This window comes from Metabacillus malikii, from assembly GCF_030813355.1.
GTDB lineage: Bacteria > Bacillota > Bacilli > Bacillales > Bacillaceae > Metabacillus > Metabacillus malikii.
In genome coordinates this window covers 1-99,163 of sequence record NZ_JAUSUD010000019.1, presented here as the reverse complement: position 1 = coordinate 99,163, position 99,163 = coordinate 1, and the positions used below count along the sequence as shown (strand labels likewise).

Sequence of the window (99,163 nt, the reverse complement as noted above, 5' to 3'; positions counted from 1 at the left end):
ATTATTTTTGGTCTTCATACCTGCCATGAAGAACATTTCTTTCCTCTTCAACATTATTTTTGGTCTTCATACCTGCCATGAAGAACATTTCTTTCCTCTTCAACATTATTTTTGGTCTTCATACCTGCCATGAAGAACATTTCTTTCCTCTTCAACATTATTTTTGGTCTTCATACCTATCCCAACCAATATATCGAACATCCAAAAATACGAAAGACATGAATACTAAGTATCCATGTCTCAACTGCATTACTTATATTTTTTAAAGATGATTGTTGCGTTGTGGCCACCGAATCCTAGTGAGTTACTTAATACGGCATTTACTTCTTGTGTTCTTGCTTGATTCGGCACATAGTCTAAATCACAATCTTCATCAGGTGTTTGGTAATTGATTGTTGGTGGGATTATACCTTCTTTAATAGCTAATATACTGAATATTGCTTCAACCCCACCTGCGGCACCTAATAGATGGCCTGTCATTGATTTTGTTGAACTGATTGCTAATTTATAAGCATGCTCCCCGAATACCTCTTTAATTGCTGCAGTTTCAAATTTATCGTTGTAAGGAGTGCTCGTACCATGTGCATTAATGTAATCGATATCTGTTGCTTGTAGCCCGCTGCCCTCAATCGCCATTCTCATCGCTCGAGCACCACCCTCACCATTTGGAGATGGTGCAGTTATATGGTATGCATCACCTGTAGCACCGTAACCGACGATTTCAGCATAAATTGTTGCGCCTCGTGCCAATGCATGCTCTAATTCTTCAAGGACGATAATTCCTGCCCCTTCTCCCATAACAAAACCATCACGGTCTTTATCAAATGGTCGACTAGCTGTAGTAGGATCTGGATTTGTTGATAGTGCTTTATTTGCTGTAAATCCAGCAAATGACATCTCAGTAAGTGGTGCCTCTGCTCCACCTGTAACCATTACATCTGCTTCACCACGTTCAATGACACGGAAAGCATCACCAATTGAATTTGTACCAGTTGCACAAGCTGTTACTGTACAAGAGTTAAAGCCTTTTGCTCCAAGGGCGATTGAAACTTGCCCTGTTGCCATATCAGGAATAAGCATCGGAACGAAAAATGGACTTACACGACGTGGTCCTTTATCTAGTAGCGTTTTGTATTGTTGTTCGAAGGTTTCCATTCCACCGATACCTGATCCAATCCATACGCCTACACGCGGTGCAATATCGTCAGTAATCTCAAGGTCCGAATCTTTAACAGCCATAAGAGCTGCGGCAACCGCATATTGTGTAAAACGGTCCATTTTTCTTGCATCTTTCTTATCCATGAACTGTTCAACATCAAAATCTTTTAATTCAGCTGCGACCTTTGCTTGGTAGTTTTCTGCGTTTATTCTTGTAATTGGGCCAACTCCAGAAACTCCATTTACTGCATTTGTCCAAGTTGTCTTAACATCGTTACCGATAGGTGTAACTGCCCCTAATCCTGTTACAACGACTCTCTTTTTTCCCATCTTTTGCACCTCACCTTTATTTAGATAAAGTATGAAAGAATTAATCATACTTTTTATCGTGCTAAGTACACTCTTACAGTCTATTTTCTTTTTTTCAACTATTCTAAATTAACGACCCCATCTTAGCGCAATCGCACCCCATGTCAAGCCGCCGCCAAAGCCGACCATAACGATTACATCACCGTCTTTGATTTTACCGGCTTCGAGCTCCTCTACTAGCGAAATTGGTATTGAAGCTGCTGATGTATTACCGTACTTATGAACTGTCTTAGACATTTTTTCAACTGGAAGCTTCAGCCGTTCTCTTGAAGATTCCATAATGCGAATATTTGCTTGGTGTGGGATTAGCATATCAACATCATCTGTGCTTAATCCTGCCTTTTTCAACACATTTTCACTTGATTCACCCATTTGTCTAACAGCAAACTTAAATACTTCACGGCCGTTCATGATGATGTATTCATCTTGATACAAGTGCTTCCCACCTGTACCATCAGCACCAAGTTCAAAGGATAATATACCTTTTCCTTCACTAACAGGTCCCATTACCGCCGCACCTGCACCATCTCCAAATAATACAGCTGTGTTACGGTCGTTCCAATCTGTAATTTTAGATAGCTTTTCGACACCTACTACTAAGACATATTTATATGTTTCAGATTCAATAAATTGTTTTGCTGTAATCATGCCATACATAAACCCTGCACATGCTGCACTGATGTCCATTGCTGCAGCCTTTGTTGCACCGAGTTTTTCTTGTAGGACACAGGCCATTGAAGGAAATGGGCTATCAGGTGTGACAGTTGCAACTAAGATTAAATCAATCTCATCAGGTGTAATCCCTGCATCTTTAATTGCTTTTTCTGCAGCCAATATTCCCATGTCTGACGTATCCATCGTATCGTCAGCAATTCTTCTTTCCTCAATTCCTGTTCTCGTACGAATCCATTCGTCAGAAGTGTCCATTCTTTTTTCTAAATCTGCATTTGTTACTATATTTTCTGGTGTATAACGACCTATTCCAATTATACCAGCACTCATATCTATACAACCCCTTCAATAATTAGGAAATGTTCCGTTAAAGGTTAATCCTTTATTTGGATTACTTTATACCAATCTTTATGACTTGGTACTAATTTTATCTTATTCAGTTTTTATTTTCAATGATAATCTTTGACCGTTTTCGTAACTTTATTTCATTACCGGTATAAAACAGTCACACCTTATACAATCTAGAACAAATTTACTCATCATACAGCATTAATAAGCTAACCAACTCCAATGTTTAATATGGTGATTGTCTAGAACAAGTTATTCAAACTTTCATAAGATGGTAGTAATTGAAAGATATTTCTTTGGAGGGAAGCATAATGGAGCATAACGAAGAACATGTTGAACAACAACAAGATGACTCGAAAGAAAATACTGGAGATTATTTTACTAATTTAATGTTTGGTAGTAAGCATACGACTAAAAATACAGAACCTGCTAGCAACACAATTGAACATCAAAGCGATATTGATTACTTTACAATCATGGAACAATTGAACGATATAATGAATTCAATTGATAATCTCAAACCTGTATTAAAAGAGTTTGAACCAATTGTGAATTTTTTCAAGAAAAAAATATAAGCTTTTCAAAAAGACTGTTCTCATAGACATTGTTGATTTTTACTTAGTTGGCGTTATTAGTTAGTCTCCTCTTGCAGCACTCGCTTTCCGCGGGATATCGAGCCTCATATCTCACACCAACCCTTGATAAGGTTTGTGCTATGACCTTCAAAAAAAGTGTCAGACCCCATAACACTATTAGTTAGAAGATATAATTATCTACTCTTGTTTGTTAATGAGGTCAGACACTTTTTAGTTATCTTTATTTTGCATCACTTTTCCCTAGCTCGTATGCTTCACCCATTACTTTAGTGAACAGTTCAAGCATCGGTTGAATCGTCTCCATTGATAATTCAATACCTGAACCTTCTAGCTTTTCCTTCGCTTCAGGTAAGTATTTCATTGCAATTTGCATGAATTCCATTGTTTTTGGATGTTGTTCCATTGTTACACCTCCAAATATTACTAGTCTTTCACTTGTATACTACATGGTCGGCAGGAAAGTAGTCAAATGACATATTATTGATTTGGCAATTTACCGGTTGTTTTATACTGCTCAATATGCTTATTAAGCGTTTTAATATAATCTTCATCTACAAGTGGGCTATACTCACCCATTGTTATTGCATCATCTTTAAAATCAAAATATAGCTCGCCGCTTTCCAGCTCTCCATTATTAAACCGTTCCGCAACTAGCTCGTACAAAACATCAATATGCTGTACCGTACTTGTTAAAACAGTTGCTTTACCTAAATCAGATTGGTCAGATACAAAACCAATTGCAAAGAGACCTGCTTCTTTAAGTCGTTCAATCACCGAAACATTATAGCCATCACCTGCAACATATACAACATCTACACCTTCTGCAAGCATCTCTTCAAGCATAGGTAGTGCGGCATCTGCATTATTCCAATCTTGTACATATTTTATGTCGACATGCACCGCTTCGTTTTCATAATAGGCACCTTCAAAAAATCCATCTACTTCAGGTTGCCATTCAAAAGCAGCTAATATGCCTACCTTCTCTGATTTCGTCATCTCACCTGCTACCATACCGCCAAAAAAGCCCATTGCATGTGATTCGAAATTTAAGCTTGTTACATTATCACCTTCGACATCGCCATTAAATACAACAAAATGAATATCTGGATAATCCGTTGCAATATGATTAAAAAATGATGTATATTCATTCCCATGTCCGAAAATGAGATTAACATCCTGCTGTTGAAACTCTTCTATAGCATCGCGAATCGTTACTTCATTTGAAATACCTTCTTTATAGAATACGTCAACATTAAACTGTGTTTGTATTTTTAGAAGGCCCTTATAACCATTCGTACCCCACACTTGATCATCGATCGTTTCCGGGACTAACAATCCTACCTTTTTAAGATTGCCTGATGCTGTAGGTTGTCCACAACCAAAAAGCAGAAGAAATATAATGAGAACAAAACAAAGCTTTTTGTACATGGCCAACCCCCCTCCCTAGTATTTTGTACTGATTTTATTTTAGCCCTACCTTCCTATATGTACAATAGTTATCTATTTTTTCAATGAAAGGATTTGTCGATAACTCTCGAAGTATTCCTCAACCTTCTTCTTTCCTTCAGTCAAATCGGTCAGATTTTCGACGTATATTGTTTCAATTACATCGTATAGAGGAAATTGTTTCATCTCTTCCAATTTATCATCAATAAGTTGTTCTGACTGCTTACTTGATAGAAAGATAACTTTTCCTGGAAACTGATTACCTTTTAAAAGTTGATAACATTCACGAACAGCATCCTCAATATATAGCATCGATTCGTCGTTACTATCGAGATATTGTTTAATATCGGGACTTGGTTGAAACGGGCCATATAACATTGGAAGTTTAATAATTGACCAGTTTCTATTACTAAGCAATAAATGCTTCTCAATTGCAAATGAATGCTTCATATGTATATCATTATTGCTAAAATTTGAAAAATAATATGCTGCTACATTCTTTGAATCAACTAGCTGCGCAGCCCTTTTACATAAATCCTTGTCAGTTTCAAGCACTGATAAATCATCACCATTTTCAGAGCAATAAATCAAATAATCAAACGAGTCATCTTCCGTTATTTCTTCGATGCAGGTAACTTTAAACAGTGCATTTCTGCCGACCATCATCAATCTTTCCTCTAAAAGCTTTCGTCGCCAATCGTCATTTGATTTTAATAGCACTGCATTGACATGAATTCCCTCTTCTGTTAAACGTTCACATAATGAAAACCCGATAAATGTTTGTGCCCCAAAAACCACCACTTCTTTAATCAAGTTGACCCTCCTCGTCACAAAAGACAGATATTGTATCGTATGCAATTTGGTATGTTAATATTAGTCTAATTCTAACAGTGGTGATAAAACCAACGTGACATTAAGGCTTTGCAGTGGGGTATTCTGGGGCATACTTTAAAAAGGGAAGACACTGTTTATCATTAATATTTAATGCTACAAAATTTTCTCATTTTCTTTAAAAAATTTAATGATGGATTGATTCAACCGATAAGGATTGTCGCCGATATGATAGATTAATTGGATTGGACTTCCTAGATTCTCTCTTAAACTCTCATATTTTTTACAATGGTCGTTAGCTGAATACACTGTGCTATTCATTCTTTGCCAAATACGAACAGGTAGTGTTGCAGTATGTTCGCTCATTGATGGTAATTTCATTGTTTGGACCTTCTTCGAATCTATATGATAAGCTTTGGCAATTTCTTGTACTAATTGTTTATAGAAAAATTTGTGTTCCTTTTCCTTTTCGAGATGGGCTTGGAGGTCAAGGCAAGGATTCATCATTGCCACAGAACGTATCTTTTCAGGCATAACTTCCATTAATTGCAATGCAGTTAATGCACCCATTCCTTCGGCCAACAAATGAATTCTATGATTTAAAATTTCTTTTTTCATCATTAAATGATAAAGTTGCTTCGCCATCGAAACAGCATCAGGACTTCCCCAATTACAGCCATATAAATTTGATTGGAAAAGTGTATACCCATGATATTTTAAATCTTTCATCAATTGGTTTCTACCGTAGTGTTGTTGCCAAAAACTAGTTTGTTCCTCAACAAAACAAGACCTGTCACCGATAATAAAAATTCCAAACCCATTCGGCCTATATGGTAAATGGACGACATTCCATTCTGTTTCAAGTTGAAAAAAGCGTTCCGTAATCACTTGCCCACCACCTTTCTCTTCTTGACATATTTTTATGAGGAAAAAGGGTTGTGAAAACATTTTATTCTTTTTCCTATTATATAATGTATGATTTGGGTGTTAAAAAGAATAGGAGGCTATCACTACAATCGGAAAATTAGACTACTAACTAAAATAATTGGATGAACTTTATTTCGTTTATCTATTAGTTATCGCTTATGTACATTGTACATCAATAAATTGACAAGATTCGATAAGTTGTTTCTGAAGATTTTAAAAGTTTTCTTTTAAAAATTAAAAATTATGTGATAATATATACAAAGAACTCGTCTGAAAAATGGGGTGAATGAAATGCGTTTTATTATGACCTTCGTTTGGTGCTTTCTCTTAATACATATGGCTTCATATGTAGTCAATTCGATGACAGGTGGTCATTATGACTTTATGACTGCTTCAACTTTATCTGTCATTGCAATCGTTATCATATTCATTATTGCAGAAGTGATTCCTAGAAATCCAGCAGCAAGTGATAATCACCATTAATTTAAAACTATTTGCAATCAAAAAACCCTACTTAATGTAGGGTTTTTTGATGCCTTTACTTATTAAAAAAGCGTTGGCAAACCTTCAAGTGTTGCTCAATACTGTTTTCCACTTATCACGATTTATTATCAGCTACAATTAATCGTAGCTTCTGCCAATTGTTTTGTTTTTGTAAGTCCATTGACGATTTTGATTTGCTGTTTCTGGAAAACGATCTCCTGCTCTTAATTTGACTTGACCAGGGTTCGTTACGTTAGACCCAGTTTCGCCGATTTCAACATATACCCCGTTGTTTGGAGCCTTTTGACCTGCTCTAAATCGATGTTGCTGACCCATTTTTCATTCCCCCTTTCATCGTCATCAATAGTATGTGTCTATCGAATTTATTTCATGAGTGGACTTACAAATCTTTATAGATCTGCTGTAGTAATGTGGTAAATTCCAAATCAATTTTTTCTGATATCACTTATTCATTTTACTGAAACTAAAATAAGGCAGAATCGTTTATTGATTCTGCCAACTCATTTCATATAATTATGCCAATAATTCTTTTAATAAAACCTTCTGAACATGAAGACGATTTTCCGCCTGTTCAAATACAGCTGAATGTTCACCGTCAATAATTGATGCTGTTACTTCCTCTTCCCGATGAGCTGGTAAGCAATGTAGGAACATATAATCATCCTTTGCATGACCCACTAGTTCGTCGTTTACTTGGTAGCCTTTAAAAGCAAGCAGACGCTCATTCTGTTCACTTTCTTGGCCCATACTAGCCCATACATCAGTGTAAATAACATCTGCATCTTTTACAGCAGCTACTGGATTATCTGTAATTGTCATCGTAGCGCCGGTTTGTTTTGAAATTTCTAATGCTTTATCAACAACTGCTTGATCAGGCTCATAGCCTTGTGGACAGCCAATTGAGAAATCCATGCCTACTTTCGCAGCGGCAATCATTAACGAGTGTGCAACATTATTTCCATCACCTAAATAAGCCATTTTAATTCCTTCAAACTTTCCTTTAATTCGGTATACCGTTTTTAAATCTGCTAACGCTTGGCAAGGGTGGAATAAATCTGTCAACCCATTTATTACAGGGATACTAGCGTGCTTTGCAAGTTCTTCGAGTTTATCATGACCAAAGGTACGAATCATAATGCCATCTACATAACCTGATAAGACTTTCGCTGTATCAGATACAGGCTCTCCTCTGCCAAGCTGAATATCTTGACTACTTAAAAACAACGCATGTCCACCGAGATGGAGCATACCTGTTTCAAACGATACACGCGTTCTTGTTGATGATTTTTCAAATATCATCGCCAATGTTTTTCCTTTTAGGATTGGCTGAATCGGGTTTTCCTCAAGCTTAAAAGCCTCATCAATAATATATAAAATTTCTTCTTTACTATAGTCTAACAACGTTAAAAAATCTCGTTTATGATTAGGATTTACATCCTTTTTTAAAAGACTCATCATTTCACTTCCTATTAATTGTATTTCTTTTCCTACCATGTTAAAACGTTTCAATTATTTGCTATCGTTCCGCTTAAATATGTAAAAACATACCAACCTAATTATTATAATACCTTTTAGCTTAACAATCATCTTTTTTATGCCGAGATGGACCTTCGACAACCTCTCGTTCATTTACTTCTATATACAAAGCTGAGGGATTCTGGTCGTTTTGTCAACGCCAGTACTCCCTCTTGTTTCTTACATTATACCTTCACTTTGTTAGTTAACTGTTGCATTGATAATATTTCTTTATCTTCTGCTGAGAAAGATTGGAGGCTAGCATAATAAGTTGAAAGGTTTGTGAATAAAACCATTCCTTTTTCTAATGCTAAGGTACGGTTTTGCTTTGCTTCATCTGTATCTAGTAATGATACAAAGATACCTTTTTTCCCTTCAACCCATTCTTCAAAACCGTTTACGACTGTTTGTAATCCAACTTTCTCCGTTTCTTTTTTTGCTTCCTCATCACCGATATCGAAGAATACAGTTTCAATTCCATTTAAATCGTTCGCAAAGATCTTTTTATAAACCGCATCAAGCGATTGTCCGACACACATACCTTCACCTGTTGCCTTCATTTCCGGTCCAAGTGTAATGTCAACATCGTGAAGAGCATGGCTTGAGAATACAGGATATTTGACTGCTACCCAATCATTCAAGTCAGGCGCATGAAGCGACAATTCACTTAATTTCTTTCCACATAATAAGTATGTTGCATGTTTGATAACAGGAATGCCAGTCACTTTACTAATAATTGGTGCAGTACGGCTTGCACGTGGATTTACTTCAAGAATATAAATATGATTATCGTTAATTAAGAATTGAATGTTCATAATTCCACGATAATTTAACTTTTTCACTAATAAGTTTGCATAGTTAGCAATAACCTGTTTGTTCTCGTCTGTAATGCTCTGAGCTGGCAAAATAGCTAAACTATCTCCTGAATGTACACCAGCAGGTTCTACATGTTCGATATAAGTTGGTATAAATGCATCCTTACCATCTGCTATTAAATCGATTTCACCTTCAAGCCCTTGCACAAACTGATCGATTAATACCGGGTAAATCATGTTCGTTGCATCCTCAAGTAATCCTTGTAATGCTTCTTCGTTTTGAACGACTACCATCCCTTTTCCACCAATTACATAAGATGGTCTAAGTAATATAGGGTAACCTATTTCATTTGCACCATTTATAGCTTCTTGCGCATTATTGGCCGTTAAGCCAACTGCATGCGGAATCGATAGCTCATCTAAAATTTGATAAAACTTGTCACGGTCCTCTAACCAATCCAATGTTTCAGTATCAGTGCCAAGTAGCTTTACACCTGCATGTTCTAACTGCTCCGCTAAGTTAATCGCTGTTTGACCACCATATTGGACAATAACAGCCTCAATCTTCTCAGACTCGACAATATTTAATACATGTTCAAGTGTAATTGGTTCAAAATATAATCGATCCGCTGTTTCGAAATCTGTACTTACTGTCTCCGGATTGTTATTAATCATAATTGCTTCATACCCTAAACTCTTTAACGCTTTTATGCCATGTACTGCACTATAATCAAATTCAATTCCTTGCCCGATTCGAATTGGTCCGGAACCGATAATTAATATTTTCTTTTTATCCGACAAAGCTGGCTGTTCATTTTCACCAAAATAGGTTGAATAGAAATAATTCGTCCGCGCTTCAAACTCTGCAGCACATGTATCAACATATTTATATGCTGCATGAATCGCAAAAGCTTTCCGTTTACTTCTCACATCTGCTTCAGGAATAGCTAACAATGAAGCAATTGTTCGATCTGAGAACCCTTTTTCCTTCACTTTTGACAGGAGCTCTCCATCTAGAGTTGTTAAATCATTTTTCTTCAGTTCATTTTCTAAATCGACGATTTTCTTAAAGCAAGACAAGAAGTAATAGTCCATCTTTGTAAGATTATGAATTTCTGTTAATGAATACTCACGTCGAATGAGTTCCATTACAGCGAAAAAGCGACGGTCGTCTGTTTTAACCATTAAAGAAATAAGTTCATCTGTTGAAATCTTTTCAAGCTCTGGTAATGATGTCCCGATATTATCTAACTCAAGTGAGTCACACGCCTTTTGAATCGCTGCTTCTAAATTACGTTCAATCGCCATTACTTCTCCAGTAGCCTTCATTTTCGTACCTAGCTTACGATCAGCCTTATTAAACTTATCGAAAGGCCATCTTGGGAACTTTACGACAACGTAATCTAAAGCAGGTTCAAAACTTGCATACGTACTCATTGTTAAAGGATTTTTCAGTTCATCTAATGTATAGCCGACTGCTAATTTTGCGGCGATTTTAGCAATTGGGTAACCCGTTGCCTTTGAAGCAAGTGCTGATGAGCGACTAACCCGTGGATTTACTTCTATGACATAATATTGCTTGCTTAACGGGTCAAGCGCAAGCTGAATATTACAGCCCCCGACAACACCTAGTGCAGAGACAATTTTAACTGCAGCTGTACGCAGCATATGGTAGTCCTGGTCTGTTAATGTTTGAGAAGGCGCTACAACAATCGAATCACCAGTATGAACACCAACAGGGTCAATGTTCTCCATATTACAAACCGCGATACACGTACCTTTATGGTCACGAATCATTTCATATTCGACCTCTTTAAAACCTGCAATGCTTTTTTCAATGAGACATTGTGTAATTGGACTTGCTTGTAGTCCGCTTTTCACCAGTTTAATAAATTCCTCTTTATTGCTTGCGATTCCCCCACCTTTACCTCCTAACGTATAGGCTGGACGAATAATGATTGGAAAACCTATTTTATTTGAAAATTCAATCGCTTCTTCTAACGTTGTTACAATAGCACTTTCAGGAATTGGTTCATTTAAGTCATACATTAATTGTCTGAATTCATTTCGGTCTTCACCTTTACGAATTGATTCGATAGAAGTACCGAGTAGGTTAACGTTATATTTTTCTAATATTCCTGCCTCATGTAACTCCATTGCAAGATTCAGACCTGTTTGGCCTCCTAATGATGCAAGTAAGCCGTCAGGTCGTTCTTTTTCAATAATTTTTGTTAAGCTTTCAATCGTTAATGGTTCAAAGTATAAAACATCAGAAAATTCTTCATCTGTCATAATCGTTGCTGGATTATTATTTACCAACACCACTTGGTACCCTTCTTCTTTTAAGGCCAAGCATCCTTGTGTTCCTGCATAGTCAAATTCCGCAGCCTGCCCGATAATAATTGGGCCAGAACCGATTACAACGATTTTTTTAATTGATTTGTTTTTAGACATAAAGTATATCTCCTTTTGCAGCTGTGACTAAATCTAAAAATTCATCAAATATCCATTCACTATCTGTTGGTCCTGGATGTGCCTCTGGATGAAATTGTGCTGTTACAACTGGTAATGTTTGATGATGAAGGCCTTCTATTGACTCGTCATTTATGTTATAAAAACGAACAGAAAGCTCTGTATTTTTTAAGCTATCACCCATTACGACATAGCTATGATTCTGTGATGTCATAAACACTTGGTTCGTCTTTTTATCAAAAACCGGCTGGTTGGCACCACGATGACCAAAGAGGAGCTTCTTCGTTTCCGCACCAAATGATAATGCTGTCACTTGATGCCCTAAACAAATACCTAATGTCGGATAAGCAGATATGAGCTGTTTCAACTTCGGAAAATAGCTTGCTAGCTTTTTAGGGTCTCCTGGTCCATTAGATAGAAGAAGTCCATCTGGTTTTATTTCATTTACATGGTCCATCATTCGGAATGGAATTGTCGTCACTTTACAACCCCTATTAAGCAATGCTGTCAAAATTGATTTTTTAAATCCGAAGTCAATTAACGCAATATGAGTATTTCCTTCTTCTCCAAATGATTCAATCGTAGAAGAGGCAACTTCAAACACACCATTCTCATTTATTGCGCAAGGTTTTTCTTCAAGATTATCCTTAACAGAAATCGAAGCAGCCATTGAGCCGTGGTGTCGGATTTTTTTTACGATCGAACGTGTATCGACATGATAGATGAAAGGAATATTCCATTTTTCTAAATAATCTTTAAAACTATGCTGTGCTTCATAATGTGAATAATTCGATGTTGATTCATACATAATGACAGCTTTCACTTGTGGTTTTTTACTTTCATCATCACTTAAATTTATGCCATAGTTCCCAATTAGTGGGTAAGTGAAAACAACGATTTGATTTTTATATGAAGGGTCTGTTAATACTTCCTGGTACCCTGTCATTCCAGTGAAAAATACCACTTCACCATTTATATCTTCTTGCAAACTATTATCTAGTTCTCCTGCATATATTGAACCATCTTCTAAATGAAGATATCCTTTCATCTGCTTACACCTCGTTTGTCTAATGTCACTTGTCTATTTAGGTACGATACTAAATCGCCCTATTTTTATTGTATTGGATAAATATTAGATGTTGAGTATTTTTATTCAAAGTTTCGGAAAAAAAATGCTCATTTTATTGAGCAATTGTTGAATTAATTGAAGCAAACGTATTCGCAATAATACTAACTGCCTCATCAATCTCTTCGTTGGAAACTGTTAATGGCGGGATTAAACGAATCACATTTGGACCTGCTGAAATTGTAAGCAGCTTATTGTCTCGTAATTGATTAATAATTGTGCTCGTCTCCTCTTTACACTCAATACCAATTAACAGACCTTTGCCACGAATGGCTGTCACAAGTGAATGATTTCCGATCACTTCAGTTAATTTACTTACTAAATATTCACTTTTCTCTACTACCTCTGATAAAAACTGTTCTGCAAATATTTTTGATAGTACTGCTTTCGCAGAAGCCATCGCAATTGGGTTACCTCCAAATGTTGAACCATGAGTACCTGCTTGGAACGTTTCGATTAATGGTGCTTTCCCAATCATTGCACCGATTGGCAGCCCATTCCCTAGCCCTTTAGCAGAGGTAATAATGTCCGGTGAGATTCCATAATGCTGATATGCAAATGGTTTTCCTGTTCTGCCGATTCCAGTTTGGACTTCATCGATAATTAACAATGCCCCAATTCGCTCACATGTTTCTGCTACCTTTTTAATAAATGCAGCTTCAGCAGGGATGACTCCGCCCTCGCCTTGGACAACCTCTAGCATGATTGCTGCAACATCATCGTCAAGTTCATCAAGACCATCCACTTCATTGTAAGGAAGATACATGAACGTTTCTAAAAGTGGTCCAAATCCTTGATGAATTTTTTCTTGACCTGTAGCAGACATCGTCGCAAACGTTCTACCGTGAAATGATTTTTGAAACGTCACAATTTTCGTTTTGCCTGTATGCTTTCTCGCTAGCTTTATTGCAGCTTCATTTGCTTCTGCACCACTGTTACAAAAGAATACAGCTTCACCATCACTATTTTCTACTAATAGCTGTGCAACTTCCTCCTGTATCGGCTGTTGAAACATATTTGAAACATGCCAATATTTATCTAATTGTTCTTTAACCGCATTCAACACATCTTCATTTGCATGACCTAAATTACAAACAGCAATTCCGGATACAAAATCTAAATAGTTTGTGTCATTTACATCTGTAATCCAAGAGCCCTTTGCTTCTTTGACTGTAACATTCCATCTAGCATAAGTAGGAAATAAATAACTCATGATGTTGAAACCTCCATTCCTTTGACAATTTTTGTTCCTGTAAAATGTCCATCTTCAATGATTGCTTTCTGCCCACTTGCAATAATAACTTCCTGGCAATTATCGGACAATGTTGCAAGTGCTGATTGCACTTTCGGAATCATTCCACCTGTTATGACTTCTGATTCAATTAGTGTATTAATTTCGGATGGTGTGATTTCCTCGATTAACTGTTTATTTCCATCAAGGATTCCAGGAACATCGGTTACGAAAATGAATTTTTCAGCGCTAACAGCGTTAGCAATCGCAGCTGCTGCTAAATCAGCATTTACATTTAACGTTTCATTCTCAACAGTTCGTGCAAGCGGAGCAACTACTGGTATATACCCATTATCCATTAACAATGAAACAACAGAAGTTTGCACAGATGTTACTTCACCAACTAACCCTAAATGCTCTTTATCTAAATAATTCGCTTTTAGAAGGCCACCGTCACTACCAGATAAACCAATAGCATCAAGACCCTTATCTTGAAGAACATTTGTTAACAGTTTATTAATTTTTCCTGCCAATACCATTTCGGCAACTTCTAATACATCTTCTGTCGTTTTACGTTGTCCTTTAAAAAACTCAGTTTCAATTTTTAAGGCCTTCAACATATTGGTTATATCAGGTCCACCACCATGGACGATCATAACATTCCAATTGTTGTTAATTAACGCTTTTAAGCTTTGAAAAAATGATTCAGACAATTGGTGTACGGTACTACCTCCGCATTTTAATACAACTGTTTTTGACATTTAAATCCCCTCATGTTCGATAGCTTGCATTTATTTTCACGTAGTCATAGGTTAAATCACAGCCCCATGCTTTACCTGCTTCTTCGCCAACACCTAAGTTCACTAAAATCTTCACTTGGTCTCTTTTTAAATATTCACTTGCAGTTTCCTCTGAAAAGGCTTGAGGACTGTTGTTTGTAAACAAGCATATGTCTTCTAAGTAGATATCAATTTTCTCAGGCTCGACTGCTGCTTCACTATAGCCGACAGCACAGATAATTCTTCCCCAGTTTGCATCAGCACCGTATACGGCTGTCTTCACTAAGCTTGAGCCGACAATCTTCTTCGCAACTACGTTCGCCTCTTGCTTCGTTTTAGCACCAGTAACCTCTACTTCAATAAGCTTAGTCGCTCCTTCACCATCTTTAGCAATTTGCTTCGCAAGCTCTTCACTAACCGCATTAAAGGCTGCTTTAAATTCTGGCCAGTTTGGATGACTTTCATTTAATGGCTCATTGCCTGCTTGCCCATTCGCCATAACGAGAACCATATCATTTGTTGATGTATCACCATCAACAGTAATTTGATTATATGTTTTATCAGTTGTTGCGCTGAGTAATGACTGTAACGATGCCGAATCAATCTTTGCATCTGTTGTAACAAACGCAAGCATTGTCGCCATATTTGGATGAATCATTCCCGACCCTTTAGCAGCGCCACCAATTGTTACCTTTTTATCATTAATGACTACTTCATAGCATGATGTTTTCATCACTAAATCAGTTGTTAAAATTGCTTGTTGGAAGTCTATCGCTGCCTCTTCATTTGTTTCAGGCTTTAATTGGTCTATTCCGTTGCGGATTTTATCCATTTTAAGAAACTCGCCGATGACACCAGTAGATGCCACAGCAACATGATGTTTTTCAATGTTAAATAAGTTTGCCGTTCTTTCTCTCATTTCAAATGCATCTTTTAATCCTTGTTCACCAGTACATGCATTTGCATTTGCACTATTTACAACGATAGCTTGCAATAGACCGGACTTAGCAATACTCTCTTGTGTTACCTTTAATGGCGCTGCTTGAAAGTGGCTTTGCGTATATACTGCAGCACAATTTGCCGGAACCTCACTATAAATGACACCTAAATCATTTTTTGAATATCTCAAGCCTGCGTGAACACCATCTGCTAAGAAGCCCTTTGGTGTTACGATCGATCCATTTTCAATTTTTGTTATCGCAGAGGTTTCTTTTATCTGTAACACTGCTTTTTCCTCCCCAGTTGTCATTATGGATAAATTGGTGCTGCTTGCAATCCAGTCGTCTCGTTAAATCCACACATAATGTTGAAATTTTGAACCGCTTGCCCTGCTGCACCTTTCATTAAATTATCAATTACCGAAACGATCGTTACTCTTCCTGTTCTTTCATCAACTTTCAAGCCGATATCACAAAAGTTAGAACCGTAAACTTCCTTCGTTGCTGGAAACTCATTTTCACGTCGAATTCGTACGAACGGTGAATCTTTGTAAAACTCTTTATATACTGTTAGTAATTGTTCTGTTGTATATGAATCTTCTAAACTACCATATATTGTTGCCATAATTCCTCGTGTCATTGGAATTAAATGAGATTGAAAAGAGATATATGATACCTTTTCATTCAACACTCGTAGCATTTGTTCTATTTCTGGTATATGTTGATGTTCATTCACTTTATAAATCCTCATATTGTCATTAACCTCAGGAAAGTGGAACGCTTGTGATGCATTACGACCTGCTCCAGATACTCCTGTCTTCGCGTCAACAATAATCGAGTTTTCATTCATAATCCCTTTTTGAACAACCGGAGCTAAACCTAAAAGCGTTGCTGTCGGGAAACACCCTGGGTTTGCAAGTAATCTCGCATCCTTGATTTGCTCTTTGTTCAATTCTGATAGGCCGTAAATTGCTTTTTCTAATACATCCTCTTCCACACAAGGACGTTTATACCATTTTTCGTATTCTTCACTGTTTTTCAGCCTTAAATCCCCTGACAAATCAATGATTTTTACATCCGATTCAATGAATTGTGGTGATAAGTTTTTAGACACACCAGGCGGAGTCGCTAAAAATAATACAGATACATTGTTTTTAATGTCTTCAACGTTAATGTCTTTTAAAATATGGTCACTTAAATGTGCTAGATGTGGAAACGAGCTAATATATGGGACATCCATTTCAGAAGATGAATACAATATACACTCATCGACATTTGGATGACTAGATAATATACGATACAGTTCAACTCCGCCGTAACCAGTTGCCCCGATAATTCCGACTTTCACCAAATCACCTTCTTATAATATGTTCGTTTTCTAAATTATTTCTCAATTATAAATATGTATAAAAATAAAATCAAGTGTATAAATAATATTTTTATTGATTTTTCTAAAAAATCTATGTTTGACAAGTGTTTGTTTATCTTTTTTTAGTTTACATTTTATTTATTAATATACATCCATTTGTATAAAGTGCTAGGTTACAACGGGTTTCCTCGAAAATTTTGGGTTAAGTGGAGATTAATGTAGAACTATGTGTTTGGTTTAGATATGTACATAAAGTTAAATCCAGGCTGGTTGCTACTGTTGCTTTTGACTTGATGAAGCGGGTTTCCATACGAAGTCACTACGGTTTACAGTTTCATACGCTTGATGAAGCGGGTTTCCTCATGATATCGCTACTGTTTCAGTCCTTCACCAGCTCACGAATAGCTATTTCCCATTCATTCGAAATAAAAAAGGTTTGACCAATACAGCGAATGTGTATTAATCAAACCTTTTCATTATCTTATCCCGAGAGCGATTTTAGCGTAACGAGACATTTTATCTTTCGTCCATGGTGGATTCCAAACAATATTCACTTCAACTTCTTTCACTTCAGGAATATCGTCTAATGCAAGCTTAACTTGTTCAACGATTGTTCCTGCAAGCGGGCATCCCATCGATGTTAATGTCATCGTTACTTCAGTAAGACCATTATCATCCATTGTTACATCATAAACTAGTCCGAGGTTCACGATATCAACGCCTAGCTCTGGGTCAACAACTGTTTCCAATGCTCCGTATATATTTTCCTTTAGTAATTCATCCATTGTATGAATCACTCCTTTCGTAGGTCACTCTAATTTAAGTATAGTAAAGACATGGATTAGATGAAAGTAATATGTTCTTATCATATGATACAATTCAAGTATCATACAATAGAATAAAATCATCTTAAGTAACGGTCAAACCAATTGACTAGTGCTTGTACACCCTCTTGAGAAACTTTATGATCAGCTTTAGCGTCTGCAATAAACTTTAATCGTTCAGGATGATCCGCATACATCGGGATAATTTCTTTATAAAATTGATATGTTGGACCGAATGGAACTACTTGGTCACGCTCACCATGCCAAAACAATAGTGGACGTTTTGCAAGCTTATCTTTATGTAAACTTAAGTCAAACTTTGCAAGCTTAGACTTTTGCGTTTCGATATCTTGCTCTGTCAGAGGTAACTTAACTCCATTTTGTTTTAATGCCTGTAGTTGACGTGTTAAGAAGGCTGTATAGCAAGGACTTCCCATAAGGCTAACGGCTGCTTTAATCCATTCATATTGCGTTAATGCACCTAAAGTCGTAATTCCTCCCATTGATGTACCGGCAACACCAATTTGCTCACTATTTATTAGATTATTCTCTTCAAAATAGTTTTTTATTATCTCTAACTCGTTAATTTCATTTATGACAATTTGCCAAAACTTTAAGCTTAAATCAGTAACTTCGTCAGTGTCACTTCTTTCACCATGAAAAAGTGCTTCTGGTAAAACGACCCGAAATCCTTTTTCAGCAAGAAAATAAGCATAATGTAAATTATTTTCCTTAGCACTTGTAAAACCATGTACAAATATAACAAAAGGGGTTTTTTTCTCTTTATATTCTTGATTGACAACATGTAATAATGGAATATTATCAATATGCAGCTTCTCAACTATAACCAACCTTAACGCGCCTCCAATCTATTATGAAACATATTCATTGTAACATGTAGACACATTGACTTGGAAATAAGATACACTATAAGGTAGGAAAGTAATTAGGTTATTTTTATGCGTTAACCCTATGCTAAATTGTGGAACGTCATAACAAAATTCGCGAGTGGATTACCATCTCGGCACACTTTTGCTTATAATCCCCGAATCCACAGAAAACTGTTACGTTTAATAGTATCAGACGCAAATAGACTTAATGAAAAATGACCAGGCTTCCTAAATAAGAATAAAAGGAGACATTATGAGTACAAACCCATTCTTAATCGCATTGGATTTAGACGGAACGTTATTAAAAGACGATAAAACAATCTCTTCTTATTCAAAAGAAATCATTGAAAAAGCAAAAGCTGCAGGACATATCGTATGTATTGCAACCGGCAGACCATTCCGTTCAAGTTCCCTTTACTATGATGAACTACAATTAACTAGTCCGATTATTAATTTTAACGGAGCCTATGTTCACCATCCTAAAGATGATTCGTGGGGGACGTACCACACTACACTCGAGTTAGACGTTGTGAAAGATATTATTGATGTGGCTGAGAAACATCAACTACACAATGTGTTAGCAGAAATTATTGATGATGTATATTTTCATTATCATGATGAGAAGTTATTGGACATTTTCAGTATGGGGAACCCAACCGTAAAAATTGGAGATTTAAGGGAAAATCTTCGCGATGATGTGACAAGCATCCTTATTCATGCTGCTGAGGAAGAAGTCGAGAAAATAAGAGAATACTTATCAGATGTACATGCAAACGTCGTCGACCATAGAAGATGGGCTGCTCCATGGCATGTGATTGAAATAATAAAAGCTGGAATGAATAAAGCTGTAGGCTTAAAAAAGGTCGCCGATTATTACAAAATACCTGCAGAACGCATAATTGCATTTGGAGATGAAGATAACGATCTTGAAATGCTTCAATTTGCCGGACACGGGATTGCGATGGGCAATGCAATCGATAAACTTAAAGCTGTTGCAAATAAAGAAACGTTAACAAATGAAGAGGATGGTATTGCATACTACTTGAAAAAAACTTTAGACCTTTAAACATTACATATTCTTAATGAAAATCAACATATTGCCAAACATATTCAGCCCCCTTCCGTACAAACTAGTTATGACGTATCTAAAACGTCACTTCACATTCGTTAAGGGGGGCTTTTTCAATGGGTAAACGAAACAAGTCGAAACGCTTTTTCCAACAAAGTAAAGATGTAGTTTCTAAGCACGATGAAAGGTTCCCTTACCATACGACATTGGCTGAAGCAGAAGAACGTCGTGCTAATCAATCAATAAGCTCTCAGGCAGGTGAAATCTAATATGGGTAATCCATTATTTCAACAGGCTAGAGAAATGGTTGCTTATGCACAATCAGTATCAAATGGAGAAATACAAGGTAATAAGCAAGAAGCCATATCAAAGGCAAAAAACGCACTATCATCTGCATATGCAAATAGCACAAATGCTGAACGTTCTCAGTTAAATGAATTTCAGCAAACAATTGAATCACTTTCTTAGATTTGATAGATAGTGCCTCAACAGGTCTGACCAGTTGAGGCACTATTTTTCTTCCACATTGATTATTAACGCTTTTTAATAACGAAGGATTTAGTATCAGAAAGTTCAATGTCCTTTGCTAGTATTGTTAAATCAACTGAATATTTTCCTTCACTTAAATGATGATTTGTCCACATTTCTTCCCATATAATTTCTTCTTCCGGTTGTATACTGACAGTATCAAGTACTTGAGCGAACATTTTACCGTCTGAATATTTGTAAACAACCTCGTTATTACTATTTTTAACTACAATTTCATACTTCTGACTTGAAGTGAACTCTAACTTTTGTTCTGCAGTTGATTGATTGGCAATTGTCATGATGAAGCGGATATTAGCATCGACTTGTTCTAAATTAATATTTGTGGATAACGTCATACCATCACGACTAGATTGAGCAGGAGTTTTAACCGCTCCACTAGAACAGCTAGTTAAAAGACATACCAATACGCAAATAATAATAATTTTACCTCTCATAAAACACTTCCTTTAATCCCTTCTAAAAAAGCCAAATATTCCTGTCGTTTGAATAATATTAGTAAATGCTTGTGGGTCTACTTCTTTAATTACTTTTTCTAAATCATACAATTCATAACGTGTAATCACAATCATTAACAAATCTTTTGATTCATTTGTAAAACCACCCTTTGCAGGCACGGTTGTAATCCCTCTAACAAGCCTTGAGTGAATTGCCTTCTTCAATTCATCTCCTTTTTTAGTTACGACCATAGCTGTTAGCTTTACATGACTCGTATGGATTGTATCGATTACTTTTGTTGTTGCATACAGTGTTACGAGTGTATATAATGCTTTTTCCCAGCCATATAATATGCCTGCTGTTAAAATAATGAAGGCATTTAAGATAAAAAAGTATGTTCCAACCGGCTTATCATTCATACGCGATAAAATCATCGCAACAATGTCTAATCCGCCTGTAGAGGCTCCAAATTTCAACGTCATCCCTACTCCTACAGCTGAAAGGACACCACCGAAGACCGCATTAAGCAATATATCTTCTGACAACGACATTAGTGGAATTATACCTAAAAATACCGTTGTCACCGCTACACTAAAAAAGCTATACACTGTAAAAGACTTGCCTACTTTTAACCACCCTAAAATCGCAACAGGAATGTTTAATAAAAACAGCAATATACCTGTAGACAGATAAAATGGCGTATATTGTTCAATCACACTAGATAGTAACTGCGACATACCTGTAAATCCACTAGCATATACATTTGCGGGTATTAGAAATAAGTTTAAGCCAATTGCATTTAGTAAGGCACCAATAATAACGACAATCACTTTTTTCACTTCTGTCTTTACCAATTAACACACTCCTTCCTACTATTATCTATTTACTCTATGTTGTTCCCTTTTTTTGCGGAATTGAATACAAAGATTGTAATTTAATCGGATCGTGATAAACTAAAACTAATAAATTCAAACTACTACATATCTTTATTAACAAAAATTGTGGAACAACCCTTTTATACACACAACGAACATGTGGATTCGTTAAACAAGCCTTGATTCCTTAACATGATAGTTATTTACAATATTAAATAAAAAACGAGGTGTCACGATTGAACGTAAAAATTATTGCTGATAGTGCTTGTGATTTGCCTTTATCATTTTTCGAAGAGCATTCAGTCTCATTCCTTCCTTTAAGTGTTGATATACACGGAAAGCAATTACAGGATCAAAAAGAAATTGAACCGAAGGAAATTTATGATGAAATGCGAAATGGCGTTATCGTCAAAACTTCACAAGTATCCCCACTTATGCTTAAAGATGTCTTTACAGAACATGCTAAAGAGGGAGTTCCTTGCCTATATGTAGCTTTTTCCTCAGAGCTGTCTGGAACTTATCAAACAGCTGAAATGGTTCGAAATGAAGTACTCGAAGAATTCCCACAATTTGAACTTGCCATTATTGATACGAAATGTGCCTCTCTCGGTCATGGACTTGCAGTAAAATATGCAGTCAAGCTCGCAAATGAAGACAAGTCACTTATAGAACTTGAGAAGGCAGTTAGAGAATATTGCCCAAAAATCGAACACATTTTCACTGTAGATAATTTAGAATATTTAGCACGAGGTGGAAGAATAAGCAAGGCATCTGCGTTCGTTGGCGGTCTTTTAAACATAAAACCGTTATTACATGTTGAGGATGGCAAATTAATCCCTCTTGAGAAATTGCGTGGCCGAAAGAAAGTATTTAAACGGATTATCGAATTAATGAAAGAACGTGGCAAAAATCTTCAAAATCAAACGATAGCGATTAGTCATGGTGATGATATAGATGCAGCTAATGAGATGAAAGCAATGATTGAAGAAGCATTTTCGCCAAAAGAAGTTTATATCAACTATGTAGGTGCTGTTGTTGGGGCACATGCTGGTCCTGGGACACTTGCTATTTTCTTCCTTAACGAAGACCAATAAATCATCACATACCTTTTTTACACAACGGGCATGATAAAACTATCACTGTTGAAAGGAGTTTTATCATGCCGCATACTAGTGATAATGATAAAAAAGCAAAAGATAATAATGCTAAACGCCATGAAAAAAATATGATACGTGAAAAAAATAGAAAAATGGGTAAACACCAGTACTCAAAGAAAACTGACCATTTATAAAAAAATGGAAGCACTTTGAACAGCACCACTAGTATAAGCGTCAAAAAAAGAGGACATTCTTGTCTTTAATTTTTTGTCACTTATGACCTCGAGGAGCTAGGCGCTGGACACTAAAACAGGGTACAAAAAAAGGGACAGTCCCTCATCTAAGGGGACTGTCCTTTTCGTATTTTATTGTTCCTTAAAATATGTCCACCCATTCTCTTGATATATTCTTCCTTGTTTCATAAGATGACCAAGTGCACGTTTAAAGGCTGCCTTACTTAAGTTAAAACGTTCTCTAATATCGTCAGGGTCACTTTTATCTGTAAATGGCATTGCACCGCCTCTTTCCTGCATATAGGCATACAATTTTTCTGCATCAGTACTTAATGCATCCTGTTTACGTGGTAGCAACGATACATTAACAGTACCATCCTCTTTTACGTCAATCACTCTTCCTGTTACCTTCTCACCTAGTCTAGGCTCGATAGTTCTTTGTGAGGAATGAATAAATCCTTTATATCCATCTTCAGTAATCATAAAAGAACCCGCGACAATCATTCGATAAATTGTTCCAGTTATTTCTTTGTTAAATAACGACCTGTCTGCCTCTTTCAGCATAGGTAGAATAATCTCTTCTGTAGCAAGCCTCGCAAAAAATTTACCATTACGCGAAACCTTTAACGTACAATAGAGCTTGTCCCCTCGCTCCGGCCAAACTTCTTTTAAAAACGGTAAGTGGTCTTTCGCAACAAGTGCATCCTTACTTAACCCGATATCAATGAATGCCCCCATGTCTTCAACAACATCAACAACCTCTACCCATCCATATGTATCTTCTGTAATGTAGGGCTTTTTCATTGTAGCGTATAATCGGTCTTGAGAATCCACACCGAAGAATACCTCGATTTCGTCTCCTACTGAAATCTCTCCAATTACTTCACTCTTATGGAGAAGCACTCTTTCATGCCCATCCGTTAAAAAGTAACCATAGTCAACCTGTTCATCTACTGTGACGTTTGCTTGTGTTCCTGGTACCATCATGTAAATCTATCCCTTCAACAGTAATGTCACACTTTTGTAACATCACATATCTTTTATAATCAATCAATTTTATTTGTATGCCCATGTTATTGACTAGCAAAAAAGCTTTAATTCCATCATGACATGCTTCAAATACGTTATTAGTTGTGATTATTGTTTTATTTTACTATAATCTAACCATATTATATACGGAATGGAGGATATTTATGGCGAAAGATAGCTCATTTGATATCGTATCAAAAATTGAATTGCCAGAAGTAACGAATGCGATAAACATTGCAATGAAAGAAATTTCTACCCGCTATGATTTTAAAGGAAGTAAAAGCAATATTTCATTAGAAAAGGAAGAGCTTGTATTAGTTTCTGATGATGAATATAAACTCGAACAGCTGAAAGATGTACTCATTTCAAAGTTAATTAAACGAAATGTTCCTATCAAAAACATTTCTTATAAAAAAATCGAAAATGCATCAGGTGGAACTGTACGTCAGCGTGCTGAATTAGTTTCTGGAATTGATAAAGAAAATGCTAAAACGATAAATACTCTCATTAAAAATAGTGGCTTAAAAGTAAAATCGCAAATACAAGATGATCAAATTCGTGTAACAGGTAAAAACAGAGATGATCTCCAACAAATTATCGCCGCGATAAAGGCAGCAGATTTACCAATTGATGTTCAATTTATAAATTATCGTTAAGTACAATAAAGGGTCAGTCCCCCCGGGGTCAGACCCTTTTTAATGTTTGTCTACTTTTTCTACCACCTTTTCCATCTAAACCAATAGGAATTTATTTATTTTTAATTTACTATTGATATTTTTCGCAATATTAGATAAATTAGTTGTAACACTTTTTAAACAATTAAAATAAATACCTAATTTCATATCTTATCAAGAGAAGCCGAGGGACTGGCCCAATGAAGCTTCAGCAACCGGTCAATAACGGAATTCCACACTTTCCATTTGCCAAGGTGCTAATTCCAGCTAAGCATGAAAATTGATGCTTGAAAGATAAGGAGAAGCTTTGTAAAATCTAGCCTTCTGCTTAAGAAGGCTTTTTTGTTTAAGGTAAGTCAGATAGATAATCAGACTGACTATAGAATAAGAAACATTGTCTGGACATTACATCCAAGTTAACAATGCTTTTATATAAAGGCTCTTTTCTAAAAGATTGTGGCTTTTTGCACTAACCTTTTTTAAGGGTTTGTTGGAGCGTAAGTGCGAGACTCCTGCGGGATGCGTGGGAGAGGTGAGACCCCGCAAGCGTTTACGCTGAGGAGGCTCACCACCCACCCCGCGGAAAGCGAGTACTGTAGCGGAGACAAACCCTAAACGTCAACTCAGTAAAAGCAACAATGTTTACGAAAACAGCCTATATAAAAAAACATAATGAACTGATATAGAACGGGGGCTATATAGATGAGCTTTTTAGAAGACTTAAAGAGTAAAATTTTAATAGGTGACGGTGCGATGGGAACAATGCTTTATGCCCACGGCGTTGATCGATGCTTTGAGGAATTAAATCTTTCAAAACCTGACGATGTTGCACGTGTCCATGAAGCATACATTCAAGCTGGCGCAAATGTTATTCAAACGAATACATATGGTGCGAACGACATTAAGTTATCTCGCTACGGCCTAGAGGATGAAATTAGAAATATTAATAAAAACGCCGTGAATATTGCACGGAAGGCTGCGAAAACTGTTTCAAATACTCCATATATATTTGGAACTATCGGAGGTGTCCGCTCCTTTAAAAAGAGTGCCCATTCCCTAGATGAGCTTAAACGGAATTTCCGCGAACAGCTATTTGTCCTTTTAAATGAGGACGTCGATGGTATATTACTAGAAACGTACTATGACCTTGAAGAAATGACAACTGTTTTAAAAATTGCTCGCAAAGAAACTGACAAACCAATCATCGCTAACGTTTCATTACATGAAGCAGGTGTATTACAGGATGGAACACCTCTACAGGAAGCTTTCATGATATTGGAGGAACTTGGTGCTAATGTCCTCGGACTTAATTGCCGATTAGGACCGTACCATATGCTTCAATCACTTGAAGAGGTATCGATTCCAAAGCATGCTGCACTTTCAGTATTTCCAAATAGCAGTTTGCCAGCATTAAATGACGGCAAGCTGGTTTATGAATCTGATGAAGGCTACTTCAAAGAAAGTGCCCAAAAGTTTAGAGAACAAGGTGCCCGATTAATCGGGGGATGCTGTGGGACGACACCAAGGCATATTCGTGCTATTGCTGAAGCAGTCGGACATCAATCACCCATTACAACAAAGACTGTGAGAACTCCGAAAGTAGAAGTGGAACACAAAACAGTTCAACACGAACAAACGCTTCCACCGCTACAAGAAATTGTTCAGCAAAGGCGATCTGTTATCGTTGAACTAGATCCACCTAAAAAGCTTGGAATGAGCAAATTTTTAGAAGGTGCACAAGCATTACATGATGCAGGTATTGATGCATTAACACTTGCTGATAACTCACTAGCATCGCCACGTGTCAGCAATCTAGCTGCAGGTATGCTGGCCAGAGAAAAAACAGGTTCGAGAGCATTAATTCATATTACTTGTCGTGACCGTAATTTAATCGGACTTCAATCACATCTTATGGGATTACATTCGTTAGGCTTATCTGATGTTCTAGCGATTACAGGTGACCCATCAAAAATTGGTGACTTCCCAGGTGCGACATCTGTTTATGATGTATCATCATTTGATTTAATCAGTTTGATTAAGCAATTTAACGAGGGCGTCTCTTATTCTGGTAAACCATTAGGAGAGAAAACAAACTTCTCTGTAGCTGCAGCCTTTAACCCGAATGTAAGGCATCTAGACAGAGCAGTAGTACGGCTAGAGAAAAAGATAGCCTGTGGAGCAGATTACTTCATTTCACAGCCACTATACTCAACTCAACAAATTGTCGATGTATATGAAGCAACACGTGATTTGAAAGCCCCTATATATATTGGAATTATGCCGTTAACGTCGAGTCGAAATGCTGAATTTATCCATAATGAAATTCCTGGAATTAAGCTGTCCGACTCAATTCGAGAAAAGATGCAAGCAGCTGGTTCTGACAAAGAACAAGCACGTCTAGAAGGTCTTGCAATCGCAAAAGAACTTATTGACACAGCATTTGACTTATTTAATGGTATTTATTTAATTACACCATTCTTACAATATGACCTTACAGTGGAACTAACAAACTACATCCATGAAAAGGAAAAACAACGAGCTGAAAGGAAGATTACGCATGTCTAGCATTAAAAATGAACTAACGAAACGAATACTTGTCCTTGATGGGGCAATGGGAACAATGATTCAAGATGCGAATCTTTCTGCAAATGATTTTGGTGGTGAAGAATATGAAGGTTGTAATGAATATTTAACGATTACTTCACCAAAAACAATACAAGACATTCACGAGGCCTATTTAGAGGCTGGTTCTGATATTATTTCAACGAATACCTTTGGGGCAACAAGCCTTGTCTTGGATGAATATGATTTAGGTTCATTAGCACTTGAGCTAAACATTGAATCAGCAAAAATCGCGAAGGAAGCGACAAAAAAATATTCAACAGCTGATAAACCACGATATGTTGCTGGTGCAATGGGACCTACAACGAAAACATTGTCCGTTACAGGCGGGACAACATTTGATACTTTAGTCGATAACTACGAAGAGCAAGCAAGAGGGCTAATTCTTGGTGGAGCTGATTTACTTTTACTTGAAACAAGTCAAGATATGTTAAATGTAAAGGCAGGCTTTATCGGAATCCAAAAGGCTTTTGAAAATACCGGCATCGAACTTCCTCTTATGGTATCGGGAACAATTGAACCGATGGGAACGACTTTAGCAGGTCAAGATATTGAAGCATTTTATATTTCTTTAGAACATATGAAGCCACTATCTGTCGGATTAAACTGTGCGACAGGTCCCGAATTTATGACAGACCATATCCGGACACTTTCTGGATTAGCTGATACTGCTGTCAGCTGTTATCCGAATGCAGGATTACCTGATGAAGAAGGAAATTATCATGAATCTCCTGAATCACTTGCAAAGAAACTCGTCGCTTTCGCTGAACAAGGCTGGCTTAATTTAATTGGTGGCTGCTGTGGAACAACACCTGAACATATTCGAGCTATTTCCGAAGCAATTAAGGATCTCAAGCCGCGTACGATACAAGAATCTTCAACAAACCACAGAGTTTCAGGAATTGAACCATTATTATATGATGATGGCATGCGCCCTCTTTTCGTTGGCGAACGTTCAAATGTTATCGGTTCAAGAAAGTTCAAGCGTCTGATAGCTGAAGGAAAAATTGAAGAGGCTTCAGAAATTGCAAGAGCTCAAGTAAAAAATGGCGCTCACGTCATTGACATATGTCTAGCCGACCCTGACCGAGATGAACTCGAAGATATGGAGGCATTTATCAAAGAAGTTGTTAAAAAGGTGAAAGCTCCACTTGTTATTGATTCTACTGATGAGAAGGTCATTGAACGTGCTTTAAAATATTCGCAAGGGAAAGCAATCATTAATTCTGTTAACCTTGAAGATGGTGAAGAGCGCTTTGACGCCATCGTTCCACTTGTTAAAAAGTATGGCGGTGCACTAGTTGTTGGAACAATTGATGAGGTCGGGATGGCGCTAACTGCCGAGAAGAAGCTTGAAGTGGCTAAGCGTTCCCACGATATCCTTGTCAAAAAACATGGACTAAAAGCAAGCGACCTTATTTTCGACCCACTTGTTTTCCCTGTAGGAACTGGTGATGAACAGTATATCGGTTCTGCTAATGAAACCGTGCGCGGAATTCAATTGATTAAAGAACATCTTCCTGAATGTTTAACAATATTAGGAGTAAGTAACGTTTCCTTCGGTCTTCCACCTGTTGGACGTGAAGTACTAAATGCCGTTTATTTATACCATTGTACACAGGCTGGACTAGACTATGCGATCGTTAATACGGAAAAGCTCGAACGTTTCGCTTCGATACCGAAAGAAGAAATCGAGCTTTCCGAAGAGCTATTATTTAAAACAACGGATGAATCGTTAGCAGCATTTACCGCATTTTATCGAGGCAGGAAAAAAGAAGACAAAAAGCCTGTAGAAAACCTGTCTTTGGAGGAACGACTAGCAAGGTATATTGTTGAAGGTACTAAAGAAGGTCTACTACCTGACCTTGAAGAAGCATTAAAAAAATATCCTGATCCACTTTCAGTTATTAATGGTCCACTAATGGCTGGGATGGCTGAGGTTGGGGTACTATTTAATGATAATCAGCTGATTGTTGCTGAGGTTTTACAAAGTGCGGAAGTTATGAAAGCTTCTGTCTCCTACTTAGAACAATTTATGGACAAAAAAGAGGACAACGGTAAAGGAAAAATACTTTTAGCAACAGTTAAAGGTGATGTTCACGATATCGGTAAAAATCTCGTCGACATCATTCTAAGTAACAATGGATATAATGTTGTTGATTTAGGTATTAAAGTCACACCACAAACACTTATCCAAGCAGTAAAAGATGAAAATCCTGACTTAATCGGCTTGTCAGGTTTATTAGTAAAATCTGCTCAACAGATGGTAATTACAGCTCAGGATTTACATGATGCCGATTGTAATTTACCAATTCTCGTCGGTGGTGCAGCCTTATCTCGTAAGTTCACACGAATGAAAATCGCACCACAATATAAAGGTCCTGTCGTATATGCAAAAGATGCTATGGATGGGTTATCACTTGCAAACCAATTACGTACAAGTCCAGAATTATTTATGCAAAACGAAGCAGCAGTTGCTGAAGAAACAAAACCAAAACGCAGCCAATCAAGTGCTGTTACAGAGCTACTGGAAAAGCGAAGCACTATTAGTGAAGCACCTATTTTCCAACCTGTTGATACAAAACGACATATGATTAAAAATATTGATTTAAATCAAGTAATTCCTTATGTAAATTTACAAATGTTAATTGGCCACCACTTAGGTCTCAAAGGTAAAATTAAAGAATTAATTAAACAGAAGGATCCAAAGACAATGGAGCTAGTCGAATTAATTCAATCATTACTGAAGGATGGCAAGGAAAAACAATGGTTTAAACCTACAGCTGTTTACCAATTCTATCCTGCCTATAGTGAAGGTAATAAATTAGTTGTGTTAGATCCAAATAATACAGACAACATTTTAGAAACATTCGATTTCCCGAGACAGGACAAAATGCCATATCGTTGTATATCTGATTATGTTCGTCCTAAGAATGGCGGGGAATTTGATTACATTTCAATGTTTGCAGTTACAGCTGGCAGTCAAATCCGGGAACTGGCCCAAGGCTTTAAAGAACAAGGTGACTACTTAAAGAGCCATGCTGTTCAAGCATTAGCTTTAGAGCTTGCAGAAGGCCTTGCAGAACGGATCCATCAATTAATACGTGATAGATGGGGCTTCCCTGATGCACCAGACTTCACAATGGATCAGCGCTTTTCAGCTAAATATCAAGGACAACGCTATTCGTTCGGATACCCGGCATGTCCAGATTTAGAAGACCAAGAAAAACTATTTAACCTATTAAGGCCTGAAGATATTGGCATTCAATTAACAGAAGGCTTTATGATGGAGCCTGAAGCGTCTGTTACAGCACTGGTTGTTTCTCACCCTGAGGCACGATATTTTAATGTGATGTAACCTAACAATACTAAAACTAAAACAATAGCGTAGGTGCCTTGATTAGCCTAAGGCAAGCATCAGACGATTATAGAAGGCGTCCTTCTATTCTGAAATTGGCTTATAGCTTCAAGAAGCTAAGCGCTGGAGCTTATACCGAGCAATTATCTACAATTTCCCTATATGAACGATAAAAATGCGGGTGACTCATGACAAATGAGGCACCCGCATTTTTTCCTACATATTATGTTCCCCTCATACTTTTCTTATTTTATTACATACTAAAAATATTTACTTATGAGGAGGTTTTCATATTGGCAAATAATCAAAAACAAACATTACCACCCCAACAGCAAGATACACAACCCGGTCTAGAATCTTTAATGAACCCTAGCCCTTCATTTTATTCGGAAACATACAAAGGCAGTGGAAAATTAACTGATAAAGTTGCGATTATTACGGGTGGAGATAGCGGCATTGGACGTGCTGTAGCGGTTCATTTTGCAAAAGAAGGTGCAGACGTTGTTATTTCATATTTGAATGAACATGATGATGCAGAAAAAACAAAACAATATGTTGAGGAAGCTGGACGCAAATGTCTCACAATAGCTGGTGATATTGGCGATGAATCAATTTGTAAAGACATCGTTACAAAAACGATTGATACGTTCGGAAAACTAGACATCGTTGTCAATAATGCTGCTGAACAACATCCACAAAAAGGGATAGAAGATATTACGAGTGAACAGTTAGAAAGAACATTCCGCACAAATATTTTTTCTTTTTTTTACTTAACAAAAGCTGCACTACCACATTTAAAAGAAGGTAGTACAATTATTAATACAACTTCTATTACTGCTTATGCAGGAAATGAACAGCTTATCGACTATTCTGCAACAAAAGGTGCAATTACAACGTTCACTCGTTCACTCGCTTTATCATTAGCAGGAAAAGGAATTCGTGTAAACGGCGTCGCACCAGGTCCAATTTGGACACCGTTAATCCCATCTACCTTCACGGCAGACCAAGTTTCTTCATTTGGTTCTGATACTCCTATGAAGCGTCCAGGACAACCAGTCGAACTAGCACCAGCTTACGTTTACTTGGCAAGTAATGATTCATCATACATGACTGGTCAAATCCTCCATTTAAATGGTGGAAAGGTTATTAACGGATAAGTAAAAAGTTGCAACCCCCACAAAGTCAATAAAAAAATGTCAGACCTCCTCAAATAATTGAAAGAGGTCTGACATTTTTTTTGCATAACTTGTTTAATTTTTTGTATCCGTCTTCTTCCCTTTTCGATATGCAATAACTAAAAATGCAATAAACCCTAACGGAACGATAATAAACACTGCAATAAATGGGATGTTTAATCCGCTTTTTTCACTTAGTTCATAAACTTCAGCTGTTTCACGGTCGAGAATGAATTCATATGCACCATTCTCCTCTTGAAAAATATCCCCAATTATTAATCCACGCAATTCCTTATTTTGGGCAATGTCTTTTGCTGGTATTTTAATACTTTGAGTACTAGTTGTATTATTCAACGCAACAATAACCGTTTCATCTTTATACGTACGCTTATAAATAGTCATTCCAGCTTCTTCGTAAAGTATTGTAAACTCTCCATTTCTTAATGAAGGTAAACTTTTTCGAACTTTGGCAAGTTTTCCTATATAATCAATTAACTCTTCATCTGATTGGTAATTCATTAACTGTTTATTATCTGGAGGAGCCCCACCGTTTAAAGCGATTTCAGTGCCATAATAGATAAATGGTGTTCCTGGAGTCGTATACATATAAGATAATGCCATCTTCAGCCTAATACCAGGATGTTGATTATTCTCTGCCGCCTTCGATGTAAAGCGACTTGTATCGGCTCTGTCAACATAAGTACTCGCTTGATCCAATTCATCTACAGTCCCTAATATATTGCTCAATGATTGATTAGCATTTGGAAAAACTTCAGTTGCTGCCATATAAAAGCTCTCATTGAGTATGGAAGTAAATCCTAAGCTGAGGTAACTATTTATTTCTTCCTTAGAATTGTTTAACAAACTACCGATATAATATAGGTGGCTATATTCACGATTAAGCTCTCCAATAAATTGTTTCCAGAAACCTTTATCAACCATGTCTATGTATTCGAAATAAAATCCATCAATATTTCCTTCTTTAGTCCACCACTTTGCTACATCAACTAAATAGTCTCTCGTTTCAGGTATCTCTGTTGCCAAATCAGGTAGTTGATTATGCCAGCCTTTCTGTAGGTTCTCCTCATCTTTCGTGTTTGCCATCACCAACTCTTCATGAAACCAAGTTTGCTTTGAGCTGTCACTGACGAAAGGATGTTGTTCTCCGACATGATTGGCTACAAATTTAAGCAAAACGTTTATTTTCCTTTTATGAGCTTCCTCTACAAGCATCTTCACATCATCGATCGTTCCATAATGCTCGTCAACTTTCTTAAAGTCAGTTATTTGCTCTCCGGCAACATCTGTTGCTTGATAAATAGACGATAGAACAATAGTTGAAAAGCCCATTTCACTTATGTAATCAAGTTTTTTAATAATCCCTTGCAGGTCACCACCGTGATATTTAAGAGGGTCCGATGGGTCAAAATCAGCTCCATCATTGTGGGGATTTCCATTGTTAAAGCGATCAACCTCAATATAATAAACCGTTTCATCTTGCCAAGCCTTTTCTTCTTTTTCAACAGCACTTATTGGGAAGGCGTAAAAAAGAAGAAACGGGATTAGTAAAAACAAGGTTAGCTGTTTATACATCACCGCTCCTCCTATTCGCGAGTCATGTTTTCACCTAAAAAACATGAATTATTTTATTCTACGCCTTTAAGATTATCCTTTTGTGCCACCTGCCGTCAATCCAGAAACGAAATACTTTTGGAAACATAGGAATAAAATTGCAATTGGAATGGCAATTAATACTGAACCAGCAGCAAATTCAGTAAATTTTGCACCAAATTGGTCTGAAATTAATTTATAAAGCCCTACAGCTAATGTGTAATTTTTCTCTGAACGTAATAAGATGTTTGCAATGATGAAATCAGCGAAAGGTGCAATGAATGCGAATAGAGCAACAACTGCAACGATTGGTTTTGCTAACGGCATAACGATTTGGAAAAATACCCGCAAATGTCCTGCTCCATCCATTCGTGCAGACTCATCAAGCTCTTTCGGAATTGTGTCTAAATATCCCTTCATTAAATACGTATTCATTGGAATTTGTCCGCCAACATAGACGAGTATTAATCCGAGATGACTATCAAGCAATCCTGTTAGCAATGCCAAGACAAATATTGCAATAAGTGCCGCAAAGTTAGGAACCATTTGTAATATTAAAAACGTCATTAACCCATTTTTTCTCCCTACAAAGCGGTATCTTGAAAATGAATAGGCTGTTAAACTAACTAATATAACAGTAATTAACATCGTTAACACACTAACTTTTAACGAATTCCAATACCAATAAAGATAATCACTCTTCTCTAGATCAAATAACTCTTTATAATGTGCTAAAGTTGCATTTTCCGGAATAATTGAAGAGCCTGACAAACTATCACCAGGATTAAATGATGAACCTATTATCCAGAGTATCGGATATAGGATAATCATAAACATAAAAGCAACAACAATATATGTTAATGTTAGACGAATGTATTTACTTGTTTTTATATTCATATTACATCATATCCTCTTCTTGGAATGATTTTGTTCTTCTGAATTGCCAAATAGCAACTCCAATGACAAGTACTGAAAGCAACATCGTAATTGCCGCTGCTTTAGAATATTGTGCAGATGTCATTGTTAAACTGTAAATCCATGAAATTAAAATATCTGTTCCTCCGGCATTCTGCTCTGGTATTGCCGGTCCACCACCATTAAATAAGAAAATGACATTAAAGTTATTAAAGTTAAATGTGTATTGTGTAATCATAATTGGAGCTGTTGCAAAAAGAACAAGTGGCAAAGTAATCTTTGAGAATTTTTGAATAGCAGTAGCCCCGTCTACAGTTGCTGCCTCATATAACTCATCTGGGATCGATTGCAACACACCTGTAGTCATTGCAAAAATGAATGGAAAGCCAAGCCAGCCTTGAATTAATATAAGCGCCAATCTCGTATACATTGGTTCGGTCATCCATGGGATATCACCAATGCCAAAAAACGCTAAAATATCATTGTTAATCGTTCCAAACGATTCGTTAAACATCCCTGCAAATACTAAGATTGATACGAATGCAGGAACCGCCCAAGGTAAAATAAATACTGTTCGAATGATTGCCTTTCCTTTTAAATCTTTTTGGTTAACTAAAACAGCAAGAAATATTCCTAATGCAACTTGAAGTGTTGTTGCACCAAATGTCCAAACAATTGTCCAAGCTAATACAGAGAAGAATGTTTTCCGCCAAATATCGATACTTACAATATCTGCGAAGTTTTGGAACCATACCCAATCAACAAGCTTAGCTGGTGGTGAATGGTATAAATCATAATTCGTAAAGGCTAATAAAAAGACAAAGATGATTGGTAAAATAACGACGAATGTTAGTAAGATAAATCCCGGCGTCATCATCAAATACGGGAAACCATTATCAATTAAGTTTTTATATTGCTCTCTTATCGTACTTATCGGTTGTTGTAAATCACGTTTCTTCCCGTTTCGATATGCATCACGTAAATTAAAAATATAGAAACCTATCCCAAAGACTAAAATAATTAATGCAATAATTCCATAAACTAATAGAAAAATAGAATGGTCTCTTGGAGTTTCAGTCCCTAGTGTTAAAAGACCCCAAATTCCAATATCGATTAAATCCCAAAACACGTATAAAAAAGAAGCTGCTAAGATAAGAAATGCAGCACCCTTAACTCTTTGTTTGTTATAAAACTGTCCTAAACCAGGAATAATCGATAATAACATCGCTTTTTTTCGATGGTTAGAGCTAGCCAATGTATCTTCCACCATTTTAATAACTCTCCTTTCATCAACAACAATAGGTAAATGACTGTCTCAGCTAATTTATCTACCTATCTACCTACTTCACTTCATGTAAACTAGATAAAAGGATGAAGAGGAGGATTCTAGTATCACTCCTCTTCAAATATGAATATCCTTTATTTACACTGACCTTAGTTTATTTTTTATGGTTTGTTTCAATATTTTGATTAATCGTCTTAACAGCACTATCAAGAGCAGCTTTTGGTTCAGCTTTACCTGTTACAATCGTTTGCAAGCTATCGGCCATTGGCTCCCAAACCTCTGCCATTTCTGGAGTGTTTGGTGTTGGCACAGCATATTGAGATTGCTCAGCAACTGCTGTTGCTACTTCATTATCTTTAATAATTGGGTCCTCAATAAGTTCTTTTACTGGTGGAACCTCATTTGTTAATTCAAAACGTAGTTTAGCATTTTCCGCATTTGTAATATGTTCTACAAGTTTAGTAGCCCATTCAGTATTTTTTGAAAATGCCGATACATGCCAGCCTTTAACTCCAATAAACGTTTTTACATGTTCACCATTTGATAAAGTAGGTAGTGCAGCTGCACCGACATCAATACCAGCATCCTTCATTCCTTGAACTGCCCATGGTCCATTCATGACTGCAGCTACTTTTCCTTCGTTGAAGAGGCCATCCATTGTTGATCCACCATTTTCACCGATAATACCTTTAGGGAATAAACCTTCTGTATACCATTTTTGAATTTCCTCAGCACCTTGAACAGCACCTTCATTATTTAAGCCAACATCTTTTGGATCTAACGCTCCGTTAGCTTCCTTAAATACATAACCGCCATATCCACCAATTAAACCGTGTGAGAAATAATAGTTGTCTCCTAAGAATAAGAAACCAAAATTACTATCTTTCGTGAAATCCTTTGCAAATGTATAAACTTCTTCCATTGTTTTTGGAGCTTCACTCATATGTGCTTTATTATAAAGAAAAATTGGTGTTTCCATAGCTTTCGGAAGTCCGTATAACTTACCTTCAAATTGTTGTGCTGACACAGATGTTTCTGTATAAGTATCAAGTACCTCTTGTTCTACATTTAGTTCTGCAATTAACCCTTCTGTTACAACTTGGCCAATTTGGTCATGTGGTAATGTGACAACATCAGGTCCTGTTCCAGCTGGTCCATCTAGACGAAGCTGGTCACGAATTTCATCAGACATCCCAAGTTCCTTATATTCAACTTCAATTCCGTATTCCTTTTCAAATGACTCGATAGCCGGCTCTAACGCAACACCTCTATCAGTATCTTCCCAAACAACAAGCTTTTCTGGTTTTTCAGGCATTTCACCTTCTGTTGTTTTGCCTTTATCATCTGATTTAGAACCAGAGCTACTACCTGACTCCTTCGATGAATCTGGCCCACATGCTGCTAGTACACCTAGAAAAAGTACTGCCATCATTAATAATGTTAAAATCTTCTTCATATCCTTGACCCTCCCAATAAGTAATGCAATCGTTTGCATTGATTTTTAAAGAAAGTCACTTCCAGAAAATTGATTTCTAAAGAACTATTATTCTATTTATCTCTAATCAACTTTCGTGAAAGCGATTGCACCTTCTCCTTATTTACCATTCTATAGTATACCTTTACATAATTTCAAGTATTTTTTTTAATTTTTGTACTATTGACACGATAATTTAATTAGCATAGGATCGATATAAGCTTAATATACTAGTATTTATGCGCAACCGATTGCAAATTATTTTTTATTAAGGAGTGCGATTCCATGTTATTTGAGGCAATTTATCACAGACCACAAGATCAGTATGCATACGCTTATAATGAAAAAACACTACATATTCAGCTTCGAACGAAAAAACAAGATATAGAAACTGTTGAGATCCTATATGGGGACCCATATGATTGGAATAAGAATGGATGGCAAACAACGAAAAGTAAAATGAATATTGCCTATTCAGACCAATTATTTGATTATTGGTTTATTGCAATTACTCCACCATATAAACGTTTACGTTACGGGTTTATTCTAACTAATGAAACAACAAGCTCTGTTTTTACCGAGAAAGGCTTCTATGACCAACCTCCTTTAGACGATACATCTTACTATTTTTGCTTTCCTTATCTAAACAACATTGATGTATACCGCTCCCCAAAATGGGTCGAGAAAACCGTATGGTATCAAATTTTCCCTGAAAGATTTGCCAATGGGGACGCTTCATTAAATCCGAAAAACACCGTTTCCTGGGAAGGTTCTGAACCAACTCCTACTAATTTCTTTGGCGGTGATTTTAAAGGGATATTGAAGAACATTGACTACTTAGTCGATTTAGGCATATCCGGTATTTATTTCACACCGATCTTTAAAGCGCATTCAAATCATAAATATGACACAATTGATTATATGGAAATTGACCCTCAATTCGGGACGAAGGAAATGTTCAAGCAATTAGTCGAAGAATGCCATAAACGCGGTATAAAGATTATGCTTGATGCTGTGTTTAATCATTGTGGTTACTATTTCGCACCATTCCAGAATGTTTTAAAAAATGGCGAAGATTCCATTTATAAAAATTGGTTTCACATTCATGACTTTCCGTTGCAAACAGCTGGTACACCTAATTATGATACATTTGCATTTGAACCAAGTATGCCAAAGCTAAATACAGAAAACCGTGAAGTGAAAGAATATTTATTAAACGTTGGACGCTACTGGGTTAACGAATTTGATATTGACGGCTGGAGGCTCGATGTTGCTAACGAAGTCGACCATCAATTTTGGCGTGAGTTCCGAACAGAAATGAAGAAAGTCAAACAAGATTTATATATACTCGGTGAAATTTGGCATGACTCAATGCCATGGCTTAAAGGGGATCAATTTGATTCTGTCATGAATTACCCATATACAGACAACGCACTTCGTTTTTTCGCTAAAAACGAAATCACGGCTGGACAATTTAGTGAAACTTTCCAAAAACATTTACACATGTATCCGCAACATGTAAATCACGTTCTTTTTAATTTACTAGGAAGTCATGACACTCCAAGGGTTATGAACATCGCTAACCATAATAAAGAAAAAGTAAAGCTACTCTATGCCTTTCTCTTAAGCACGCCAGGTTCTCCTTGTATTTATTATGGTGATGAAATTGGAATGACCGGTGAACAGGACCCCGGCTGCAGAAAATGTATGATTTGGGAGGAAGAACGTCAGGACAGAGACCTATTAACGTTTATGAAGAAGCTTATTTACCTTCGTAAAACCTATCCGTTACTTGGAAATGAAGGCGAGCTAACTGTTCTCGAGGCGAATGATGATTCAAACCATTTCTCATTTATGAAGAAAAATGAACAGCAGCAAATTCTCATTATTATCAATAATAATTCAACAAAACAAGATATTCCGATTCCACTTAATCTAAAGGACAAGAAAGTAGTAAATCTCTGGACTGGTAACGACTTTGCCGCACATGCATCAAATGTCTCTGTCCAACTTGGACCTTACGATTTTGCTTTTTTACTTTTCGATGCATAATCTTTTAACAGATTGAGGCTGACTTAATTGAAAAAAGTCAGCCTCTGTACACGGAAACAATAAAAACATATGCTGTTTTCGTTAAATTTGTTCCTTTTTACTAAGTTGCCGTTTGGGGTTGGTCTCCGCTGCAGTACTCGCTTTCCGCGGGGTGGGTGCTGAGCCTGTCTAGCTCCGGCGGCACGAACAAGCAAACTTCAGGTCACCTCCCTACGATAAGTCATCTTCGATTCGCCATCGGCTCATCGTGATTCCTTTATCTCAGTCGATGCCCCTCCAGTTTGTACGTCGATGGGCAAGCCGCCTACGCTTTTCGTATTCCTCAGCGCTAGCGCCTGCGGGGTCTCAGCTCTCCCACTCATCCCGCAGGAGTCTCGTACTTTCGCTCCAACCAACCTTAATAAAGTTAGTGCGAAAAAACCACAATCCTTTAGAAAAGAGCCAAAACATATAGAAAGACGTGTTCCATTGTAAAGATGTTCAATCCAAGGTTATGTAAAAAGGCTCTTAAAAGACCTTATATATTGATAACTAAGTCTTTCCTACGATACACACTTAATACGATTCCAATTAGAAAGGAATTAAAGACCGTTGATATAAGTCCATAGCTAATAAAGGGTAGTGACATCGATATGATAGGAAAAATGCCAAAGGTCATTCCGATATTGTAGACAAATTGGGCAGCAAGTAAGGCACACACTCCAAGAATTAGTTGTTTCCCAAAACGGTCTTTTATTTGTGTTGATATAACTATTAGTCTGTAAAGAAGTAATACTAGTAAAGTGAATAGGAACCCAGATAAAACCCAACCGTAATAATAAGTGATATTAGCAAATGCCATATCATGTGTTAAAGCCCCAATAGTATTCTCATTATTTCCAAACCAGCCGCCCTCTGAGATGATTTTTTTTAATAAAACGTACATATACCCTTCATTTTCCGGGTAATCATCTGGATTTAAGTATCCAAGTAATCTAATCCTTTGATAATCTTCAACAGTAAACCAAAAAATACATACAACGGTAGCAATGAGACCTAAAGAAGCGCCAATTCTTTTATAGGAGACCTTCTTAGTAGTTTGTTGAGAACAAAATAAAGAGAAAACTAAAGCAGAATAAATCAGCGCCTCAGAAAAGTTTGGTAATGCAAAAAATAACAACACCGAAATTAAATAAACACATATTATTACAATTATTTTCGGTTTTTCCTTTGAAAGGTAGGAAGCCCAAAATAATAAAAACAGCGGGAAGAGTGAACTTCCACTAAAATTAAATCCTAATATATTTAAATATGGAACTCCATTAATCTCAATAAATGCTGCTCCCTTTATAGGCATATCTGTAATGAAATGAAGTGCTAGTAAGATACTTATCGCTGCAACAAGATAAAGCCAGCCAAATCTCTTCAATTTTCTATAATCAAGCAGCATAACTGATATTGCAACGACAATCCCGAGTACAATATATATTGTCTGTTTTAAATAAGAATCGTCAAAATATGGTTCCTGTCCATTTAACGTAGGTAGAATCCCCATTAAAATAATGATGAAAAATAACCCAAATAGTTTCCAATCAAATTTTGGACGATACAACCTATTAAAGTGTGTTCCGAGCTCTGTTGGGCTACCCATTTGCTTTATGGATCTTTCCTCTGCTTCGTTCTCAGGTGTGCCTTTAGACACTAGCTCCAATTTTGACATTTTCAAATGATAATTTAACTCTTTATAAACAGCTTCTTTAGCCTCTTTTGATTTTATGTATTGCAGCACTTCCGCTAAAAAATGTTCTTTTTGGTTACTCATAGCAATCACCTATCCAATATCTCTTTCAAAGAGTAAGCTTTACCTTCACGTTTGTTATCAAGGGTATGTAGTAATCTTAATCCTTTAGTACTAGCCTGGTAGTATTTTACATCTTTGTCTTTCCAGTATGAATTTACATAACCCTTCTGTTCAAATTTATGCAATGTCATATATAAGAAACCTTCCTCATTTTCAAACGTCTTGATTCCTCTGGCACGGATTAATTTACTTAGTTCAAAGCCTGTCCTTTCTTGTTTTAGTAATTGAAATACGGCTAAAATGATATCCTCTTCCGAAGTTTCATGTATTTGATTTATTTTATTTTTAATATTATGTTTAAGTCCTTCAGTAAAATTTAAATCTTGCAAAACCGTTCTTCGCATCGAACCTTTTAATTTTTTTAAACGATCATCCATTTTCATACCTCCAGGCACTCTTTTAAAATTTCTTTTGCTCGCTTTAGCCTAGTTTTAATCGTATTCTGGTTTACGCTTGTCAGGGATGATATTTCCTTTATCGATAATTCCTCAAAGTAGTAAAAATAAATGACTTCTCTATATCTATCTGGTAAACTCATCACCGCTTCCACTAATTGCTTATCTTCATATCTCTGTATAACTTCATTTTCCACATCTTTTTCAATACTTGATGTTTTCTTAACTTGGTCTTCAGCGACAAATATATGTTTGTGGTGCCAACTTCTTAGATAGTCTTTACAATGGTTTATAGCAATTCGCCATAGCCATGATTTTAAGGTAGACCTACTTTCATATTGTCCTAGCCTCTGGTAGCATTTCACAAATATCTCCTGAGTTAAGTCTTCTGCAACGGTTCTATCCTTGACATAGGAATAGGTAAGGTGTAATAATGACTCCCCATATTTATCCATTAATTTATCTAGTAATTGTTCTCTGTCTGCTACTATTAATTCCGCAATAATACTTTCTTCCAACAAAATCTGCCCCTTTCCATATATTAGACGATCCAAATATGTCCAAGGTTTTCGCTAATTGGAGAAAACAACGATTTAATTTTCATAGTCTCAAAAATATTGTGCATTGAACTGCAAATATGTAATATATAAAAGCTATCTGTCATTTGACACATCTAAAGAATTTTTTACTCGTTAAAAATATGAAAAGCAGTGCAATTTCATTTTGAAATCCACTGCTTTATACACTCGTATTTATTTAATTTCAAGTGAATCTATACCAAAAGGAGAACAACTTACACGTTTGCATCGACTATTTCTTCCTTAATATAATTCGACGGTATTCTTGGGGACTTAACCCTTCCAATCTCTTAAATAGCTTTGAAAAATACGTCGGATCCATAATTCCAACCTCTTGAGATATATTTGCTACCTTTTCATCGGTCATTGCTAACATTCGTTTTGCTTCATTCAGCCGATATTGATTCAAATAATTATTAGGTGTCATACCTATGATTTTTTGCATACAGCGTGTTATATAATCAGGGTGGAAGTGGATCGCCTGAGATAAGTCCTCCATTTTTATTTCCTCTGTATAATGATCCTGAATAAATTTAACTGCTTCCTCGACTACTTTCTCGGCAGCAGATGGAATTTTACATGCCTCTTTTTGCAAATGCAAAAGAAATTCTTGAAAATATAACTGTTGTCGTAATTGATAATCTGGGGTTTGGTGGCTGATACTCATTAAATTTTCAAAAATATTTTCAACATAATTGTTATTTTCAATTTCTCCAAAACATGGTAAACAAAATCGGTAACTAGATGGTGTTGTTAAATCACCTTCTGCTAACAAGATATCTGACCAATTATCGATACCTTCCTCTACTAGCTCGTATGAATTAGGCATAGAAAAATGCAGCCAATAGTATTCTGTTTTGACACAGCAGCCTTTATGACCAAAATGTTCAAATCCAGGTACTAAAATAATATATTGACCTTCACCTACTGTATAAGGAGTTTCATCCTCGGTTATGAACAATTCACCGTGTTTCACATAAATCAAATCAAATACAGTAAATGTCCTTTTAAAATGTTTTGTTCCTTTTTCAAATACAGCATAGCCCCCTTTTATTAACGTCGGAAACGGGGGCACGAGCATTTCTATATATGTCAAAATTATTCACCCTTTTACCCTATCATTCTAATAAATACATGTATCTTTTATGCCGAGAAAGACTTATTAACTACTAGCCTATATAAATAAGCGCTTACATCTAATGGTATTAATTTCTAAAAATACTTATAGTCGGATTTCTCCAAACTTTATCGGTATCCTCTCTTTCTATTATACACGAACGTCTGTAAACTTAGTAAGACTTAATAACGTATTACAAAAGGTGTTGATGAAAAATGTCATTAGAAAGCAAAAATCGGAAATTGACATTATTTGCACTTACGTGGCCTATCTTTATCGAACAATTTCTTCATATGCTAATGGGTAATGCGGATACATTGATGCTAAGTCAGTATTCGGATAACTCTGTCGCTGCTGTAGGTGTATCAAATCAAATATTATTTTTACTAATCGTCATGTTTGGTTTTATTGCGACAGGAACGACCATTCTCATTACGCAATATTTAGGTGCAAATAATGTAAAAGATGCAAAAGCAGTGTCAACTGTATCTATTTCGGCTAATCTTATTATTAGTCTTATTTTAAGTGTTGCGATTGTAATCGCTAGTGAAGATATCCTTCTCTTAATGAATTTACCTGTAGAATTATTACCTGAAGCATCCGCTTATTTAAAGATTGTAGGTGGCTTTTCATTTATTCAAGCATTAATTATGACCGTTAGTGCAATCTTAAAAAGCTATGGATACACAAAAGATACGATGTTTTTAACAATTGGGATGAATTTATTGAACATCATCGGTAACTATGTATTAATCTTCGGTGCATTTGGTTTACCATCACTCGGTGTTCAAGGTGCAGCGATTTCCACAGTTATATCGCGTGCGATTGCTTTAGTTATCATTTTCTATATCTTAAAGAAACGATTATATTTTACAATTAATCTAAAAGACTTGTTTAAAATGCCGGTTCACCACTTGAAAAACTTACTAGGTATCGGAATACCGACAGCTGGTGAACAATTATCCTACAACACATCGCAAATGGCGATTACCTTTTTTATTACGATGATTGGTACAGAAGCACTTACAACGAGGGTCTATACACAAAATTTAATGATGTTTATGATGTTATTCAGCATCGCCATTAGTCAAGGAACACAAATCTTAATTGGATATTTAATCGGTGCAAAGGAATTCGATTCAGCCTATAAGCGTGCTATGAAAAGTCTCTATTATGGGATAGCGATTTCGATATTAATGGCCGTTCTGTTTAGTATTTTCTCAGAAACATTGTTAGGTATTTTCACTTCAAATGAACGAATATTAGAGGTCGGTGCTGTCCTTGTCCTGTTAACAATTATCCTTGAGCCGGGGAGATCCTTTAATATGGTACTCATCGGTTCGCTAAGAGCTGCTGGAGATATTCGCTTCCCAACATATGTTGGAATTCTTGCTATGTGGGGAATCGCAGTTCCAGTCGCCTATACGTTAGGAATCCATTTCGAGCTTGGTCTGGTAGGTGTTTGGTTAGCCTTTATTGCAGATGAGTGGGTCCGTGGTATCATTATGCTTTACCGATGGAGATCACGTGCTTGGGAATCAAAACGTATTGTCCAAAAAGCAGTAGCTTCTTAGCTGTAAGAAAGGTTATCTCATCAAGAGGTAACCTTTTTCTTTGCCTGTTCATGTAGACATTATTAATTTTCACTAAATATGCATTATTAAAAAAGTTATCGTTTACAAAAACTACTTTTTTCATATTAATTGTCGAAATATTATGTTACTATTAGTTCTAAAGGACTACACAGGAGGTAGAGTTATGATAAAAAAATACCATATAATGCGAAATACATTAACAAAAATGACGATTGGTAGAAAGTTCTCTCTCATTTTCATTATTTCTATGATACTTTTTGGTTGCGTTTTCACTTATTCGATTTCTGATATGAAAAAACTTTTCAATTCGATGCAAACGATTTCACAAAAAGGCGATGATTCGATAGCAGTTACACAACTTGCATCCTCCTTCAGACAGAAATATATTATAATTACCGATTACATAACAAACCCAAATAAAGACTCACTTCGTTCATATGAACAGGAATCAGAAACGTTTCTAAACTCCGTAAATAAAATTGAGAATCATATGACGTCTGAGGATGCGAAAACGTATTTTCAAGCAGCTATTATGATTAATGAAAAATTAGACGAGCTTTTTAAGAACACAATTCAACCAAAAGTGGATGACATCAAAAGTAAAGGGCATGTCATCGAAATATATGATCAAATTAAGTTTTTTAACGATGCAGCCTTGATTAGAGATAATAATTTGAATAACCTTTCGCAATTAAAAGAAGTAATTGACACTGAAAGAGAATCTTTTATAAAAGAAACACACCAAACGATGAATAGTAACATTACAGTCATGATTATCATTATTTTAATTGTCTTCCTCATTTCCTTCATCTTGCTGAATGTCTTCAATCGTAAAATGAGTAAATCACTAAGAGAAGTTGTTTTGCTTTGTAAGCAGCTTTCAAGTGGGAATTTAAACGCAAAGAGAATGAATTATAAAGGCAAGGATGAAATCGGTGAAATTTCTGTGGCAATGAATAATCTTGCCGATGAATTGCAACTATCTATTAAACAGATTATGAATGCATCTAATCAAGTAAATCAACTGTCACAAATATTAAAGGCAAATTCTGAAGACAGCTCCAGTGCAATATCAAACATGACAAATAATGTATTTGAAATTGCCTCAGGAACAGAGAAGCAAGTTAGTCGCTCGATGAATACAAAAACGGCCGTAGAAAATATTGCATATGAATTTAAAGCGATGTCCAGCCGGATCCTTAATAGTGTTGAACTGACGACAGAAACAAATAAAAAGGCTGAGCTAGGTAAAGATACAGTCCAAAGTGTTATTAAACAAATGGGAAGTATCACAGAGAAGGTCGAGCTTCTTTCAAATGTCATCAACACGTTAAATTTAAAAGCAAATGAAATTGAATCAATTTTAACTTTAATTAAGGATGTTTCTGAGCAAACGAATCTATTAGCATTAAATGCTGCAATAGAAGCTGCTCGAGCAGGTGAACATGGAAAAGGGTTTGCTGTCGTCGCAAATGAAGTTAGAAAATTAGCTGAACAAACAAACACTGCTGCAGGTGAAATCAAACAAATTATTGAATTTACTCAAAAAGAAACGACTGAAGCAAATGCCATGATGAATGATAGTAATCATGCTGTTAGAAAAGGAAATGAATTAGTCGAAAATGTTGGAGTCCTTTTTAAAGAAATTTATACATCTATCCTAGAAGTGACGAGTGGAAGTAGTCTGCTTTTAGATTCTGTAAAGGTTGCCGATCAAAAAATAAAAATATTAGAAGAAACTTCAAACGAGATTATTGACACAAATAGTAACACAGCAAAAAGGATAGACCAAATTGCAGCAACGACAGAGCAACAAAATGCAACAATGCAGGAACTCTTTGCATCATCAGTCGAATTGTCATCTATGGCTGCTGACTTAAAAGGTTCATTTAGAAAATTTAAAATTTAACTATTCATACTTAAAATAAAAGGGCCTGCCCTATAAACGATTATTGATAATAGATTACACCACAACCTATTAATCTAGTTGTTAAACGGGCAGACCCACACTTTTTATAAAATCAGCTATTTAATGCTTCATACTACCTTCCATTCCATTTTTGAACTGTGACATCGACAACCTCTTCTCCTCCATTTGTTTTGAAGGTACGGTTTGAGATGTCATTCCCCCACTGGTCCTTTTCAACAGTAGCCCATGAGCCTAAAGTAAATTTGTACTCTATTTGTGTATTTGCTGGAACTTGAAGCGAAATAGAGTAAGAACCATTTGCATTTTTTTTCAATTCGTAATCTGAATCATCCGGCTTCCACCCATTTAACGTACTAGTCATATAAATCTTATCTGTAGTTAACGTTTGCGTTGGCACTGTGACATTGAACGTTACTTTGTCAGGCTTAGGTTCACCTTGTGTTACCTTTCCGTTTGCAAAGGTTGAAACACCTGCTTGGAATTGATAATTTTTACCTCCATTGTTATCCCATACACCTGCACCATTATTAAATACACCCTGTAAACTAGTTGCCGCGCCTAAATCAATCGTGATTTTCGCATAGCCAGGATATTGTGCTGAATCCTCCATTCCTACACCTGGAGCCTTCGTCCAATCAGCACCATTTGGCGCGTAATGGAAGTTCGGTGTTGCAAACCCTTTTTTATAATAAATTGTTGCGGTATTTCCTACACCTTTTTCCTTCGTTTTAGCCTGTACACTTTCTGTCGCTTTCGACTTGTTTCCATTTTTATCAACTGCTACTACAGCAAATTCATAGGATGTATTTGCTGTTAAATTATTTACTTGATAATTCGTTGATGTTGCTGTACCGATTTTTTCTTCACCTTTTAATACTTCATAATGAGCAACACCAGACTGATTATCCGTTGAAGCATTCCATGCTAATGATACCGTTGAATCAGTTGTAGCAGTAACCTTCAACCCTGTTGGTATCGACGGTGCTTCTGTGTCCTCTTTTTCCGGATTTTCATCGTACCACTTTCCATCCATGTACCATCCTTCAGAGCTTCTAAGGAAACCTGCCTCACCTTGTGCTGGGCTTTGTTTACCACTACTATCTTTGAAAATAATTCGAGAGCTATCAGCACCATCTATCGTATAGGAGTACCAGCCATTCCCTTCTGACTCCATCGCTGGAGCAGTTGCCCATGTTGGCTCCTCAACAGCTGGACTCGTATTATAGTAATAGATTTGTGGCGCATTCCATCCATCAGGTTTTTTATAATGAATCGTTAAACCTGAATTCGGATCGACCTTTGTATACGTATAGCTTTTCGTTGCTGTCCCATGTTCATTTTCTGCAAATAGCTTTAATGTTACCGATTCACCAATCGCTAGAGATTCACCGATTGTCACAACATCACCATTTACAAATGTAATCCCATTTACCTTTGGGTCACTACCATCTAACGTATATTTTCCTTCTTCTGCATTAGCTAATTTTAACGTTACATCAACCGTTTCTGTTCTAAAGTTACTACCTTCAGGAGATGCCGAAACAGATGCGACTGGTTTTTCTAGTTCTGCTAGTTCGATGAGAATGACACCATTTTGATGTGCAGTAAACGTTACGCTTCCACCGCTTACAGTTGCAGTTTCTCCAGTATAAAAGTCTCTTACTAGAGTCCCATCAGCAAATACAGATGAAACATTTATTGTAGTCTTGCCATTCGCACCAACTGCTACAACAACCTTATCCTCCACACCATCTTTGTTATACGTTCTACTAAATGCATAAGGAGATGCTTGGAGCTGTTTATGCTGACCTGCACCTATAGAAAGATGATTATTTCTAAATTGACCAACCTTTTGCCAATGGGCTAATACAGTTTGATTGACATTGTTCCAATCCATTGATGAACGAAGTCTCATATCAGACCATGGAGCATCCATCCATGCGCGTGCAACTTCATCACCATAGAAGATTTGTACAGCACCAGGTGCTAACAATAACCCTGTACCACCATTAATCATATTGTTTCGGTCATACAATGTTGTATCATGTGATGATAAATAACTAAGTACATTAAAATTAGGATCACTATTGATTTTGTTTGCATAATCAGAGTAAAGTGATTCTAAATTACTTAAATTCGACTGCAACTGCTTTTGGAAATCAAAATTAATGACCGAATCAAAACCGTTACTAAAGTATTCACTTTTTCCTACTCCATGGCCCCATACTTCTCCAGTCATCCAAAAATTTTCATCATCTAATTTCTTGTCAGGATTGTTTGCTTTCCATTCATGTAATGCTTTATTCGCTTCGATTTTCAATTCTTTCCACGCATCAATTTCAACATGTTTTGCTGTATCAATTCGGAAGCCATCAACTCCATAATCTCTTACCCAATCAGTTAGCCATTTAATTAAATGATTTCGAACTGTTGGTGATTTTCCAGATTCATTAAAAAACTGCTGTAATTCAGCTTGCTCTTGTTGTGTTTTCTCTGCACCCCATTTATTCTTCAAAAATTGCGGGACAGCAACATGCTTAGTTGATTCTGTTTTAAAATCTGGCAACCCAGCTAAACACATTGTTCTGTCATCATTACCACATGCATCATATCCTGGTAATCCTGATTTACGAATCCAATCAGAACCCCACCAATTCTGCCATCTATCGTGTGAATTCGTATTAATATAATTTCCGTAAGTGTCATAATGTGCTTCTGTTTCATTTTGACTGTAGTAATAATTTTCCCAACCATTATTTAACTGTCCAAAGCCATGGTCTTGCATATCCTTCATCGATTCATAGCCTGCATGGTTCATGACAACATCAAATACGATACGAATCCCTTGTTCATGTGCAGTATCTATAAACGTTTGTAAATCATCTTTTGTTCCTAAGCTTTTATCTAGTTCTGTAAAGTCCTGTGCGTAGTAACCGTGAAATGGATAGTGTCGGAACCCTTCTCCACCAATCCACCCATTGATTTGCTCAAATGGCTGCGTTATCCAAATAGCATTAACTCCCAAAGAAGTAAAATAACCTTCATTTAGTTTTTGAGTTAACCCTTTTAAATCACCGCCATGATACGATGCTACTTTATTTTTATAATTTGGATAAGGATTCCCATTGCGGTCCAATTCTCTACCATAGGCATGGTTATTGCTAGAATCTCCATCTAAAAATCTGTCTGTTAATACAAAGTACACTGTTGCATTATCCCAAGTAAATGTGCTATCTGTAGAAGTTTCTGTAAGCTCTGAAGATGTGGCGGTAATTAGTGTTGAATCTGCTAAGTTTGTCTTAGTTTCAGTGTTACTGTTTGCTAGAACAATAGTTTCGTTAAGCAACGGTGATACTACTAATAAAAAAGTAAGTATCAAGAATAAAACAGCTTTTAAGCTACTTTTCATATAATGTCTAGTCATTATTCCACTCCTTTTATGATTTTCATACAATCGATTGCACAAAATATTCCTTCTGTTATCAACCTCCTTATATTAATAATCATTGCTTGCACCTCCCGCAAAACCTTTTATAAGGAAAACGTTTGCACAATGTTGCATAATAAATGGCGTGAAAACGTTTACCATGTAACTCATACTATATTGAATATTGTGACAAGTCAATTATGTACTGATAGTGCTTTTCAATCATTTTTCGACGTATTTCCTTCTTAACCACTTTTATTCTATTAAGATAATTTTCTATTTATCTTTCCACTCGCATATGTCATGTAACAACACGAAAACAAATGCTCTTAAGCATAAATTTTTAGTTGTCTACAAACATTCCTTTTCATTTCCTCTAATGAAAGGATAGTTCTTTAGAAATACTTCACTTTCACTATCATGCTCATTATGGTACAAGTTTTTCATTGTTCGGTGTATACTGCACTTATAAATTACTAGTTTTAAAAATTATTTTAAATTCCTAGTTACAATAAAAACTAAATACAAAATGACATTTCCTTTTACGAATTGTCATTTCGTATTCAGTAAGAATTTTTCTTATAATGTCCAATTAGCCTTCTTTAATATTTATATTGTTACCCTCAACCCATACGTGTATTTGTGCTAAATGTGCCAATAGCTGTGGACCTGACATTAATTGCCCAAACCATGGTACTTTAAATGCATTTCCTTCCGTTTCGATCAACTCTGTGAGTCGTTCCTTTGAAAATAACTCATGTAAAATTGAATCTTTATTTTCTAAAATCGCTGCCAACCACGTTTTCACTAATCGTGTATATTCAGGATGATGAGTTTTCGGATATGGGCTCTTTTTACGATATAGAACATCGTCAGGGAGAATCCCTTCTAGTGCTTTACGTAAGATTCCCTTTTCACGTCCACCGTGCATTTTCATTTCCCACGGTATATTCCAAACATATTCAACAAGACGGTGGTCTGCAAATGGAACACGTACCTCTAAGCTGGCCCCCATACTCATCCGGTCTTTTCGGTCCAAAAGATTTGCCATGAACCAATGTAAATTTAAGTAGAAGAGCTGTCTCCGCTTAGCTTCTGTCGATGATTCCCCGTCAAGTAAAGGGGTCTCATTCACCGTTTCCTCATAACGTGCTTGCACATATTCCTCTAGGTTTAAGCGCTTTTGCCATTCAGGCTTTAACAGCTTTACTCTCTCACTCGTTGAGCGCATCCATGGAAATGCTTTACTTGCTAAATCTTCTGGGCGGTGGAACCATGGATACCCACCAAAAATTTCATCAGCACATTCACCTGACAACCCTACAACAAAATCTTTTTTTATCTCACGACAGAACCACAAAAGAGAAGAATCAACATCGGCCATACCTGGCAAGTCTCTTGCTGAAGTTGCTTCAATTAGATGGTCGACTAAGTCTTGCTGAGTAATAATACATTGGTGATGAGTTGTGTTAAATTCTTCACTAACTTTGCTAATCCATGGCCCATCAGAATTTGGCTGGAACTCATTTTCTTTAAAATATTTATCATTTTCTTCATAATCAATCGAATATGTGTGTAAACTTCCTTTACCCTCTACCTCATATTGCTTGGCAGCAATCGCAGTTATTGCACTGGAATCCAATCCACCTGATAAAAATGTACATAATGGCACATCTGACACCAACTGTCTTTTAACTGCATCAGTTACTAAAAACCTTACTTTTTCTGCAGTATCTTCTAGCGAATCTTCATGTCGTTTACTTTCAACATTCCAATATCTCCAAATTTTTAAGCCATTCTTTGTATAAATCATCGCATGTGCTGGCCTTAATTCATCGATTCCTTTAAAAACTCCTACACCCGGTGTTCTTGAAGGACCTACACCGAGAATTTCTGATAGCCCAGAATAGTCAAGAACGGCAGAAATAGATGGGTGTGCCAAAATTGCCTTTATTTCGGAAGCGAACAATAGGGAACCATTTTCTTCGTGAAAAAATAAAGGCTTTACTCCCAGACGATCTCTTGCAATAAATAATGTTTCATTTGTTGAATCCCATACTGCAAATGCGAAAATACCATTTAAACGATGAACACATTCTGCTCCCCATTCGATGTAGGATTGTAACAATACTTCAGTGTCTGAATGCCCTTCAAACGAATAACCCCTTGTAAGGAGCTCCTTACGTATATCTTCTGTATTATAAAGTTCACCGTTGTAGCAAATTGTATATTGATGACTATTCTTTATACGAATCATTGGTTGCTTACCACGTTCAGGGTCAACAACGACTAATCGTTTATGGCCAAATAAAACATGGTTTTCACCCCAAGTGTTTGTATCATCCGGCCCCCGCTTCGCTAACGTTTCAGTCATACCTTTAATAACAGCCTCTTCGCTCCGTATATTGCCTTTAAAGTTAACCCATCCTGTAATTCCACACATCCATGCATCATCTCCCTTAATAATGAATCGAAGAACACCTAAAACATAAACCACGTCCGAATACTTAGCCGGATTTTATTGTATGCCCAGATTTTGTACCTGTTGATTTGTCCTAACATAAATTTTTGCATAAAATTTGATGGATTTGTCTAAAACGAAGATACGAGTGTTTATTTATACACTTTACTTTCCTAAGTAGGCACAGACAATTAGGCACACCAAGAAAAGTTCCATTAATACCTGTATCAATGAAACAGGTATCGATATCTCCCTCAATACTTAAGATGCTTTACAGTACAAAATCAGAGAAATACTTACAGCAAATGAATCTACATAAATGGAGGTAACACAATGTATCCACATAAGCGCTCAGATGTACTATCAAAACAAAAACGATCATATTTTATTGGCAATATTGATATAACAGGTGATCAATATGTTATATATGATGATATGAATGATGAGCTTTTCTTAGTAGAAGAACTTGAAGATTATCGTCTTGAAATAATGAGTCCAAAAGGATGGAAAACCGGAAGATGGCTTGGTTTTGGCAAGGTTAAAACTGAAGTTGGCGTTTTTTCGTTGAATTGTGGAGATTCTGTTCGGGTAAAAAAATCGCTTCCTCTTGCACTTGATGAAATGCTAAAGGAATTGCCTGACGAGACTTTTGTGAAAGTATTAAAGCAGCTTAATTCACTATCATTTTCACCATTTGATTGTGTATATTCGTACAACCAATTACTCTTTATGGGTAATCAAGCAAGTAAAAGAGGGGTTTCATTTTACCAATTTGATAATGAAGATAGCATTTGTTCCATCCAGCATCATTTTGAACGCGGCATCATGCGGTCTGACCGGTTTGAATTTACAACAAGCCTATGTAAAAGAGGACTAGTAATCGCACAGTACTAAATAGAACAAAAGCTCAGGGCGTCTTGAACAGCCTAGTGCTAATGAGCCACAAATAAATCGAAGACATTCATTGTCTTCGATTTATTTGTGGCTAGGCGCTGGATGTCGAAGTGCTTATCTACATTTCAAGATTTTATATTTTCCTTAGCAACAATGAAAAGAGGCTAACCAAAGGCAGCCTCTTTCATATTATTTAAAAACCCAAAACCCTAGTGGTAGTCGTAACCCTAACAGAACTGTTAAAATAAAGATAACAAAGAATAAAATCCAGAATACTTTCGCTGGCTTTCCTTTTTTCACTTTTGCGAGTACCATTTCCATCATTCCGATTGTTAATATACCAAGAATGATTTTCCCAATATACTCACCATCAATTTTCGATAATCCCACTGTTATAATGACCCCTGTTACAATAATCAGGATGTAAAAGAGTCTTAAAACCATGTGGGTAATTTTTGCCTGTTTGTCTTTTTTTGATTTAAGTAAAGCATTCACAACAAAGAATAGAATAATCGCAATTAGCCATGTTGTAATATGGGCATGTGTCATATGTATAACCTCCTTAACAACCTTATTTTAGCATGTTTCTATCTAGAATTTAACCAAACAACTCGAAACATTTCATATCTTGTGTCTATTTCATGAATGATGTCTAGTTTTCCGCTTTTATTTTGTTCGTTAATGTTCCAATTGAGCTTATTTCGATGTCAATAACATCTCCTGGCAGCAAATATTTTGGCGGATTAAAACCTTTGCCAACTCCAGCAGGTGTCCCTGTTGCAATAATATCTCCTGCTTCAAGTGTCGTACCTTGGGAAATCGTCGAGATAATCTGCTCAATCGTAAAAATCATATCTTTTGTATTGCCAGCTTGTCTTACTTCATTATTTACTTTTGTCGTAATGGACAAATCATATGGATTACTAATAGCTGATTTATGTACAATGCAAGGTCCCATTGGACAAGATGTGTCTAAGCTTTTACCTAATAAGAATTGTTTATGTTGCGCCTGTAAATTCCGCGCTGTTATATCATTAATAATCGTATAACCAAAAACATAGTCCATTGCATCAGCTTCGCTTATCTGTTTTCCACTTTTACCGATGATTACCGCTAACTCACCTTCATAATCTAATTGGCTTGTTATATGTAGATGTGGATCAACCTCTGCAAAGTGGCCGATAACAGTTGTCGGAGCTTTTGAAAATAACATAACATGTTCTGGAATATCCTCTACACTACCCATTTCAATGGCATGCTCTCGATAGTTTTTTCCTACACAAAATATATTTTTCGAAGGCCTTGGTATTGGAGGAAGAATTGTAACTTCTTCGATTGGATATAAATAGGACTCAGAACCTTCCTCGCTGATTTTGTCTATGATTTGTTGGACATCCTGTACAAATTTGTCTCCAAGCTTTAAACATTCAAATAATGTACCTGGAAACGAGACAATTTCAAAGATATCCTTTTCTGCCTTATGTATATCGATAACCCGTTCTCCATGTAATACACCTATAAATTGCTCCTTATGTATCATCGCTGTAACAAACTTCATAAAAACCTCCTATGTATATTCATTCATCGTATTCCAAAACTGTTTTGCATTTAGGACAAGTTGATTTGCTAACTCCTTTTTTGGGATATGTAGAATATTCGCTAAACATGACGTTATATCCTTTAGTAATAATGGAGTAGTTTGTTTATCTTCAAAGGGTCCATTAAACTGCCATGGTCCATCTGTTTCAATTAATAACTTGTCGATGGGAATTCTCCTAGCAAGCTCTTGGTCACGTTCCCGGTAACATACTTCTGGTGTAACCGAAATATAAAAGTCATTTTGGATAATGTCGTCGACAATATTAGGTTTGGCCTTTAACCAATGAAAATGTGCTCTAACGGTATGTGTTTTCCGTAGCGAAGCTAATACCGTTTCTGCTTCTTCATGTACTGCATGTAAAGAAACAGGTAGCTGTTCTTGTTTTGCTGTTGCTAATAATATTTCCAAAACATCGATAAACCTTTCCTGTTTGTGGATTTCATAAAGCTCTGTTTTTTTATAGGTTGGGAGACCAATTTCTCCTACTCCAGATAAACTATTCCTTTCTTTGCTAATTAACTCAGTTAGTTCATATAAATCTTTATCATTTGGAGGATCACCCTCAGGATGATGACCGATCGCTGCGTAGACAAAGTCCGGATAATTCTGTTTTAGCTTAAGCGTATCATAACTGGATTTCAAGTTCGAAGCAACTGCCAGCACTCCCTTGACACCTTTTTCCTCCCATATAGATATTTGTTCCTTTAGGTTCTCAACTTCATATTGGTCAAGATGTATATGGGCATCAAACACGAATCATCTCTCCTTACAGTAATACAATTAGTTATCAATACTATCTTACACAAAAATACTCGGTCAATCATATTAGTATAAGTAACCATAAAGTGATACTTCAAACATATTGCTATCCACTGATTGTTAATGGAACCAATCGGGGTGTTAGTGTCTGTTATCTCCCGCTTAAACATCTGAAAATCACTTCATATTTTGAGTTGGGAGTCTTACGGACGGTTTGCACCGGAATAAAACTAATAAAAGGAATGTTCACAATGCCAGCAATTGTAGGTGCATTTAAAGTAAATAGTGTCGGTTCAAGTAGTGTCGTCCATGTTGGCGATTGTATTACGATTTCTCCCTACAGTGAAGTAAAAACTTTTGCTGGGGCCGGTTCGTTTAATACTGGAGACGGATTGAATATTTATAATCAGCATTCTGTTACGAATACGTATGATAATGATGTAGTAGACCAGCCTACAGCAGCTAATTTATAGGAGGGTAGGTAATGAATTTTTATATTAATCAATCAATTAACATTAACTACTTGCGTGTAGATGCTGTCAATAATTCTTCTGTGTTTCAAATAGGGTCTGCAGGAATTATTAAACCACTTTCTAACCTATATAATACAGGAGGTTTTACTGAATCAGCACCGGAAATTGGTTCTCAATCACCTACTGGAGTGTTAGAGGAAACAGGTACGTTTTCAGTTCCTTTAACATCCCCTGTAACATAATAATTACGAATGGTTAAGTAGCAAACCTAAATAGGCATTCACCCAAATGAACGTGGTGCATATATTTATTGTAGCAACTTTTGTGAATGAACGGGGTGAACACTATGTACACAAATGAAATGATGAAAAGCCTGCACCAGCTCCAACAATATATACAGCATCAAGAGCAAAAGCTGAATCAACTCTCAAAGACAATTGACGCTCTTCAATCGGAAGTTGAAGAAATCAAAAGTAAACCGAGTACAAATATCGAGAAAATTGAATATAAATTTGATCAGCTAAAGGTTGAACGATTAGAAGGTACCTTAAACATCGGCTTAAATCCTACAGATCCTAATCAAATCGACCAATTTGAGGTTCAGCATCAAAATATGAATATTCATAATGATGTCACAAGTCAACAGCAACATAGACAATTAAATGAACAGCTTTTCCAGCAATGTCATGAGGAGATACAACATTTTTTAAATAAAGATTGTATCGCTTATCTTGAAGCTGCCGAACAACAATTACAGTTACGATTAGATGAGCCACATAGAAGACATATCATTGAAGACATCCGAAAACAAGTTGATGGCAGGATCCAGTATTACATGAATAGCCAGCCAATTAATGATGTCCATCAATTTTCTGAACATAAAGACCGAATTGTTAACAAGGTCAAAAAAGATGTTGAAGATTCTATTACACACTTCATGCAACACTTACCAAAAGAAGGAGGAACACCATGAATTTCACCGTTGTGAATCGAAATATCCATGTTGAGTGTATACGGGTCGTTGGTGTATCTAGTTCATCGGTTTTTTTAATCGGTGATACAAATACCATTTCGATGTCGTCCATATTTGATACACCTCCAGAATCGTTAATTATTGGTCCGTATGTACCGCTGGCTCCGCAATGATTAGCCGGTTTTCTAAAGTAAAGTCCGTTTATGTCAACTCTATCGGTTTAAGCTCTGTGTTTTCGATTGGTGACTCTATGAATATTACACCAAACGTAAAAGTATTAGCTGAGCAACGTGAAGAGGAAAAATATTTCGGGAATGAAGGTAACCTTCATCAATATCCAGTCTTTGATGAAGACATTCCGTATCCGATATTTTATGAAAGAATCACTACAAGCTTTTTTCATGAAAATGCTAGTATAAATGTCAATACGGTTTCAGTAACCGCTCTGTCTAGTGCAGCCGTCTTTCAAATCGGTTCATCAAAAGATATAAAATGCGAATCACGAATACTTCATATTAGACATCCTCTAGATTAATTCAAAGACATCTTTAGAGAACGATTTTCAACTTGTATGCATAGAGTAAAGTACTAGAGAAATCAAAAAGGATGTTTTTTATATGCCAGCAATCGTAGGTCCAATAAAGATTAATAGTGTTGGTGGTGGTGTCGTAAACTTTGGAGATTCATTTTATTTATCACCTAAAAGTCAATCAAAAACAGCCTCTGGGTCTGGTGCTGGAAACACAGGAGATTTCCATGTCGTCAACAATGTCTTAAATGCTACTAACATGATCGATCCTGATGTCGCAGACCAAAACATGACCGCAAATAATTAAACTTGAATATAAAGGTCGGACCCCTCTACTTGTCTATCGTTTGTATATAAGGGGTCTGACCGATTTTACTTTTATTCGTTGTGCATATGACTACGCTTGAATATTTTATATTATCGCTGTTTCAACAACCAATATACAGAGGCATATTATTTTTAATAATTTCTTTGAATCTAAATCGTCTCAATCGAAACCGTCGTTCCTTTTCCAGAAGGCTCAGCTGGAGTGACGATAAGCTTTTTCGGTAATCGTGCTCTTAGCTCAGCTACGTGACTGATGACACCTACTGATAGATTTTGAGCTTGTAATTTTTCGAGTGATGTCACAACCGTATCAAGTAAGTCCGCATCCAATGTACCAAAGCCCTCATCCAAGAAGAAAAATTGCAACGGATACTCGCCACGTAATTGGATTTGTGTCGATAAAGAAAGTGCTAATGCTAATGATGTTAAGAATGTTTCCCCACCTGAGAGTGACGATACCGGTCTTCTGACGCCACCATTTGCATCATCTCGCATAATAAATCCACCTTGTGAATCAACCTCGATTGCATATCTCCCACGAGTTAACAAGCTAAGTCTTTCCGAGGCTGATTTGCTAACTTGGATAAGCTGTTCTTCCGCAACATATTCTACAAAGCTGTTACCTTTGAAAACTGATTGTAATTTTTCAAGTTTTTGCAGTAAATCATCTAGCTTTACTTGCTGCTTTTCAATCTCCATAAACCGTTCATGTTTTTTTAATAATTCTGTTAAAGTCTGATTAGCTGCTCCTTTTACTGAATGTGCTTCATCCACTAACTCCTTTACTTCATTCTTTAATTGTTGCAGCTGTTGCCATTCTTCAACGGTTACTTGATTAGATGCAAGTTTTTCGTCTATTTGTTGTAAGCTTGTTTTTAATTGCTTCATCCTGTCCTGATAATTTTCAATTTCTTTTTTAATGCTCATTTTTTCTGCATGAGGAATGATAGAGTAAAGCGTTTCTTCTGTTGTAATAAAAGAAGTTCCTTCAGATGCTTCAACCCATTTACGTCCCGCTTCTTCTAATCTTTGCTTTACATGCTCAAATGCTTTTTCATTTGCAGCAAGATAACTTTGGTGTTCATGTAATTCCCGAGTTGTTTCTTGCCACATTTTATAAAGCTCTTTTTCCTTACTTATTAACTCATGTAACCTGCTAGTGACAAGTTCAATTTGTTGATGGAATGGCTTCGTAGTATGTGCTTCTTTTAATTTTTCATCTTTTTCGAGAATTAGCTGTTTGCTTGTATTTATAGCAGCTTGTAACTCTATTTTTTGTTCATGAAACTGCTGATTTTTTTGTTCACATTGCTTCACTTTTTCTTGCTGTTCTTCAATAAAAAGGACGCTTTTTTCAATACGCTCATTCAAATGTTCAATCGCCTTATCCTTCATTGTTAAGTCTTGTTGACGTTTTTCAACTAAATCAAGAGGTATCATTGAAAACTGCTCCTGATAATCTTTGACAGAAAGTTGGTATACATCATTCAATTGCTTCTGCTTTTCTTGCCATTCTTGACAATCCTTATCCGTTGCTGCTATTAAATCCGTTTTCCTAACTTCTTCTTGCTGTAAATTTCTTAGTTGTTTGATTATTGCTTCGACGCTACGCTTCAATTGTAAGTAATCTTGCATAATAACTTTATACTCATTATGAAGTAATTGATAACCTTGCTCATTTGGCAAATCTTCTTCGATGAGTTTCTCAACTGTTCGTTCATCTACTTTTACGATGCTTTGTAAAAACGTGAACTCAGACACTAACTGTTGTGAGAGACCTTCTAATTTAATTTTTATCGAGCTTCCTTCTTGACCTAAGGCTTGTACTTGTTCTAATTGCTGCTTGATGATATCCGATTGATTACTGGATACTTCCAAGGCCTCATTATCATGAGCAGGGTTTGGATGAGTACATGAACCACAGACAGGACATGGCTCACCATCATGTAACTGGTTGACAAGTTTTAAAGCAAGTTTATGGCTTGCAGCTATCTCTTCTTGTTTAAGTTGAAAGTCTAGCCTATTTTTAATCTTGTTAACTAATACACTATGTTCCTTCTCACGTTCAGAGGTAAGAAAATACAAGTTGTTTATTATGCCAAACTTCTCACGTAGTAGTTTCTTACAGTCTAGCAACTCGTTACTAACTTTATTTAAATTCTCTTTCTCAATTTCAACAGTGTGTAACTTTTTAGTTAATATCTCGGTTGTTTCATCGAGCTTTTGCTTGTTTTGGACAATTTGATTTTTAGCATCTATTGCAGCACGGACCATTTCTCTTTCTTTTAATGAAACGGTATTACTTATAATCTCCTCTTTCAATTGTTGTTGCTTCACAACCGCTTTTTCGACTAACGATTCTGCCTTTGATAATTCTTGTTTACCTTTAGCCATTTGGTCTTCAATCGTTGAATAATTTTTTTGTAGAAGTACTAGTTTCTTTTGTTCTGATTGACGTTCCTCATCGACTTGTTGGAGGTATAATAGCTTTTCTTTTTGAGCTACAAGCTTAGGCTCCTGCTCGCTCTTTACTAATCTAATTTCTTCATATGCTGCATTTTCCTTTTCATACTTCTCTTTTATGGCCGCATAATTTTTTTCAGCAATTTGAAGTTGGATTTCCGCAGCTTGCCTCTCTTGCTTAATTGTTTGTAATGCCTCTGCATAAGGCTTTAATACTTCTGCCTCTTCTGCCTTCTTAATTTGTTGTTGTAATTGAGCAATATCGTCTTTCTTTATTTCTAACAACGATTTTTCTTTTTTTAGCTTATCTTTTTCTAGTTGAAGCTCCCAGATTTTCTGTTTCTCTTCAAACTTTTTCGTGATATTCTCAAGCTCAGCTTGTCTTTTCATAAGTAAGATGTTCGCAGCTTTTAACTGTTCCTCTGCCTGTGTAACCGCAGCACTTGAAGCGTCCCCAAGCCCACTTTTTTCCGCTTCGAGTTCGTTACGTTTTATTTTTGTTGAAGCAAGTCTTGTGCGTAATTTCTTCAACAATTGATCGCCATATTGTTCGAGATGAAATAAGCGTTGCAGCATCTGTCTTCGTTCAGCACCTTTTAAGGAAAGAAATTCAGCAAATTTCCCTTGAGGTAAAACAACTGCTCTCGTAAAATCATCAATTGTTAATCCTAGTAAACCATTAATCTTATCATTCACTTCTACCGCTTTATCTGCTAGAACGATTGATTCTTCATTTACTTCTATTAAACGGCAAATCGACGTTTTTACTTTCATTTCATCGGCACGCTTAAATACACGTTCTACCGTATAACTCTTTTTAGATGAGGCACTTTCTAATTCAAACGTAAAGGAAACACTTAAACTATCTTCAGCATGATTTAAAATGCCGTGCGTATTATTTGCAGCCCGCTCTACCTTCCCGTATAAAGCTAATGTCATCGCATCTAGTATAGATGATTTCCCACTTCCAGTCGGTCCAAAAATCCCAAATATTCCACCATCACAAAGAGTATCAAATTGAATCGTTTGCTTTTCTCTAAAGCTATGCAATCCTGATACTGTTAATTGAATCGGTTTCATTCACGCTCACCTTCCCCAGTACTCTCATCATCTTCATTTATAAGCTCTAGAAATAACTTAATTAGTTCTTCCTCTGGTTTTGCTCCACCTGTTTGCTTCTCATAAAATTGTGTAAACAATTGGTCTATTGGTAAATTCGCTTGCCTCGTCTCAGTAATGGTTTGATCAGTCGAAAACACCGGACGAATATGAATAAATCCAGCATGCCATTTTCTAAGTCGGTGAATCTCTTCAATTGATAAAGTTGATGTTAAATGGATTTCTAAATCAATCCAAGCAGATGCGTCACGGCCATCCTCAAGCCATTTATGGACCTGACTAATCCCTTCTGTTGCTTTCCATTTGACAAGCGGTTTTCCAGAGGAAAGTGGGATTTCTTTTATTTCAACAGGCTGATTCGGTTCAGCATCTATAATTGTAACGGATTTGGCATAACCAATTTCTGAAAAACTATAAGCCAGTGGTGAACCAGAATACCTTGTTAGAGATGTTGCCCTTTTTATCGTTTGCGGCCGATGCAGATGACCTAATGCTACATATTGTGCTGCTTCAGGCATGCTTGTCGCTGCAACTGTGTAGGCTCCACCTACTTCAATTGGTCGCTCTGAATCAGAGGAGCTTCCACCTGCCACATGTATATGACTCATTGCCATGTTCACTGTATCATTCCGAAACTGCTTGCTCATTATTGAAAATAAATCTCTAATTCTTTGATCATATTTATCTCTTAATAGCACTTCATCATGACTCTCTGATAACACTTGTTCTAGCCTTGCTTCAGAAGGATAGGCTAATGCCGCGAGCATCATCTGCTGCTGGGCGCGTGGGACATCGACTCGTAATACATCCGATGTAGGATAACCGATGAGATGGATCGAGTGATTACCAGCTAAAGGAGAAGCTGCTGAAAGTCTATCAGGGTTATCATGGTTCCCGGCGATGACAACGATTGGTCTTTTTCCATAATCCGATAATCGTGAAATTCCATCATAAAACAATTGTTCTGCAGCAGCTGGGGGATTCACTGTATCAAACGCATCACCAGCCATTAAAATCATATCTACCTCTTCTTCTTCAACAATTTTAACAAGCTCATCGATAAAATCCGCTTGTTCTAAAAGTCTGCTACGTCCTTCTAATGAACGTCCTAAATGCCAATCCGCTGTATGCAAAATCCTCAACTTTTTTCATCCCCTTTTTCACTTGTTACATAAAAACAATCTACGAAAACAGTTAAACAAATAAACATTAATTATTCATATAAATGAATGCTGTTTTCGTAAACATTGTTGCTTTTAATTTTAACTGAGTTGTCGTTTAGGCTTGTCTCCGCTACGGTACTCAGCAATAGCGGGGGTGGGTGGTGAGCCTCATAGCTCCTTGCGGCACGAACAAGCAAACTTCAGGTCATCTCCCTACGATAAGTCATCATCGATTCGCCATACGGCTCATCGTGATTCCTTTATCTCAGTCGATGCCCCTCCAGTTTGTACGTCGATGAGCAAGCCGCCTACGCTTTTCGTTCTCCTCAGCGTAAACGCTTGCGGGGTCTCACCTCTCCCACGCATGAGACCACTGAAAAAGTCTTGTTTATAGAAAAATAGAATTTATCTTACAGAGTTGACGTTCAGTTTGATTTCCGCTGCAGTACTCGCTTTCCGCGGGGTGGGTGCTGAGCCTCCTCGGCGCAAACGCCTGCGGGGTCTCAGCTCTCCCACTCATCCCGCAGGAGTCTCGCACTTCCGCTCCAATCAAACTATACGTAGGATAAGCACATTATCTATATAAGAAATAGCTAAAAGTAGATACTTATCAGAAGTCAGTATACTTTTTCAGTGGCTTCCCACGCATCCAGCAGGAGCCTCATAGCTCCAACAAATCCTTAAATAGGTTAGTGCAAAAAGCCACAATCTTTTAGAAAACAGCCTAAATGAAAGAGGTAGTAAGGAAGGCGTAAAAACGCCAATTTACTACCGTCTAACTTACATATCGAGCAAATACCCACCATCAAAAAAGTATAAATATTTTTCTTTCAATGGTCGTCGTGTAATTGCTTCGATTGCTTTCGTATATAATTCAATTTGAACTCTGTATCTTTCTTTTAATATTGGTTCTGCCTCAGTAATTCCACCTTGAAAACGTCCTGTAATTGAATCTGTTTTGTAATCGATTAGAACTAAACCATCCTCTTCTTCGATTAAACAATCAATAACCCCTTGGACTAAAACCGCTTCATCCTCTACGTCCTTGTAGATTTGCTTCGCATCTAGGGCATAGCTAAATGGAACTTCCCTAAAAACTTGTTTAGCAGACAGCAACCGTTCCCCAATAGATGTTGAAAAAAATTGTATGATTTGTTCTGAGTTTATCACATCAGCTAATTCCGACGTGAGAATTTCTTTTGAAACAAGCTCTTCTAATTTTTTGGATAGATCATGGCTCGTGATTACCTTAGCCTCAAGATTCATGTGCTGCATCACCGTATGCATCGCCGTTCCTCTTTCAGCTGCAGAGATTGATTTATTTCTCATAAAGCTTGGTCGTTCATATAAGAACGACTGTGATGTATTTATTATTTGTGAATCACTATATTCATCACGTGATTCCTTTTGCCGTTTTATCTCGGAAACTGACTGCTTAGAGCGGCTATTCGTTGCTGCGATATGTGGATAGAACCATGTTAATGCAGCATGTACATCTTCATTCTTATCACTTTCAATTGGCACTGTCTCACCGTTTGAAATAGAAGTTAATAACTCCACGTTTATTTCCTGTTGCATTGTAAGAGTTTCATTATTCTCTTCATTTTTAATGACCTCAATCGACCATTTTGATGGATGTCTAGCAATCTCAAGATTTGAACTCGCTAATCCATTATTTAATATATGGCTATCCTGATGGCGTATTAAAGCAGGACCAATCCAATCAAGATACGTTTTTGCCTTCGCTCTCTCAAAATCAGGTAATAACCATTCATTATGTGAGATGAGATTCTGCCAACTAGAAATCGTTTTTTCAGCATCTTTTAATGTCCCAAGTAAATAAAGCTTTTCTTTTGCTCGCGTTAATGCAACATAAAGAACACGCATTTCCTCGGCAAGTAATTCCATTCTCATTTTCTTTTTTAACGCAACGTACGGTAAAGTAGGATAACTTACCCGCAATTTAGGATTAATTAATTTTGTACCAAAGCCAAGCTCTTTATCTAATAAATACTTTTTATTTAAATCCATCATATTAAATTGCTTTGAGAGTCCAGCAACAAAAACAATTGGGAATTCAAGGCCTTTACTGCTATGGATTGTCATTAAGCGCACTACGTCTTCTTGTTCACCTAACGCACGGGCTGCACCTAAATCATCGCCCCGTTCTTGCATTCTTTCGATAAAACGCAAAAAGCGAAACAGTCCTCTAAAAGAAGTTGCTTCATATTGACGTGCCCGATCATAAAATGCTCGTAGATTTGCTTGCCTTTGTTTTCCACCAGGCATTCCGCCGACAAAATCAAAAAATTTGGTATCACGGTATAGCTGCCAAATTAAATCTGATACTGAACCTTGGCGAGCTAGATCTCTCCACTTTTGTAATAGTTCCGAAAACTGTCTTAGTTTTAATAATAATGTTGCATCAACTAAGGAATCGTTATTCAAGCATGCTTTAAGTGCCTCGTAGTAAGTGCCTTTCTTATCATAGGTCCGAATAATGGCTAATTGATTCGCATCTAAACCGACAATTGGTGAACGAAGCACAGATGCTAACGGAATATCTTGAAGAGGATTATCAATCACCTTCAATAATGAAACCATGATTGCTACTTCAGTTGCTTCGAAATACCCGTTTGATAGATTCGCATAAACAGGTATTCCCGCTTGCTTGAATTCATCAATAATTTGAGGTGCCCACGGCATCGAACGAAGTAAAATGACGATATCCCGATATGTGACAGGTCGAGTATCATTCATCCCTCGATCATAAATTGGAAATTGAATATCTATTAATGATTTAATTTTTCTAGCCATTACTCTTGCTTCAAGCTGAGCTGTCTCTAGTTCTTGTTCATCAAAGACTGCTGTATCATCAACTTCAGTGGCATCCTCTTCCGTTTGTGTACGATTTATGAGCAATAACTCTGCACTCATTTTAGAATCTGTCGGATACGAAGCACCTAATTTTAATTCAGCTTCATCATTGTAGATAATTTCTCCAACACGTTCACCCATAATTTGCTTAAATATATAGTTTGTCCCATCAAGAACTTCCGCACGACTGCGGAAATTTTTTGATAGGTCTATCTTAAGACCTGTGCTGTCACCATCTGGTGTAAATCGTTTATACTTGCTTAAAAATAAGAATGGTTCTGCTAAACGAAAACGATAAATCGATTGTTTAACATCTCCGACCATAAATAAATTCCCTGTCGCTTCTCCATCTTTCGTTACAAGCTTTAATATCGATTCCTGCACAAGATTTGTATCTTGATATTCATCGACAAGAACTTCAGTAAACTGTTGCTTATAAAACAAAGCAGCCTCACTCGGTTCATTGTTTTCGCCTCTTAATATTTGAAGGCAATAATGCTCAAGGTCAGCAAAATCAACAATTCCCTTTTCCCTTTTCTTCTCTTCATATCTTTTAGCAAATTGTTTAACGAGGATAACGAGCTTATCCATAACTGGTCCCAATTGTTCAAAGTCTTCTAAATAAGAAGAGAGACTCCTTGTAAACATCTCATCACGTAATTGTTCAATTTGCTTTTTTGCTGTGTTACGCAATGCTGTTACTTGGTCGGTTAACGCCTTATCATATTGGTCACCTTTTACCGTCTTAGCTCTAGATAATTTAAAGGAATGAATTTGCTTACTTAATTTATCCCAGGAATCTTTTACGGCAAGTAGCTCAGACACCTGCTTTAAATCATCGTCTAAGTTTTCTGCCCGTGGTGCAGGCCCTGCAGGTTGCTTCGTAATTTCTAACGCTTGAATCAGTCTATCATTTGCACCTAGGAGCTGTAGTTCAATATCTTGCAGTAAATAGCGCATGAACGGAAGTGATTGGATATCTTCTTCCTTCACTTTATACATCCCTGCCAGTTCCTCAAGCCAATCATTTGGAGAAGGATGTGAACGAGAGAAAAAGTATAGCTCACGAATAATCGTCTGTAATTCAACATCATTTCTGTCCGATGTATATCTGTCGATTAAATCAAAAAATGGCTCATTGTCCTCGCGACTATACTCCTCCTCAAATAAATCATCTAACACTTCATCGATGAGCAATTGTCCTTCCGTTTCATCTGCGATTCGAAAGCTTGGGTCAATATTTATCATGTAGTAATATTTTCTAACGACTTGTAAACAAAAAGAATGTAGTGTCGATATAGACGCCTTATTTAACAATGTTAATTGCCGACGCAAATGCAAAGAGGACGGATTTTCCTTCAACGCCTTTTCTAAAGCTTCACCGATCCGATTACGCATTTCTGCAGCCGATGCATTTGTAAAGGTCACAACGAGTAAAGAATCAACATCAACGGGGTTTTCTTTTGAAAGTATTTTCTTAATAATCCGTTCAACTAGTACAGCTGTTTTTCCAGAACCAGCTGCTGCTGCAACTAATATATCTTGTCCACTAGCGACGATCGCTTTCCATTGATCATCAGTCCATTGACTATTTTCAGGTTTCTTAATATGATTCCCCACTAAGACCGACCTCCTCTCTCATTCTTTTTATTACTTCATCGTTCTTTTCACTTTTTAAGACACGGTAATTATTTTCTTCAAGTGATTCATCAAATTGACATACTGTTTTAAACTGACAGAATGTACAAGGGAGTTTATCTTTTAACTTATACGGACTAATATCAATGTTGCCATCTGTAATACTTGTCCCTATTTTTTCAAATGTATTCCGGACATGGTTTCGTAATAATTCAAACTCTGCTTCACTAGCAATCGCTGAATTCGCACGAAAACTGCCGTCCTTTTTTAAACCAGCCGCAATGACATCAGACGATTTTCCTTCAGTTAACGTACTATCCATTAGTTGAACAGCTTCAACGTCACCGAGGAGCAGGCCTTTCATTTTAAACTTTTTAAAAATCTCTTCTTCCAACATATCTTCAGCTAGCAAAGAGTTTGCTTGAATAATCGGGTCATGGACATGAAAATAGAGGACTCCAGCAGGTGTTGCCTCTACCCCTAACCAGTCATTAGAGTTAGATATGATCACATCTAAATACGTTAACATTTGCAGTGCTAAACCATAGTAAACTTCAGTAAGCTGTACATTTTTATCGCTTGATTTATAATCGACAATTCGGAGCAATACTCCGTTTGTACCTTCTGCCTTATCAACACGGTCTATGCGCCCGACCACTTCCATCGTGCACCCATTTGGGAGTCTAAATCTAATAGGCGGTAGTTCTCCACCTTTACCAAAGCCAAGTTCAAGACCTATCGGTGAGAAACCGCTAATCTTAGCATGTTCGCTCAATATTGTTGAAGCACGAGAAACAATTTTTTGAAGCTTTCTCTTAATATAATGGAATCGATTTGAACTAAGGAGAATTTCACGTTGGAGTCTAGGTGCTAGTTTCTCAACTGCATCATATGATAATCTGTCACATTGCTCCTTCGTTAATTCTTTCCAGTCTAGCTCCATTTGCTGTAATTTATCAGATATTAATTTAAGCGCCGAGTGAAACATTTGCCCGACATCTGGTGCTTCTAATTTAAATAATTGACGCTCCTTCAGTTTCAAACCGAATGAAGCAAAATGGGAAAAGGCGCAGCTATTAAACTGTTCCATGCGCGATACACTTCCCTGAATGTGCTCACCATATAATTCACGACTAACTGTTCGTTCAAGCTTTGTTAGTTTATTTTGATAAGTTAGACTTCCAAGAACTTTTCTTGTTAACTGTTCATATTCAGACTGAATAAAGAAATTGTAAACATCCCACCAGATTGAATGAACCGGATAACCTCGTTTCCATAATTGCAACTGTGATGTTACGTATGATAACGTTACTTGTTCATTCACGATAAATGAAAGCTGATCACTTAACGCGAGCTGGTCAGGCTCATTGATTAATCTATGAGTATGAACTTGTGGAAACATTTCTTCGATTCTCTTAACGATAATCGATGGAAGTAAAGCTTTTCCTTCTTCATCGGCCATCGGATAGGAAAGATATAATTTATCCGCTGCACTTGCTAGACTCATATAAATAATGAAATTCTCATCGAGTAGCGCTTGTCTAGCTGTTGGAGCAAGCGTTACTCCTTGATAATTTAATGCTTCACGTTCATCTTCTGTCAAAATCCCTTCTTCTTTTGGTCTAGCTGGAATAACACCATCATTTGCCCCAATAATAAATGAACACTTTACATGAAAGAATCTAGACTTTTCCATATCAGCTATAAGCACTTGGTCAATTGCAGGCGGCACTAACGAGAATTTCAAAGCCTCCATGCCTGTATCAACTATTGTAGCAAAGAGTGTTAATGAGACATCCTCTGTTGCTAGAAGCTCTACAAATTCATCTAAAAGTTGTACGACTGCTTGCCAAACTTGACTGTGCTCCCTGGCTTCTAGCAAATCTCCTCTTGCTTCTGCCTCTAAGCGCGATTGTTCAATTTTTTCTGGTACGTTTAATTCCTCTAAGAAAAGAAACAATGCTTCAGCTAAATCTTGACCTGATTTACTACGCTTTAATCGTTTTTGCAATGTCAAAATCGGATGAACAACAAGTGTTTTTACATAATTTATCTTTTCCTCGATTTGCTTCTCTTCATCTGTTGCAACATAGTCTTCATCCAACGAATAAAATTTACGGTATGTCCAGCGCTCATCTTTTGTCCACCTTGATCCTTTCATTCCATGCGATAGAACATAGTTCTCTAACAAATCCATATCCTCCCGCATTTGCTGTTTATCGATTTCAAGCGGATAAAGAAGTTCAGTTTTCACTGCACGAAAAACTGATTCGTAACGCCAATTACCATTAATAACCTCTAATGTAGAACGAATGAGTTCAATGATTGGATGATTTAGCATGGAACGCTTCTGGTCAATAAAAAAGGGAATTTCGTAATCGCGAAAAACTTGTTCAATAAGGTCACGATAATCATTAGCATTTCTTATTAACAATGCAATATCTTTGTAGCGATACTGCTCTTGTCTAATAAGTGTATGAATTTGTCTTGCTATCCCCTCGATTTCTGAGCGACGGTTCGAAGCCTGAAAAATCGTAATGTTTGTCTTATCTTCAAAGATTGTAGTAGGTCGGATGTCATAATATTTCTCTAAATGCTCTAATGAAGGATTATTAGTTAAACGGTGTTGCTCGTTAAGAACAAGTGGTGGTTCTACATGTAATCCTTCTTTGTCAGCAAGCTTCGATATTTGATGGTATGTCTTCCCCGAAAGTTGAAATAGACTAAGCTCATGCGGTAAGAAATCATCATATGGTCTATCAATCGTCAAAGCAATCTTACAATTTCTTGCCTCCTTCATTAAAGAAAATACAACCTCTAGCTCTTGTGGAGTAAAGCTATGAAATCCATCAATATATATATCTGCAGATTTAATATACTCAGACTCTTGTACTTTTTCTGTAAGTAGGCGCAAATAATCCTCAGAATCAACATATTTCTGACTCAATTGAAGTTCCAGCTGCTTATACAATAACGACATGTCATGGAGTTTATCTGTTAATGACTTCTTATCTATTTCTGTTGTTGCAGATGCTAAATAATCTTCCAAGTCCTGTGGAGTTAAACAGTACCTTTTAAATTCTGTTAACATTGTTTCAAGCTGTTCAATAAATCCATTTTTGTCACTTGCCTTAGCAAAGACTTTAAATTCTTGTTTATACTGTTCTACTAATTTTCTAAGCAGCATTTGTATACCAGTACTTGAGAGATGCTGCCTTGTTATCCCGCCGGTTTCCTGTAACACCCGCCATGCCAATCGGCTAAAACTAAACGTCTGAGCACGAATCATACCGCCAACTTCTGCTGAGCGGATGAGTTCAAATTCAGCACCAAAGGTCATTTGATCAGGGACAAGGTATATAATCGGACGGCCGATCGGTTTGTCCTGTAGTCGTTGTCTTATTTCATTAATGATATTTGTTGTTTTTCCGCTTCCAGATCGTCCTAGAATAAATTGGATACTCACGTTTATTCCTCACTAACATTTATAGTTAAAAAGCATATATTATTTAAGATTACTACTGAAAAAGTAGCTAAAAAGCATCATCAAATTAATAATTTCGTTGCCACAATATTGTTCATTACTCCTATTTTACTTCACTTTTCTTGCAAATACCATTTATCAACATGTGGCAACTTTTGTATTTGACTAACATTTAAAGGGATTTTTTAAAGTTGATGATTAGGGAGGGAGACTAATGAATTATCGCTTCATCGTCATTTTTTTCTGGATTGCATCTGTATGTGTCGCAAGCAATATCTATCTATTCATACCGATTTATGATGCCATATCTAAGGGGATATCTCTTTCCTATAACGAGGTTGTCTTTTCTAGTACATTATTTACAAGTTGTTATGCTTGTGGATTACTAAGTTTTGGACCATTATCAGAAAAGTTCTCTCCAAAATGGATATTAATCATTGGGATGATTACGTCTAGTTTGTTCACGTTCATGATTAGCTTATCCTTCTCTTTATCTAGCTTTTACATGTTTAGAGCACTACAAGGATTATTGTTAGGCTCGTTTGCACCTGTCGCATATAGTCTTTGCTTTCAATTGTTTGACCCGAAAAGACGTACTTTTCTTATTGCAATCATTAATATGGGCTTTTTAATGGCCGGTATTATTGGTCAGCTTATTAGTAGTTATTTTGTCTCATACTATGATTGGAAAGCTATCTTTTATTTCTTCACTATTTTATACACACTTATTGCACTTATTAGTTTTTTTCTCCTACCCGGTAATGCAGCAAATCAATATTTCAGAGAGGAAATCGAAACAACAATTCGCAAACCACTTCTACAACGACCAGTAATACTAGGTCTATGTCTCACATTTTTCACACTCATGTCGTTTGTGTCATTTTATGATAGTTTATCCAGACATTTTACAGGACATGAACAAGCGCTCTTTTTGGCAAGATGTATCGGGCTAATCGGCACACCACTTTCACTGTTTTCCGGACAATGGCTTAAAAGGTATCCATCGAGACAGATGATTATAATTTGTTTGGTAATTATGAGTGTTTCATATATTTCGATGTTTATCTTCTCTACTTTTAACATGATTACGTTTCTATCAATTATCTTCGTGGCAAGCCTTTCTGTTTTAATTCCCTCACTTATTACTTTCATAGGTGAAGCCGCTGCTCATAAGCGAGCGACAGCTATTTCATTTTATTCGTTCACTTTACTTGTAGGCGCTAGCATCGGTCCATTACTCGCGAATTACCTTCAGTTTCAAACAATTCTAATTGTATTTATACTGTTATTTCTTTTCTTTATTTGGCTTTTTTCAATGCATAAATAAAAACTAGGAATAGCTCTGCACATATCCACTCTTATCTATGTAAAAATTTCTCAAAAAGCCTAACATATAATTTGAGGGTGAATCATATATGCGTCTAATTAATTTAACAGACACACACTAAATCACCCTCATTGTTTTTCGCCAACTCTGCCAATAACATTATCAATATGAACTAACCCAAAATGACGACTATCTCTACTTTGAAGTCGATTATCACCGATAACAAATAGGTATCCCTTTGGTATTTTCGTTTTATTTGTTATTTCTTCCAGTGTGAAATTACCTGTCAGTTTCGTTCCATTTTCTTTCTCTTTATTGGATAAAAACGGTTCGTTAACCGCTGTACCATTAACATATAGTTGGTCGTCTTCATAATGAATCTCATCACCTGGTAAACCTATTACTCTTTTCACATATGTCTTATCACTAGTAGGAAGTTGAAATAATATTACATCAAACCTTTTTACCGAGTGGAAATATAAGCCAAACTTATTGATTGATAGTAATTTGCCTTCTTCAAATGTTGGCTGCATCGAAACGCCTTCAACCTCATATTCCACAAACATAAGGTTCTTCATTGTTATCACCGATAGAAAGATAATAATCGCAATAAAAGCAATCCCTCTCTTTTTCATCATATCCTCCTAAAATAATCATTAGTCCCTACCCCTTGAGACCATTGTTGTATTAAGGCGTTTCTCTACTCGTTTCCCAAAAAACCATAATAGAAATATAACAAATGCTACGACTACTGCTCTAACAGGCTGCGTGATGAGGGCATGTAAATCTTGACCGATAAAACTCACCATAAATATCATCACAAATTTCCCTGTAAGAACAGCCAAGATAAACTGCCAATAACCTATTTTAGAAAGTCCAGCAACTACATTAATTGCAGCTGAAGGCGTAAATGGAAAACATAGTATTAAAAATAATGGACTAAACCCTCTTCGTTCAATCCAAACTAATAATCTCCGAAACGTTTTTTTATCTTTTAGTCGTTTAATCAACTTCCAATTTCCAAGTCTTCTCATTATAAAGAAAACGATTATTGAACCTGTGCAGGCACCTATCCAGGAAAGGAGGAAGCCAAACCATAAGCCAAAAGAGTTTACATTAGCCACAATAAATATAACTAGTGGCAAAAACGGAAAAAAAGCTTCAAGAAGAGGTAACAAAATGGCAAAAAACGGGCCAAATGAACGATATGTCTCAAATAATTGCATTAATTGTTCGATCGTAAAAAAATCCTGCATTGTCTCTTTGTTCATTTTTTGCTCCTTACTAATCCTTACATCTTTTATTTTACACATTCCTAAACAGAACATAAAGTTCCTATAAAAAAACTTTTTCGTAAGTCTCATCATTTTTATTCTAAAATGCGTTTTTGAAAACATTGATACTTTTTTATTTTGGATTGTTGCAGGCATGAGTACTCACGGGTAGCAGGGCGTCAGGTGAGCAGTAGTGATAAAAAAGGCTACAAAGACCTTTGAAATATACTAAAGGTGTTTAAACTACTTGAAATAACTGTTTTAATTGTGTAAAATAAATAAGAACACACGTTCTATAATTGGAGGGGCATTATATGACGAGAATACCTTCTGACATTCGTGATATCATAGAATTAGCGATTTACCTGCCTATGACCATTTCCATTTTCAATAGAGATTTAATGGTGATTAAAAACAGTCCGTTCAAATTACACCAACCATACTTATCACTAGTAGAAGAAGCATTGAAGTTGGCACAAAAAGATTTGGCTCATATAAAACGTAAGCTTCATAACGAAAATGTAAAAGTACACGAGATAGAACGCGATGAAGCCTTTACTTTATACGCCTTCATATACAATGGTTATGAAGAGAAACATAATTATTTCAACCCACGAATTCGAAACAAAGTGATTGAAATAATGGAGGATTATTTATTTAAACCTCATAAATAAAGGTTCTTAATACCATATTAGCCTTAATTCCAATAAAATAACCCTGTATTGCCTTTGATAAGTGCATCATGAAAAGTTTATATTTAATATACATACTGATTGTGTTGATTTTGTTGAAAAACTAAAAAAGGGCGACTCTACACTGTCCCTCTACTCCAAACAAGTTAAAAAATTCCTTTTATATAACTTGTTTGAGGTGTCTGACTGTGTCATTTTGAGCCACCCTCATTTTTATAAATACTTTTTAATTTCTCTTATGAATTGTGCATATATTTGATTATACTTTTCATCTTCACTTGACATTAAAATCTTGTCCATCTTCCTCTGCTCCTGCTCGATTCGAGTCGTCATCAGGGTTCGAAGCTGTGCTGTTCGGTGAAACTGCTTCTCAAAGGAACCTATTGAAATATTTAATAAATATTCTTCGTCATTAGAAAATGTTACGATAGTTTGATTATCAGTAGTTTTTTCATGGTGTTTTATGTGCGAGTGTGAGAGCCATATACAGTTTTTTCGTGTTGAGGAGGTCGTGGGGAAAAAATAAATCATATTCGCCGGATCAACCATGATTGGCGACTTATGTGTAACACCCATTACAGCTTTAGTCCCAGATTTACGTCCGATATAACTGCTTCCAAAATATCGGCAGCTATTATCCATGATTTTAAGTGGGCGTGATTCAATAGTGAATTTCTCATCCGTTTCAAGAATTGTTGTGCTTAAACCATCCTCAGAAGGTAATAAAGCCATGGTCAAACGATTAATAATATAGTCCTTCTTTTCTAGGGATACCATAAAGTTCACCTCATTTATCATAATTAATAGGAATATTTTACGTTCTATAATTTAGCACATTTCCCTATTTTTTTCTATAAATTAACAAATAATATACAATAAAATGACATTTTTTACATATAGGTAAAAAATGTCATTTTATTAACGATTTATTAAAATCTATTAACGCGCACCCTCATATCGAATATATCTAGGAAATTCAGCAAACATTATACACATATTATGACAGCTTCTTATATATTCATGTCTCAAGGAATTATGACGCTTAAATTTTTTAAAAATTTCTACTATTTAGTTGATTTTCATCCCATTTTTCCATACAATATAAAAAAGGCATCAGGGGTGATATTCATGAAGAATAAAAAGTCGTCTTACACTGAGATCATGAAATCCCGCAATACAATGAATCACGTTCCATCCGAGCATCCTGTACTAGACATGTATATCCAAATGGTTTTAGACGAAGCGTTGTTTATCAGGAAAAAGTCGTTGCTAGAAGAACGTATCAATGATGCACTTGACACAAAGAACAAACAATTATTTATGAAATTATCTAAAGAATACAGAGCACTACGTAAATTAGGATAAAGGCTGCCATTATGGCGGTCTTTATTTTTTTGCTTTTACCTGATGATCGCTTACAAGAATACACAAAAACTTGAATCTCTTTGCAATAACTACTAGTTAATGAGTGTATATTGAGAGAAGTAAAGAAAACTAAAACAACATAACTAAGAAATGAAGTATGGCATAGAATGGTATACAATAATTTTGTTACGTAGTTCTATTCAAACACTTTTATTCTATGTTTGTTTCTTAACTAATATGACATTAATGACCATGGTTGAGTAAACATAAAGCTAAAGAGGGTAATCCAAAAGGCAGTCTCCCTTTTGAATTACCCTCTTTTATTAATCATTCTTATTACTTTCAAGGTCCTCTTCTATATATACTATCCGTTCAAGCATAGTTGGATGTGTATAACGGAAAATCTTCACTAATGACGGTGGATTTACCTGACTTAGACCTGCTTTTGACAATTTTTGAAACGAGCTAATTGCAGCCTGATGATCACCGGTCATATTGATCGCATACATATCAGCACTCTTCTCCTGATACCTTGCAACAGTATTCGCTAACGGGTTAGAAGCAACTGTCAGCATGCCTAGCAACATTAGAAATAATGGGAATCCAGCCAAGTCCTTCATTGAGCTTATACGCAATAAAGAACCACTACGGCTAATTATTTTCCTCATCAACAAATGGATTAAGTAAAGCCCAATTAGACTTAATAATAAATATCCCGCGATACCAATATAAATATGCTTCATCACATAATGCCCCATCTCATGTGCCATGATGAAGAGAATCTCATCATCATCCAATTGATTCAACGTGGTATCCCATAATACGATCCTTGAATTTGAACCGATTCCTGTTACATAAGCGTTAAGTGAGTTTGTTTTTTCAGACATATTTACTTCATAGACATGATTTGCCGGAATGTCTGCTTTATCAGCTAGAGCTAATATTTTTTCCTCTAACTGTTTATTTTGTAAAGGATAAAAGTCATTGTAAAGAGGATCTATTATTACCGGCTGGACAAACATTAAAAACAGTGAAAAAGGTATTGAAAGAAGCCAAGCGTACAGCCACCATCTTTTCTCAAACTTTTTGATTAACCAATATAGGACAACAATTATAACGGTCATAAGTAAATAATTCACCCAAAAGTCTATGATTTCATCCTTCATCCAAGAAGAAAATGATTGGGTTGTTATTTGATAGGTTTTCGAAATTTTATATCCTATCCAATTCACTGGAAATGAAACAAAGGTGACGAATAAAGACAACCAGAAAAAATAAATTGCTGATTGTAAACTAAAAAAACGTGAAGTAGCACTTGCCCACTCTTTCATCTTTTTTGATAGGCCAGTTATAAGACATACAAACAGTAAAAACCATTCAAAAGGGATCGTCACAAAGTATAAGAAATTACGGATCGTAGAATACTCTTGTGATAATATTAATTCTCTACCTGACATAAACGTCTTTGGATCTGCTGAAGTTCCTTCATAAGGAGCAGGTATCCCGGAACCAGAGAAAATAAACAAATACCAATAAACAATCAGTCCATAGATGAAATAGAAAAAAATTGAACGTGTTAACCATTTCCTCATTTGAAGTCCTCCTTAAACAAGCTCTTAATTCTAGTGTAATGTCAAGCTTGTTTAATTAGAACTGAATGGGAAATTTCCTATTTAAACAATCAATATAACACTATACAAAGAGCAGGCTATATAATACAAGCGTACCAATTGACCCCATTACAACTACGATGACATTAGCCCCTGTAAAGGCAATAAGAGTTGCAGCGATAGCACCGATAATTCCAAAAAATACATCATCACTTATTAAAAATATTCCCGGAACAATAAGTGCCCCTAGTGTTGCGTATGGTACATTCTTTAAAACATTCTGGACAAAAACTGGCAATTTTAATTGACTTAACGCAACAAGAGGAATCATTCTTGGAATATATGTAACCAATCCCATTCCAATAATCATGAGCAATACTAACTTATCCATTCTCGCGCTTCCTTTCATATTTCATATAAAACCATTCGACAGCAACAGCAGAAATTAATGTAGACAACACGATCGACCATCCGGTTGAAATACGTCCTGTTGCATAAAAAATCGAATTAAATACTGCAGCCAACACCGCTAAATAAAGAACCTTCCGCTGCTTTTTTAACGAGGGTACTAATAGTCCGATAAACATTGCATAAAGCGCGATGCTCATACTTTCTTGTAACGTTGATGGCAAACTTGCCCCAATGATATATCCAATTCCAGAATTAATCACCCAGGATGCATACGCAATAAGCATTAGTCCAAATAAATAACTCGCATTGACTGTTCCGTCTTTCATCGATGCAACTGAAAATGTTTCATCAGTAAGCCCAAACGAATATAGAGCCTTCTTCCAAATCGATTCATCTTCTACCTTTTCACTTAAAGAAGCAGACATTAAGAAGTGGCGGATATTCACAATAAAAGTTGTGAATATGATTTCAATTACTCCTGTACCTGCTGTAATTAAGCTTAATGCGATATATTGAGAAGCGCCGGCATAGACAATTAAACTCATTAAAACCGTTTCATATAGTTGTAGACCCGTTGATTTAGCTAGCAGCCCAAACGTGATTGCAACTGGAAGGTATCCTATCGCGATACTAATTCCACCTTGCATTCCTTGGAGAAAATCAGACTGCTTTTTTAAAGTTGTTGTTGCCACTTGATGTTGCCTCCTTAAACTAAAACATTATGAATAATAAATAATTAAATATAAGCTTGATTTCTGCATAGTATCGTTTGCATATGTATGAGTATGGTTTGCTATAAACTTCATCGCATCACCTTTTTGTAATATGTACTTATCCGCATTAATCGTTAACGTTGCTTCTCCCTCACAGATTAGAACATATTCCTCAATATGGCCGTGGTGACGACTAGATGTATGAACACATCCAGGCAGTAACTCAATATAATAAATTTCAAATTGCTTAGATGAATCAAACGGAAAATAAGGGAACACTTGATAAAGTTCATTATCCTCTGTTAAAGGCTCTTTTTCTCCTAATCTTACAACTGAAACAGTCGGTACAGACTCCTCAACTAAAGATGAAAATGATACCTGCAGTCCATTAGCGATTTTCCATAACGTATTCACTGTTGGACTTGATTCACCTTTTTCAATTTGTGAGAGCATTCCTTTACTAACACCTGTAACATTAGCTAACTGGTCATAGCTATACCCACGTAATTTCCGGATATTTCTTAAATTTTCAGCGATTTGCATTTGGATTGAATTCATCGTATCCACCTCTGCTCGACTTGTATAATATATTATATATTTGTATTTTTTATTATACAACCCTATTAGATATAACAAATCGATACTTTTAAGGACAAGCTCATGCTATAATAAAAAAATAGAATGAAAGAAGCTAACATGTTCAATGAGAAATTTGGAGGTAATGTATATGAATAAGCGATGGTCGATCGAGGAAATTAATAAATTTGTCTCAACTCAATCTGAGAGTAAATTATTATCAACTGAATATCATGGATTTTCACAAAAGCTACTCTTTAAATGTGCCTGTGGCAATAATTTTGAAAAAACATTTACAAAATTTAAAAATAAAAACCAACGTAAATGTGAAGTTTGCCAACCATTAAAACCGCGATAAAGTTCAGATAACAAAAAACTAGCCTCCTACCGATTCCGATAAGAGACTAGTTATTTAAATTAATAATGCTTTGTCTGATAAAGAGCTATCTGATTTTATCTTCGCAAACTCTTCAAGCAATGAATTGACGGTCAATCCCTGCTTTTGTTTTCCTTCTGCTTCAAATACAATATTGCCTTTATCCATCATGATTAGACGATTACCTAAATCAACAGCCTGTTGCATATTATGGGTAATCATTAAAGTTGTTAACTTTCCGCTTTCAACTAACTTTTTTGTTAAATTCGTGATCAATTCTGCACGTGATGGATCAAGTGCTGCTGTATGTTCATCCAAAAGCAATATATCGGGCTTTGTAAATGTTGCCATTAATAGGGATAATGCTTGGCGTTCTCCCCCTGATAATAAACCAACTTTTGCCGTTACGCGGTTTTCTAAGCCTAAACCTAACAACTCAAGCTGCTCTTTAAAAAACACCTTCCTTTTCGCAGTAACACCTGGTTTAAGCGTGCGCTGCTGCACTCTTGAATAAGCAATTGCTAAATTTTCCTCAATTGAAAGTGTTGGAGCGGTACCTGCCATTGGATCCTGAAAGACACGACCGATATAACGTGAACGCTTATATTCCTTCACATCATTCATTAGCTTTGATTTAATCCGCACTTCCCCATCATCAGGTATAATCCGACCTGCAATAACATTTAAAAGAGTTGATTTTCCAGCTCCATTACTCCCGATAACGGTAACAAAATCTCCCTCTTTTAAAGTTAATGACAAGTTATTTAATGCAATTTTTTCATCAACAGACCCTTCATTAAATACCTTATATATTTGGTTTAGCTGCAGCATAGTCTCCACCCCGCTTTCTGCGTAAATTTTTCTTTCGTTTAACTTTTTGCTTATCAATGATTTGCGGGATAATTAACGCACCAATTACGATACAAGCTGTTATTAATTTCATATCACCTGTTTCAAACAAGTTAAATCGTAATGCAATCGCAACAATTAGTCGATAAATAATTGCACCAACGATTACTGCTAAAATTGCACGGGTAATTGTTTTTGTACCGACAATTGCTTCACCAATTATGACAGATGCTAAGCCGATGACGATCATCCCAATTCCCATCCCGACATCACTAAATCCGTTGTATTGGCCAATAAATGCCCCGGAAAAGGCTACAAGTCCGTTCGATAAACCTAAACCAATGATTTTCAACATATCTGTGTTTGCTGAAAAACTCGTAATCATGTTTTGGTTATCACCGACAGCTCTTATTGCAAGTCCGAGTTCAGTTTTCAAAAATAGTCCTAATACATACTTTATAACAATAATTAAGATGAGCATTGTTATAAGAACTGACCATGTTTTTGGAATGAAACCCTCTAATCCTATCGCTAGAAATAACTTTTCAAGCCCGCTATCGATACCTAACGTATTCCAAAACTCGAGCAACTTTGTAAATACCGTTTCTTCTTGTAGCAACGGTACATTTGATTTCCCCATAATTCTTAAATTAATAGAATACAAGGCAATCATCATTAAAATACCTGATAGTAATGGATTAATATTCCCCTTTGTATGGAGGATACCTGTCATACACCCGGCAAGAAACCCGACAACTAAGGCAATAAGGGTAGCCAGAAAAGGGTTCGTGCCATTTACGATTAAAATTGCACTAACCGCAGCTCCTGTTACAAAGCTACCGTCAACTGTTAAATCTGGAAAGTCTAATATTCGAAATGATAAGTATACTCCAAGAGCCATAATCGCATAAATTAACCCTGACTCAAATGACGCAAATATCGCTGTAAACATAGCTTCTCACCTTTATTCAATTATTTCTGCATCTTGTTTCCATTCTTCTTTTATCTCAATTCCCATATTTTCAGCAGCTTTTGCATTGATTTGAAGTTTTAAATTTTGCGGGTATTGAACGGGAACTTCTTCAACATTTTTCTCACCTTTTAAAATCTCGACAGCCATTTCTCCTGCTTCATAGCCAATATCGTAGTAATCAAATCCATACGCGGCAAACCCACCCTTTGCTACTGAATCTAACTCTCCGACAAATAATGGGATATCTTGCTCTTCGGCTACACCAATAACAGATTCAAGGGCAGACACAACAGTATTGTCCGTGATGATATAAATTGAATCCACCTTACCAATAAGAGATTCTGTAGCCTGTTTTACCTCAGCTGTCGTTGACACTGCTGCTTCGACTACTGATAAATCAGTACCTTCCATAGCTTTCTTAACTAAATCTACTTGAGCTATAGAATTTTGTTCACCTGAATTGTAAATCATACCTACTTTTTTCCCATCAAAGTTGTCAGATATAAATTTCACAGTATTCGGAATTGCATCTGGATGAGTATCGGTTGTTCCTGTAATATTTGCTCCTGGCTCTTCGAAACTTTTAACTAAACTTGCTCCAATTGGGTCTGTTACAGATGTAAATACGATCGGGATATCTGCTGTTGCATTTAAAGCGCTTTGAGCACTCGGTGTAGAATTTGCAAATATTAAGTCTACTCCATCTCCTACGAAGTTATTTGCAATCGTTAAACTATTATTAGGGTCATTTTGTGCATTTTGTTCATCAAATTCTACATTTAATCCACTATCTTTTAATGCAGCCTTAAAACCGTCTGTTGCAGAGTCCAATGATGGATGTTCAACTATCTGTGTAATCCCAACTGTATACTTTTTGCCCTCAGAACCTTCCTTACTACCTTCTGATGAACTTTCATTACTACCACATCCTGCTAGTGCGATAAAACTTGCTAGCATTACACTTGCTCCTATTTTCCAATTCTTTTTCTTCATGTTGTTATCCCCCTTTTAGTACTGTTGTCCTGTTATGCTTTTACGCTTTTATTGATTAAATTATACAGAAATATAAAAATAGTTCAATATTTTTTGAATATTTTAATAACAGAAAATGCATAATTATTCGATCACGACCCTTGTTAACAAAGTGAAAACACAGATATTTCCTTATTTCTCTGCATTTTGCTTTGTTGAGTTAATCGATAGGAATTAACTCTATTAAAATACTATTCCTATAAAATTTGCTCTTTTAATCTGTTAGTCAATACTTTTCCTGCTTTATTCTTTGGTAATTCCTTTAGAAAGTGAATAGCACTAGGAAGCTTATAGTTTGCTAACAATCCTTTACAATAGTTTCGTAACATTTCCTCTGTTAGCTTTTTGTTTTTCACTACTACAAAGCAATGAATCTTTTCACCATATGCTAAATCAGGTATACCTATTACAATTGCTTCTAATACATCCTTATGACTATATAGAATCTCTTCTATCTCTCTTGGGTACACTTTGACCCCAGCAATAGTAATCGATTCCTTTTTTCGGCCGACAATGAAAAAATAGCCATCTTCATCTTTCTTAGCTAAGTCTCCTGTATACAGCCAGCCATTACGAATTGTTCGTTTTGTCTCTTCAGGAAAATTATAATACCCCTTCATGACATTCGGTCCTTTGACAATGAGTTCACCTATATGATTGGGCAGAACCTCTTCACAAAATTCATTCACAATCTTAATTTCAACATTTGAAGTACATTGACCTATCGACCCATGTTTGCGTTGCTGATCCAATCGATTAAAGCAAGTCACAGCTGTAGCCTCTGCTAAACCATATCCTTCAGAAATCATAGCATTGAAGTTTTTTTCAAACTCTCTTAGTAACGCAATAGGCATGGAAGCACCACCTGAAATACATAACCTCAATGATTTAAAATCTTTATTATTTGAATCTTTGAATTGTAACAGATGATTATACATTGTTGGTATACCAACAAATATCGTGGCTTGATACGTATTAACCAATTGAAAAATTTCTGACGGGCTGAACCTCGGTAAAATCACTACCGTCGCACCACTAAGTAACGGAGCATTCAAGGCTACAGTTAAACAAAAGTTATGAAACATTGGTAAAGCGGTGACTACAATGTCATCATTTGTCATTCGCAAAGATTGCGAAGTACTAGCAGCATTACAAAGTAAATTTTTATGTGTTAACATAACCCCTTTTTGCTTACTTGTAGTACCTGATGTATAGAGAATAGATGCTATGTCATCCTCATCTAAGTTTGGACCTATATAATTTGGTGTTCCTTTCGACAATAAATCTGAAAACGTTTTCATTTTATCGTATATAATGAATGCTTTTCTATCCGCATATGGCCTCCTTCCTTGTGATGTTTCACAAACAATTATCTTTTCAAGTTGTTGCAGCTGATAGTCGATTCTTTCAAAGGTTGGTATTAATAAATCGTTTGTAATCACACATTTCACATCACCATTATTCAGCAAATACACGAGTTCATTTGGTGTAAAAACAGGGTTAATTGGAATAATCTTCATTCCAGCACGAATAGCACCATAAAAAGAAATGATAAAATGTGGAGAGTTACCAAGAATTAAACCAACATGGTCACCCTTTTCCAAGCCGAGCGCTATCAATCCTGAGGCAAACTGATTTATTTTTTGTTCTAATTGATTATATGTAATATGTTCCTGTTCAATTATAAATGCCGTTTTATCCCCGTAATTCTTAACTACTTGTGAAAACTGCGAAGATAAATCCATTCTTCCACCCCTTTTGCTATTCATCGATTATGATGCATGCCACTTTTATCCATTACTGTTTCATTATATGAGAGAATTTTTATATTTTCAATTACATGGAAAGGATTCCATAAATAAGAAAACTGCCTTTAGGTATCAACATCAACCATAAAGACAGCATTCTTTTTATTAATAAGGCCGTTTTCGTAAGCATAGTTGCTTTTTACTTAGCTGGCGGTATGAGTGGGAACTCTTGCAGTACTCATTTTCAGTGGGGTATGCAACAATCTATTAGAAAAGAGGTTGGGACATAACTAAAACAACTTAGTTAAATACAACCATTGTTATTAGGGGTTCTATGCTACAAATTCTGTACAGGTTGATTGGAGCTGATTGCGAGACTCCTGAGGATGCGTGGGGGAAGTGAGACCCCACAGCCGTTTGCGCCGAGAAGTTCGAAAAGCGTAGGCGGCTTGCCCATCGACGTACAAACTGGAGAAGCATCGACTAAAGATTTAGGAATCACGATGAGACCTTGGACGAATCGATGATGACTTATCGTAGGGAGGTGACCTGAAGTTTGTTAACAGGTAGCCGCCGAAACTAGACAATGCTCAGCACCCACCCCGCGGAAAGCGAGTACTCGTGCTGCAATCAACCAGAACGTTTCCCCTATAAAAACAACACGAAGATTATATTGAAATCTCAAATGGTTCGGATTTTCCTTGTATTTAAAAACCTTCTGGCCCAGCTCATTAATAAAGTAAACTTAAGAAATCATTTTTCTCAATTTGTCCAAAGTATTTTTTCACATCAATATCTTGAAGTACCTTCTCAAGGTCTTGTCTCTCATATCGAGTGCCTATTAAGGCTTTTTCAACTTCCTCAACATCACCGACACCAAAAAAGTCTCCATAAATTTTACAATTTTCAATTATTCCTTTTTGGACCTCTAATCGAATATCGATTTGCCCAACTGGAAAACGATGAGAATGTTGGTAATTAAATTTAGGTGACTTCCCATAGTTCCAATCCCAGTTTTGATAACGCTCTTTAGAGATTTCATTAATCTTTTCCCAATCTTCTTTTGTTAGTTCATAAGTTGGAATACTTTCTTCTCCATCAAATATATACTGAAGGAGCAGCTTACGGAATTGTTCAATTGTTATCTTCTCTTCTAAATATTCACTTATATTGGCGACACGACTACGTATCGATTTAATTCCTTTTGATTCAATTTTATCCTTCTTAACCTTTAATGCAGATACAACACTTTCGATTTCTGAATCAAATAATAAGGTGCCATGTGAAAACATTCGTCCTCGTGTTGAATATTGTGCATTCCCGGAGACCTTTCTGCCATCCTCTGCAATCAGATCATTACGTCCGCTCATTTCAACATTAACTCCAAGCTTTTTAAGTGCCTTAACAACAGGCTCAGTAAATTTTTTAAAGTTATGAAAACTTTCACCATCATCTTTTGTAATAAAGCTAAAGTTTAAATTCCCTTTATCATGGTAAACTGCGCCGCCACCAGATAATCTCCTCACAACATGAATATGATTTTCTTCTACATATGAAGTATTAATTTCTTCAATTGTATTTTGGTTTTTTCCAATAATGATTGAAGGTTCATTTATGTAAAACAGCAAATAAGTTTCATCAGGATTAAGATGTCTTACTGCATACTCCTCAATAGCTAAATTAATTCTTGGATCTGTAATTCCATTATTATCAATAAATTTCATGTATAAGTCCTCCGTTATAATTCGCACCATTCAAATCCAGTGCGGGCAAGTGTCACTTGTCCTTTGAAATAATCTTTTGCATCCTTCACTAGCATTTCATGATCACCGTAATGTGGCAAGTGTGTTAGAAGTAAATGCTTTACTCCTGCCTTCTCTGCAATGTTTGCTGCCTCAACACTTGTCATATGACCAGCATTTGTCCCATCCTGATTACTATAAAAACTCGATTCTGAGATTAATAAATCAGCGCCCTTTGAAAAAGTAATAAATTCGTCTTGATAACTTGAGTCTGCTGTATATACAACTGTAGAATGACCATTGGTAATCCGCATCGCAAAGCATGGGACTGGATGAATTGTTTTTAAAAATGTAATCGTAAAGGGTCCTAATGTTAGTGACTCATTTGGTTCATATTTTAAACCCTTAGTTGCCTCCTTATATGTTAGCTTGTCAAATGCGTTTCTGTCTAAAGTATGTCCGTATATAGGTAAAGGTGTCCGGACTTCTTTAATAAAAGAGAGAACGTGTCGCGCAAATTGTAGTGGTCCGATGTCAGCGATATGGTCATGATGATAGTGAGATAAAATAACTGAATCCAACTCTTCAATAGCAATTGTTTCTTGTAATTTTGATAGGACCGCACTACCACAATCAATTAACATGCGATAATTACCTTCTTCAAGTAAATATCCTGAAGTTGCTTCATTTACAGCAGGAAACCCGCCCCAAAAGCCGATAACTCTTAGTTTCATTACCTCACCCTTTCCAAAGCAACAAAATTTACGAAAATAACCTTCTTTATTAATATCTCCATTTTACTAAAGGACTATGAAAATTACACGTAAGGACACATAAGATTCGAAATATATATCCCTCTGTAATAAAACAGATATTGATTTATATTAACTGTTATATTACAATGTAAGTACACTACTACATTGGAGGTTTGCAAAATGTTAATAAAAATAACTGATTTTTTCAGAAACTTACCAAAAAAACAATGTAAAGAATGCGGCAATGAAATGGAAGAGCAGCATGAGTGCTATAGTCATACATGCAATAGTTGTATAGAACAATTGCAAACTATTAGTAAGTAATATTATAAAATGTTCTTATTATATTTATAGATTAAGATGTAAAAGGGTGACTTAAAATGGCAGACTCTAAATATCCAAGTTATAGTTCCATAACTATACATGGTATTTAAGAGTCAAGGCCTTTTTAAGTCACCCTATTTAATCCTATTAAGATGTCGCTACTAGCTTTGAATTTACTAAAGTAGATTCACGTATAGCTAAAGTAGCTGTAAATTCATGCGTTTCTCTAGAACGGTATTGTTTCTTATGTATCTTATCAACGATAACATCAATTGCTTTTGCAGCCATTGTTTCAACGGGTTGGATAACTGTTGTAATCATCGGATCCATCAATTCGGTTATTTCCATATTATCAAATCCGACGACAGCTAAATCTTGAGGTATGACCCAACCGTGTCTTTTTGCCTCGGATATGATTCCTGCTGCAACAGAGTCACTACCAGTGAAAATGGCTGTTGGCGAATTACAGTTATGATATAGTTGATGAAAGATATTTTTACCATCACTTATACTTGAGACATGTTGAAAGTAATCCTCCCTATGTATCGATAGACCGGCTTCTGCAAGAGCTCTTTTAAAACCAGTCTCTCTTGCCTGTAACGTTACTTTATCAGTCCCATTTGTACAATAGGCGATTTTACGATGTCCACTTTCAATTAAATGTTTTGCTATTGTATAGCCACTTTTCATTTGATTCATAAAAACCATTGGAACTTCAACATTCTCAATAATTTCGTTACAAAGCACAATAGGTCCATAATCTAAATGTGCATCGATTATTTTCCAATCATTTTCACAGGATGTCATGATGACACCATCAACCTGTTTTGTTTTAAGAAGGTCTAAATAAGTTCTCTCCTTTTTGTCTGAATACTGTGTTTGGCAAATAATTAATTGATAGTTTTTTTCAGACGCTGCAATTTCTAGCCTTTCAATAAGTTGACTAAAAAAAGGTGTCGAGATTTTCGGAATAAGGACCGCAATAATACCAGTCTTACGATTTCGCAAACTTCTTGCAGAAGAATTTGGCACATACCCCAAGTGCTCCATCGCCTCTATAACAAGTTTCCTTTTTTCTTCTGAAACGTAAGGATGGTTATTCAATACTCTTGACACAGTTGTTCTGGATAAACCCGCTAGTTTTGCGACATCTTCAATGGTAGACAAAATTTCTCCCTCCCCTTAGGCTCTATATTGCCCACCTTGTTTGACACTTGGAAACGTTTTCAGTTTTGATTATATGGGAAGACGAATGAAATTTCAATCCTTTTTTGTATTGATTGATTACAGAAACCACAAAATCTAAATAACCTCCTTTTAGGTAAATGTGTGAATTAATTGATTTACCATTTTGAAGATTGTCTTGTTATAATTATATAGTCTTAAAAAAACAAGAAGTTTTCAATTATAATCTAAGGCACTAATCTAATAAAATGTATTTTTTTATCCTAAATTTAGAAAGGATTGGTTAGAGCCGATGTACGAGTCTCCTGTGAATGCGAGTACACGTGATGCAACTAACCAAGGACGACGTGTTTAATACCTCAGTCTATTCTAAAAATCTAGTACTACAATGAAAATATAATGTATAATATGAAGAACATATAGATGCAATAAGATTGGGGGATAAACGATTAAATGGGAAACTATTTAAGACTTATATTTGGAATAGTACTCACTGTGTTTGGACTTGTCATGACAGGTGGAGTGTTAGTAGGGATTTCAGATGGAGATAGCACCTTTGCTTCGGATTTTGGTCCATGGTTAATCCTTGGCTTCGTCCCTTTAGCAGTAGGTATCGGTTTAATTATTTCATTTATTAAAAAGAAAAACCATAAAAAAACACAACAAATTGAAAACAGACTGTTAAAATTTGCACAGAAAAACAATGGTCATATTACAGCAGCAGAATTAGCAATGGAAACCTCATTAAATTTTAAACAAGCAGAAACAATACTAGAGGATTTTGTTAAGCAAGGTATTGCCACTCGTAAAATATCTGATAGCGGAATATTTGTCTATCAATTCCCAATGGTATCGGATAGTGAAAAATCTAATGCAAAAGGTATATACGAACTATAAAAACAAGGGTGACTCCAAACACGAGTCACCCTTAGTTTTTACTTATTTAAATGTTTCATTACAACAGTTGCTAAGCAGTCAATAAACTCAGGCTGTGCATTAGGCATTGCAGGTCGATAATAATTGGCACCTAATTCATCTGTTACAACCTTACACTCATAATCATTATCATATAAGACTTCTAAATGGTCTGCAACAAATCCTACTGGAGTATAAACAAAGCTTCGATAACCCTTCTCAAATAATTCTCTCGTTAAATCTTGTACATCTGGTCCTAACCATGGGTCAGGAGTATTACCAGCACTTTGCCAGCCGACAGCATAATCAGATATTCCTGCAGCAGTTGCGATTAATTCAGCAGTCTCCTGTAGCTGTTGTGGATATGGATCACCCATTTTTGTGATTTTTTCTGGGAGACTATGCGCCGAAACAACAAGTACTGCTTGTTCCCGCTCAGAAGGTTCCATTTCCTTATACACTTCCTGAACACGGTTGGACCAGTAGTTAATAAATTTCGGTTCAGTATACCAGCTTTCAACAGAAGTAATCTGAATTCCATACTTTTCAGCCTCTTCTTTTGCACGTCCGTTATACGATTTTACACTAAAAGTAGAAAAGTGTGGGGCTAAAACGATACTTACTGCTTCAGTTAAACCGTCTTGATTCATTTCTATTACCGCATCTTCAATAAACGGTTCAATATGCTTTAAGCCGATATAAAGTTTAAATTCGATCTCATCTTGAAGACTATTTAAATGTGCTTCAAGTTTTTCACCTTGCTCAACTGTTATTTTCGCAAGAGGTGATATTCCACCAATTGCCTCGTAACGATTTTTTAAATCTTGTAGCATCTCAGGTTCTGGTTTTCGACCATGGCGTATATGGGTGTAATACCTTTCAATATCCTCTTCTTTATAAGGTGTGCCATACGCCATAACTAATAATCCCATCTTTTTCTTCACGTTTTTTCACCTCTAGTTGTTCTTTTAATAATAGGCATAAATTCAAATGTTAATAGCTTCACATAAGATTAAATCTTTACTTTTGCAGTTCTTGAATATTCATGCACAAAAGATGTTAATCTCTTTAACGTCTCTGGATTCACATCTGGAAAAACACCATGACCTAAATTAAATATATAGCCGCCTTGTTCCATACCTTGATTTAATATCTCTTTCGCTCTTTCTTCAATTACTTCCCATGGAGAAAGCAAGATAGCTGGATCAAGATTCCCTTGTAATGTTTTCGTTAAGCCTAAAGAGCGTGCATCCTGTATTGGCATTCTCCAATCAAGTCCAACTACGTTTAACGGAAGGTCATGCCATTCTTTCGCTAAATGACTTGCACCGACACCAAACATAATAAGCGGCACATTCTCACCTTTTAACTCACTAAAAATTCTCTCCATAACTGGTTTTATATAATAGCGGTAATCAGCTACATTTAAAGCACCTACCCAAGAATCAAACACTTGAATTGCTTTTGCCCCAGCACGGATTTGTGCCTTAACATATGAAATACTCATATCGGCAAGCTTGTCCATTAATGCAAACCACGCTTTCGGTTCTGAATACATAAATGCTTTCGTTTTATTATAATTTTTCGAAGGGCCACCCTCTATCATATAGCTTGCAAGCGTAAAGGGCGCTCCTGTAAATCCTATTAAAGGAACATTTAGCTGTTCTTTTGTTAGCAATTTAATAGTTTCTAACACATAAGGAACATCCTGCTCCGGGTCAATTTCACCTAATTTTTCGATATCTGCTAAGGATCGAATCGGGTCATCGATAACTGGACCAATGCCTGACTTAATTTCAACGTTTACCCCTATCGCTGGTAATGGTGTCATAATATCTTTATATAAAATAGCTGCATCTACATCATATTGCTCAACAGGTAATCTCGTAACATATGCACATAATTCTGGTTGATGAGTAATTTCAAATAAACTGTATTTCTCTTTTATTTCTCGATATTCAGGCTGAGAACGGCCAGCTTGTCTCATATACCAGACAGGAACATAATCCGTTTTCTCACCACGACATGCTTTTAAAAACGTGTCATTGATTTTCCTTTCAGACATCCAAAAAGTCCACCTTTCTATGTAAGAAGCGAAAACTCCTTTATTAAATAATAGTTATTATAATCTAATACTAATTCTATATTATTTTCTCATCCTTTACAACTATAACGTTTTCAGTTGAGAAAGTATAGATGGTACAGCCAAATGTCGAAAAATAGTCGAAATCCAATGTTCATCTTGTCATTAATTCTTACCTATTACCTAATAAATGTGGCTGACTAACCGCTTTCCCTTCTCCCTCTTCTTTTGTTTGGACGTTGTAAGGGACAATTATATATGTTGTTGCCGAAAACACATTTGTATAAGGAATTTCAAAATATCCTTTCCCTTTCACAGTACCAACTAATTCTTGTTTAGCTCCATTTTGCTTATAAATTCGGTATTCAACACGCTTATCTTTCGGTTCCTCCCATTCAAGCGTTAATGTTATTAGTCCTAGTGGTGTAAAGGTATACTTTGCCTGAACCTGTTCGATTTTTTCCACCCGGATTGGATTCTCTAAATCCTTTACGTTTTTCGGTTTTTTAAAAGTAACATTTTTATCTATATTCGCAGTCGTAAGGATGTCTTTAAATAGCTTCGTCGGATAAGCACTTCCAGACGTTAAATGATGTTGTTCATCGGTTTTATCGTATCCCATCCAAATCGCACCAACAACATTTTCTGTAAATCCTACAAACCATGCATCCTTGGCAGCACCTTTCACTTCTGTATATGAAGTTGTGCCTGTCTTTCCAGCTAAATCACCTGGAAAATCTCCATTTTTAGCAGTACCTTCAGTAACAACATGCTGGAGCATTCTTTTCATTTGCCATGCTGTTTGTGGTGTAAGTACTTCTTTTCCCTTTGAATCATTAGAAGCGATAATCTCGCCTTCTCGATTTTCAATTTTACTTATGAGATGTTCTTCACTATATTTCCCGTTTGTTGCAAATGTTCGATAGGCATTTGCCATCTGGATTGGTGTAACTCCTCTAGAAAGCCCACCTAATGCAATTGCTAAACCTTCATCCTCTATAGAAATACCAATCTTCTCGAGATATTCCTTACTATGATTAATACCAAGTTCTGAAAGGGTCCAAACTGCAGCAGCATTCTTTGATTGAATAATTGCATCAAACATCGATACAGCTCCTGCATATTGGTTGTCAATATTAGTAGGTGTATAATCACCATACGCTACCTTCTCATCCTTTAACAGTGAGTATGGCTTAAATAACTTCTTTTCAATAGAAGGAGCATAAACAGCAATTGGTTTAAACGTAGAACCAGGCTGTCTCGTTACTTTTAATCTGTTAAGACCCTTTGGTACATAATCACGACCTCCGATAGCAGCCAGTACCCCACCTGTCCTGTTATCTAAAAGAATAAACGCTCCTTGTACCGAATCATCAGTCCCTGGAAAATATTCTCCTTTTTGAAATAAATCAAACGCTGTCTTTTGAAGCTCCTTTTTTAGAGGTACGGTAATTGTATAGCCCCCTCTTAGGAGTTCTTCATTAGAAATTGCATATTTTTCTTTCGCCTCATCAAATACCATATCAAGATATGTCGTTAACCACGGACTTTCCTGCTTTTTGTTTACGTTCAGCTTAACGGTCTTGCCTTGCTTCCTTACAGAGTCATCATAAGTCAAATATTTCTGATCGGCCATCAACTTTAAGATTACATTTCTCCGTTCTTTACTTTTCTCAATATGGTCAATAGGAGAATAAGTAGAAGGTGCTTTAGGAATTCCTGCTAATAGTGCCCCTTCTTCTACCGTTAAATCTGAAACATCTTTATTAAAGTATAATTTTGCAGCAGCTTGAATTCCATATGCGCCATGTCCAAAATAAACTTGATTTAAATACATTTCTAATATTTTTGATTTACTATAGCGATTTTCCAAGTTAATAGCAATAATCGCCTCTTTTGTTTTTCGAAAGAACGTTTTATCATTTGTTAAAAATATATTTTTTGCTAATTGTTGCGTTATCGTACTTCCTCCCTCTACTTTACCACCGGCAAGTATATCTTTATATACCGCCCTACCAATCGCTTGAACATCAATACCATGGTGTTTATAGAAACGTTGGTCTTCCACAGATATGAAAGCATTTTGCACGTGCTCTGGTACTTCTGAAAGCTTAACTAGCTCTCGATTCTCTATATATAATTTTGTAATTTCATTTCCTTCTAAATCGACTAGTGTAGACGCAGTATTCATGACTAGCTTTTCTTCATCAAGTACATAATCTCCCATGAAGATGATAAATAAATATCCTAAAAATGCAATAATGACAGTAAAAAGTACACCTATGCTTGATACTAGTAACTTTTTCTTCATATGCATCACCTCTTTCTCTTTTAGTATTGTTAAATTTAGGTAGGTATATGCTTCAGTTTTGGGAATTAGTATGATTGTTCGATGTATACTAAATGTATAGTATAGATTATCATACATTTTTAAGGGGGTAATAATTTTGAAGTTTTATCTAACATACGGGACTGAAGATTATTTATATAAGTTAATGAACAAATTTTCACAATATCCACTTAGACTACTTGGAAATGAAGATACTTGCATACTATTTTACGAGACAAATGAACCTTCGATATTTAAAGCACCAAAAACGTATGATGTCCTACATGCCACAGGGAGCCTTAATGAAGGATATACTGCAGCATTTCAACATATAACGGTTACTGACGAAGGCATTCCTTTATTCGAGAAACAATTCCTAGATATAGCAGATATGATTAAAGATGCTCCTGGTATTTCAGCAATACGTATTCTTCGTCCGAAAAGAAGTAATACATATATTATCTTAACATTATGGGAAAACGAACAATCCTATCAAACCTTTCATCAATCGGATGAGATGATGAATTTAAGTGCGGAAACCAATTGGTTTTCTAAACAACCCTATGTAAAGAAGTACTTCCCTATTAGTATCGAAGAGTAAATAAAATATGTCGTCCTATGTTGAATAGCTTAGGACGACATATAAGAATAACGACAACGTATGTAATTTTGACAATATTTCCTTGGAAATGACGACTTAATTCTACAATGCTTTTAATAGAAATGTAGAAGAATTAGTTGCATCCCCTTTACAATGCTCGATTTGAGCCCTATATTGACAATAATCTAGCTATGACAGAAATAACCCTCTTATATTGTATGCAAATTGACAATTAAAACTTCTCGAGCCCCTCTTAAAAACGGCTGCATGAGTCTTACACATCCTCTTCAAGCGACACTAAAAAATGTGTGAAATAAATAATATTGGTAGAATCTCATTCTAGTTCCGAAGAAAGAGCGAATCAAAAAGAAGCCAACTTCCAATACACAATATAGATAGAATAAATGACTTACTAATCTATATTGTGTTATAGGAAAGCTAGCTATTATTTTTTGGTCATCATTATCTTTCTAACTGAATGACTTACCTTTTAAATTTCTCAATAAATCTAGTTGGGTACTCACTAGGTAATCTACTTATATCATCTAAACGATTCCATTGCTCACTCGACAAATTCCATCCTATACATCCTATATTTTCTTCAAATTGTTCCATACTTGTTGCACCGAATATAGGTGATGTTATCTCTTCTTTATTGATTAACCAATTCAAAGCAATTTGTGCTGGTGTTTTATCTATTTCACTAGAAATACTTTCAATTTCACGTAATATATTAAAATTACGATTATTTGCTCGATATTCCCAACTCGATTCTCCTACGCCATTAGCTAAACGACCACTAGTAGGCACATTACCTGACCTGTACTTACCAGACAAAAATCCGCCTCCTAATGGTGCCCACGGAACCACACCAACATTTTCCTCTTTACAAAGCGGTAAAACTTCTCGGTCCATCTCACGGTTAATTAAGCTATACTGAGGCTGAACAGAGATAAAGCGGACTAAATTGTTAAAATCACTATAAGACAAAGCCTTCATCATTTGCCAAGCTAAAAAATTTGAACAACCTATGTATCGAACTTTACCTGAGGTAACTAAATCATCCAAAGTTCGAATCGTTTCCTCAATAGGAGTTAAGTTATCCCAAACATGTAATTGGTATAAATCAATATAATCAGTATTTAATCTCTTAAGACTTTGTTCTACACCTTCAATAATACGACGCCTTGAATAGCCAAAATCATTAGGATGCGGACCAACACGCATTCTAACCTTAGTAGCTAATACAACTTCTGATCTACGTTCCTTAATCGCTTTACCAACAATTTTTTCAGATTCACCACCAACATATACATCTGCCGTATCAATAAAGTTGCCTCCACTATCAAGAAAGCGATGAATCATTTCTATTGAATGATTTTCATTAAGCTCTTTACCAAATGTCATCGTTCCTTAACATAATTCTGAAACAAGTAATCCACTTCTACCTAATGTTTTGTATTTCAAATTCCCACTCCTCATAAAAGTTATACAGGCTTGTATATATTCTATATTAAAACCAGTATTCCTTTTAGTGGCCCTATCAAATTTTCTAACTCATTAATTAATATGTACTAGTCTCTGTAATACATTATGAGGATCCCCAAGGTAACGAGGTCATTCCTCAAAACTTTGCAGAAATCATTACGTTTCAGTTATAAAAAAGTACATGAAGTAAAGAAATTTCCTATTCTATTCTTTTAAATTGTACATTTCTTTTCCTTTTTAAGATTCTATTCCACATGCTGTAAAATGTAAAAAACACCTCCATACTATGGAAGTGTTATAGAAAGTATATATGTATTTGTTAATGTACGCGCCTTAGAGGATTCGAACCTCTGACCGACGGCTTAGAAGGCCGTTGCTCTATCCAGCTGAGCTAAAGGCGCATGATAAATATTTCATATAAATAATTTTCTAAGTGGCTCCGCAGGTAGGACTCGAACCTACGACCGATCGGTTAACAGCCGATAGCTCTACCACTGAGCTACTGCGGAACAATCAAACTAATTAATTCATGGTGGGCCTAAATGGACTCGAACCATCGACCTCACGCTTATCAGGCGTGCGCTCTAACCAGCTGAGCTATAGGCCCATAATAAATATTATTGGAGCGGGTGAAGGGAATCGAACCCTCATCATCAGCTTGGAAGGCTGAGGTTTTACCACTAAACTACACCCGCATGATTTTTATATGGAGGCAGCAACCGGATTTGAACCGGTGATAAAGGTTTTGCAGACCTCTGCCTTACCACTTGGCTATGCTGCCTAAAAAGTATGGCTGGGCTAGCTGGATTCGAACCAACGCATGTCGCAGTCAAAGTGCGATGCCTTACCGCTTGGCTATAGCCCATTGAATAAACTTCACGAAATACTCCCCTGAATTTGCTTCAAGAAACCTCACCGCAAGAGGATATTTTGGGTTATTTCTGCAAGGAAATAACGCGAAATATCGTCGACTACTGAGTTGTACTTCTTATCAAATTTATAAGCACATTATCAGAAATTATTCTGCTAGAACTTCAGCTTATATGCTTAATAATAGAGGTTATTTCTGACAGGAAATAACACGAAATATCGTCGACTACTAAGTTCTACATATATAATAAATAAGTACACTATCATTAGTTATTCCATTTAGAAATCAAAACCTACATGATTGTAGATGGGTTATTTCTGACAGGAAATAACACGAAATACCGTAAACAACAAGCTCTCAACAGATATAATTTCGATTAACTTGATACATTTATACAAATGGGGCGGCTGATGGGAATCGAACCCACGAATGTCGGAACCACAATCCGATGCGTTAACCACTTCGCCACAACCGCCATCATATCAAATTTCACTTGGCAGGGGCAGTAGGAATCGAACCCACACCAAAGGTTTTGGAGACCTCTATTCTACCGTTAAACTATGCCCCTAAAATGGTGGAGGGGGGCAGATTCGAACTGCCGAACCCGAAGGAGCGGATTTACAGTCCGCCGCGTTTAGCCACTTCGCTACCCCTCCACTTATCAATAAAGTGGTGGCTCGGGACGGAATCGAACCGCCGACACATGGATTTTCAGTCCATTGCTCTACCGACTGAGCTACCGAGCCATATTTAAGTAAAGTATTTTCACCTTACATCGAATGTTTCTTCTCATACATTATCTGATATATCTAATATTAGATAGTATTTGTTGCTTTATAATTAGTCCATCGTCCTCATTTCAGTTTGCTTATTCAAGATGCAGTTCAATGAGTACGCTGATGCTTATTCAATGAAGCTTATTCGGTCGTGCTCTACCAACTGAGCTATAAATGGCGGTCCGGACGGGACTCGAACCCGCGACCTCCTGCGTGACAGGCAGGCATTCTAACCAACTGAACTACCGGACCATTTGGTTGCGGGGACAGGATTTGAACCTGCGACCTTCGGGTTATGAGCCCGACGAGCTACCAGACTGCTCCACCCCGCGATAATAAGATTATACAAAATATTTCTATACTCATAGATACTGCCTACTATTGACCGCCCCGATTTCAGTTTGTTTATTCGAGATGTGTCTCAATCGGTGCGCTGATGCTTATTCAGTGAAGCTTATTCGTTCGTGCTCCAGCCCGCGATAATAAAAGAGTATTATAATAAGTTCTTTCAAAACTAGGATTAAACTTATGGAGGAGGAAGGGGGATTCGAACCCCCGCGGGTTTTGACACCCCTGTCGGTTTTCAAGACCGATCCCTTCAGCCGGACTTGGGTATTCCTCCATCATTATAATTTTAATACTTGGTGGACCTTGTAGGACTCGAACCTACGACCGGACGGTTATGAGCCGTCTGCTCTAACCAGCTGAGCTAAAGGTCCATATTCATAATGAATACGGATTTAAATCATACAACAAGTTTAGATATAATGCAAATATTAAATTTTTAATGGTAGCGGCGGAGGGGATCGAACCCACGACCTCACGGGTATGAACCGTACGCTCTAGCCAGCTGAGCTACGCCGCCAAAAAATTGATTATCATTAGATTATGGTGGAGCCTAGCGGGATCGAACCGCTGACCTCCTGCGTGCAAAGCAGGCGCTCTCCCAGCTGAGCTAAGGCCCCATAATATATAATATTACAATGGTCGGGAAGACAGGATTCGAACCTGCGACCCCTTGGTCCCAAACCAAGTGCTCTACCAAGCTGAGCTACTTCCCGAATATGGCGCGCCCGAGAGGAGTCGAACCCCTAACCTTTTGATCCGTAGTCAAACGCTCTATCCAATTGAGCTACGGGCGCTCACCTAAATGGTGCCGAGGACCGGAATCGAACCGGTACGGTAGTCACCTACCGCAGGATTTTAAGTCCTGTGCGTCTGCCAGTTCCGCCACCCCGGCATTTATTTCTGGAGCGGAAGACGGGATTCGAACCCGCGACCCCCACCTTGGCAAGGTGGTGTTCTACCACTGAACTACTTCCGCATCAATTATCGAAGTGCGGGTGAAGGGACTTGAACCCCCACGTCACTAAGACACTAGATCCTAAGTCTAGCGCGTCTGCCAATTCCGCCACACCCGCAAGGTGTGTAAATGGTGAGCCATGAAGGACTCGAACCTTCGACCCTCTGATTAAAAGTCAGATGCTCTACCAACTGAGCTAATGGCTCATCTTAAAATGAGTAATCTTATTTATTGTTTTACTTGTTTCTGACGCCCAAATCTCAGATAGTTAATCCAAGATGCAGCTCAATTTGTGCGCTGTTGTTTTGCTTCGCAGCTTACTCGTTCGTGCTCTACCAACTGAGCTAATGGCTCATTTTATAATGAGTTAATCTTATTTTATTATCTAACTTGTTTCTGACGCCCAAATCTCAGATAGCTTATCCAAGAAGCAGCTCAATTTGTGCGCTGATGTTTCACTTCGCAGCTTATTCGAACGTGCTCTACCAACTGAGCTAATGGCTCATTTTATAATGAGTAATCTTATTTATTTGTCTTACTTGTTATTGACGCCCAAATTTCAGATAGTTAATCCAAGATGCGGCTCAATTTGTGCGCTGATGTTTTGCTTCGCAGCTTATTCGAACGTGCTCTACCAACTGAGCTAATGGCTCATCATATAATGATTAATCTTTCAAAATATCAATGGTGGAGGATGACGGGATCGAACCGCCGACCCTCTGCTTGTAAGGCAGATGCTCTCCCAGCTGAGCTAATCCTCCGATTGGTGACCCGTACGGGATTCGAACCCGTGTTACCGCCGTGAAAGGGCGGTGTCTTAACCGCTTGACCAACGGGCCTTTATATACCTGGCAACGTCCTACTCTCACAAGGGGAAGCCCCTAACTACCATCGGCGCTGAAGAGCTTAACTTCCGTGTTCGGCATGGGAACGGGTGTGG

Annotated in this window: 83 protein-coding genes, 24 tRNA genes, 1 rRNA gene and 1 riboswitch; of the genes, 29 read left to right on the top strand and 79 right to left on the bottom strand. The window is 36.5% G+C overall.

All coding sequences use genetic code 11. The annotated features are described in order from the left end of the window. Window positions 1-249: 249 nt before the first annotated feature. Both fabF and J2S19_RS16820 read right to left on the bottom strand, forming a co-directional pair. Window positions 250-1,488, bottom strand: coding sequence for a beta-ketoacyl-ACP synthase II (gene fabF, locus J2S19_RS16825; RefSeq protein WP_307344301.1), 1,239 nt, complete (start codon window positions 1,486-1,488; stop codon window positions 250-252). A gap of 108 nt (window positions 1,489-1,596) precedes the next feature. Next, the gene (locus J2S19_RS16820) at window positions 1,597-2,529 is read right to left on the bottom strand and encodes a beta-ketoacyl-ACP synthase III (RefSeq protein ID WP_307344300.1); all 933 of its coding nucleotides are present in this window, start codon (window positions 2,527-2,529) and stop codon (window positions 1,597-1,599) included. 329 nt (window positions 2,530-2,858) lie between these two features. Here J2S19_RS16820 and J2S19_RS16815 point away from each other — a divergent pair, with 329 nt between their 5' ends. Next, window positions 2,859-3,122, top strand: coding sequence for a hypothetical protein (locus tag J2S19_RS16815; RefSeq protein WP_307344299.1), 264 nt, complete (start codon window positions 2,859-2,861; stop codon window positions 3,120-3,122). Window positions 3,123-3,363: 241 nt separating this feature from the next. On the opposite strand, the gene J2S19_RS16810 is transcribed toward J2S19_RS16815, so the two are convergent. From J2S19_RS16810 to J2S19_RS16795, 4 genes are all read right to left on the bottom strand, one after another. Further along, complete coding sequence (locus tag J2S19_RS16810; protein ID WP_307344298.1) at window positions 3,364-3,546, bottom strand: ComZ family protein; 183 nt, start codon at window positions 3,544-3,546, stop codon at window positions 3,364-3,366. Between the two features lie 74 nt (window positions 3,547-3,620). Continuing rightward, window positions 3,621-4,571, bottom strand: a complete 951-nt coding sequence (locus tag J2S19_RS16805; protein ID WP_307344297.1) for a BMP family ABC transporter substrate-binding protein — start codon at window positions 4,569-4,571, stop codon at window positions 3,621-3,623. A 72-nt stretch (window positions 4,572-4,643) separates the two neighbouring features. After that, on the bottom strand, window positions 4,644-5,402 hold the full coding sequence (locus J2S19_RS16800) for a hypothetical protein (RefSeq protein ID WP_307344296.1): 759 nt from the start codon (window positions 5,400-5,402) through the stop codon (window positions 4,644-4,646). Window positions 5,403-5,576: 174 nt separating this feature from the next. After that, window positions 5,577-6,308 (bottom strand): alpha/beta hydrolase family protein, encoded by a 732-nt coding sequence (locus tag J2S19_RS16795; RefSeq protein WP_307344295.1) that lies wholly within the window; start codon window positions 6,306-6,308, stop codon window positions 5,577-5,579. 330 nt (window positions 6,309-6,638) lie between these two features. On the opposite strand from J2S19_RS16795, the gene J2S19_RS16790 reads away from it, so the two are divergent. Next, window positions 6,639-6,830 (top strand): YjzD family protein, encoded by a 192-nt coding sequence (locus J2S19_RS16790; protein WP_307344294.1) that lies wholly within the window; start codon window positions 6,639-6,641, stop codon window positions 6,828-6,830. A gap of 138 nt (window positions 6,831-6,968) precedes the next feature. Here the strand turns inward: J2S19_RS16790 and J2S19_RS16785 are convergent, their stop codons facing one another. The 10 genes from J2S19_RS16785 to J2S19_RS16740 all read right to left on the bottom strand — a co-directional run bounded on the left by J2S19_RS16785 (window position 6,969) and on the right by J2S19_RS16740 (window position 18,771). Beyond that, window positions 6,969-7,166: a YjzC family protein gene (locus J2S19_RS16785; protein WP_307344293.1), complete on the bottom strand. Its 198-nt coding sequence runs from the start codon at window positions 7,164-7,166 to the stop codon at window positions 6,969-6,971. 198 nt (window positions 7,167-7,364) lie between these two features. Continuing rightward, window positions 7,365-8,309, bottom strand: a complete 945-nt coding sequence (gene argF, locus J2S19_RS16780) for an ornithine carbamoyltransferase (RefSeq protein WP_307344306.1) — start codon at window positions 8,307-8,309, stop codon at window positions 7,365-7,367. 242 nt (window positions 8,310-8,551) lie between these two features. Continuing rightward, the gene (gene carB, locus J2S19_RS16775; protein ID WP_307344292.1) at window positions 8,552-11,635 is read right to left on the bottom strand and encodes a carbamoyl-phosphate synthase (glutamine-hydrolyzing) large subunit; all 3,084 of its coding nucleotides are present in this window, start codon (window positions 11,633-11,635) and stop codon (window positions 8,552-8,554) included. Next, on the bottom strand, window positions 11,628-12,701 hold the full coding sequence (locus J2S19_RS16770) for a carbamoyl phosphate synthase small subunit (protein ID WP_307344291.1): 1,074 nt from the start codon (window positions 12,699-12,701) through the stop codon (window positions 11,628-11,630). The genes carB and J2S19_RS16770 overlap by 8 nt, the downstream gene beginning before the upstream one ends. Window positions 12,702-12,834: 133 nt before the next feature. Continuing rightward, window positions 12,835-13,992, bottom strand: a complete 1,158-nt coding sequence (gene argD / locus J2S19_RS16765; protein WP_307344290.1) for an acetylornithine transaminase — start codon at window positions 13,990-13,992, stop codon at window positions 12,835-12,837. Next, a complete protein-coding gene (argB, locus tag J2S19_RS16760) occupies window positions 13,989-14,771 on the bottom strand; it encodes an acetylglutamate kinase (protein ID WP_307344289.1) in 783 nt (260 codons plus the stop codon). The genes argD and argB overlap by 4 nt, the downstream gene beginning before the upstream one ends. 10 nt (window positions 14,772-14,781) lie before the next feature. Next, window positions 14,782-16,014 (bottom strand): bifunctional ornithine acetyltransferase/N-acetylglutamate synthase, encoded by a 1,233-nt coding sequence (argJ, locus tag J2S19_RS16755; protein WP_307344288.1) that lies wholly within the window; start codon window positions 16,012-16,014, stop codon window positions 14,782-14,784. A gap of 23 nt (window positions 16,015-16,037) precedes the next feature. Then, the gene (argC, locus tag J2S19_RS16750) at window positions 16,038-17,075 is read right to left on the bottom strand and encodes an N-acetyl-gamma-glutamyl-phosphate reductase (RefSeq protein ID WP_307344287.1); all 1,038 of its coding nucleotides are present in this window, start codon (window positions 17,073-17,075) and stop codon (window positions 16,038-16,040) included. 497 nt (window positions 17,076-17,572) lie between these two features. Continuing rightward, window positions 17,573-17,881 (bottom strand): metal-sulfur cluster assembly factor, encoded by a 309-nt coding sequence (locus J2S19_RS16745; protein WP_307344286.1) that lies wholly within the window; start codon window positions 17,879-17,881, stop codon window positions 17,573-17,575. A gap of 119 nt (window positions 17,882-18,000) precedes the next feature. Further along, window positions 18,001-18,771 (bottom strand): prolyl oligopeptidase family serine peptidase, encoded by a 771-nt coding sequence (locus tag J2S19_RS16740; protein WP_307344285.1) that lies wholly within the window; start codon window positions 18,769-18,771, stop codon window positions 18,001-18,003. A gap of 292 nt (window positions 18,772-19,063) precedes the next feature. On the opposite strand from J2S19_RS16740, the gene J2S19_RS16735 reads away from it, so the two are divergent. The 3 genes from J2S19_RS16735 to J2S19_RS16725 all read left to right on the top strand — a co-directional run bounded on the left by J2S19_RS16735 (window position 19,064) and on the right by J2S19_RS16725 (window position 20,347). After that, a complete protein-coding gene (locus tag J2S19_RS16735; protein WP_307344284.1) occupies window positions 19,064-19,876 on the top strand; it encodes a Cof-type HAD-IIB family hydrolase in 813 nt (270 codons plus the stop codon). Between the two features lie 119 nt (window positions 19,877-19,995). Beyond that, a complete protein-coding gene (locus J2S19_RS16730; protein WP_307344283.1) occupies window positions 19,996-20,148 on the top strand; it encodes a hypothetical protein in 153 nt (50 codons plus the stop codon). A gap of 1 nt (window position 20,149) precedes the next feature. After that, window positions 20,150-20,347 carry a DUF3813 domain-containing protein gene (locus J2S19_RS16725; protein WP_307344282.1) on the top strand — a complete coding sequence of 66 codons (198 nt, stop codon included), beginning with the start codon at window positions 20,150-20,152 and terminating at the stop codon, window positions 20,345-20,347. Between the two features lie 65 nt (window positions 20,348-20,412). Here J2S19_RS16725 and J2S19_RS16720 read toward each other — a convergent pair whose 3' ends face one another. Continuing rightward, window positions 20,413-20,862, bottom strand: a complete 450-nt coding sequence (locus J2S19_RS16720; protein WP_307344281.1) for a BsuPI-related putative proteinase inhibitor — start codon at window positions 20,860-20,862, stop codon at window positions 20,413-20,415. A gap of 12 nt (window positions 20,863-20,874) precedes the next feature. Next, window positions 20,875-21,717, bottom strand: a complete 843-nt coding sequence (locus J2S19_RS16715) for a YitT family protein (RefSeq protein ID WP_307344280.1) — start codon at window positions 21,715-21,717, stop codon at window positions 20,875-20,877. Between the two features lie 257 nt (window positions 21,718-21,974). Between J2S19_RS16715 and J2S19_RS16710 the strand changes: the two genes are divergently transcribed. Further along, entirely contained in the window at window positions 21,975-22,832 is an 858-nt protein-coding gene (locus J2S19_RS16710; RefSeq protein ID WP_307344279.1) for a DegV family protein, read from the top strand. A gap of 65 nt (window positions 22,833-22,897) precedes the next feature. Then, window positions 22,898-23,029, top strand: coding sequence for a DUF3941 domain-containing protein (locus J2S19_RS16705; protein ID WP_307344278.1), 132 nt, complete (start codon window positions 22,898-22,900; stop codon window positions 23,027-23,029). Between the two features lie 171 nt (window positions 23,030-23,200). On the opposite strand, the gene J2S19_RS16700 is transcribed toward J2S19_RS16705, so the two are convergent. Continuing rightward, a complete protein-coding gene (locus J2S19_RS16700; RefSeq protein ID WP_307344305.1) occupies window positions 23,201-24,052 on the bottom strand; it encodes a CvfB family protein in 852 nt (283 codons plus the stop codon). Between the two features lie 209 nt (window positions 24,053-24,261). Here J2S19_RS16700 and J2S19_RS16695 point away from each other — a divergent pair, with 209 nt between their 5' ends. From J2S19_RS16695 to J2S19_RS16680, 4 genes are all read left to right on the top strand, one after another. Further along, entirely contained in the window at window positions 24,262-24,753 is a 492-nt protein-coding gene (locus J2S19_RS16695) for a YajQ family cyclic di-GMP-binding protein (RefSeq protein ID WP_307344277.1), read from the top strand. A gap of 186 nt (window positions 24,754-24,939) precedes the next feature. Beyond that, window positions 24,940-25,072, top strand: a riboswitch (SAM riboswitch). 401 nt (window positions 25,073-25,473) lie between these two features. Continuing rightward, window positions 25,474-27,336 carry a bifunctional homocysteine S-methyltransferase/methylenetetrahydrofolate reductase gene (locus J2S19_RS16690; protein WP_307344276.1) on the top strand — a complete coding sequence of 621 codons (1,863 nt, stop codon included), beginning with the start codon at window positions 25,474-25,476 and terminating at the stop codon, window positions 27,334-27,336. Next, the gene (gene metH, locus J2S19_RS16685) at window positions 27,329-30,751 is read left to right on the top strand and encodes a methionine synthase (protein ID WP_307344275.1); all 3,423 of its coding nucleotides are present in this window, start codon (window positions 27,329-27,331) and stop codon (window positions 30,749-30,751) included. Before J2S19_RS16690 ends, metH begins: the two co-directional genes overlap by 8 nt. Window positions 30,752-31,044: 293 nt before the next feature. Further along, window positions 31,045-31,908, top strand: coding sequence for an SDR family oxidoreductase (locus tag J2S19_RS16680; protein WP_307344274.1), 864 nt, complete (start codon window positions 31,045-31,047; stop codon window positions 31,906-31,908). Between the two features lie 93 nt (window positions 31,909-32,001). On the opposite strand, the gene J2S19_RS16675 is transcribed toward J2S19_RS16680, so the two are convergent. The 4 genes from J2S19_RS16675 to J2S19_RS16660 form a co-directional block, all read right to left on the bottom strand. Beyond that, window positions 32,002-33,519, bottom strand: a complete 1,518-nt coding sequence (locus tag J2S19_RS16675; protein ID WP_307344273.1) for an alpha-amylase family glycosyl hydrolase — start codon at window positions 33,517-33,519, stop codon at window positions 32,002-32,004. Window positions 33,520-33,591: 72 nt separating this feature from the next. After that, window positions 33,592-34,434: a sugar ABC transporter permease gene (locus tag J2S19_RS16670; RefSeq protein ID WP_307344272.1), complete on the bottom strand. Its 843-nt coding sequence runs from the start codon at window positions 34,432-34,434 to the stop codon at window positions 33,592-33,594. Window position 34,435: 1 nt separating this feature from the next. Continuing rightward, a complete protein-coding gene (locus J2S19_RS16665; protein ID WP_307344271.1) occupies window positions 34,436-35,722 on the bottom strand; it encodes a sugar ABC transporter permease in 1,287 nt (428 codons plus the stop codon). Window positions 35,723-35,891: 169 nt separating this feature from the next. Continuing rightward, the gene (locus J2S19_RS16660) at window positions 35,892-37,193 is read right to left on the bottom strand and encodes an extracellular solute-binding protein (RefSeq protein WP_307344270.1); all 1,302 of its coding nucleotides are present in this window, start codon (window positions 37,191-37,193) and stop codon (window positions 35,892-35,894) included. Window positions 37,194-37,496: 303 nt separating this feature from the next. On the opposite strand from J2S19_RS16660, the gene J2S19_RS16655 reads away from it, so the two are divergent. Then, on the top strand, window positions 37,497-39,263 hold the full coding sequence (locus tag J2S19_RS16655; protein WP_307344269.1) for an alpha-glycosidase: 1,767 nt from the start codon (window positions 37,497-37,499) through the stop codon (window positions 39,261-39,263). Between the two features lie 517 nt (window positions 39,264-39,780). Here the strand turns inward: J2S19_RS16655 and J2S19_RS16650 are convergent. The 4 genes from J2S19_RS16650 to J2S19_RS16635 form a co-directional block, all read right to left on the bottom strand. Further along, window positions 39,781-41,064: an FtsW/RodA/SpoVE family cell cycle protein gene (locus J2S19_RS16650; RefSeq protein ID WP_307344268.1), complete on the bottom strand. Its 1,284-nt coding sequence runs from the start codon at window positions 41,062-41,064 to the stop codon at window positions 39,781-39,783. 5 nt (window positions 41,065-41,069) lie between these two features. After that, the gene (locus J2S19_RS16645) at window positions 41,070-41,480 is read right to left on the bottom strand and encodes a PadR family transcriptional regulator (protein WP_307344267.1); all 411 of its coding nucleotides are present in this window, start codon (window positions 41,478-41,480) and stop codon (window positions 41,070-41,072) included. Window positions 41,481-41,482: 2 nt separating this feature from the next. Beyond that, window positions 41,483-41,953 carry a sigma-70 family RNA polymerase sigma factor gene (locus tag J2S19_RS16640; RefSeq protein ID WP_307344304.1) on the bottom strand — a complete coding sequence of 157 codons (471 nt, stop codon included), beginning with the start codon at window positions 41,951-41,953 and terminating at the stop codon, window positions 41,483-41,485. A gap of 355 nt (window positions 41,954-42,308) precedes the next feature. Then, window positions 42,309-43,172, bottom strand: a complete 864-nt coding sequence (locus J2S19_RS16635) for a helix-turn-helix transcriptional regulator (protein ID WP_307344266.1) — start codon at window positions 43,170-43,172, stop codon at window positions 42,309-42,311. Between the two features lie 236 nt (window positions 43,173-43,408). Here J2S19_RS16635 and J2S19_RS16630 point away from each other — a divergent pair, with 236 nt between their 5' ends. Together J2S19_RS16630 and J2S19_RS16625 are read left to right on the top strand one after the other, a co-directional pair. Further along, a complete protein-coding gene (locus J2S19_RS16630; protein ID WP_307344265.1) occupies window positions 43,409-44,767 on the top strand; it encodes an MATE family efflux transporter in 1,359 nt (452 codons plus the stop codon). A 184-nt stretch (window positions 44,768-44,951) separates the two neighbouring features. Further along, window positions 44,952-46,697, top strand: a complete 1,746-nt coding sequence (locus tag J2S19_RS16625) for a methyl-accepting chemotaxis protein (RefSeq protein ID WP_307344264.1) — start codon at window positions 44,952-44,954, stop codon at window positions 46,695-46,697. Between the two features lie 133 nt (window positions 46,698-46,830). On the opposite strand, the gene J2S19_RS16620 is transcribed toward J2S19_RS16625, so the two are convergent. After that, window positions 46,831-50,142, bottom strand: coding sequence for an alpha-amylase family glycosyl hydrolase (locus tag J2S19_RS16620; RefSeq protein ID WP_307344263.1), 3,312 nt, complete (start codon window positions 50,140-50,142; stop codon window positions 46,831-46,833). A gap of 595 nt (window positions 50,143-50,737) precedes the next feature. Further along, window positions 50,738-52,588 (bottom strand): asparagine synthase (glutamine-hydrolyzing), encoded by a 1,851-nt coding sequence (gene asnB / locus J2S19_RS16615; protein ID WP_307344262.1) that lies wholly within the window; start codon window positions 52,586-52,588, stop codon window positions 50,738-50,740. Window positions 52,589-52,939: 351 nt separating this feature from the next. Between asnB and J2S19_RS16610 the strand changes: the two genes are divergently transcribed. Continuing rightward, a complete protein-coding gene (locus J2S19_RS16610) occupies window positions 52,940-53,500 on the top strand; it encodes a DUF2777 family protein (protein ID WP_307344261.1) in 561 nt (186 codons plus the stop codon). A 189-nt stretch (window positions 53,501-53,689) separates the two neighbouring features. Here J2S19_RS16610 and J2S19_RS16605 read toward each other — a convergent pair whose 3' ends face one another. The 3 genes from J2S19_RS16605 to J2S19_RS16595 all read right to left on the bottom strand — a co-directional run bounded on the left by J2S19_RS16605 (window position 53,690) and on the right by J2S19_RS16595 (window position 55,853). Then, window positions 53,690-54,049: a YisL family protein gene (locus J2S19_RS16605; protein ID WP_307344260.1), complete on the bottom strand. Its 360-nt coding sequence runs from the start codon at window positions 54,047-54,049 to the stop codon at window positions 53,690-53,692. A 103-nt stretch (window positions 54,050-54,152) separates the two neighbouring features. Continuing rightward, window positions 54,153-55,058, bottom strand: a complete 906-nt coding sequence (locus J2S19_RS16600) for a fumarylacetoacetate hydrolase family protein (RefSeq protein ID WP_307344259.1) — start codon at window positions 55,056-55,058, stop codon at window positions 54,153-54,155. Between the two features lie 9 nt (window positions 55,059-55,067). Beyond that, the gene (locus tag J2S19_RS16595) at window positions 55,068-55,853 is read right to left on the bottom strand and encodes a TatD family hydrolase (RefSeq protein ID WP_307344258.1); all 786 of its coding nucleotides are present in this window, start codon (window positions 55,851-55,853) and stop codon (window positions 55,068-55,070) included. Between the two features lie 257 nt (window positions 55,854-56,110). Here J2S19_RS16595 and J2S19_RS16590 point away from each other — a divergent pair, with 257 nt between their 5' ends. The 6 genes from J2S19_RS16590 (at window position 56,111) to J2S19_RS16565 (ending at window position 58,141) form a co-directional block, all read left to right on the top strand. Then, entirely contained in the window at window positions 56,111-56,332 is a 222-nt protein-coding gene (locus J2S19_RS16590; RefSeq protein WP_307344257.1) for a spore germination protein, read from the top strand. Window positions 56,333-56,343: 11 nt separating this feature from the next. Then, window positions 56,344-56,574 carry a spore germination protein GerPB gene (locus J2S19_RS16585; RefSeq protein WP_307344256.1) on the top strand — a complete coding sequence of 77 codons (231 nt, stop codon included), beginning with the start codon at window positions 56,344-56,346 and terminating at the stop codon, window positions 56,572-56,574. A 104-nt stretch (window positions 56,575-56,678) separates the two neighbouring features. After that, window positions 56,679-57,305: a spore germination protein GerPC gene (gerPC, locus tag J2S19_RS16580; RefSeq protein ID WP_307344255.1), complete on the top strand. Its 627-nt coding sequence runs from the start codon at window positions 56,679-56,681 to the stop codon at window positions 57,303-57,305. Beyond that, a complete protein-coding gene (locus J2S19_RS16575) occupies window positions 57,302-57,478 on the top strand; it encodes a spore germination protein GerPD (protein ID WP_307344254.1) in 177 nt (58 codons plus the stop codon). The genes gerPC and J2S19_RS16575 overlap by 4 nt, the downstream gene beginning before the upstream one ends. Beyond that, window positions 57,475-57,840 (top strand): spore germination protein GerPE, encoded by a 366-nt coding sequence (locus tag J2S19_RS16570; RefSeq protein WP_307344253.1) that lies wholly within the window; start codon window positions 57,475-57,477, stop codon window positions 57,838-57,840. The genes J2S19_RS16575 and J2S19_RS16570 overlap by 4 nt, the downstream gene beginning before the upstream one ends. Window positions 57,841-57,922: 82 nt before the next feature. Next, the gene (locus J2S19_RS16565; protein ID WP_307344252.1) at window positions 57,923-58,141 is read left to right on the top strand and encodes a spore germination protein; all 219 of its coding nucleotides are present in this window, start codon (window positions 57,923-57,925) and stop codon (window positions 58,139-58,141) included. A 170-nt stretch (window positions 58,142-58,311) separates the two neighbouring features. Here J2S19_RS16565 and J2S19_RS16560 read toward each other — a convergent pair whose 3' ends face one another. The 4 genes from J2S19_RS16560 to addB form a co-directional block, all read right to left on the bottom strand. After that, on the bottom strand, window positions 58,312-61,704 hold the full coding sequence (locus J2S19_RS16560) for an AAA family ATPase (RefSeq protein ID WP_307344251.1): 3,393 nt from the start codon (window positions 61,702-61,704) through the stop codon (window positions 58,312-58,314). Next, window positions 61,701-62,885, bottom strand: coding sequence for an exonuclease SbcCD subunit D (locus J2S19_RS16555; RefSeq protein ID WP_307344250.1), 1,185 nt, complete (start codon window positions 62,883-62,885; stop codon window positions 61,701-61,703). The genes J2S19_RS16560 and J2S19_RS16555 overlap by 4 nt, the downstream gene beginning before the upstream one ends. An 801-nt stretch (window positions 62,886-63,686) precedes the next feature. Continuing rightward, window positions 63,687-67,403, bottom strand: a complete 3,717-nt coding sequence (gene addA / locus J2S19_RS16550; RefSeq protein ID WP_307344249.1) for a helicase-exonuclease AddAB subunit AddA — start codon at window positions 67,401-67,403, stop codon at window positions 63,687-63,689. Further along, window positions 67,387-70,887, bottom strand: coding sequence for a helicase-exonuclease AddAB subunit AddB (gene addB / locus J2S19_RS16545; RefSeq protein ID WP_307344248.1), 3,501 nt, complete (start codon window positions 70,885-70,887; stop codon window positions 67,387-67,389). Before addB ends, addA begins: the two co-directional genes overlap by 17 nt. Window positions 70,888-71,119: 232 nt before the next feature. Between addB and J2S19_RS16540 the strand changes: the two genes are divergently transcribed. Continuing rightward, window positions 71,120-72,232, top strand: a complete 1,113-nt coding sequence (locus tag J2S19_RS16540) for an MFS transporter (protein WP_307344247.1) — start codon at window positions 71,120-71,122, stop codon at window positions 72,230-72,232. A 128-nt stretch (window positions 72,233-72,360) separates the two neighbouring features. On the opposite strand, the gene lepB is transcribed toward J2S19_RS16540, so the two are convergent. Together lepB and J2S19_RS16530 are read right to left on the bottom strand one after the other, a co-directional pair. Beyond that, window positions 72,361-72,867: a signal peptidase I gene (lepB, locus tag J2S19_RS16535; protein WP_307344246.1), complete on the bottom strand. Its 507-nt coding sequence runs from the start codon at window positions 72,865-72,867 to the stop codon at window positions 72,361-72,363. A 21-nt stretch (window positions 72,868-72,888) separates the two neighbouring features. Continuing rightward, window positions 72,889-73,503 carry a TVP38/TMEM64 family protein gene (locus J2S19_RS16530; RefSeq protein WP_307344245.1) on the bottom strand — a complete coding sequence of 205 codons (615 nt, stop codon included), beginning with the start codon at window positions 73,501-73,503 and terminating at the stop codon, window positions 72,889-72,891. Between the two features lie 317 nt (window positions 73,504-73,820). Here J2S19_RS16530 and J2S19_RS16525 point away from each other — a divergent pair, with 317 nt between their 5' ends. Continuing rightward, window positions 73,821-74,180 (top strand): YhjD family protein, encoded by a 360-nt coding sequence (locus tag J2S19_RS16525; protein WP_307344244.1) that lies wholly within the window; start codon window positions 73,821-73,823, stop codon window positions 74,178-74,180. A 231-nt stretch (window positions 74,181-74,411) separates the two neighbouring features. On the opposite strand, the gene J2S19_RS16520 is transcribed toward J2S19_RS16525, so the two are convergent. Next, entirely contained in the window at window positions 74,412-74,975 is a 564-nt protein-coding gene (locus J2S19_RS16520; RefSeq protein ID WP_307344243.1) for a competence protein ComK, read from the bottom strand. A 351-nt stretch (window positions 74,976-75,326) separates the two neighbouring features. Between J2S19_RS16520 and J2S19_RS16515 the strand changes: the two genes are divergently transcribed. Then, the gene (locus tag J2S19_RS16515) at window positions 75,327-75,563 is read left to right on the top strand and encodes an IDEAL domain-containing protein (RefSeq protein ID WP_307344242.1); all 237 of its coding nucleotides are present in this window, start codon (window positions 75,327-75,329) and stop codon (window positions 75,561-75,563) included. A 323-nt stretch (window positions 75,564-75,886) separates the two neighbouring features. Here J2S19_RS16515 and J2S19_RS16510 read toward each other — a convergent pair whose 3' ends face one another. The 4 genes from J2S19_RS16510 to J2S19_RS16495 all read right to left on the bottom strand — a co-directional run bounded on the left by J2S19_RS16510 (window position 75,887) and on the right by J2S19_RS16495 (window position 78,855). After that, window positions 75,887-77,155 carry a M48 family metallopeptidase gene (locus J2S19_RS16510; protein ID WP_307344241.1) on the bottom strand — a complete coding sequence of 423 codons (1,269 nt, stop codon included), beginning with the start codon at window positions 77,153-77,155 and terminating at the stop codon, window positions 75,887-75,889. 100 nt (window positions 77,156-77,255) lie between these two features. Continuing rightward, window positions 77,256-77,564, bottom strand: a complete 309-nt coding sequence (locus J2S19_RS16505; protein ID WP_307344240.1) for an AzlD domain-containing protein — start codon at window positions 77,562-77,564, stop codon at window positions 77,256-77,258. Continuing rightward, window positions 77,557-78,231: an AzlC family ABC transporter permease gene (locus J2S19_RS16500; RefSeq protein WP_307344303.1), complete on the bottom strand. Its 675-nt coding sequence runs from the start codon at window positions 78,229-78,231 to the stop codon at window positions 77,557-77,559. The genes J2S19_RS16505 and J2S19_RS16500 overlap by 8 nt, the downstream gene beginning before the upstream one ends. Window positions 78,232-78,303: 72 nt before the next feature. Further along, window positions 78,304-78,855, bottom strand: a complete 552-nt coding sequence (locus J2S19_RS16495) for a helix-turn-helix domain-containing protein (RefSeq protein WP_307344239.1) — start codon at window positions 78,853-78,855, stop codon at window positions 78,304-78,306. 169 nt (window positions 78,856-79,024) lie between these two features. Between J2S19_RS16495 and J2S19_RS16490 the strand changes: the two genes are divergently transcribed. Next, window positions 79,025-79,231 (top strand): hypothetical protein, encoded by a 207-nt coding sequence (locus J2S19_RS16490; RefSeq protein ID WP_307344238.1) that lies wholly within the window; start codon window positions 79,025-79,027, stop codon window positions 79,229-79,231. A 54-nt stretch (window positions 79,232-79,285) separates the two neighbouring features. Here J2S19_RS16490 and J2S19_RS16485 read toward each other — a convergent pair whose 3' ends face one another. From J2S19_RS16485 to J2S19_RS16470, 4 genes are all read right to left on the bottom strand, one after another. Then, window positions 79,286-80,080 (bottom strand): ABC transporter ATP-binding protein, encoded by a 795-nt coding sequence (locus J2S19_RS16485; RefSeq protein WP_307344237.1) that lies wholly within the window; start codon window positions 80,078-80,080, stop codon window positions 79,286-79,288. Then, window positions 80,055-81,050 (bottom strand): ABC transporter permease, encoded by a 996-nt coding sequence (locus J2S19_RS16480; RefSeq protein WP_307344236.1) that lies wholly within the window; start codon window positions 81,048-81,050, stop codon window positions 80,055-80,057. The genes J2S19_RS16485 and J2S19_RS16480 overlap by 26 nt, the downstream gene beginning before the upstream one ends. A gap of 12 nt (window positions 81,051-81,062) precedes the next feature. Then, entirely contained in the window at window positions 81,063-82,064 is a 1,002-nt protein-coding gene (locus tag J2S19_RS16475) for an ABC transporter substrate-binding protein (protein ID WP_307344235.1), read from the bottom strand. Window positions 82,065-82,300: 236 nt separating this feature from the next. Next, window positions 82,301-83,848: a long-chain-fatty-acid--CoA ligase gene (locus J2S19_RS16470; protein ID WP_307344234.1), complete on the bottom strand. Its 1,548-nt coding sequence runs from the start codon at window positions 83,846-83,848 to the stop codon at window positions 82,301-82,303. Between the two features lie 389 nt (window positions 83,849-84,237). Here J2S19_RS16470 and J2S19_RS16465 point away from each other — a divergent pair, with 389 nt between their 5' ends. Further along, window positions 84,238-84,378, top strand: a complete 141-nt coding sequence (locus tag J2S19_RS16465; protein WP_307344233.1) for a hypothetical protein — start codon at window positions 84,238-84,240, stop codon at window positions 84,376-84,378. A gap of 204 nt (window positions 84,379-84,582) precedes the next feature. On the opposite strand, the gene lplA is transcribed toward J2S19_RS16465, so the two are convergent. Together lplA and J2S19_RS16455 are read right to left on the bottom strand one after the other, a co-directional pair. After that, window positions 84,583-85,575 (bottom strand): lipoate--protein ligase, encoded by a 993-nt coding sequence (gene lplA / locus J2S19_RS16460; RefSeq protein ID WP_307344232.1) that lies wholly within the window; start codon window positions 85,573-85,575, stop codon window positions 84,583-84,585. A 14-nt stretch (window positions 85,576-85,589) separates the two neighbouring features. After that, window positions 85,590-86,327 (bottom strand): MBL fold metallo-hydrolase, encoded by a 738-nt coding sequence (locus J2S19_RS16455; RefSeq protein ID WP_307344231.1) that lies wholly within the window; start codon window positions 86,325-86,327, stop codon window positions 85,590-85,592. Window positions 86,328-86,528: 201 nt separating this feature from the next. On the opposite strand from J2S19_RS16455, the gene yhfH reads away from it, so the two are divergent. Then, the gene (yhfH, locus tag J2S19_RS16450; RefSeq protein WP_307344230.1) at window positions 86,529-86,672 is read left to right on the top strand and encodes a protein YhfH; all 144 of its coding nucleotides are present in this window, start codon (window positions 86,529-86,531) and stop codon (window positions 86,670-86,672) included. Between the two features lie 147 nt (window positions 86,673-86,819). On the opposite strand, the gene J2S19_RS16445 is transcribed toward yhfH, so the two are convergent. After that, a complete protein-coding gene (locus J2S19_RS16445) occupies window positions 86,820-87,839 on the bottom strand; it encodes a LacI family DNA-binding transcriptional regulator (protein WP_307344229.1) in 1,020 nt (339 codons plus the stop codon). 471 nt (window positions 87,840-88,310) lie between these two features. On the opposite strand from J2S19_RS16445, the gene J2S19_RS16440 reads away from it, so the two are divergent. Then, complete coding sequence (locus tag J2S19_RS16440) at window positions 88,311-88,754, top strand: hypothetical protein (RefSeq protein WP_307344228.1); 444 nt, start codon at window positions 88,311-88,313, stop codon at window positions 88,752-88,754. A 38-nt stretch (window positions 88,755-88,792) separates the two neighbouring features. On the opposite strand, the gene hemH is transcribed toward J2S19_RS16440, so the two are convergent. The 3 genes from hemH to J2S19_RS16425 form a co-directional block, all read right to left on the bottom strand. Then, window positions 88,793-89,704 (bottom strand): ferrochelatase, encoded by a 912-nt coding sequence (gene hemH / locus J2S19_RS16435; protein WP_307344302.1) that lies wholly within the window; start codon window positions 89,702-89,704, stop codon window positions 88,793-88,795. Window positions 89,705-89,784: 80 nt separating this feature from the next. Further along, window positions 89,785-90,837 (bottom strand): uroporphyrinogen decarboxylase, encoded by a 1,053-nt coding sequence (gene hemE / locus J2S19_RS16430; RefSeq protein ID WP_307344227.1) that lies wholly within the window; start codon window positions 90,835-90,837, stop codon window positions 89,785-89,787. Window positions 90,838-91,027: 190 nt separating this feature from the next. Continuing rightward, window positions 91,028-93,166, bottom strand: a complete 2,139-nt coding sequence (locus J2S19_RS16425) for a transglycosylase domain-containing protein (protein ID WP_307344226.1) — start codon at window positions 93,164-93,166, stop codon at window positions 91,028-91,030. A 136-nt stretch (window positions 93,167-93,302) separates the two neighbouring features. Here J2S19_RS16425 and J2S19_RS16420 point away from each other — a divergent pair, with 136 nt between their 5' ends. Next, window positions 93,303-93,785 (top strand): antibiotic biosynthesis monooxygenase family protein, encoded by a 483-nt coding sequence (locus J2S19_RS16420; RefSeq protein WP_307344225.1) that lies wholly within the window; start codon window positions 93,303-93,305, stop codon window positions 93,783-93,785. A 483-nt stretch (window positions 93,786-94,268) separates the two neighbouring features. Here J2S19_RS16420 and J2S19_RS16415 read toward each other — a convergent pair whose 3' ends face one another. From J2S19_RS16415 to rrf, 26 genes are all read right to left on the bottom strand, one after another. Continuing rightward, window positions 94,269-95,192 (bottom strand): aldo/keto reductase, encoded by a 924-nt coding sequence (locus J2S19_RS16415; RefSeq protein ID WP_307344224.1) that lies wholly within the window; start codon window positions 95,190-95,192, stop codon window positions 94,269-94,271. Window positions 95,193-95,600: 408 nt separating this feature from the next. Then, window positions 95,601-95,674: transfer RNA gene (locus tag J2S19_RS16410), tRNA-Arg, on the bottom strand. A gap of 33 nt (window positions 95,675-95,707) precedes the next feature. Further along, a tRNA-Asn gene (locus J2S19_RS16405) sits at window positions 95,708-95,782 on the bottom strand. Window positions 95,783-95,803: 21 nt separating this feature from the next. Further along, window positions 95,804-95,880, bottom strand: a tRNA-Ile gene (locus tag J2S19_RS16400). A 14-nt stretch (window positions 95,881-95,894) separates the two neighbouring features. Next, window positions 95,895-95,968 (bottom strand) — tRNA-Gly (locus J2S19_RS16395). A 12-nt stretch (window positions 95,969-95,980) separates the two neighbouring features. Continuing rightward, window positions 95,981-96,054 (bottom strand) — tRNA-Cys (locus J2S19_RS16390). Window positions 96,055-96,063: 9 nt separating this feature from the next. After that, window positions 96,064-96,138, bottom strand: a tRNA-Gln gene (locus tag J2S19_RS16385). A 405-nt stretch (window positions 96,139-96,543) separates the two neighbouring features. Continuing rightward, window positions 96,544-96,619, bottom strand: a tRNA-His gene (locus J2S19_RS16380). A 19-nt stretch (window positions 96,620-96,638) separates the two neighbouring features. Then, window positions 96,639-96,712 (bottom strand) — tRNA-Trp (locus J2S19_RS16375). A gap of 4 nt (window positions 96,713-96,716) precedes the next feature. Beyond that, a tRNA-Tyr gene (locus J2S19_RS16370) sits at window positions 96,717-96,800 on the bottom strand. A gap of 14 nt (window positions 96,801-96,814) precedes the next feature. Continuing rightward, window positions 96,815-96,890 (bottom strand) — tRNA-Phe (locus tag J2S19_RS16365). 205 nt (window positions 96,891-97,095) lie between these two features. Beyond that, window positions 97,096-97,172, bottom strand: a tRNA-Asp gene (locus J2S19_RS16360). 3 nt (window positions 97,173-97,175) lie between these two features. Beyond that, window positions 97,176-97,252 (bottom strand) — tRNA-Met (locus tag J2S19_RS16355). A gap of 197 nt (window positions 97,253-97,449) precedes the next feature. Next, window positions 97,450-97,542: transfer RNA gene (locus tag J2S19_RS16350), tRNA-Ser, on the bottom strand. Window positions 97,543-97,562: 20 nt separating this feature from the next. Then, window positions 97,563-97,639, bottom strand: a tRNA-Ile gene (locus J2S19_RS16345). A 69-nt stretch (window positions 97,640-97,708) separates the two neighbouring features. Further along, window positions 97,709-97,785 (bottom strand) — tRNA-Met (locus tag J2S19_RS16340). Window positions 97,786-97,809: 24 nt separating this feature from the next. Then, a tRNA-Ala gene (locus tag J2S19_RS16335) sits at window positions 97,810-97,885 on the bottom strand. A gap of 19 nt (window positions 97,886-97,904) precedes the next feature. Then, window positions 97,905-97,981: transfer RNA gene (locus J2S19_RS16330), tRNA-Pro, on the bottom strand. 4 nt (window positions 97,982-97,985) lie between these two features. Beyond that, window positions 97,986-98,062: transfer RNA gene (locus tag J2S19_RS16325), tRNA-Arg, on the bottom strand. A gap of 9 nt (window positions 98,063-98,071) precedes the next feature. After that, window positions 98,072-98,160 (bottom strand) — tRNA-Leu (locus J2S19_RS16320). Between the two features lie 9 nt (window positions 98,161-98,169). Continuing rightward, window positions 98,170-98,244, bottom strand: a tRNA-Gly gene (locus J2S19_RS16315). 14 nt (window positions 98,245-98,258) lie between these two features. Continuing rightward, window positions 98,259-98,341, bottom strand: a tRNA-Leu gene (locus tag J2S19_RS16310). A 12-nt stretch (window positions 98,342-98,353) separates the two neighbouring features. Beyond that, window positions 98,354-98,429: transfer RNA gene (locus J2S19_RS16305), tRNA-Lys, on the bottom strand. A 479-nt stretch (window positions 98,430-98,908) separates the two neighbouring features. After that, a tRNA-Val gene (locus tag J2S19_RS16300) sits at window positions 98,909-98,984 on the bottom strand. Between the two features lie 3 nt (window positions 98,985-98,987). Beyond that, window positions 98,988-99,062: transfer RNA gene (locus J2S19_RS16295), tRNA-Glu, on the bottom strand. Window positions 99,063-99,069: 7 nt separating this feature from the next. Then, window positions 99,070-99,163: ribosomal RNA gene (gene rrf, locus J2S19_RS16290) — 5S ribosomal RNA — on the bottom strand; the annotation flags it as partial.

Excerpts from the sequence above, each read along its gene's own strand:
- J2S19_RS16660 (WP_307344270.1), bottom strand. The coding sequence starts at position 37,193 with ATGAAGAAGATTTTAACATTATTAATGATGGCAGTACTTTTTCTAGGT.
- J2S19_RS16815 (WP_307344299.1), top strand. The coding sequence starts at position 2,859 with ATGGAGCATAACGAAGAACATGTTGAACAACAACAAGATGACTCGAAA.
- J2S19_RS16695 (WP_307344277.1), top strand. The coding sequence starts at position 24,262 with ATGGCGAAAGATAGCTCATTTGATATCGTATCAAAAATTGAATTGCCA.
- J2S19_RS16785 (WP_307344293.1), bottom strand. The coding sequence starts at position 7,166 with ATGGGTCAGCAACATCGATTTAGAGCAGGTCAAAAGGCTCCAAACAAC.
- J2S19_RS16565 (WP_307344252.1), top strand. The coding sequence starts at position 57,923 with ATGCCAGCAATCGTAGGTCCAATAAAGATTAATAGTGTTGGTGGTGGT.
- J2S19_RS16675 (WP_307344273.1), bottom strand. The coding sequence starts at position 33,519 with ATGTATAAACAGCTAACCTTGTTTTTACTAATCCCGTTTCTTCTTTTT.
- J2S19_RS16475 (WP_307344235.1), bottom strand. The coding sequence starts at position 82,064 with ATGAAGAAAAAGAATTGGAAAATAGGAGCAAGTGTAATGCTAGCAAGT.
- J2S19_RS16805 (WP_307344297.1), bottom strand. The coding sequence starts at position 4,571 with ATGTACAAAAAGCTTTGTTTTGTTCTCATTATATTTCTTCTGCTTTTT.
- J2S19_RS16810 (WP_307344298.1), bottom strand. The coding sequence starts at position 3,546 with ATGGAACAACATCCAAAAACAATGGAATTCATGCAAATTGCAATGAAA.
- J2S19_RS16440 (WP_307344228.1), top strand. The coding sequence starts at position 88,311 with ATGGGAAACTATTTAAGACTTATATTTGGAATAGTACTCACTGTGTTT.
- J2S19_RS16770 (WP_307344291.1), bottom strand. The coding sequence starts at position 12,701 with ATGAAAGGATATCTTCATTTAGAAGATGGTTCAATATATGCAGGAGAA.
- J2S19_RS16520 (WP_307344243.1), bottom strand. The coding sequence starts at position 74,975 with ATGGTATCCCTAGAAAAGAAGGACTATATTATTAATCGTTTGACCATG.
- J2S19_RS16485 (WP_307344237.1), bottom strand. The coding sequence starts at position 80,080 with ATGCTGCAGCTAAACCAAATATATAAGGTATTTAATGAAGGGTCTGTT.
- lplA (WP_307344232.1), bottom strand. The coding sequence starts at position 85,575 with ATGAAATTTATTGATAATAATGGAATTACAGATCCAAGAATTAATTTA.
- J2S19_RS16465 (WP_307344233.1), top strand. The coding sequence starts at position 84,238 with ATGCGTGGGGGAAGTGAGACCCCACAGCCGTTTGCGCCGAGAAGTTCG.
- gerPC (WP_307344255.1), top strand. The coding sequence starts at position 56,679 with ATGTACACAAATGAAATGATGAAAAGCCTGCACCAGCTCCAACAATAT.
- J2S19_RS16735 (WP_307344284.1), top strand. The coding sequence starts at position 19,064 with ATGAGTACAAACCCATTCTTAATCGCATTGGATTTAGACGGAACGTTA.
- J2S19_RS16600 (WP_307344259.1), bottom strand. The coding sequence starts at position 55,058 with ATGAAGTTTGTTACAGCGATGATACATAAGGAGCAATTTATAGGTGTA.
- J2S19_RS16540 (WP_307344247.1), top strand. The coding sequence starts at position 71,120 with ATGAATTATCGCTTCATCGTCATTTTTTTCTGGATTGCATCTGTATGT.
- asnB (WP_307344262.1), bottom strand. The coding sequence starts at position 52,588 with ATGTGTGGAATTACAGGATGGGTTAACTTTAAAGGCAATATACGGAGC.
- J2S19_RS16560 (WP_307344251.1), bottom strand. The coding sequence starts at position 61,704 with ATGAAACCGATTCAATTAACAGTATCAGGATTGCATAGCTTTAGAGAA.
- J2S19_RS16690 (WP_307344276.1), top strand. The coding sequence starts at position 25,474 with ATGAGCTTTTTAGAAGACTTAAAGAGTAAAATTTTAATAGGTGACGGT.
- metH (WP_307344275.1), top strand. The coding sequence starts at position 27,329 with ATGTCTAGCATTAAAAATGAACTAACGAAACGAATACTTGTCCTTGAT.
- J2S19_RS16585 (WP_307344256.1), top strand. The coding sequence starts at position 56,344 with ATGAATTTTTATATTAATCAATCAATTAACATTAACTACTTGCGTGTA.
- J2S19_RS16415 (WP_307344224.1), bottom strand. The coding sequence starts at position 95,192 with ATGACATTTGGTAAAGAGCTTAATGAAAATCATTCAATAGAAATGATT.
- J2S19_RS16500 (WP_307344303.1), bottom strand. The coding sequence starts at position 78,231 with ATGCAAGGTGGAATTAGTATCGCGATAGGATACCTTCCAGTTGCAATC.
- hemH (WP_307344302.1), bottom strand. The coding sequence starts at position 89,704 with ATGGGATTATTAGTTATGGCGTATGGCACACCTTATAAAGAAGAGGAT.
- J2S19_RS16705 (WP_307344278.1), top strand. The coding sequence starts at position 22,898 with ATGCCGCATACTAGTGATAATGATAAAAAAGCAAAAGATAATAATGCT.
- J2S19_RS16495 (WP_307344239.1), bottom strand. The coding sequence starts at position 78,855 with ATGAATTCAATCCAAATGCAAATCGCTGAAAATTTAAGAAATATCCGG.
- J2S19_RS16640 (WP_307344304.1), bottom strand. The coding sequence starts at position 41,953 with ATGGATAAATATGGGGAGTCATTATTACACCTTACCTATTCCTATGTC.
- J2S19_RS16730 (WP_307344283.1), top strand. The coding sequence starts at position 19,996 with ATGGGTAAACGAAACAAGTCGAAACGCTTTTTCCAACAAAGTAAAGAT.
- hemE (WP_307344227.1), bottom strand. The coding sequence starts at position 90,837 with ATGTCTGAAAGGAAAATCAATGACACGTTTTTAAAAGCATGTCGTGGT.
- J2S19_RS16610 (WP_307344261.1), top strand. The coding sequence starts at position 52,940 with ATGTATCCACATAAGCGCTCAGATGTACTATCAAAACAAAAACGATCA.
- J2S19_RS16510 (WP_307344241.1), bottom strand. The coding sequence starts at position 77,155 with ATGAGGAAATGGTTAACACGTTCAATTTTTTTCTATTTCATCTATGGA.
- J2S19_RS16605 (WP_307344260.1), bottom strand. The coding sequence starts at position 54,049 with ATGACACATGCCCATATTACAACATGGCTAATTGCGATTATTCTATTC.
- J2S19_RS16530 (WP_307344245.1), bottom strand. The coding sequence starts at position 73,503 with ATGAACAAAGAGACAATGCAGGATTTTTTTACGATCGAACAATTAATG.
- J2S19_RS16515 (WP_307344242.1), top strand. The coding sequence starts at position 75,327 with ATGAAGAATAAAAAGTCGTCTTACACTGAGATCATGAAATCCCGCAAT.
- J2S19_RS16525 (WP_307344244.1), top strand. The coding sequence starts at position 73,821 with ATGACGAGAATACCTTCTGACATTCGTGATATCATAGAATTAGCGATT.
- J2S19_RS16725 (WP_307344282.1), top strand. The coding sequence starts at position 20,150 with ATGGGTAATCCATTATTTCAACAGGCTAGAGAAATGGTTGCTTATGCA.
- J2S19_RS16490 (WP_307344238.1), top strand. The coding sequence starts at position 79,025 with ATGAATAAGCGATGGTCGATCGAGGAAATTAATAAATTTGTCTCAACT.
- J2S19_RS16720 (WP_307344281.1), bottom strand. The coding sequence starts at position 20,862 with ATGAGAGGTAAAATTATTATTATTTGCGTATTGGTATGTCTTTTAACT.
- J2S19_RS16425 (WP_307344226.1), bottom strand. The coding sequence starts at position 93,166 with ATGAAGAAAAAGTTACTAGTATCAAGCATAGGTGTACTTTTTACTGTC.
- J2S19_RS16480 (WP_307344236.1), bottom strand. The coding sequence starts at position 81,050 with ATGTTTACAGCGATATTTGCGTCATTTGAGTCAGGGTTAATTTATGCG.
- J2S19_RS16590 (WP_307344257.1), top strand. The coding sequence starts at position 56,111 with ATGCCAGCAATTGTAGGTGCATTTAAAGTAAATAGTGTCGGTTCAAGT.
- argD (WP_307344290.1), bottom strand. The coding sequence starts at position 13,992 with ATGAGTTATTTATTTCCTACTTATGCTAGATGGAATGTTACAGTCAAA.
- carB (WP_307344292.1), bottom strand. The coding sequence starts at position 11,635 with ATGTCTAAAAACAAATCAATTAAAAAAATCGTTGTAATCGGTTCTGGC.
- J2S19_RS16645 (WP_307344267.1), bottom strand. The coding sequence starts at position 41,480 with ATGGATGATCGTTTAAAAAAATTAAAAGGTTCGATGCGAAGAACGGTT.
- fabF (WP_307344301.1), bottom strand. The coding sequence starts at position 1,488 with ATGGGAAAAAAGAGAGTCGTTGTAACAGGATTAGGGGCAGTTACACCT.
- J2S19_RS16575 (WP_307344254.1), top strand. The coding sequence starts at position 57,302 with ATGAATTTCACCGTTGTGAATCGAAATATCCATGTTGAGTGTATACGG.
- yhfH (WP_307344230.1), top strand. The coding sequence starts at position 86,529 with ATGTTAATAAAAATAACTGATTTTTTCAGAAACTTACCAAAAAAACAA.
- J2S19_RS16745 (WP_307344286.1), bottom strand. The coding sequence starts at position 17,881 with ATGGATGAATTACTAAAGGAAAATATATACGGAGCATTGGAAACAGTT.
- J2S19_RS16790 (WP_307344294.1), top strand. The coding sequence starts at position 6,639 with ATGCGTTTTATTATGACCTTCGTTTGGTGCTTTCTCTTAATACATATG.
- J2S19_RS16505 (WP_307344240.1), bottom strand. The coding sequence starts at position 77,564 with ATGGATAAGTTAGTATTGCTCATGATTATTGGAATGGGATTGGTTACA.
- argF (WP_307344306.1), bottom strand. The coding sequence starts at position 8,309 with ATGATGAGTCTTTTAAAAAAGGATGTAAATCCTAATCATAAACGAGAT.
- J2S19_RS16650 (WP_307344268.1), bottom strand. The coding sequence starts at position 41,064 with ATGAGTAACCAAAAAGAACATTTTTTAGCGGAAGTGCTGCAATACATA.
- J2S19_RS16455 (WP_307344231.1), bottom strand. The coding sequence starts at position 86,327 with ATGAAACTAAGAGTTATCGGCTTTTGGGGCGGGTTTCCTGCTGTAAAT.
- J2S19_RS16670 (WP_307344272.1), bottom strand. The coding sequence starts at position 34,434 with ATGAATATAAAAACAAGTAAATACATTCGTCTAACATTAACATATATT.
- J2S19_RS16470 (WP_307344234.1), bottom strand. The coding sequence starts at position 83,848 with ATGGATTTATCTTCGCAGTTTTCACAAGTAGTTAAGAATTACGGGGAT.
- J2S19_RS16625 (WP_307344264.1), top strand. The coding sequence starts at position 44,952 with ATGATAAAAAAATACCATATAATGCGAAATACATTAACAAAAATGACG.
- lepB (WP_307344246.1), bottom strand. The coding sequence starts at position 72,867 with ATGAAAAAGAGAGGGATTGCTTTTATTGCGATTATTATCTTTCTATCG.
- J2S19_RS16665 (WP_307344271.1), bottom strand. The coding sequence starts at position 35,722 with ATGGTGGAAGATACATTGGCTAGCTCTAACCATCGAAAAAAAGCGATG.
- J2S19_RS16655 (WP_307344269.1), top strand. The coding sequence starts at position 37,497 with ATGTTATTTGAGGCAATTTATCACAGACCACAAGATCAGTATGCATAC.
- J2S19_RS16620 (WP_307344263.1), bottom strand. The coding sequence starts at position 50,142 with ATGACTAGACATTATATGAAAAGTAGCTTAAAAGCTGTTTTATTCTTG.
- J2S19_RS16700 (WP_307344305.1), bottom strand. The coding sequence starts at position 24,052 with ATGGTACCAGGAACACAAGCAAACGTCACAGTAGATGAACAGGTTGAC.
- J2S19_RS16630 (WP_307344265.1), top strand. The coding sequence starts at position 43,409 with ATGTCATTAGAAAGCAAAAATCGGAAATTGACATTATTTGCACTTACG.
- J2S19_RS16570 (WP_307344253.1), top strand. The coding sequence starts at position 57,475 with ATGATTAGCCGGTTTTCTAAAGTAAAGTCCGTTTATGTCAACTCTATC.
- argB (WP_307344289.1), bottom strand. The coding sequence starts at position 14,771 with ATGTCAAAAACAGTTGTATTAAAATGCGGAGGTAGTACCGTACACCAA.
- J2S19_RS16820 (WP_307344300.1), bottom strand. The coding sequence starts at position 2,529 with ATGAGTGCTGGTATAATTGGAATAGGTCGTTATACACCAGAAAATATA.